This window comes from Parvimonas sp. KA00067 (assembly GCF_001553085.1).
In the GTDB taxonomy this organism is placed as follows: domain Bacteria; phylum Bacillota; class Clostridia; order Tissierellales; family Peptoniphilaceae; genus Parvimonas; species Parvimonas parva.
Genome location: NZ_KQ960137.1, coordinates 1 through 90,330 on the forward strand (window position 1 = coordinate 1; position 90,330 = coordinate 90,330).

The 90,330-nt window shown below is 27.5% G+C and carries 84 protein-coding genes, 3 tRNA genes, 2 pseudogenes and 1 other annotated feature; of the genes and pseudogenes, 2 read left to right on the forward strand and 87 right to left on the reverse strand.

What is annotated here, in order from left to right; all coding sequences use genetic code 11:
• Positions 1-159: 159 nt before the first annotated feature.
• From HMPREF3181_RS00130 to HMPREF3181_RS00230, 21 genes and pseudogenes are all read right to left on the reverse strand, one after another.
• A complete protein-coding gene (locus HMPREF3181_RS00130) occupies positions 160-738 on the reverse strand; it encodes a hypothetical protein (RefSeq protein ID WP_231723234.1) in 579 nt (192 codons plus the stop codon).
• Positions 739-847: 109 nt separating this feature from the next.
• Positions 848-2,875, reverse strand: a complete 2,028-nt coding sequence (gene recG / locus HMPREF3181_RS00135; protein ID WP_068471802.1) for an ATP-dependent DNA helicase RecG — start codon at positions 2,873-2,875, stop codon at positions 848-850.
• Positions 2,876-2,923: 48 nt separating this feature from the next.
• The gene (locus HMPREF3181_RS00140) at positions 2,924-4,546 is read right to left on the reverse strand and encodes a DAK2 domain-containing protein (RefSeq protein WP_068471804.1); all 1,623 of its coding nucleotides are present in this window, start codon (positions 4,544-4,546) and stop codon (positions 2,924-2,926) included.
• Positions 4,547-4,558: 12 nt separating this feature from the next.
• Positions 4,559-4,912 (reverse strand): Asp23/Gls24 family envelope stress response protein, encoded by a 354-nt coding sequence (locus HMPREF3181_RS00145; protein ID WP_068471807.1) that lies wholly within the window; start codon positions 4,910-4,912, stop codon positions 4,559-4,561.
• A gap of 70 nt (positions 4,913-4,982) precedes the next feature.
• Positions 4,983-6,347: an MATE family efflux transporter gene (locus HMPREF3181_RS00150; RefSeq protein ID WP_068471809.1), complete on the reverse strand. Its 1,365-nt coding sequence runs from the start codon at positions 6,345-6,347 to the stop codon at positions 4,983-4,985.
• 103 nt (positions 6,348-6,450) lie between these two features.
• On the reverse strand, positions 6,451-8,463 hold the full coding sequence (locus HMPREF3181_RS00155; protein ID WP_068471811.1) for a bifunctional 4-hydroxy-3-methylbut-2-enyl diphosphate reductase/30S ribosomal protein S1: 2,013 nt from the start codon (positions 8,461-8,463) through the stop codon (positions 6,451-6,453).
• Positions 8,441-9,031, reverse strand: coding sequence for a lysophospholipid acyltransferase family protein (locus HMPREF3181_RS00160; protein WP_068471813.1), 591 nt, complete (start codon positions 9,029-9,031; stop codon positions 8,441-8,443). Before HMPREF3181_RS00160 ends, HMPREF3181_RS00155 begins: the two co-directional genes overlap by 23 nt.
• Positions 9,031-9,681: a (d)CMP kinase gene (gene cmk / locus HMPREF3181_RS00165; protein WP_068471815.1), complete on the reverse strand. Its 651-nt coding sequence runs from the start codon at positions 9,679-9,681 to the stop codon at positions 9,031-9,033. The genes HMPREF3181_RS00160 and cmk overlap by 1 nt, the downstream gene beginning before the upstream one ends.
• A 2-nt stretch (positions 9,682-9,683) precedes the next feature.
• Complete coding sequence (locus HMPREF3181_RS00170; RefSeq protein ID WP_369817063.1) at positions 9,684-10,925, reverse strand: BaiN/RdsA family NAD(P)/FAD-dependent oxidoreductase; 1,242 nt, start codon at positions 10,923-10,925, stop codon at positions 9,684-9,686.
• Positions 10,926-11,078: 153 nt separating this feature from the next.
• Positions 11,079-11,285: a 50S ribosomal protein L28 gene (gene rpmB, locus HMPREF3181_RS00175; protein WP_068471819.1), complete on the reverse strand. Its 207-nt coding sequence runs from the start codon at positions 11,283-11,285 to the stop codon at positions 11,079-11,081.
• Between the two features lie 85 nt (positions 11,286-11,370).
• Positions 11,371-13,353: an NAD-dependent DNA ligase LigA gene (gene ligA / locus HMPREF3181_RS00180; RefSeq protein ID WP_068471822.1), complete on the reverse strand. Its 1,983-nt coding sequence runs from the start codon at positions 13,351-13,353 to the stop codon at positions 11,371-11,373.
• Position 13,354: 1 nt separating this feature from the next.
• Positions 13,355-15,607 (reverse strand): ATP-dependent helicase, encoded by a 2,253-nt coding sequence (locus tag HMPREF3181_RS00185; protein ID WP_068471824.1) that lies wholly within the window; start codon positions 15,605-15,607, stop codon positions 13,355-13,357.
• 61 nt (positions 15,608-15,668) lie between these two features.
• Entirely contained in the window at positions 15,669-16,913 is a 1,245-nt protein-coding gene (locus HMPREF3181_RS00190; RefSeq protein WP_231723237.1) for a CdaR family protein, read from the reverse strand.
• Entirely contained in the window at positions 16,888-17,850 is a 963-nt protein-coding gene (gene cdaA / locus HMPREF3181_RS00195; RefSeq protein WP_068471828.1) for a diadenylate cyclase CdaA, read from the reverse strand. The genes HMPREF3181_RS00190 and cdaA overlap by 26 nt, the downstream gene beginning before the upstream one ends.
• 121 nt (positions 17,851-17,971) lie before the next feature.
• Positions 17,972-19,336: a thioether cross-link-forming SCIFF peptide maturase gene (gene scfB, locus HMPREF3181_RS00200; protein WP_068471830.1), complete on the reverse strand. Its 1,365-nt coding sequence runs from the start codon at positions 19,334-19,336 to the stop codon at positions 17,972-17,974.
• A gap of 1 nt (position 19,337) precedes the next feature.
• Positions 19,338-19,472 carry a six-cysteine ranthipeptide SCIFF gene (gene scfA / locus HMPREF3181_RS07905; RefSeq protein ID WP_068471962.1) on the reverse strand — a complete coding sequence of 45 codons (135 nt, stop codon included), beginning with the start codon at positions 19,470-19,472 and terminating at the stop codon, positions 19,338-19,340.
• A 9-nt stretch (positions 19,473-19,481) separates the two neighbouring features.
• Positions 19,482-19,616, reverse strand: a pseudogene (gene scfA, locus HMPREF3181_RS07910) (six-cysteine ranthipeptide SCIFF); the annotation flags it as partial.
• Positions 19,617-19,629: 13 nt separating this feature from the next.
• A complete protein-coding gene (locus HMPREF3181_RS00215) occupies positions 19,630-21,045 on the reverse strand; it encodes an aminotransferase class I/II-fold pyridoxal phosphate-dependent enzyme (protein WP_068471832.1) in 1,416 nt (471 codons plus the stop codon).
• 115 nt (positions 21,046-21,160) lie between these two features.
• Positions 21,161-22,102 carry an ABC transporter ATP-binding protein gene (locus tag HMPREF3181_RS00220; protein WP_068471834.1) on the reverse strand — a complete coding sequence of 314 codons (942 nt, stop codon included), beginning with the start codon at positions 22,100-22,102 and terminating at the stop codon, positions 21,161-21,163.
• A complete protein-coding gene (locus HMPREF3181_RS00225) occupies positions 22,074-23,720 on the reverse strand; it encodes an ABC transporter permease (RefSeq protein ID WP_068471836.1) in 1,647 nt (548 codons plus the stop codon). Before HMPREF3181_RS00225 ends, HMPREF3181_RS00220 begins: the two co-directional genes overlap by 29 nt.
• 36 nt (positions 23,721-23,756) lie before the next feature.
• Entirely contained in the window at positions 23,757-24,803 is a 1,047-nt protein-coding gene (locus tag HMPREF3181_RS00230; RefSeq protein ID WP_068471838.1) for an ABC transporter substrate-binding protein, read from the reverse strand.
• 290 nt (positions 24,804-25,093) lie between these two features.
• Between HMPREF3181_RS00230 and HMPREF3181_RS00235 the strand changes: the two genes are divergently transcribed.
• Together HMPREF3181_RS00235 and HMPREF3181_RS00240 are read left to right on the forward strand one after the other, a co-directional pair.
• A complete protein-coding gene (locus HMPREF3181_RS00235; RefSeq protein WP_068471841.1) occupies positions 25,094-26,431 on the forward strand; it encodes a C1 family peptidase in 1,338 nt (445 codons plus the stop codon).
• Between the two features lie 132 nt (positions 26,432-26,563).
• Complete coding sequence (locus HMPREF3181_RS00240; protein ID WP_068471843.1) at positions 26,564-27,958, forward strand: MATE family efflux transporter; 1,395 nt, start codon at positions 26,564-26,566, stop codon at positions 27,956-27,958.
• 85 nt (positions 27,959-28,043) lie between these two features.
• Here HMPREF3181_RS00240 and tsf read toward each other — a convergent pair whose 3' ends face one another.
• The 66 genes and pseudogenes from tsf to HMPREF3181_RS00560 form a co-directional block, all read right to left on the reverse strand.
• Positions 28,044-29,114 carry a translation elongation factor Ts gene (gene tsf, locus HMPREF3181_RS00245; RefSeq protein ID WP_068471845.1) on the reverse strand — a complete coding sequence of 357 codons (1,071 nt, stop codon included), beginning with the start codon at positions 29,112-29,114 and terminating at the stop codon, positions 28,044-28,046.
• An 85-nt stretch (positions 29,115-29,199) separates the two neighbouring features.
• Positions 29,200-29,955, reverse strand: coding sequence for a 30S ribosomal protein S2 (rpsB, locus tag HMPREF3181_RS00250; RefSeq protein WP_068471847.1), 756 nt, complete (start codon positions 29,953-29,955; stop codon positions 29,200-29,202).
• A 195-nt stretch (positions 29,956-30,150) separates the two neighbouring features.
• Positions 30,151-30,429 carry an HU family DNA-binding protein gene (locus tag HMPREF3181_RS00255; RefSeq protein WP_068471849.1) on the reverse strand — a complete coding sequence of 93 codons (279 nt, stop codon included), beginning with the start codon at positions 30,427-30,429 and terminating at the stop codon, positions 30,151-30,153.
• A 117-nt stretch (positions 30,430-30,546) separates the two neighbouring features.
• Positions 30,547-31,533, reverse strand: coding sequence for a peptidylprolyl isomerase (locus HMPREF3181_RS00260; RefSeq protein WP_068471851.1), 987 nt, complete (start codon positions 31,531-31,533; stop codon positions 30,547-30,549).
• A gap of 73 nt (positions 31,534-31,606) precedes the next feature.
• A complete protein-coding gene (mfd, locus tag HMPREF3181_RS00265; protein ID WP_068471853.1) occupies positions 31,607-35,116 on the reverse strand; it encodes a transcription-repair coupling factor in 3,510 nt (1,169 codons plus the stop codon).
• A gap of 35 nt (positions 35,117-35,151) precedes the next feature.
• Positions 35,152-35,739, reverse strand: coding sequence for an aminoacyl-tRNA hydrolase (pth, locus tag HMPREF3181_RS00270; RefSeq protein ID WP_082713848.1), 588 nt, complete (start codon positions 35,737-35,739; stop codon positions 35,152-35,154).
• Positions 35,729-36,691 (reverse strand): ribose-phosphate diphosphokinase, encoded by a 963-nt coding sequence (locus HMPREF3181_RS00275; protein ID WP_068471855.1) that lies wholly within the window; start codon positions 36,689-36,691, stop codon positions 35,729-35,731. The genes pth and HMPREF3181_RS00275 overlap by 11 nt, the downstream gene beginning before the upstream one ends.
• 16 nt (positions 36,692-36,707) lie before the next feature.
• Positions 36,708-38,093, reverse strand: coding sequence for a bifunctional UDP-N-acetylglucosamine diphosphorylase/glucosamine-1-phosphate N-acetyltransferase GlmU (gene glmU / locus HMPREF3181_RS00280; protein WP_068471856.1), 1,386 nt, complete (start codon positions 38,091-38,093; stop codon positions 36,708-36,710).
• Positions 38,094-38,402: 309 nt separating this feature from the next.
• Positions 38,403-38,981: an MptD family putative ECF transporter S component gene (locus tag HMPREF3181_RS00285; protein ID WP_068471858.1), complete on the reverse strand. Its 579-nt coding sequence runs from the start codon at positions 38,979-38,981 to the stop codon at positions 38,403-38,405.
• Positions 38,971-40,398, reverse strand: a complete 1,428-nt coding sequence (locus HMPREF3181_RS00290; protein WP_068471860.1) for an ABC transporter ATP-binding protein — start codon at positions 40,396-40,398, stop codon at positions 38,971-38,973. The genes HMPREF3181_RS00285 and HMPREF3181_RS00290 overlap by 11 nt, the downstream gene beginning before the upstream one ends.
• Positions 40,376-41,068 (reverse strand): energy-coupling factor transporter transmembrane component T, encoded by a 693-nt coding sequence (locus HMPREF3181_RS00295; protein WP_068471862.1) that lies wholly within the window; start codon positions 41,066-41,068, stop codon positions 40,376-40,378. Before HMPREF3181_RS00295 ends, HMPREF3181_RS00290 begins: the two co-directional genes overlap by 23 nt.
• 53 nt (positions 41,069-41,121) lie before the next feature.
• The gene (locus tag HMPREF3181_RS00300) at positions 41,122-42,840 is read right to left on the reverse strand and encodes an ABC transporter ATP-binding protein (protein ID WP_068471966.1); all 1,719 of its coding nucleotides are present in this window, start codon (positions 42,838-42,840) and stop codon (positions 41,122-41,124) included.
• Positions 42,840-44,576 carry an ABC transporter ATP-binding protein gene (locus HMPREF3181_RS00305; protein WP_068471864.1) on the reverse strand — a complete coding sequence of 579 codons (1,737 nt, stop codon included), beginning with the start codon at positions 44,574-44,576 and terminating at the stop codon, positions 42,840-42,842. Before HMPREF3181_RS00305 ends, HMPREF3181_RS00300 begins: the two co-directional genes overlap by 1 nt.
• Positions 44,577-44,885: 309 nt before the next feature.
• Positions 44,886-45,203, reverse strand: coding sequence for a hypothetical protein (locus HMPREF3181_RS00310; protein ID WP_068471866.1), 318 nt, complete (start codon positions 45,201-45,203; stop codon positions 44,886-44,888).
• A 35-nt stretch (positions 45,204-45,238) separates the two neighbouring features.
• Positions 45,239-47,053, reverse strand: a complete 1,815-nt coding sequence (gene dnaK, locus HMPREF3181_RS00315) for a molecular chaperone DnaK (RefSeq protein WP_068471868.1) — start codon at positions 47,051-47,053, stop codon at positions 45,239-45,241.
• Positions 47,054-47,069: 16 nt separating this feature from the next.
• The gene (grpE, locus tag HMPREF3181_RS00320; protein WP_068471870.1) at positions 47,070-47,597 is read right to left on the reverse strand and encodes a nucleotide exchange factor GrpE; all 528 of its coding nucleotides are present in this window, start codon (positions 47,595-47,597) and stop codon (positions 47,070-47,072) included.
• A 15-nt stretch (positions 47,598-47,612) separates the two neighbouring features.
• Positions 47,613-48,647: a heat-inducible transcriptional repressor HrcA gene (gene hrcA / locus HMPREF3181_RS00325; RefSeq protein ID WP_231723235.1), complete on the reverse strand. Its 1,035-nt coding sequence runs from the start codon at positions 48,645-48,647 to the stop codon at positions 47,613-47,615.
• 156 nt (positions 48,648-48,803) lie between these two features.
• Complete coding sequence (locus HMPREF3181_RS00330) at positions 48,804-49,232, reverse strand: flavodoxin (RefSeq protein ID WP_068471872.1); 429 nt, start codon at positions 49,230-49,232, stop codon at positions 48,804-48,806.
• Positions 49,233-49,442: 210 nt separating this feature from the next.
• Complete coding sequence (locus HMPREF3181_RS00335) at positions 49,443-50,168, reverse strand: HAD family hydrolase (protein WP_068471873.1); 726 nt, start codon at positions 50,166-50,168, stop codon at positions 49,443-49,445.
• An 8-nt stretch (positions 50,169-50,176) separates the two neighbouring features.
• On the reverse strand, positions 50,177-50,473 hold the full coding sequence (locus HMPREF3181_RS00340; RefSeq protein ID WP_068471875.1) for a hypothetical protein: 297 nt from the start codon (positions 50,471-50,473) through the stop codon (positions 50,177-50,179).
• A gap of 1 nt (position 50,474) precedes the next feature.
• Positions 50,475-51,020, reverse strand: coding sequence for a class IV adenylate cyclase (locus HMPREF3181_RS00345; RefSeq protein WP_068471877.1), 546 nt, complete (start codon positions 51,018-51,020; stop codon positions 50,475-50,477).
• Between the two features lies 1 nt (position 51,021).
• A complete protein-coding gene (locus HMPREF3181_RS00350) occupies positions 51,022-51,711 on the reverse strand; it encodes a metallophosphoesterase (protein ID WP_068471879.1) in 690 nt (229 codons plus the stop codon).
• Positions 51,712-51,719: 8 nt separating this feature from the next.
• Positions 51,720-52,544 carry a patatin family protein gene (locus HMPREF3181_RS00355; protein WP_068471881.1) on the reverse strand — a complete coding sequence of 275 codons (825 nt, stop codon included), beginning with the start codon at positions 52,542-52,544 and terminating at the stop codon, positions 51,720-51,722.
• 155 nt (positions 52,545-52,699) lie between these two features.
• Positions 52,700-55,111, reverse strand: coding sequence for a leucine--tRNA ligase (leuS, locus tag HMPREF3181_RS00360; RefSeq protein ID WP_068471883.1), 2,412 nt, complete (start codon positions 55,109-55,111; stop codon positions 52,700-52,702).
• Positions 55,112-55,151: 40 nt separating this feature from the next.
• Positions 55,152-55,339: a binding site (T-box leader), on the reverse strand.
• A gap of 50 nt (positions 55,340-55,389) precedes the next feature.
• Positions 55,390-56,742, reverse strand: a complete 1,353-nt coding sequence (locus tag HMPREF3181_RS00365; RefSeq protein ID WP_068471885.1) for an MATE family efflux transporter — start codon at positions 56,740-56,742, stop codon at positions 55,390-55,392.
• A 9-nt stretch (positions 56,743-56,751) separates the two neighbouring features.
• Complete coding sequence (locus HMPREF3181_RS00370; RefSeq protein ID WP_068471887.1) at positions 56,752-57,636, reverse strand: Hsp33 family molecular chaperone HslO; 885 nt, start codon at positions 57,634-57,636, stop codon at positions 56,752-56,754.
• 59 nt (positions 57,637-57,695) lie between these two features.
• Positions 57,696-57,860 (reverse strand): hypothetical protein, encoded by a 165-nt coding sequence (locus HMPREF3181_RS07630; RefSeq protein ID WP_231723236.1) that lies wholly within the window; start codon positions 57,858-57,860, stop codon positions 57,696-57,698.
• 107 nt (positions 57,861-57,967) lie between these two features.
• On the reverse strand, positions 57,968-58,168 hold the full coding sequence (locus tag HMPREF3181_RS00375) for a cold-shock protein (protein ID WP_068471890.1): 201 nt from the start codon (positions 58,166-58,168) through the stop codon (positions 57,968-57,970).
• A 109-nt stretch (positions 58,169-58,277) separates the two neighbouring features.
• Positions 58,278-58,889 (reverse strand): thymidine kinase, encoded by a 612-nt coding sequence (locus HMPREF3181_RS00380; RefSeq protein ID WP_068471892.1) that lies wholly within the window; start codon positions 58,887-58,889, stop codon positions 58,278-58,280.
• A gap of 2 nt (positions 58,890-58,891) precedes the next feature.
• The gene (locus tag HMPREF3181_RS00385) at positions 58,892-59,488 is read right to left on the reverse strand and encodes a peptidylprolyl isomerase (protein ID WP_068471894.1); all 597 of its coding nucleotides are present in this window, start codon (positions 59,486-59,488) and stop codon (positions 58,892-58,894) included.
• 1 nt (position 59,489) lies between these two features.
• Positions 59,490-60,005, reverse strand: a complete 516-nt coding sequence (locus tag HMPREF3181_RS00390) for a GNAT family N-acetyltransferase (protein WP_068471896.1) — start codon at positions 60,003-60,005, stop codon at positions 59,490-59,492.
• Positions 59,987-60,919 (reverse strand): RluA family pseudouridine synthase, encoded by a 933-nt coding sequence (locus tag HMPREF3181_RS00395; protein ID WP_068471898.1) that lies wholly within the window; start codon positions 60,917-60,919, stop codon positions 59,987-59,989. The genes HMPREF3181_RS00390 and HMPREF3181_RS00395 overlap by 19 nt, the downstream gene beginning before the upstream one ends.
• 3 nt (positions 60,920-60,922) lie before the next feature.
• Positions 60,923-61,591, reverse strand: a complete 669-nt coding sequence (locus HMPREF3181_RS00400; protein ID WP_068471900.1) for a uracil-DNA glycosylase — start codon at positions 61,589-61,591, stop codon at positions 60,923-60,925.
• Position 61,592: 1 nt separating this feature from the next.
• Positions 61,593-62,045 carry a signal peptidase II gene (lspA, locus tag HMPREF3181_RS00405; protein WP_068471902.1) on the reverse strand — a complete coding sequence of 151 codons (453 nt, stop codon included), beginning with the start codon at positions 62,043-62,045 and terminating at the stop codon, positions 61,593-61,595.
• Complete coding sequence (locus tag HMPREF3181_RS00410; RefSeq protein WP_068471904.1) at positions 62,042-62,821, reverse strand: YlmH/Sll1252 family protein; 780 nt, start codon at positions 62,819-62,821, stop codon at positions 62,042-62,044. The genes lspA and HMPREF3181_RS00410 overlap by 4 nt, the downstream gene beginning before the upstream one ends.
• 4 nt (positions 62,822-62,825) lie before the next feature.
• Entirely contained in the window at positions 62,826-63,296 is a 471-nt protein-coding gene (locus tag HMPREF3181_RS00415; RefSeq protein WP_068471906.1) for a cell division protein SepF, read from the reverse strand.
• A gap of 87 nt (positions 63,297-63,383) precedes the next feature.
• On the reverse strand, positions 63,384-64,076 hold the full coding sequence (locus tag HMPREF3181_RS00420) for a YggS family pyridoxal phosphate-dependent enzyme (RefSeq protein ID WP_068471908.1): 693 nt from the start codon (positions 64,074-64,076) through the stop codon (positions 63,384-63,386).
• Positions 64,076-65,212 (reverse strand): biotin/lipoyl attachment domain-containing protein, encoded by a 1,137-nt coding sequence (locus HMPREF3181_RS00425; protein WP_068471910.1) that lies wholly within the window; start codon positions 65,210-65,212, stop codon positions 64,076-64,078. Before HMPREF3181_RS00425 ends, HMPREF3181_RS00420 begins: the two co-directional genes overlap by 1 nt.
• 44 nt (positions 65,213-65,256) lie before the next feature.
• Positions 65,257-66,534 carry an adenylosuccinate synthase gene (locus HMPREF3181_RS00430; RefSeq protein ID WP_068471912.1) on the reverse strand — a complete coding sequence of 426 codons (1,278 nt, stop codon included), beginning with the start codon at positions 66,532-66,534 and terminating at the stop codon, positions 65,257-65,259.
• Between the two features lie 21 nt (positions 66,535-66,555).
• Positions 66,556-67,167: a phosphatase PAP2 family protein gene (locus HMPREF3181_RS00435; RefSeq protein ID WP_068471914.1), complete on the reverse strand. Its 612-nt coding sequence runs from the start codon at positions 67,165-67,167 to the stop codon at positions 66,556-66,558.
• Complete coding sequence (locus HMPREF3181_RS00440) at positions 67,167-67,802, reverse strand: phosphatase PAP2 family protein (RefSeq protein ID WP_068471916.1); 636 nt, start codon at positions 67,800-67,802, stop codon at positions 67,167-67,169. The genes HMPREF3181_RS00435 and HMPREF3181_RS00440 overlap by 1 nt, the downstream gene beginning before the upstream one ends.
• 220 nt (positions 67,803-68,022) lie before the next feature.
• The gene (locus tag HMPREF3181_RS00445) at positions 68,023-68,253 is read right to left on the reverse strand and encodes a glutaredoxin family protein (RefSeq protein ID WP_068471918.1); all 231 of its coding nucleotides are present in this window, start codon (positions 68,251-68,253) and stop codon (positions 68,023-68,025) included.
• 83 nt (positions 68,254-68,336) lie between these two features.
• Positions 68,337-69,179 (reverse strand): 16S rRNA (adenine(1518)-N(6)/adenine(1519)-N(6))-dimethyltransferase RsmA, encoded by an 843-nt coding sequence (gene rsmA, locus HMPREF3181_RS00450; protein ID WP_068471920.1) that lies wholly within the window; start codon positions 69,177-69,179, stop codon positions 68,337-68,339.
• Position 69,180: 1 nt separating this feature from the next.
• The gene (gene rnmV / locus HMPREF3181_RS00455) at positions 69,181-69,732 is read right to left on the reverse strand and encodes a ribonuclease M5 (RefSeq protein WP_068471922.1); all 552 of its coding nucleotides are present in this window, start codon (positions 69,730-69,732) and stop codon (positions 69,181-69,183) included.
• Position 69,733: 1 nt separating this feature from the next.
• On the reverse strand, positions 69,734-70,504 hold the full coding sequence (locus tag HMPREF3181_RS00460) for a TatD family hydrolase (protein WP_068471924.1): 771 nt from the start codon (positions 70,502-70,504) through the stop codon (positions 69,734-69,736).
• Positions 70,504-72,459 carry a methionine--tRNA ligase gene (gene metG / locus HMPREF3181_RS00465; protein WP_156435970.1) on the reverse strand — a complete coding sequence of 652 codons (1,956 nt, stop codon included), beginning with the start codon at positions 72,457-72,459 and terminating at the stop codon, positions 70,504-70,506. The genes HMPREF3181_RS00460 and metG overlap by 1 nt, the downstream gene beginning before the upstream one ends.
• A 7-nt stretch (positions 72,460-72,466) precedes the next feature.
• Positions 72,467-73,777 (reverse strand): tRNA (N(6)-L-threonylcarbamoyladenosine(37)-C(2))-methylthiotransferase MtaB, encoded by a 1,311-nt coding sequence (gene mtaB / locus HMPREF3181_RS00470; RefSeq protein WP_068471929.1) that lies wholly within the window; start codon positions 73,775-73,777, stop codon positions 72,467-72,469.
• A gap of 7 nt (positions 73,778-73,784) precedes the next feature.
• Positions 73,785-74,513 carry an RsmE family RNA methyltransferase gene (locus HMPREF3181_RS00475; RefSeq protein WP_068471932.1) on the reverse strand — a complete coding sequence of 243 codons (729 nt, stop codon included), beginning with the start codon at positions 74,511-74,513 and terminating at the stop codon, positions 73,785-73,787.
• Positions 74,506-75,444, reverse strand: a complete 939-nt coding sequence (prmA, locus tag HMPREF3181_RS00480; protein ID WP_068471934.1) for a 50S ribosomal protein L11 methyltransferase — start codon at positions 75,442-75,444, stop codon at positions 74,506-74,508. Before prmA ends, HMPREF3181_RS00475 begins: the two co-directional genes overlap by 8 nt.
• The gene (gene dnaJ, locus HMPREF3181_RS00485; RefSeq protein ID WP_068471937.1) at positions 75,444-76,574 is read right to left on the reverse strand and encodes a molecular chaperone DnaJ; all 1,131 of its coding nucleotides are present in this window, start codon (positions 76,572-76,574) and stop codon (positions 75,444-75,446) included. Before dnaJ ends, prmA begins: the two co-directional genes overlap by 1 nt.
• A gap of 129 nt (positions 76,575-76,703) precedes the next feature.
• Entirely contained in the window at positions 76,704-77,675 is a 972-nt protein-coding gene (gene yvcK, locus HMPREF3181_RS00490) for a gluconeogenesis factor YvcK family protein (protein WP_068471939.1), read from the reverse strand.
• Positions 77,669-78,520 carry an RNase adapter RapZ gene (rapZ, locus tag HMPREF3181_RS00495; protein ID WP_068471941.1) on the reverse strand — a complete coding sequence of 284 codons (852 nt, stop codon included), beginning with the start codon at positions 78,518-78,520 and terminating at the stop codon, positions 77,669-77,671. The genes yvcK and rapZ overlap by 7 nt, the downstream gene beginning before the upstream one ends.
• Positions 78,521-78,523: 3 nt before the next feature.
• Entirely contained in the window at positions 78,524-79,411 is an 888-nt protein-coding gene (gene murB / locus HMPREF3181_RS00500) for a UDP-N-acetylmuramate dehydrogenase (protein ID WP_068471942.1), read from the reverse strand.
• A 10-nt stretch (positions 79,412-79,421) separates the two neighbouring features.
• Entirely contained in the window at positions 79,422-80,354 is a 933-nt protein-coding gene (gene hprK / locus HMPREF3181_RS00505) for an HPr(Ser) kinase/phosphatase (RefSeq protein ID WP_068471944.1), read from the reverse strand.
• Between the two features lies 1 nt (position 80,355).
• Positions 80,356-82,218 (reverse strand): excinuclease ABC subunit UvrC, encoded by a 1,863-nt coding sequence (uvrC, locus tag HMPREF3181_RS00510; RefSeq protein ID WP_068471946.1) that lies wholly within the window; start codon positions 82,216-82,218, stop codon positions 80,356-80,358.
• Complete coding sequence (locus tag HMPREF3181_RS00515) at positions 82,203-83,978, reverse strand: aminopeptidase P family protein (protein WP_068471948.1); 1,776 nt, start codon at positions 83,976-83,978, stop codon at positions 82,203-82,205. The genes uvrC and HMPREF3181_RS00515 overlap by 16 nt, the downstream gene beginning before the upstream one ends.
• A 155-nt stretch (positions 83,979-84,133) precedes the next feature.
• Complete coding sequence (locus tag HMPREF3181_RS00520) at positions 84,134-84,448, reverse strand: YerC/YecD family TrpR-related protein (RefSeq protein WP_068471950.1); 315 nt, start codon at positions 84,446-84,448, stop codon at positions 84,134-84,136.
• An 89-nt stretch (positions 84,449-84,537) separates the two neighbouring features.
• Positions 84,538-84,634: transfer RNA gene (locus HMPREF3181_RS07635), tRNA-Sec, on the reverse strand.
• 117 nt (positions 84,635-84,751) lie between these two features.
• Positions 84,752-85,237, reverse strand: a complete 486-nt coding sequence (locus HMPREF3181_RS00525; protein WP_068471952.1) for a threonine/serine exporter family protein — start codon at positions 85,235-85,237, stop codon at positions 84,752-84,754.
• A gap of 8 nt (positions 85,238-85,245) precedes the next feature.
• Complete coding sequence (locus tag HMPREF3181_RS00530; RefSeq protein WP_068471970.1) at positions 85,246-86,025, reverse strand: threonine/serine exporter family protein; 780 nt, start codon at positions 86,023-86,025, stop codon at positions 85,246-85,248.
• On the reverse strand, positions 86,012-86,794 hold the full coding sequence (locus tag HMPREF3181_RS00535; protein WP_068471954.1) for a hypothetical protein: 783 nt from the start codon (positions 86,792-86,794) through the stop codon (positions 86,012-86,014). Before HMPREF3181_RS00535 ends, HMPREF3181_RS00530 begins: the two co-directional genes overlap by 14 nt.
• An 86-nt stretch (positions 86,795-86,880) precedes the next feature.
• Positions 86,881-88,212, reverse strand: a complete 1,332-nt coding sequence (locus HMPREF3181_RS00540) for an APC family permease (protein ID WP_068471956.1) — start codon at positions 88,210-88,212, stop codon at positions 86,881-86,883.
• Between the two features lie 14 nt (positions 88,213-88,226).
• Positions 88,227-88,961: a gamma-glutamyl-gamma-aminobutyrate hydrolase family protein gene (locus tag HMPREF3181_RS00545; RefSeq protein ID WP_068471958.1), complete on the reverse strand. Its 735-nt coding sequence runs from the start codon at positions 88,959-88,961 to the stop codon at positions 88,227-88,229.
• 533 nt (positions 88,962-89,494) lie between these two features.
• Positions 89,495-89,938 (reverse strand): annotated as a pseudogene (locus HMPREF3181_RS08090) (DUF1275 family protein).
• 203 nt (positions 89,939-90,141) lie between these two features.
• Positions 90,142-90,218 (reverse strand) — tRNA-Arg (locus tag HMPREF3181_RS00555).
• Between the two features lie 33 nt (positions 90,219-90,251).
• Positions 90,252-90,326, reverse strand: a tRNA-Gly gene (locus HMPREF3181_RS00560).
• Positions 90,327-90,330: the final 4 nt, after the last annotated feature.

The following is a 90,330-nucleotide window of genomic DNA, read 5'->3' on the forward strand; positions in this document are numbered from 1 at the left end:
AATAACTACTCTTTTAAATTCTAAATCCATAAAGTTTATCTCCTTTAAATTTTTACTTTGAGTTTACCATTTTTTCAAAAATTTTTCAATATTTAAAGCAAGTTTTTAAATGCAACAAAAAAAGATTGAAATATCATTCCAATCTTTTTATAAAATATTTTAATCTCTATCTATTTCCATTTCACGTTCTATTTCATCTTTAATTTTTGAAGAAAATTCATTCTTACTATCTTCTATGTCTTTAACTATTTCTTTATAATTTTTAGCTAATTGTTTTGCTTCTTTGTATTCAGTTAAATACTCATTGTTATCGTATTCTATTCCATATTTATTTACAATATCAACATATTCTATTCCTAAAAGAGTATCTAAAATTGTAAATTCATCTTTCAGTTCAAATCTATCATTAGGATAAAACTTACTATCTGCATTTATATATTTTTTACCATTTTTAACTTCTATCTTTGGATTAAAAGCTTCAAAAAAAGCCTCATCTTTACTTGGTTTTTTAAAAACTTTTCCATTTTTATCAACTATAACTCCGGAATATTTGTTCCAACAATAATCCGGATACTTTATATTAACTTTATCCATGGGAAATACAATACTTCCATTATCGTTTGCTGAAAACACTTTATTTTTTAATTTTTCAACTCCAACATTAGAAGAACTTTTACAAGATGAAAAAATAAACAAAGTACACAAACAAAAACTTAAAATTTTAAAAAATTTTTTCATTATTATCTAACCTCCACATATAATTTTCTTTATTATATCACCTAGTAAAACTGAAATCAATAATAAATATTATAAAAAAGCGTTAAAAAAAGACAAATAAAACATTTGTCTAATTCATAATAATATTGTTATTTAAGTTTTCGATAAATTCATTTACATTTTCTCTTAAAATTTTATTTTCTTCCTTTTCAAATTCAAAGTCATCTTTTAAAATTTCATCAACATACTTTATAGCTAGTTTTAAAAGTTCATAATCTTTTTGGATATTTAAAATTTTAAATCTGGCTTCTCCTGATTGTCGATATCCTAGAATATCACCATATCCTCTAAGTAAAAAATCCTGCTCAGAAATGTAAAATCCGTCTGTTGATGAACACATAATTTCCATTCGTTTTTTCAAGTTTTCACTTCTTTTATTACTCACTAAGATACAAAAACTTTCATAACTTCCACGTCCGATTCTTCCTCTAAGTTGGTGTAATTGACTAAGTCCAAATCTTTCTGCATTATAAATTACCATTATATTTGCATTTGGAACATTTATACCAACCTCAATTACAGTTGTGGCTACCAAAACTTTTATCTTTCCGCTTTCAAAATTTTTCATAATTTCATCTTTATCCACAGGTTTCATTTTTCCATGAATAAATTCAATTTCTATATTTTGAAAGTATTTTTGTTTCAGTCTTTCATACAAGTTTATAACCGATTGCAATTCCATTGTATCACTTTCATCAACAAGTGGACAAACTATATATACTTGACGACCTTCTTCAATATGTTTTTTTATAAAATTAATATATCTTTGTTCATAACTTTCATTTACAAAGTAGGTGTTAATCTTTCCACGTCCACTTGGTAATTCATCTATTGTCGAGATATCCAAATCACAAAACATAACAAGTCCAACAGTTCTTGGAATAGGCGTTGCACTCATTACTAAAATATCAGGGTTTTGAGATTTTTTAGAAAGTAAAAGTCTTTGTTTAACTCCAAATCTATGTTGCTCATCTGTAATTACAAGTCCTAAATTATTGTAAATAACTTTTTCTTGAAATACTGCATGAGTTCCTATTACAATATCAACTTCCCCACTTTCAACTTTTTCATAAATTTTCTTTTTTTCACTTTCTTTCAAACTTCCGACAAGTAATTCAAATTTTATATTATATTTTTCAAAAAGTTCCTTAGCATTTTCAAAATGTTGCCTTGCTAAAATTTCAGTTGGAGCCATTAAAACTGATTGAAATCCATTTTTTACAACATTAAACATAGCAATGAATGATACTATTGTCTTCCCACAACCAACATCTCCTTGAATTAATCTATTCATCTGTTTATCACTTGACATATCTCTAAAAATATCATCTAAAACTTTATTTTGTGATTTTGTAAGTTTAAATTTTAATGAATTGATAAATTCAAAAGTTTCTTTTTTTATTGCAAAATTAATTGCATTGACTTTATTTCTTTTTAGTTTTTTCATAGCTAGTTGAAAATAAAAAATTTCATCAAAAGAAAGTCTTTTTTTAGCTTTTAAAAAACTTTGATTATCTTTTGGAAAATGTATATTCCTAATTGCATTATCATAACTTTCTAAATTTAATTCTTTTAAAATATTTTCAGGTAATTTTTCTTTAAAATAAGATTTACTTTTTAATAAATTTTTTATAATTTTTACAATATCTAAATTGGAAATACCCTTACAAAGATGATATTGTGGAATAACACTTCCAACAATATTAGCTTTATTTTGCATTGTCGGAGCTTGAATTTCTACATTTTTACCAAGTAATTTTGCTCTACCGTACATTTCATATACATTATTTATTTTTAAATTTTTCGAAATAAAATTATTATTAAAATAAACTATCGTACAATAATTCATTTCTTCATCCATCGCTAAAAACTTTGTAACTTTAATATTTCTCTTTTTTCTATTTTCCATTAAAGAAATAATTTTAAGTCGATATGAATAGTTTCCCTCTTCTGTAATCTCAGAAATCTTTTTAAATCTAGTCATATCAATATACGAATAAGGATAATATTCCAACAAATTATTTACATTAAAAATTCCAAGTTTATTTAAAAGAGCTAATTTTTTCTCTCCTATTCCCTTTATATCTTTTAATTGCATAACTTTCCTTACAAAAAAAGTCCTTACGGACTTTTTAAATTTTTATTTTTATTCAACTGAAATTAAATAATAGTACAATGGTTGTCCACCATAAACTAATTCAACTTCTATATCTTCATATTTTTCTTCAACAAGTTTTGCCAACTTTTCAGCATCTTTTTCTTTAACATCTTCTCCATAATAAATACTGATTATAGATGAATCTTCATCGATAAGCTCATCAACAAGTTTTTTGAAAGTATCTTCTATTTTCTTTTCAGAAATAGTAATCTTACCTTCATTTAATCCCATTAAATCATCTTTTTTAATCTTAACTCCATCAATTTCAGTATCTCTAAGAGCATAAGTTATTTGTCCAACTTTAACATTTGAAATTGCCTCAGTCATAACTTCCATATTTTCTTCAACAGATAAAGACTCATCAAAATTAAATAATGAACTAAATGCTTGTGGAATTTGTTTTGTCTTTATAACATGAAGTCTTTTTTCTGAAATTTTTGCAGCTTGCTCTGAAACAAGAATAATATTACTATTATTTGGGAAAACAAAAATATCATCTGCATTAATCTTTTCAACTGCTTTTAAAATATCTTCAGTTGACGGATTCATTGTTTGTCCACCTGTGATTATTTCATCAACTCCCATACTCTTGAAGATTTCATCAATACCTTCTCCTGTTGAAATTGAAATAAAACCATATTTTTTATTTTCTTTAACTTTTTCAGAACGTTTTGCCTCTGCAACTTCCTTGTCTGTATGGTGTAAATGATTATGTTGTCTTCTCATATTGTCAATTTTTAAATCATGTAATGGTCCAAACTCTAATGCCCATTCAATAGCTTGTCCAGGGTGATTTGTATGAACATGAACTTTTATAATATTGTCGCCCTTAACGACAATTAAAGAATCTCCAATACCTGAAAGCTTATCTCTTAAAATTCCATATTCTTCTGAATTACTTGTAACCATAAATTCAGTACAATATCCAAATTTAATGTCCTCATCTTGTTGCGCAGCTAAATGTTCAATTCTTGCAGGTTTATTAAATTCATAATTATTTTTTATTTCAACAATTTCATCTCCTAATGCACCTTCTAAAAGATACATTAAACCACGTCCACCTGCGTCCACTACTTCTGCTTCCTTTAAAATAGGTAAAATTTCTGGAGTTTTTTCCAAACTCCTAAAACCTTCTTTTAAAATTTCTTTACAGAATTCAATTTCATCATCAAAATTTGCATAATTAGCCTCAGCAAACTCTCCCATTTCTCTAATAACAGTAAGAATTGTTCCTTCAGTTGGTTTTATAACTGATTTATATGCAACTTTATAAGCATTTACAAAACAATTTTTTAATGTTTCAACATCAAGAGTAACACTTTCTTTACTTCCCAAGTGAAAACCTCTTAAAATTTGAGATAAAATTACACCTGAATTTCCTCTTGCCCCCATTAATGCACCGTCACTAATAGCCTTAGTAACATCTGCACAAGTATTAACTTTTGAATTTTCTAAATTTTTAATTGCTGATTTAATAGTCAAAGACATATTTGTACCTGTATCTCCATCTGGAACCGGAAATACATTTAGGCTATTAACTATCTCTTTATTTGTTTCAAGATAATTACGAGCTCTTACAAATGCCATTTGTAACTGTTCACTATTTATCATAAAAACTTCCTCCTAATTACCTTCTACTTTTATTCCTTGCACATTAACATTAACTGATTTAACTTTTAAACCAGTTAAGTTTTCAACATTGTATTTTACATTTTCTATTACATTCTCACAAACTGTTGAAATTTTAATTCCATATTGAACGACAATATGTAAATCTATAAAAATATTATTATCTTTAAGTGCAACATGAACACCTTTGCTAGAATTATCCCAACCTAAAAGTTGATAAATTCCATCTTTAGGAGAAACATTAGCCAATCCGCTAACACCATAACTTTCTCTTAATACATTAGCTACGATTGTTTTAACCACAACTGGATTAATAGAAACTTTACCTAATTCATTATTAAATTCCATAAAATACCTCCTAATTATATATAAATATATAAATTACTATATCAAATTTTAACAAAAAAATCAACTTTTTTTACAAATCTTTAATTGCAGACTTCCATTTCACTTTTAAAACAAAGAAAAAGAATATGAACGCTGCCATGCAATTTGAAAATAAATTTCCCCAAAAAATTGAATAAACTCCTAAATATTTTTCTGTAAAAATTATAAAAATATATCTAAGTAACCACACTCTCATTATTCCGGTTAATAATGGCATTTTTGTTCTTCCAAGTCCAATAAAAACTCCCTGTTCAACTGTAAATATACCAAAGCCTATTACCGAATACATATAAATTGTAAGCGCTTTATTTGTTATCTTAGTAATTTCAGAATTTTTTTGGAACATTTCAACAATATATGGATTTAAAGGTGTAAAAATAATTATAATTGAAAAAACTATAAGCAAAGATAGTAAAATTCCATAATAAAAAACTTTTTTAGCATTTTTTGTATTTCCATTACCAATATTCATACTAACCATAGTCGTAACAGTTGTTCCTATACTTGTTGGCAAAACAAAATAAATTGAATTTATATTTGACGCAATCGTTGAGGCGTTAAGGGCAATAGAACCATACTTAACAACTTCTTTATTTATTAAAAAGAATCCGATATAAACTAAAATATAGGATAAAATACTAGGAATTGCCAAAGCCATAGTCTTTTTAATAAATTCAAAATCAAACCTAAATCCTTTTAAAGAAAGCTTAAAATCCGATTTTTTTATAAATAAATCATAGTACATCCAAATACCTATTAAAAAGTAAGACATAAATGATGCAGATACTGCTCCAATAACTCCTAAATTCAAAATTGATAAAAATAATGTATTAAATATAATTTTTAAAATTAATAAAATTATCATTCTTAAAAAAGGTGCCTCAGGATGTCCTGTTCCATTTTTTATTGAATTAAAAATTGAAGCCATAAATAAAAATGGTAAAACAAAAGAATATAACCCAAGATATTGAAAAACATGAACCGAAAGATCACTACTTACACCTCTTGAAATTATATAAGATAAAATAACACATAAAGGAGATAACAATAACCCAATTACAAAAGATAAAACTAAAATTTGTACTGCACTATGTTTAGTTTTCTCTATATCTCCCTTTCCATAAAGTTGTCCTATAATCGCTGATGCTGCAACACTAAGTCCTTGTGAAAAAGCATTTAAAATACCAATTACCGATTGAGAAAATCCTATCGCTCCTGCAATTATATAACCGGAGTTATTATTTAAAAACAATCCGTCTGTAATTGGAATTAAAGCCTGAACAATTCCCATCATAAACATAGGTATTGTTAAAATAATCATTGTTTTTAAAACTTTTTCACTTAAAATCATATTACGTCGCTCTTGTGAGCTTTTATTTAAAAATTTTATATTCATATAATCACTCCGTTTTAATTATATACCCTTATAAAGAGTATTGCAACGAAAATATAAAAAAGCTGTTGAAAATTTTCAACAGCTTTAAAATTTTTAATTAGAATTATAATTCTATATCAAGTAAAGCACCGATTGAATTATCTAACTCTTGATTTTCAAATTTTGTTTCTTCTTCTTTTTCTTCTTCAACTTCTTCTTTTTCTTCTTCAACAGTTTCTACAACTGGTTTTTCAAGAAGTTCTTTGATTGATAAAGAAATTTTTTGGTTTTCTTCATCAATATTGATGATTTTAACTTCTACTTCTTCCCCAATATTTAAAACATCAGATGCTTTTTCAATATGATCATGAGAAATTTGAGAAATGTGAACTAAACCTTCAACATTTTCTTTTAATTTTACAAATGCACCAAAATCAACAAGATTGATTACAGTACCAGTAACAACATCACCAACTTTATTATTTTCTAAGAATAATTCGAATGGTTTCTTTGTTAATTGTTTTAAACCTAAAGAGATTCTATTTCTTTCTCTGTTAAGTTTTAAAATAGTAACTTCTACTTCATCACCTACTGATAAAATATCAGAAGGTTTTTTAATTCTATTCCAAGAAATATCTGAAACATGGATTAAGCCATCAACATCACCTAAGTTTACAAATGCACCAAAGTCAGTTAATTTTCTTACAGTTCCTTTTAACACATCGCCAACTTCTAATTTACTCCAAGCTAAATCTAATTTTTCATTTAATTCTTTTTCTTCAATTTCTCTTCTTGAAAGAACAACTTTTTTCTTTCTTTCATCAAGATTAATTATAGCACATTCCATTTTTGTACCAATATATGGTGTAAAATCTTTTACGAAGTTAGTTGTAATATGACTTGCTGGGATAAAAGCATTAATACCATCAACAGTAGCTAATAGGCCTCCTTTAACTTCTTTTACAACTTCAGCTTCTACTAACTCTTTATTGTTGAATTTTTCAACAAGATTTTGCCAATCTTTTAATGATTCTACTCTCTTAGCTGATAAAACAACATTACCTTCTCCATCATCAAGTTTAATTACATAAACATCAATTTCTTGCCCTTCATGGAATAAATCCTTAGGTCTTTTAGTAATGTCAGTAGATAACTCATCAAGTTTAATAATACCATCACTTCTATAACCAATATTTACCATAACTTCTGTTTCAGTAACATAGATTATAGTTCCTTTAACTACTTCTCTTGGATAAATTCTCTTAATACTCCCTTCTATTTGTTCCATAAATTCATCCTTGCTTAAAATTTCCATACCTTCAACTACCTCCTCTATTAACCAATCCGGAGTTGAAGCGCCGGCGGTTAATCCTATTTTCTTATATTTTACCATATCTTTCAATGGTAAATCTAAAAATGTTTCAATCCTATATACGTTTTTACAATGCTTTTTAGCTACATCATAAAGTTTATTTGTATTTGAGCTACTGTATCCCCCAATAACTATCATACAATCAACTCTTTTAGAAATCTCTTCACAAGAATTTTGTCTTTTAGAAGTTGCATCACAAATTGTATTTTCAATTATAACATTTTCATTTCTATCTTTTATTATACCAGAAAATTGAAAAAATTTCTCTACTAAATTGGTTGTTTGTGAAATAATATATAAATTTTTTTTATTTTTTATCATTTCTGCCTCTTCTTTTGTATTTATTACACAAAATTTATCACCACAATAGCCAACCATAGCTTTAATCTCAGGATGATTTTTATCCCCTATAATTATAATTTCATAACCTTCTTTTACTTTTTTTTCAATTTTTCGATATATATTCAACAAAACCGGACAAGTACAATCAATATGTTTATGTCCAAGCTCCGTCATTTTTTTCTTTATACTTGGATGTATTCCATGAGAACGTAAAACAATCGTTCCTTGCTTTTCTTTTTCAAAATTGTCTATTACTTTAAGTCCTTTTCGATTAAATTTTTCGACAACTTGAGGATTGTGAATTAACTCTCCATACGAATACACCGTTTCTTTTTGATTTTCATTCAAAGTCTTTTCGGCTAATTTAACAGCTCTTTTTACTCCGAAACAAAAACCTGCATTATCTGCTACATATATTTCCATCTCTTCCTTGATAAATTTTATAGAATAACTCTTCTGTTAATTTATCAATAGCCTCCGAATCTTCCATATTTTCAAAATTATTAGTTTCAATCATAGGATAAACATCAACAGTTATTTTAGAAAAAATCTTGTAACTAGCCTCAATATGAATAGGTAGAATATTTACTTTATTTTTTAAAGCAATAAGTGCCACACCTTTTTTCATATTATTTATATCAATAGTCTTAACTCTGGTTCCTTCCGGAAAAATTCCAAGCAAATCTCCATTTCTAATAACCCTAAAACAAGATTTTATAGCCTTTAAATCTGTATTTTCTCTATCTATAGGAATAACTCCTAATTTTGTAAAAAACTTTGCAGATAATTTTTTTTCAAAAATTTCTTTCTTTGATAGAAAAAATATTTGTCTTTTAGTCAACATCGCTAAAATAACAGGGTCAAAAATATGAGTGTGATTTGCGCTGATTATTATAGGTTTATCATCTTTGAAATTTTCAATTCCATTGACTTTGACTCTATAAATTATTTTTACAAGAACAGAAACTATTGCAACTAAAAATCTATACATTATATTTCGCCTCTTATATGAGATAAAAATTCCAAAATTGTTTCTTTAAGAGATTTATCTGTTGAATCAATTTCAATAGCGTCTTTCGCTTTTCTTAACGGAGATGCCTCTCTATTCATATCATCATAATCTCTTTTTTCAATACTTTCTCTAACTTGTTCTAAAGAAAGTCCTTTTTTTCTTTCACTTTGCAAAAATCTTCTCTTTGCACGTTCTCTTGAAGATGCTGTTAAATAAAATTTAAAATCTGCCTTTGGAAAAATAACAGTTCCAACATCTCTACCATCAAGTACACAACTTTCTTCCATTCCTATCTGTCTTTGTATAGAAACTAAAATTTCTCTAACATAATCATAACTGGAAACTAAAGAGGCCCCTTTTGAAATTTCATCAGTTCTTATTTCTTTTCCAAGTTTTTTACCGTCCATATATAGACAATTAGCCTTATAAGTAAATTCTGTACTTTTAAGAATTTCCTTTATCTTTTCGTGATTATCCAAAGGAATATCATTAGAAATAAGTTTAAATGCTATTGCTCTATACATTGCACCTGTATCTATATAATTTATCTTTAAAATTTTAGAAAGTTTTTTAGCAATCGTACTCTTTCCAACTCCAGAAGGTCCATCTATCGCTATAATATAATCCATAATTACTCTCCTTTTTCTATACAAGAAACTCCGGCTAAATGTCCGGTTGAAAATGCAATGGTTAAATTATAACCACCAGTATTTGCATCAACATCAAGAAGTTCCCCTACAATATATAAATTTTTTATTAGCTTGCTTTCCATTGTCGAAGAATTGACTTCTTTAACTGAAACTCCCCCAATAGTAATAATCGCCTCACTTAATGGTCGCAAACTTTTAAAGTTAAATTCTAAATTTTTGATTGTTTCTACAAGTTTTTTTCTATCTTCTTTTTTTAGTTGATTTACAGAAAGCTCTCCATCAACTTCGGACTTTTCTAAAACTAACTCAACCATAGAATTTATTAAAACATTTGAAAGAACATTTTTTAAATTTTTATTTTTATTTTCGTCAAATTCTCTAAGCAACCTAAGGTCCAAAGTATGCACATCAAGTTTTGGCTTTAAATCAATAGAAACAATAAAATCCTTTGAATTATCAAAATATTTACTGGATTTTAAAACTATTGGACCACTAAAACCTGTATGAGTAAAAAGCATTTCTCCGAATTCAGAATTAATAAGTTTTCTATTTGAGTTATATATTTTAAAATCGACAAATTTTAAACTAACCCCTGAATATTTTCTTATTTTTTCTTTTACATCAATCCCAACAAGACCGGACTTTAAATCTGTAATAGTATGCCCTAAATTTTTTAGAATTTCATGTCCCCTACCTCTTGAGCCTGTAAAAGGATATGACTTCCCACCTGTTGCAAAAATAACTTTATCAAAAAGTCCATAATCTTTATTACATACCAATTCAAATTTATCTTCAACTAATTTAACATCTTTAATTTCAGTATTTAAAATAGTTTTTACACCCTTAATATTCAAAACATTTTCTAAAGTTTTTATAACATCACTGGACTTATCAGAAAGTGGAAATACACGACCACCTCTTTCAACTTTAGTTTTCAATCCATTTTCATTAAAAAACTTTAAAATATCTTCATTAGTATATGAATATAAACTGCTATACAAAAAATTTTTATTTCTATTTATCTCATCAAAAAATTCATAAATTTCCTTTGAATTTGTAATATTGCATCTACCTTTACCGGAAATATAAATTTTTTTACCAATCTTTTCATTACCATCAAACAAAAACACTTCAGTATTTTCATTTTTAGAAAAAATTGCACTCATAATACCTGATGCACCTGCACCAATAACTGCTATTTTTATAAAATCACTACCTCGAATCTAATAATTTAACTCTTATTAGTATAAAATATTTTTTTAATTTAGTCAAATTTTTTTAATAAATAATATGTAAGAATATTTTTCGTATTATTGTGTGAAATTTTTGTATAAAAAAATAGGAAGACAAATCTTCCTATAAAATTCAAAATATTATTATTCAGCTGAAGTAAATGAAGGTCTTTCAACAAAACCACTCTTTAAACAAGTAGTACAAACATTAATTCTTTTAACAGAACCGTCAACAACAACTCTAACTTTTCTAATGTTAGCGCCCCATGATCTACTACTTTTTCTATTTGAGAAAGTTACTTTATTTCCAAATAATTTTGATTTATCGCAAATTGCACATCTTTTTGACATTTCCTTACCTCCTTTTACATACTCATATTTAACAGTAGTATTATACCATACAGCTTGCACTTTTGCAAGTCTTTAAGTTATTTTTTTATCTTATCTTTTCTAAAAAACTTTCAAGAACATCTTCTGTTATTATTTCAATACCAAGTTCTTGAGCCTTTTTTAATTTTGAACCTGCTTTTTCTCCAACGACTAAAAAATCAGTAGATTTTGCTACTGCTGATTGTACTACAAGTCCATTTTGTGAAAAAATATCTTCTAAATCTTTTCTTTTATATTTTTCAAAAGTTCCTGTTATTACAATTTTTTTATCTGTAAATTCACTTTGCACTACTTCTTCATAAGGAATCACTTCTATTCCTTTGGAAAGTAATTTATCTAAAGCATCTTTACTATATTCATCATTAAAAAATTCAAAAATAGAATTGGCAACAACATCTCCAATATCATTGATTTCTAAAAGCTCTTCAACGGTTGCATTCCTTAAATTATCTAATTTTTTATATTTTTTTGCTAAATCTTTTGCAGTTTTAACCCCTACATTTGCAATTCCAAGTGCATATATAAAGTTTTCTAAATTTACTTTTTTACTTTTTGCTATGGAATCCAATAAATTATTTGCTTTTTTATCTTTAAATTTATCCAAAGTCATAAGTTCATCAAATTTCAAATCATAAATTTTATAAACTGTATCTACTCCCAACTTTTCAAAAAGAGCATCAATAGTTTTTTCGCTTAAACCTTCAATATTCATTGCATTTTTACTTGCAAAGTGAACAAGTGCAGAGGTTAATTGCGGAGTACAAGCAAGAGTATTTGTACAGAAGAAATGCACTCCATCTCTAATTAATTCACTATTACAAAATGGACAATGTGTTGGCATTTTAATTTCTATTTCATTTGCATTATCTTCATCCATTGTTCCTAAAATTTCCGGAATAACATCATTTGAACGTCTTATAAGCACTCTTGAATTTATTTTAACTTTTTTTCTTAAAATATCATCATAATTATTTAGCGTTGCCCTTTGAACTGTAACATCTCCAATTTCAACAGGTTCCAAAATAGCAGTCGGTGTAACTTTACCAGTTCTTCCAACATTCCAAACAACTTCTTTTAAAATTGTGCTATATTCTTCTGCCTCAAATTTATATGCTATTGCAAATCTTGGAAATTTGTTTGTATATCCAAAGTATTCCCTAAGTTCAAAGTCATTTACCTTAATTACAACTCCGTCTGTTAGGTAGTCAACTTTTTTTCTTAAAACGTCTATCTCATTTATTTTTTCAATAATTTCATTTATATTCAAACATTTTTTTTCGTATTCATTAACTTTGAATTTATTTTCTTTTAAAAATGCTATCATCTCTTCTTGAGTTTTAAACTGTTCATCTGATTTAAACCCAACATTATAAATAAAAGCATCTAAATTTCTCTTTGCAGTTTTTCTAGGGTCAAGATTTCTTATAGCTCCAGCTGCAGCATTTCTTGCGTTTTTTAATGGAACTTCAGCAGTTTCGTTATATTTTTCAAGAGCGGAAAGTGGCATAATAGCCTCTCCTTGAATTTCAACCAATCCCTTATATTCGATTTCAAGAGGAATACTTTTTATTGTTTTAACTTGTTCAAAAACTTCTTCTCCATAAACGCCATTTCCTCTAGTTGATGCAGAAATTAATATTCCATTATCATAAGTCAAGTTTATAGTTAACCCGTCAAACTTAAATTCAACATAGTATTCTAAAGTTTTATTTGTGTTGTTTATTGAATTATATTCATTTAAAAGTTTCACACATCTATTATGAAAATCTTCAAGTTCTCCAAAACTTTGTGCTTTTTGTAAACTGTAAAGCTCTTTTAAATGTGTATGTTTTTCAAACTTTTCTAAAACTTCTCCCCCAACTCTTTGTGTTGGAGAGTTAGGCAAAATTATTCCCGTTTCTTTTTCTAATTTCAAAAGTTCATCATAAAGTTTATCATACTCGGCATCACTAACAATCGGCTCATCTAATGTATAATATTGATAAGCCCAGAGATTTAATTTTTCTACAATTTCTTTCATATTATCCATATTAAACCCTCTTTATACGTTTATCCTTTTTCAAGTCAAATAATTTAATTCCTTCTCCGTCAAAAGCAACCATAAGCATAACCTTTGTGCCTGCTTTTTCACATTTTATAACTGTTCCAACACCATATTTTTCATGCTTAATCTTTTCGCCAACTTTGTAAATATCTTTAGCCACATTTTCTTTATTTTTAGCATATTGATTAAGTGGTTTATCAAGTTTTGTTCTTCCAATATCGGCATTTGAAACATAAGTTCTTGAATAATCACCATAAGCATCATTTCTAATTTTAGAAGTAGAAACTCTTTCATCATCAAAACTAAATTCAACATTAATACTCTTATCATCAACAAAATTAATTATCTCATCTACAAAACTGGAAGTTCTATAAAGATTTAATTTACCATACATAGTCATACTCTTTGTTGAAGAAATATAAAGTTTTTCTTTTGCTCTGGTAATAGCAACATAGAAAAGTCGTCTTTCTTCTTCAAGTCCGTCATCTCTTTCTTTAATAGACCTTTCACTTGGAAAAATTCCTTCATTCATTCCAATTATAAATACAACTTTATATTCAAGACCCTTTGCAGAGTGAATTGTCGTGAGTGTAACCACTCCATCATCTTCTTCTGCCTTATCAATATCTGATAAAAGACTATTTGTTTCAAGATATTCCAACAATTTCACATTTTTATAATTATTAGAAATTTCTTCTAAAAATAAATTTATATTTTCACTTTTCTTTTCAAACTCTTTCTTTTCATTTTCTCTTAAATAATTTACAAACTCAATAGAATTTAAAAGTTCTTTAGTTAAAATTTCAACATCTGTATCTTCAACACAAGTTATGAATCCAAAAATCATATCTCTAAAACTTTCAAAACTATCTCTTAATTTTTTACTGATAGAGTCTAAAAATTCATTCCTAAAAAGTCCGTCAAAAAGACTAATTCTCTCTGCATAACAAAATTCTTCCAATTTTTGTAAACTAACATTTCCAATAGCCCTTTTAGGATAATTTATAATTCTTCTAAAAGCATTATCGTCCTTTGGATTTGCGATAAGTTTTAAATAAGCTAAAATATCTTTTATTTCTTTTCTATCATAGAACTTAAGTCCTCCAACCATTCTATATGGTATTGAATTTTTCCTTAAAGCATTTTCAATAGCAAAGGATTGGAAATTTGCACGATACAAAACTGCTATTTCAGAAAAATCATATCCGTCCATAATTAGCTTTGAAATATTTTGTGCAACTTCTATCGCTTCATAATTTTCATTTTGATAACTCTTGTAAATTATCTCATCTCCACCCTCTTTTTTAGTCCAAAGATTTTTTTCTTTTCTATTCACATTATTTTTTATAAGCTCATTTGCACAGTCCAAAATCTTTTGAGTTGAACGATAATTTTCTTCTAATAAAATAATTTTTGAGTTTTCAAAGTCATTTTCAAAATTTAAAATATTTGAAATATTAGCTCCTCTCCAGCCATAGATTGATTGGTCAATATCTCCAACAGCACAAACATTTTTATATTTTGATGCTAAAAGTTTTATTATTTCATATTGTGCATCATTTGTATCTTGATACTCATCAACATAGATATATTTAAACTTCTCTGAATAATATTCTAAAACTTCAGGACAACTTTTCAATAGTTCAATCGTTTTAAAAATCAAATCGTCAAAGTCCAAAGCATTATTCTTAACTAAAATTTCTTCGTATTTTTTATAAATCTTTTCTATTACATCAGTATTATTTCCAAAAGAAAAATATTTTGAAAACTCATTAGGTTTAACATTCTTTCCCTTAGCATCACTTATAAGACCAATAACTGCTCCTTTAAATTCTCCAAGCACATTTTCCCAAGTAGGATTTTGTTTAAAAATTTCCTTTAAAACTAACTTTTGGTCATCTCTATCGTAAATTGTAAAATTGTTTGAATATCCAATCTTTTCTATATTAAACCTTAAAATTTTAGAACAAATTGAGTGGAAAGTTCCAATCCACATATTTGAAATATCTCTTTTAAAGATATTTTCTATTCTCTCTTTCATTTCTTTTCCGGCTTTATTCGTAAAAGTAATTGCTAAAATTTCATATTCACTTACATTTTTTTCTAAAACTGCATAAGCAATCTTTGTAGTCAAAACTTTTGTCTTTCCACTACCTGCACCGGCAAGAACTAATAGCGGAGAGCCAAAATGTTCAACTGCCTCTAATTGTCTATTATTTAAACCTTTTAATAAATCCATATACACTCCTAATTTACAATTCATAAAAAAGCAATGGATTCACCATTGCTTAATTAATAATTTATTTTTCAACAGCTTGAACAATATCATTAGAAATTTTAACAATTTCTATACCTTCAATATTCTTAGCTTTTATTTGGACATTTTTACCTACATCAGCTTTTTTTACAGAAACGTAAAGTTTTATATCTTCTACTTTAAGTTTTGCTAAATCTGATTCATATCCACTTACAGTAACTTGAACTTTACTTCTTAAGCTCTTTAAAAGAACTTCTTTTCCTGAATCATTTTCTATTGAAATATTTGAAGTTTCTACCTCTAGTATTTTTTCAATTTTTTTATCGACATCAACATTAACTACAATCTTTACATCATTATTAACCAAAGCAATATCTGTTGGTAATTCTAAATTTAAACTAAATGAACCTGACTCTTTAATTTGTGATAAGTCAAAAGGCTTTGTTTTTATTTGTGAAATTTGCTCTAAACTTGTTAAATTACCTACAACATAAATTGAATTAGGTACTACGTTTTTCTTTAAAATTCTAATATTACTAGACGGAGTGTTTATTTCAACTAATTTTATAGGAACTTCTTTGAAGTTTTTAAAACCAATTGAAACATTAGTATCTGTTTTACTTAGCTTAACTTTTTTAACTTCTTGATTAAACTCATCAACAGGAACAATTTTTGATTGAACAACTTCATCATTATCCTTATCCGTAACATCAACCGTACAAAGAACTTTCTTTATTTTATTAACATAACTAACAGGACCACTAACTAAAATTTCAGAATCTGTCGGCTCTTTTTTTACAACAACTTGATTTTTATTTTTTATTTGCCCGACAGTTTCAACTTCAACCTTATATGTCTTAGTAATTTCTTCATCTAAGGTTACAAGTAAATCTTTTTCTGAGGATGACTTAAGCCTAACATTATAAGGAACTTTAAAATTAATTGAGAGTCTATGAGAACCCGACGTTACTACTTTTTGCAAATCAACTTCTGCAACAATATCATTTGCATTTACAGCAGACACATCACTTCTATTTCCTGTTATCACAACATCAACAGTAGGATTATCCGGACTGATCCTTATTAACTTTTCTGATTCTAAAACAGACTGATTTTTAAATGTTACCGGAATATTATTAAATTGTCTTGTAACAATTGGATTTTTTCCACCAATTACAACAAACCACATAACAAGTCCCACAGCTAAAGAAATCAATTTCAACTTAAAATCTTTTTTTATTAAATTTATAATACTTTTTACATTAATCTTTTTTAACAATCTTATCACCTTGATTTTCAACAATTTCGTTAACTTCTTCTTTTATATCTTCAATTATTTCTTTCTTTACTTCTTCCTTTATTTCTTCTTTAGTCATATTATCATTTGAAATTTCTTTATTTTCAAATAAATTTTGGAAAATTTCTTTTAAAGAGTTAGTATTTTTTTCTTCAACAACAAAATTTTCAACTAAATAATTTAATAGATATTGTTTTGTAACATTTCTATTTATCTTAGATTTTTCACAAATAGAAACATATCCCGTTTCTTCACTAACCACAATAACAATCGCATCGGATTTTTCAGAAATTCCAATACCGGCTCTATGTCTTGTGCCAAGCTCCATTGAAATTTCTTTATTGTCTGTTAAAGGTAAAAAACAAGATGCTGCAACAATATGCTCATTACTTATTACAACTGCTCCATCATGTAAAGGAGTATTTGGAATAAAAATATTCATAAGTAATTCATAAGAAATTTCAGAATTTAAAGTAATTCCGGTTTCAATAATATCTCTAAGTCCGGTTTTTCTTTCTAAAACCATCAATGCCCCAATTTTTTTATCCGCTAAAGAAAAAGTTGCCTTAGTAATTTCATCTAAAACTCTAATATTACTTCTAGAAGTTTCAAAATTAACCGGTTTTAAAAGTTTATTATTTCCAATATGCTCTAAAACTCTTCTAAGCTCTGGTTGAAATACAATCAAAATTGCAATAAATCCAACAGTAACAGCATTATTTAAAATCCAACTTATAGTATAAAGTTTTAAATATTCACTAAGTTTTGCTCCAATAAAAATAAATAAAATACCTTTTATAAGTTGTGTTGCTCTTGTACCCCTTATAAGAGAAAACAATTTATAAAAAACAAAACTAACTATAAATATATCCAAAATATCTGTTATCCTTATAGTTGATAACAAAAAAAGAAATTTATCCAAATTCATAAAATCACATCTTTCTAATTTTTTTATAAAAACCTTACGTTAATTATAATATAATACAGAGTAAATTTCAACTTTCTAACAGTATAAAAAAAAGAAAAGTTAAAAAACTTTTCTTTTAAAATTATTCTTCTTCACTTCTTACTGCATTCATCATTATTGCACATTCCATTCTCTTTCTGAATAGCTTACAACCATATTCATATATTTTTGTAATATCTTTATGTGTATGGTATGCATTAGCAGGACAACCTCCTGCACAATAAAGTTTAGCCCAACAATCTTGACAATCATCTCTCGAATAAATATTGCAAGAACCGAATGTATCTCTTATATCCTCTCTTGTAATTCCGTCAAAGACATTTCCTAAACACATTTCTTTGTCATTTACAAATTGATGACAAGGATACAACTCTCCGGTCGGCGTTACAGACATATATTCCGTTCCAGAACCACATCCGGTAATTCTTTTATGAATACAAGGACTTGTTTCAAGATTTATTGTATAATTATAAAATGAAAATGGCTTACCTTCTTTTTCACGCTTTAACATTTCTTTTGCTAAAATTTCGTATTGTTCAAAAAGAATTGGTAAATCTTCTTCAGTTAATGCAGACGGAGAACTTGCATCAGCAACAACAGGCTCCATACTTAATTCTGTAAAACCTAAATCAGCCATATGAAACAGGTCGTTAGTAAAGTCTGTATTGTGATGAGTAAATGTTCCCCTTATGTAATAGTCTTTATCTCCTCTTTGTGCAACAAGTTTTTGAAATTTAGGAACTATTGTATTATAACTTCCTTCTCCTTTTATATTCACTCTAAACCTATCATTTGTTTCTTTTCTTCCGTCAAGAGAAAGAACTACATTATGCATTTCTTTATTTGCAAAGTCAATAACTTCATCATTTATAAGAACTCCATTTGTAGTAAGAGTAAATCTAAAATTCTTATTATGTTCTTTTTCTATACTTCTTGCATATTTTACAACTTCTTTTACAACTCTCCAATTAACAAGCGGTTCCCCACCAAAAAAATCTACTTCTAAATTTTTTCTTGCTCCACTATGCTCAATCAAAAAGTCTATTGCCTTTTTACCGACTTCAAGAGTCATCATCGCATCTTTGCCATGATATGTTCCTTGCTTTGCAAAACAATATTCACAAGCCAAGTTACAAGTATGAGCAATATGTAAACAAAGTGCCTTTACAACAGAATTAGACTTTAATTTCGGTTTCAACCCTTTGTAAATATCTTCAGTATATAATTGTTTGTTTTCCTTTAAATATTCAACATCTTCTAAACATTCTTCGACATCTTTAGCTGTAATATTATTATATCTATCACAGATAATTTTCGTAATTTCTTCTTTAGAATTTTTTTCATAAAGCTCAATAATATCATAAGCAACTTCATCTACAACATGAATAGAACCACTATATACATCAAGAACTATATTATAACCATTTAGTTTGTACTGATGTATCATCTTATCTACATTTTTCGCAAGGTTGATTTGCTACTCCTGATGACGTTTTTGAGGCACTTTGACAAGAAGTTTGACATTCTCCGCATCCACCTTCTACTATTGATGCATATAAATTTCTTGTCTTTAATGTTTTTATTCTGCTAACAGATTCACAAGGTTGGTTTGCTACTCCTGATGAAGTCTTTGAGGCACTTTGACAAGAAGTTTGGCATTCTCCACAGCCACCTTCTACTATTGATTCATGTAAATTTCTTGTTTTTAATGTTTTTATTCTTGACATTTTCTTCTCTCCTTTATTTTTTATATATGATATTAATTTTATCATTATCATTTGATTTTGAAAATCTTAAATCTATATTTTCATCTCTATACTTTTGAAATAAATTTAAAATTTCCTCTGTTATAACTTCTCCCGGTGTCAAAATTGGAATTCCCGGTGGATATGCCCATACATATTCTGCTGAAATTTTTGAAACGGAATTTTCTATATCAAATTCTTCACTATCAAATATAGTTGACTCTTTAATGCTGAATTTTCTAATTAAATTTAAATTATTTAAAGCAATCTTTTTACAATTTTCATAATATAAACTTTTATCTATATCAAAAAGTGCAAAAGCTAATTTATCCAAAGATTTCTTTGAAACTCCTATCCCTGTATAAGCTATCGCATAATTAAAAGATGCCATTTCAAGTTCAATATCATATTCAGTTCTCAAAGTTTTCATCAATTCATATCCTGAAATATTTGTATTATTTGTCAAAATAGTTATTTTAGAATTGTCCAATTCAAAAATATTTTTTAGATTAATATTTGATAAAAGTTTAATATTTTTTAAATCTCTACATTTTTCATAAAAATATTCTAAATTTTCTCTCCAATTTTTAAATAGAGTTTTTCTATCCTTCTCCAACATTCTAACACAATAATCAATCGATGACATTAAAATATATGACGGACTTGAAGTTTGAAAAATTTCAAGTGATTTTCTTAATTTAGGATATAAAGACTCATCTGCGATATGTAAAATTGCTGTTTGAGTAAATGATGCCAAAGTCTTATGTAAACTTTGAACAGTAATATCAGCTCCAAGATCTATTGAAGATTTTGGAAAGTTATCACTAAGTCCAAAACCTGCACCATGTGCCTCATCAACAATTAGCTTTGCTCCATATTTATGAACTACTTTAGAAATTTTTTCAATATCCGATACAACTCCTTCATAAGTCGGATTTGTTATTACTACCAATTTAATATCAGAATTTTTTTCTAATATTTTTTCAATATCATCTGAATCAATACTCAAAAAAATCCCCAAATTTTCATCATATTTAGGATAAATATATTCAAAGCTTAAATCAAAAACCTCAATTGCGTGGTAAATTGATTTGTGACAATTTTTTGCAATTAAAATTTTATCTTTAGGTTTTGTTAAACTGTAAATTGCAGATAAATTACCTGATGTTGAACCATTTACGAGATAAAAAGAGCCTTTAGTATTCCAAAGATTCTTTGCAATATCCATAGATTCTTTCAAAATTTCTTCTGGATGATGTAAATCATCAAAACCGTCAATTTCAGTAATATCCATTTTAATAAATTCACTTAAATCATTAAAAACTTCTTTATTTCTCATATGTCCGGGCATATGAAAAGCAGTTTTTGTTTCATCATATTCTTTTAATTTTTTTAGTAAAGAATTGTTCAATAATTTCACATTCCTTTTTATATAGGCTAAAGTAATCTAATATTCCTTGATATTAAATTAACACACGCTAAATTATATCATTTTTTATAATTTTTATCAACAAAAAAACTTCCAGTTAATCTGAAAGTTTTTGTAAATTATATTCAATAAAAACATTATCGCCAATATTTTTTTCTTTTCCTGTATTTAATTCTATCACTTTTAAAGTTTTTTCATCTTTTAACTTTAATTCATATTCAATAAAAGAACCTCTAAATTGTTTTTTTACAATTTTTGCAGAAGTTTTTGTTTCGTCCTCAACAAATTTTATTTTTTCAGGTCTTATAAAATTTTCTTTATCTAATTTATTTGAATTTCCAATAAAAGAAAGAGAAAATTCACTATTAGGAGAATTATAAAGTTCTGTAACTGTTGAATTTTGAATTATTTTTCCTTCATTCATAAGAATTACCCTATCAGCCATAGTAAATGCATCTTCTTGATCATGAGTTACAAGTATTGTCGTCATCTTAAAATATTTTACAAGTTTCTTTATTTCATTTCTCATAGTAATTCTTAAATTTTTATCAAGATTTGAAAAAGGCTCGTCAAGTAAAATAAGTCTTGGATTTATAACTAAACTTCTTGCAAGTGCAACTCTTTGTCTTTGTCCACCTGAAAGCTCATAAACTTTTCTATTTTCATATCCATTAAGTCCGACAATCTCTAAAATTTCCATAGCTTTTTTAATTCTATCTTGTTTTTTTACATTTCTAAACTTTAAACCATAAGCTACATTTTCTAAAACATTTTTATTATTAAAAAGTCCATAAGATTGAAAAACTGTTGATACATTTCTATCTTCCGGATTTAAAAGACTTATATCTTCTCCATTTAAAATAATTTGTCCAAAATCATTTTTTATAAAACCACCGATTGAATTTAAAATTGTAGTTTTTCCACAACCTGAAGGTCCCAATATACAAAGAATATTTCCTTCTTCAAGTGAAAAGTTAATATCCTTTAAAACCTCTTTATCTCCATAAGTCTTACATAAATTTTTTACTTCTAAGAACATATCTATCTCCTAATTTACCTAAAATATAATTGATTAACATAAACAACAAACTAAAGCTCAAACAAATTAAAATTATCAAAAGTGCTAAAACAGATGCTGTATTATATTTTCCACTATTTATAACATCAAACATAACAAGAGTTAAAACTTTTTGTGCAGGATAAACTATAAAAATTATAGAGCCAACAGTTGTCATCGTGCTATTAAAACCATTTATCATACTTATCACAAAATCATTTCTGGTATGTGATAATACGACATCTTTAAAAATAAAAAATTCATTTGCCCCCAAATCTTTTGCACTTAAAATTTGATTTTTGTCTATTGTTTCCAAACTTGAATTAAATATTTTTGTTGAAAAAGGTAATTGTTTAAAAGTAACATTTAGTATTACAATCAAAGCAGTTCCTGTAATATAAATTGGATAATTATTAAAAGCTAATATGTATCCGATACCAAAGAATGTACCGGGTAACATATATGGCATAGTGGCTATAAATTCAAATATTTTTAAAAATTTTACATTTCTTATATGAATATAGTATTGTAGCAAAAGTCCAATTAAACTACCAAAAAATGCCGAAATTAAAGAGTAATAAATACTTCTAAAAACAGTTTTATCTATATGGTCTTTTATATCTACAAAATGTTCAAATGTAAAATACAACTTTCCCTTTGAATAATCAGTAAAAGCAGATAAAATTACTGAACTGTATTGTAAAAATAATAAAATCAAAAAGACAATTGCCGTTAAAGTTATAAAAGAAAAAACGAAACCTCTCTTTTCAATATTAACCTCTGATGTATTAGCTCCAAAATTTGTATTTGAAATTATTTTTGAATTTTTTACATAAAATATAAAAGTAAGTACAACAGGAACACAAAGCATTATATTCATAGCTCCGGCTTGAACAATATTTCCGTCAGAAATAAATACATTATACGACTTTGAGGCTAAAGTTTCAAAAGCACCGCCTATGATTAATGGAGTTGAAAAGTCGGCAATACTTCTAATAAAACTTAAAATAGCAACAACCTTAATACTAGGTAATAACTGAGGCAAAATAATATCCAAAATTAAATTATTTGTCTTTGCTCCAAGCGACCTTGCGCTATTTATCTGTTCCTTATCAATGCTATTAAGTGCAGATATAATCATAAGACCACTTAATGAAATTAAGCCTATACTCTGCATTAAAATAATTCCAAAAGAACCATAAGCATCAATGGAAAGTTTAAAAATATCATGAGTTATAAATCCCCTACGTCCAAATAATCTTATATATGCAAGTGAAGAAACAAATGGAGGAGAAATCATTGTAATCATTAATATAAATGATATTATTTTCTTAAAACTTTTTCTAATACTAAAGCAAAAAATTCCAATAGAAACAGAAACTACCGTCGTTATTATAGTAGTAAAAAAAGCAACAAATATTGAATTGTATAAAAGTTTACTCTGTGTCTTTAAAAATGTAAATCCCTCTAAAGTAAATTTTCCCCCACTATAAAAAGTAGATGAAAAAACTCTTAAAAAAGGAAATAAAATAAAAGTAAATAGACAAAAAACTAGAGTAAAAATAAAAAATGTGTCTATAAATTTAAAATATCTCTTCATAATTAATCAAAAAGGGAGATCACTCTCCCTTTGTTTCTATTTCCCTTGTGTTAATTCTGCCCATTTTTTAAGGATTGATTCTCTTTGAGAACCAAAGCTTGTAATATCTTCTTTAATAAATTTATCTTTTGGTAAACCAAGTTCAAAACCTTTAGTTCCGTCAATTACCATTTGACCACCATCTTTACCGTCAAGTTCAGCAATCATTTGTTGATTTTCAGGTCTTAAAATGAAATCTTCAAATGCTTTTGCCACTTCAAGATTTGGACTGTTTTTGAAAATTGCAACACCTTCAGGAACCCAACATAAACCGTCTTCAGGATAAATTGCAGTTAAATTATTTTTTTCTGCAACATCGAAAGCTGATTTGTCAATAGGAATAATTCCAAGTCCAAATTCTCCGGCAACAGTTTTTTCTTGAGGGTCTTTTCCTCTTTTACCATAGAATTTAACATTTGCATTTAATTTTTTGAAATAATCCCAAGCCTTTTCTTCTCCATACATATCGATAAGACCTTTTACATTTGCAAAACTTGTTCCGGAAACAGCAGGATTTGCCATAATGATTTCATCTTTATATTTTGCATCTACAATTTCAGCCCAAGTTTTTGGAATTGGAAGCCCTTTTTCTTGTAAAATTTTATTATTTGCTAAAAATCCTACAACAGTAACCCCTTTTGAAATCCAATAGCCTTCACTATCTTTAAAACCTTCTTTGATTTTGTCAAAACCTTGTGGTTTATACATTTCTAAAAGTCCGTCAGTCTTAGCTTTCATAAAAGCGTCAATACCACCACCGAACCAAACGTCAGCCATTGGCTTTCCACCTTCAGCTTTAATCTTTGCAATAACTTCTCCACTAGACATTGAAAGGAATTCAACCTTAGCTTTAGTTTCTGCTGAGAACTTATCAAAAAGTTTTTTGTACTTTTCTGATGTTGCTACAACGTTCAAAGTTTTACCTTCAAAATTTGTAGTAGTTTCTACTTTCTTTTCTACTTTCTTATCTTCTGCTTTTTTAGGTTGACAACCAACTAACATTAAACCTGCAAGCATAAGCGATAAAACTCTTGATTTTTTCATTTTTTCCTCCTAAATTTTAAATAATACCATATTCCAATTTAGATAAATTTTTAAATGTAAATATAGTAAATTTATAATATCTTTAATATCACATAAAGACAATATAATTATACCATAAAATTATAAAAAATAACAATTTTATATAAAAACATAAAAAAATTCTATACAATTAATAAATCATATTAAAATAAGATATTTTTTTGATATATATTATCTTTTATTTTTATTTAATTTATGTTAGAATATATTTATAGGTTATACCTAAATTATTTTTAAGGAGAGTGATAAAAATGGCATTAACAAAAGAAGTGTTAAAATCATTTAAAGAAAGGTTTGATTCTTGTAAAACAAATAAGATTGTAGCTGCATCTGTTTCAAAAGTTGGAATTAACGAAGCATCTACAAACCATGAGGTTATGAAAAGACATAATTTCAAATTTTCTGATGTAACTAAAAAAGGAGAAATAACAAACCAAAAAGCAAGTGGTAGATGCTGGATGTTCTCTGCTCTAAATGTTGCAAGAGTTACAACAATGGAAAATCTAAATTTAAAAACTATGGAATATTCTCAAACTTATACTCTATTTTGGGATAAACTTGAAAAATCAAATTTCTTTTTAGAAAATATTATAGAAACTTTAGATGAAAAAACGGATTCAAGATTAATTTCTCATCTTTTAACTGCACCTATCCAAGACGGTGGACAATGGGATATGTTTAAAGGACTTTTGGAAAAATATGGTGTTGTTCCTAAAGGAATTATGCCTGAAACTTTCCATTCATCAAATACAAGAATGATGGAAACAATAATAACTAAACATCTTAGAAAAGCCGCTTGTGAAATGAGAAAACTTCACAAAGAAGGAAAAGATTTAAAAGAAATCGAAAAAATAAAAGATGAAACTCTTTATACAGTTTATAACATTTTAACAAAATGCTTAGGAGAAATTCCTGAAACATTCACTTATGAATATACTGATAAAGACGAAAAATTCCATAGAATTTCTAATATAACTCCATTAGAATTTTTTAACAAATATGTTGGTTGGAATTTAAAAGATAGAATAAGTTTAATAAATGCGCCAACAGAAGATAAGCCTTATGGAAAAGCATACACTGTAAAATTCTTAGGTTCTGTTAAAGAAAGCGATAGAATAAAATATCTTAATGTTCCTATCGAAGTTTTAAAAGAAAGTGCTATTAAATCTATCAAAGCAGGCGAACCTGTTTGGTTTGGTTGTGATGTTGCACAAATGTTAGAAAGAAACAAAGGAATTATGGACTTGGATATGTTCTTATATGATGATATATTCCCTGCTTGTGAAAACTTTACAAAAGCCGAAAGACTTGATTATCACGAAAGCATTTTAACTCATGCAATGGTATTTACAGGAGTAAATCTTGATGAAAATGGTAAACCGTTAGAATGGCAAGTTGAAAATTCTTGGGGAGATACTTCAGGAGATAAAGGAATTTTCTCAATGACTGATGAATGGTTTGAAGAATATAATTATGAAATAATGGTTGATAAAAAATATATTGATGAAAAATGGTTAAAGGCATTAGATGAAGAAGTTATTGAACTTGAACCTTGGGATCCATTCGGTGCATTGGCAAGATTAAAATAATTTTACAAAATCTCTCTAGTAATTAGAGAGATTTTTTCTTGCAATTTTGTAAATATTTTGCTATAATTTTGTTTTAACTTACTAAATTTGTGGAATAACATATTAGACAAATATTTTTATAGGAGGTGTTATATGAAAAAAGAACGAAGTGAAATGATTTTACATGGAAATATTTATAAAATCATAGCAATTATTTCAATCCCAATTATTTTAAATAATTTCATTCAACAATTATATTCACTTGCAGATGCTTTTTGGCTTGGGAAATTAGGAACTGCAGAATTTGCATCAACAAGTTTTACTTGGCCGGTTGTATTTTTATTTAACTCAATTGGAATCGGACTGTCGATTGCATCAATATCATTAATTTCTCAGTTACTCGGAAAAAAAGATTTTCCTCTGGCTCAAAAATATGCAGATACTTTGATAAATATTTCTTTATTATTCTCAATCATATTTATGTTATTAGGATATTTTAGTGCAGATTCAATAGTAAATTTAATGGGTGCAACAGGAGACCTTGCAAAATATAGCATAATTTATTTAAAATACAGCTATCTTGGAATACCATTTATATTTTTATACTACATATATTCATCTATTTTATCAGCACAAGGGAAAAATGCAATTCCAACAATGATAAGCACAACTTGTGTAATTTTAAATATGATTTTAAACCCAATTTTTATATTTGATACAATTCCTTTTACATCAATATCAGGATTAGGACTTGGAGTTAAGGGGGCTGCCCTTGCTACAGTTATAACACAAGGAATTATGTGCATAGTTGGTTTTATACATTTACGTTTCAATCATGATAAAATTAAATTAAATTTACAAAGTTTAATATTTATAAAATGGAAAAAATGTATTTTGAAAAAAATATACCATATCGCCCTACCTTCAATTATCGGACAAATCGGAACCGCAATAGGTTTTATAATTATGAACTCATTTATACAAAGCTATGGAACAGAAACTGTTGCAGCTTATGGAATGGTAAATAGAATAAGTGGACTTTTAAATATTCCACCCGGAGGCATCGGCACTGCCATAACTTCAATAATAGGACAAAACATCGGAAACAACAATATAAAAAGAGTTAAAGAAACATTTAAAAAAGCATCTATTATAGTAATTATAATGTCTATTATAATTGCATTTATAAGTTTTATATTTAGATATGAAATATTATCTTTCTTCATAAATGCTCCAAAAGATTCAGAACTAATGATACAAGCAAACAGTTATATGTTCTACACATTAATAACTCTTGTAATGTTAAATATGTTTTTTGTATATCAAGGACTTTTCCAAGGCTCAGGAAATAGCAAATATTCAATGGCAATAGATATGACAAGACTTTGGATAATAAGATTGCCTTTAATACTTTTCTTTAAATATTATACAGGATATGGAGCAACAGGAATTTGGCTTGCGATGTCAATTTCAAATGTACTTGTAACAATAATTGCACATTTAATATATCTAAATGGTACTTGGCAACAAGGCTCATTTACTCGATAAAAGCAAAAGGTTCAATAAATATTGAACCTTTTTAATTACAAAAAATTATAAAAAAACAGAGCCTAAGCTCTGTTTAAATTTAATATTAAAGTCCCATTTGTTTTGCAACTTCTTCAGCGAAGTTTTCTTCTTTCTTTTCTACGCCTTCACCAACTTCAAATCTTGTGTATTCTACGATTTCGATACTTCCACCTAATTCTTTAGCTTTATCGTTAACAGCATCTAAAACTGTTTTGCTATCGTCTAATACATATTGTTGGCTGAATAAAGCATATTGTTGGTCAATTAAAGTATTGTCTTTAATAAATCTTTCGATTTGTCCAGGTAAAATTTTGTCCCAAATCTTTTCAGGTTTACCTTGTTTCTTTAATTCTTCTTTTAATAATTCTTCTTCAGCTTTTAAAACTTCATCAGTAATTTGAGACATTGAAGCATATTTTGGAATTCTCTTTAATTGTTTTCCAAGTCTTACTAATTCTTCGTTTTCTTTTTCGATAGAACCTTTAAGTGCTAAATATTCTTTTTCAACAAAATCAGCATCTAAATCTTTATAGCTTAAATATTGTGGTTTCATTGCTGAAATGTGCATACAAATATTTTGTAATAAATCTTTTGCACCAGCTTTTGTAGCTTCACTATCACATTTAGCTTTAAGAATAACACCAACTTTTTTATTGAAGTGAACATATCCACAAACAATTCCACTTTCGCAACAAGCTTTAGCAAATGCTAATCTTCTAACTACAAGATTTTCTCCAATTGAAGAAATTTGTAATTTCATAAATTCTTCAAAATTAACATCATCAATAGTTGACGCATTTAAAGATGCAATATCTTTTATTTCTTTATTAAAAACATGTTCAGTAACTTTTTTAGTTAATGCTACGAATTTTTCATTTTTAGCAACGAAGTCAGTTTGTGAGTTTACTTCTGTAATAGCTGCTTTAGTATTATTTTCATCTATAACTAAAGTAATTAAACCTTCAGCTGCAACTTTGCTTGCTTTTTTAGCAGCTTTAGCTAATCCTTTTTCTCTTAAAAATTCAATAGCTTTTTCCATATCTCCATCAACTTCTTGTAATGCCTTTTTACATTCCATCATACCGGCACCAGTAGTTTCTCTTAAATCTTTTACTAATTTTGCAGTAATTTCCATAAAAACCTCCTATAATTTCTAAAAAATAAGGTAAGGATAAATATTAAAAATTTGAATCCTTACCCTTTAAAATTCTATATCCTAATTATTCAGCTACTTCTTCAGAAACTTCTTCTGCTACTTCAACAGTTTCTACTTCTTCAGTTTCAGCTTGTTCACCTTGTTTAGCTTCAACGATAGCATTTGCAATAGTACCAGTTAATAATTTTACAGCTCTGATAGCATCATCATTTCCTGGAATAGCAATATCAACTTCATCAGGGTCACAGTTAGTGTCAACAACACCAATAACCGGAATTCCTAATATTTTTGCTTCGTTTACAGCAATTTTTTCATTCTTTGGATCTATTACAAAAAGAACATCTGGAAGTTTATCCATTTCTTTAATTCCACCTAAGAATTTTTCTAATCTTTCGATTTCTCTTCTTAATTTAATTACTTCTTTTTTAGGTAATCTTTGGAAAGTTCCGTCTTCTTCCATAAGTTCTAATTTTTTAAGTCTGTCAATTCTCTTTCTAATAGTTTTATAGTTAGTTAACATACCACCTAACCATCTATGACTAACATAGAATTGTCCACTTCTTTTTGCTTCAGTTTCAACAGCTTCTTGAGCTTGTTTTTTAGTTCCTACAAAAAGAACTCTACCACCATCAGCAACAATTTCTCTTACGAAATCATACGCTTGTTCAATTTGTTTTACAGTTTTTTGTAAATCTATAATATAGATTCCGTTTCTTTCTGTAAAAATAAATTTTGACATTTTTGGATTCCATCTTCTAGTTTGATGTCCAAAATGTACCCCTGCTTCTAATAAATTTTTCATTAAAATTACTTGTGACATTTCTTTACCTCCTGTTTTTTAGCCACCCATATTCATCATCTTGACAAGAACCATCTAGGCAACACTTGTTCAATCAGAATATGTGATTATTCACCAAAATATTATAACACAATATATTTTATTTTTCAATACTTAAAGTAAAATTTTTTACAAAAAAAATCAGGCAAAGCCTGATTTTTAAACAATTATCAAAAACTATTTATTTACAACTTCTTTAAGAGACTTACCAGCTTTGAATACTGGAGCTTTTGATGCTGGAATTTCGATAACTTCTTTAGGGTTTCTTGGATTTCTTCCGCTTCTTGCTTTTCTTTCTCTAGCTTCGAAAGTTCCAAATCCAACTAATTGAACTTTTTCACCTTTAACTAATGTTTCTTCAACTGTTTGAATGAAAGCATTTAATGCTCTTTCAGCGTCAACTTTTGTAATTTTTCCTTTTTCAGCCATACTAGCTAATAATTCAGATTTGTTCATTAAAATTTCCTCCTAAATACACTATTATATTAATAATTGCCTATATTAATGGCTCCATAACCATTTGCAATATTATTATATATTAATTTTCAAAAAATATCAAGTAATTTAGCCAATTTATTTAAAATTTTTAATTGGTAAGTATCCAACTTCCTTTTGAATGTTAGCAAATTCTGTTTTGAATTTTTCTGACAATATAGTTTGTTTTAATTTTTTCTTTATACTTTCTTTGTTTTTTTCGTCAAATTTTTCGTAATCTTCAACAATTTCGTTTAATTTGATTATATGAAAACCGAATTGACTCTTTACAGGTTCACTAATTTCTCCAACTTTCATCTTACTTGCAGCATCATAAAATTCTTGAACCATAACTCCCTTTGTAAAAGTTCCTAATGCACCATTATTTTGTTTTACTGAAGGGTCTTTTGATACTTCTTTAGCTACATCTTCAAACTTTTCTCCAGCAGTTAAACGTGCTTTAACTTTCTTAGCCTCTTCTTCAGTTTTAACTAAAATATGGCTTGCATTAATTTGAGGACCTTCAAATTTACTTCCTTTATATTTTTGAGCAATTTCTTCATCTTTTGGTGCATAATTTTCATTAAACCAAGTTTGGAATTTTGTAGAATACATATTATCTTCAATCTTATATTTTAATTCATCTTCAGTAAGTTTAGCCTTCTCAAGTTCTTCATTAAACTTGTCACCTAATTGCTCTTTAACTTTATTAAAATTATCTTCAATTTCTTCTTTTGTTACAGTTACTTTAGCAATTTCTTCTTCAGATTTTCCCTCATCTTTATATTCTTTTTCTAATTTAGCAAATTTTTGTTTAACAACTTCAATATTAGAGAACATTTCTAAAATATTTTGTTTTAAATTTAAAGAAGCTTTTTTCCCTTCATCAGTTGATTCATCATATTTTGCTTTTTGGTCATCTGTATAAGATGCAATTACTCTGTCATATTCTTTTTGAATTTGTTCCTCAGTAATATACTTTTCTCCAATTTTTACCATAGCTCCTTTTGGGGCTTTAGCACAAGCTGTTAAAACCATTGCAGATAACGCCATTATACTTACAAATTTTATTAATTTATTTTTCATATTTCTCTCCTTTTCGATTAATATTTTAATCTTTTGATATTATACATTATTTTTCTATGAATGTCAAAGTTTTTTAGGAATTTTCTCTTTTTAAAGCATATAAACTATCTACTAATTCAATACTTTCTAACAATTTATTCTTATCATAATTAAATATTAATTCTGCCGTTTCATTAATATTAAATTCTATCTTTCTAAATAAATTATCAGGCAATTTACCTATTATAGATAAAATATCTCTATTTGACTTATTAAACTTGAATACAACTGATTTTTCTCTTTCTATTATCTTTATGAAATCTAAATCAGTTGAAATAATTTTTAAATATGAAACATTCATAACATTTAGAACTGACTTTGGAACATCTCCAAATCTATCAGTCAATTCATCATAAATTTCATCAAAATCATCTCTTGAAGTTATGCTGGCGATTTTTTTATACATATCAATCTTTTGTCCACTATCACTTATATAACTTGAAGGAATATATGCATCAACTGACAATTCAATAGTAGTTTGACTTTTAATTTGTAGAGTTTCCCCTTTAACCGTCTTGATGCTTTCTTCTAACATTCTTACATACATTTCATAACCGATAGTTTCAATATGTCCTGATTGACATTCTCCTAAAATATTCCCGGCACCACGAAGTTCTAAATCTCTCATAGCTATTTTAAAACCTGAACCGAATTCTGAAAAATCTCTTATCGCCATTAATCTCTTTTCAGAAATTTCAGTTAGAACTTTATCTTTATCATAAGTAAAATATGCATAAGCTCTTCTCTTTGAACGACCTATTCTTCCCTTCAACTGATAAAGCTGTGATAATCCCATTTTATCTGCATCGTATATAATCATAGTATTACAATTTTTTATATCCATTCCAGTTTCAATGATAGTCGTGCATAACAAAATATCGTATTCTCCTTCTTGGAAATCATACATAATATCTTCTAATTCCTTATTCGATAATTTGCTATGAGCCATAGCAATTCTAGCATCAGGAACTAACTTTGACAGCTCAACATACATCTTATCCATATCTTTTATTCGATTATATACAAAATAAACTTGTCCACCTCTATTTATTTCCTTATAAATAGCCTCTCTAATTACAGAATCATTATATTCTAAAACAAATGTGGCAATAGTTACTCTCTCTTCAGGGGCATCATCTAAAATACTCATATCCCTAATTCCTACCAGACTCATTTGCATAGTTCTAGGTATTGGTGTGGCAGATAAAGATAGAACATCAATATTTTCCTTTATTTTTTTTAATGCCTCTTTATGTTTAACTCCAAACCTTTGTTCTTCATCTATTATTAAAAGTCCTAAATCTTTAAATTCTAAATTTTTAGATAATAATTTATGTGTACCTATAAGTAAATTTATTTTTCCAGACTTTACATCTTTCAAAATTTCTTTTTGTCTTGCAGGAGTTCTAAATCTACTAAGCATTTCAACTTCTACCGGAAAATTTCCAATTCTTTCGATAGCAGTATTATAATGTTGTTGAGCAAGTATTGTGGTAGGTACTAAAAAAGCAACCTGTTTATCGTCCATCATAGCTTTAAAAGCAGACCTTAATGCTACTTCTGTTTTCCCATATCCAACATCACCACAAAGCAATCTATCCATCGGCTTAAAACTTTCCATATCTTTCTTTATTTCATCAATAGCTCTAAGCTGTGAATATGTTTCTTCATAAATAAAACTATCTTCAAATTCTTTTTGCCAAGTTGTATCCTCAGAAAAAGAAAACCCTCTAAGCTTATCTCTCTTTGCATAAAGTTGAACTAAATCCAATGCAATCTCATCTAAAACTTTTTTAGCACGAGTTTTAGTCTTGACCCAATCATTTGAACCTAATTTATTCAACTTCGGTTTATATCCATCCTTCCCAATATATTTTTGAATCAAATTCATTTGGTCAGTTGGAATATATAATTTATCATTTGCCTTATACAAAATCAAAATATGGTCTTTGACTATTCCGTCAACTTCAATCTGTTCAATACCTCTATATTCACCTATTCCATGATTTTCATGAACGACAAAATCTCCAACATTTAAATCTGTATAAGAAAGCAAATTTTCTTTTTTCTTTTTATTTGATTTTTTATAAGTTTTTTTAACAGTTCCATAAATTTCTTTATGTGTTAAAAATAAAATCTTTTGCTCCGGATATTCAAAGCCGGACTCTAAATTTATTGTAGAAATTCCAAGAATAGAAGATTTTAATTCAAAATCCAGTCCGTCAAAAACTGTCGAGTTTATATTTTCAGAAAATAACATTTCTTTTAAATTATTTGCTTTTTCAACAGAACCTGCAAAAATTACAATTTTATATCCTCTTTGCAATTTATATTTTAAACTTTGAAATAATACATCAAACCTTCTATTAAACATTTCTGTTTCAATAGTTTTTAAATTTATAATGATTTTAGCATTTATTATTTTTGTTCTCTTTAAAAGTTGTGTGAAATTAACAACACTAAATTCTTTAATCCTTCTTATAATACTTTCAAAAGGAATTAAAATATCTTTATGTGAATCTAAAATTTCAGCATTTTCAATAGAAAACATCACATTTTCATGAAATAAATTTTCAATTTCTAAATTTCTATCATAAATTTTTAAAATGTCTTCTGTACAAATTATAGAATCTTTGCTTAAATAATCCAAAATAGTCGAAAAACTTCCCTTTTTTATATAAGGAGAAATTAAATCCATATTAGAAATATGATAATTTGTTTTTAAATCATCATAAATTCTATAAAATTTTTCACTTGATTTTTCGACATCTTTTCCAAATAATTTTAATTTTTGTAGTTTTTCAATGTCTTTCTTTAAACCATTTAAAATATTTTCAACATCAGCTTTTGACAAGACCATTTCTTTGGCAGGTATTAACTCTATTTTATTAAGTTTTTCAATAGACCTCTGACTATTTATATCAAAAGAACGTATTGAATCTACTTCATCTCCAAAAAGTTCAATTCTAATAGGATTTTTAAAGTTTACAGGATAAATATCAAGTATTGACCCTCTTATAGAAAACTGTCCCTTTGCCTCAACAAAATCAACCCTATCATAATGCATTTTTATCAATTTTTCAGTTAATTCTTCAAAATCTATTTCAGAATCTTCATCGATATTAATATAATGTGATTTAAAAAATTTCGGCGTACTGATTTTTTTAGATAAAGCGCCTGCTGTTGTAATAATTATGAATTTTTCTTTAGAGATAAGTTTATTCATTATTTCTATTCTATTGTTTTCGAGATTCGTTTCCAAACTATTAATATTGTGAAATCTTATATCAAAATTCGGATAAACAACAACCTTATCTCCTATCAAATTTTTTAACTCATCACAAAGCTCATTGGCTCTATTTTCAGTTTCAACTAACAAAACTAAATTTTTATCAGAGAAATCACTAAAAATAGAGTATATCACATGAGATAAACTTTCTTTTATAAGCCCATTACAATAGATTGGAACATTATTTGATTTTAAATTTGAAACCATTTCTAAATATGATTCATTATTCTTTAAAAAATCAATCAAAAAATTCATAAATACTCCTATTTTATAAAAAATATAGAGGAATATTATTCCTCTATATACATTCCGTTAAATTTGCACATTGTTTTATCAACATCACTTTTTATTATTTCTTCAACTGCCTCTGCAGAAATTTCCAATTCTTTTTCTAAAATTTTCTTTTCAGAAGTTGAAAAACTACTTAAAACAAAATCTTTTAAATCCATATAACTAGGACATTTCCCAACACTTACCTTAACCCTTGGAAAACAATCCGTTTCTAAATGGTAAATTATTGATTTTAAGCCATTATGCGTTCCGGCACTTCCTTTTTTCTTTACTCTAATAGTTCCAAAAGGAATATCTATATCATCTACTATAACAATAATATTTTCAGGTTTTATTTTAAAATAATTTACCGCATCTATAACAGCCTCTCCGGATAAATTCATATAAGTAAGTGGTTTAAGGAAAATACATTTTTTACCAAACATATTTATCTGTCCGTAAAAAGATTTAAATTTTTCTTTTTTCATATTGATATTATACTTTTCAGCTAAAATATCAATAACCCCATATCCAACATTATGTCTTGTTCCAACATAATTTTTTCCGGGATTTCCAAGACCGACAATTAAATATATATTATCTTCCATCAAATAACATACTCACCGGTCTGTTGTTATTTATTCTATCAATAGCTTTTGCAAAATATTGAGCAACTGATACAACTTCAACTTTTCCACCTAAGTTATTTTCTTGAGGAATAGTATCTGTTACAACACATTTTTCAACTTTTGAATTGGCAATATTTTCTAAGGCTTTACCTGAAAATACTCCATGACTTGCAGTTATATAAACTTTTTTTGCACCCTTTGCTATCAAAGCATTAGCTGCATTTGTAATAGTTCCTGCTGTATCTATAATGTCATCAACTATTATACAAGTTTTTCCTTCAATATCTCCTATGATATTCATAACTTCTGAAACATTTGGACGTGGTCTTCTCTTTTCAATAATTGCAATTGGTAAATCTAAATAATTAGAAAATTTTCTAGCTCTTGTAACTCCACCTAAGTCAGGAGAAACTACAACCATATTTTCTCTATTTTCATCTTTTAATTCATCTTTAAAGAAATCAGCAAGTGGTTTAATCGCTGAAAGATGGTCAACAGGAATATCAAAATATCCTTGAATTTGTCCTGCGTGTAAATCCATTGTTATAACTCTATCAGCACCTGATTTTTCGATTAGATTTGCAACTAATTTTGCAGTTATCGGTTCTCTAGCTTTTGTTTTTCTGTCTTGTCTTGCATATCCATAATAAGGCACAACAACATTAATTCTTCCTGCTGATGCTCTCTTGAATGCATCAACCATAATTAAAACTTCCATAAGGTTGTCATTTGTTGGACTACAAGTTGGTTGAATGATATAAACATCATAACCTCTTACAGTTTCTTCAACAGAAAGATTAATTTCTCCATCACTAAATTTTCCGATATTTATTTCTCCTAATGGCATATCAAGGCATTTACAAATATCTTCTGCAAATTTTCTATTTGCAGTTCCTGAAAAAATTTTCATAGGTCCAGTATAAGCTAACATAATTCCTCCTAAAATATTACTCTTTTATTTTTAAATTCTTTTTATAAACCCAATTTTCTTTTTCAAAAGTTTCACTACGTCCAATTATAAGTGAACCTTCTTTTTCTACATCTGAAACGACAGTTGTTCCGGCTGCTATAAAAGTATCATTTGCAATTTCTACCGGAGAAACTATATTTGAGTTACTACCAACAAAACAGCCATCTCCAATTTTAGAAATATGTTTATTCTTTCCATCATAATTTACTAAAATAGAACCACAACCCATATTTACATCTTTACCAATAATAGCATCACCAATATAAGCTAAATGTCCAGCCTTAGTATTTTCTCCAATCGTAGAATTTTTAACTTCAACAAAGTTTCCGATATGAACACTACTCTTTAATATACTATTTGGTCTAAGATGAGCAAAAGGTCCCATAGTAACATCATTTTCTACTATACTATCTTCTATATATGAACTCTTAATAATTACATTATCACCGATTGTTGAGTTTTCTATAAGAGTATCACCTGTTATATATACATTTTCTCCAATTGTAGTATTTCCTAAAATTCTGGCACCACTTCCGATAAATGTATCTATTCCTATATTTATTCCTTTTTCTATAACGGTATTTTCCGGATTTTCCATTACAACACCATTTTTCATATACTCGGCATTTATTCTGTAACGCATAATTTTTTCCGCTTCAAAAAGTTGAAGTTTTGAATTTATACCATAAATTTCTTCAATATCATCTAATTTATATGTAGAAACAAGCTCTCCGTCTTGAACTAAAACTTTAATTGCATCTGTAAGATATAATTCATTTTGTGCATTATTTCTATCAATCTTAATTATAGAATTTTTTAAAGCCTTCCCATTAAAAACATAAATTCCAGAATTTATTTCTTTAACTCTTTTTTCCTCTATATTTGCGTCTTTATCTTCAACAATCTTTAAGAACTTTCCTTCAGAATCCTTAATTATATGCCCATATCCTGTTGTATCATTGATAAAAGCAGTTAAAACAGTAGCTTTTGATTTCATATCAATATGTTCATCTAATAATTTTTGTAAAGTTTCTCCTTTTATCAAAGGAGTATCCCCACTCAAAATTAAAACATTATCTTCATCTTCAATCTCATCTATTGTAAGTTGAACTGCGTAACCTGTACCATAAGGAAATTCTTTACCAATTTTTTGCTCTTTATAAAGCACCTTATTTTCAAATTTTTCTTCAACTTCATTTTTATTTTTTCCAACAATAATTATAGTCTTATCACTACCGGCATCGCAACTTGCATCATAAACATAATCAATCAAAGGTCTATTTACAATCTTATGTAAAACTTTTGATTTTTTACTTTTCATTCTGGTACCTTCTCCGGCAGCTAATATGATTGTAATATTCATAACTCAACTCCTAACTATAAAAAAATATACTTTATTCATTATAAAAAACATATTTATTATATCATATCGAAAATCTAAAAGTTAATTAAACAACTACAATAAAATAAACGCAGTTTTTTATAAGAAAACAAAACTACATTTATTATATCATATTTCCATTTTGATAAATTTAAAAAGGTAAATATGATGAAATAAATACACTTTTATACAATAACCATAAAACTGTATTTATTATAACATAATTCTTACAAAAAAAAAACAAAAAAGAGATATATTGTAAACATATCTCTCTTTGAAGGAATTAAAAAATTATTTTATTTTTTTGAAATGTTTTTCTAAAATTTTATTTCCGATTATAACACCAATACCACCTAGGACAAATACTATTGTCAAAGTAATTAATGCATAAGTTCCTGATGAATATTTTATCATTTCATTTAAAGCACTCTCTGTCATTCCATTTTTACCAATCCAAGTATCTTTGAATGATTGCAAAAAGAAATTTACAGGGATAACTTGTCCACATTCACTACCTACTTGTAACAATCCAAAAGCGACAAATTGTGCAATCTTATTTTTATATCCTGCACTGCTAAGAATAACTTCTCCAATAATTGCTGAAACTGTATAAGAAATAATCCATGGAAGATAGAAACCTGCTCCTGCCATAACTATTAAGAAAATTGCTGAGAACAAAAAGAAACTTCCCTTTTTACCAATTTTATTACACATAAATACAAAAACGGTTCCTGAAAACAAACCTGCAACTCCCGGACTAATACAATGAGTAAATGCTCCTAATGGGAATAATGCAAATGTTACAATCATTGTAACAACCAAACTTATTGCTCCTAAAATAGCAACTAAAATCAAATCTTTAACTTTCATTTTCTTTTCCTCCTTTTATTTTTTGAAAAATATTAGTTAATTGATTTCTTTCTTTTAAAATAAAATCTTGTGAAATTTTTCCTTCTTCAAGGAATATCACTCTATCTACAACCCTTGACAATAATTCATAATCATGTGAAATTAAAATTATCGCTTTATCTTTTGATAAATTTTTTATAATATCTGAAATTACAAGCATATTATTAAAATCTAATCCACTTGTAGGCTCATCTAAAATCAAAACGTCTGAATTACTTTTAGCACAAATACCCATAAGTAATCTTTGTTTTTCTCCTCCTGAAAGAGAAAAAGGGTGAGAATTTCTCTTTTCATAAAGATTTACAATATTTAACATATCTAAGATTTCATCTTCTTTTAAATCTTTATTCGACAACAAAAACTCTGAAAATACACTTTCTGAAAATAATTGATAATCCACATCTTGCATCAAAACAAAAGGTAATTTTGAACTAAAAATTCCTCCAGAATTCTTTTTATATATTCCTGAAATTAATTTTGAAATTGTTGATTTTCCTACTCCGTTTTTCCCAACAAGTCCAATAATTTCTCCTCTATACACATCAAAGGAAATATCTTTTATAATATCTTTAAATTTAAGATTTTTAACTTCCAAAACTTTTTCATCTTGCTTGTAATTTTCTTTTTTTACCAATTCTTCATCAAAAGGATTTAGACTCCTAAGGTCATCTGCTCTGTAATTTAAAGCCTCTTTTCTCTCTAAATTTGCTATAAGTTTTCCGTTATTTATATGAATTAATCTGTCAAGTAATTCTTTCAAATAAAAAATTCTATGCTCAACAACAACTATCGTATATCCATTTTCTTTTAATTTTGAAAAAATTTCTTTTAAAAGTTCGATTCCAAGATAATCTAAATTTGCAGACGGCTCATCAAATATCAAAGTCTTGGCATCTAAGATAGAAACACAAGCAACGGATATTTTTTGTTTTTCTCCACCTGAAATTTCTAAAACATTTTTATTTAATATATTTTCAAGTCCAAAAAATTTAGAAATATTATCTATTTTTTCTAAAATTTCTTTTACTTCATATCCCAAATTTTCTAAAGTAAAAGCCAACTCTGAGGTAGTATTATCCGTAAAGAATTGTCCTCTTGGATTTTGAGAAACAGAGCCTATCATCTTACATAATTCATAATTTTTACAATCCTTAGTATTTTTATCATCAATAAAAATTTCTCCTAAAAGTTTTCCATCATGAATATGTGGAATAAGTCCATTTATACACTTATATATCGTAGATTTGCCTGAGCCTGATGCTCCTGTTATAAGTACTAACTCTCCTGTATTTATTTCAAAATTTATATCTTCTAATGCTTTCTTATCCGAATCTTCATAAGTGAAACTTACATTATTAAATTTTATCAATAAATCCACCTCCCCAAGCAACAATAAGTGCAATTAATACTACAATAAGAATAAAATCAACAATATCAAATTTTTTATAATAAATTGAATGCATATTATCTGTGCACATTGCACATCTTGTATATGCTGATTCAGTCATTTCAGATGCAATATTAGATGCTCTAAAAAGAGTTGGAACAATGTAGTATTCAAATCTTTTAAAAGGTTTGGTAAATGAAATATCTATTCCTCTAAGTTTTAATGCATTTCTTATAATTCTCTTTTCAGCAAAATAAATCGGAATAAATTTTAAAGTAATCGTGCAAGCAAATCTAATTTTTTTCCCTAGACCTAATTTTCCTAAAACATAAATCAATTCACTTGTTCTCGTATCCAATACAACTATTGTTGCAATCATAAATATTGAGCAAGTTTTTACATTTGAATAAACTACAAAGCCAACAAAAGAAAAAAAGGAAGTATCTGGTAGCTTTACAAAAAAAGTTATATATACACAAACAAGATAAAAAATTAAAAATTTCACAAATCTTTTAATCTTTCCGCTATAAATTAAAATAAAGGAACAAATGCAAAAATAAATTAAATCAATTTTAAAATTACTCCAGAGAGGAATAAGAGAACCGAAAATTAAATTCATAAAAATCAAAATAAATAAATTTATTCTACGCTCTTTTATCAAACTAACTCCTCCTTAAATTTGATATTTAGGTGCTGTAAAACAGCACCCATATCCTAATAACTATAATTTTCTGTTAAATTAGAATTTCTAACCATAGTATTATAAACTTTAGATTTTTCTAAAAGCTCACTATGTGTTCCTTGAGATTCTATCTTTCCATTTTCCATTACAATTATTTTATCTACATTTTCTATTGACTTCATTCTATGAGAAATTACCAATACAGTTTTATCTTTAATTAGTTTATTTAAACTTTCTTGTATTTTCATTTCGTTTTCAACATCAAGACTTGCACTAATTTCATCAAGCAAAATTATCGGAGCATTCTTTAAAAATGCACGAGCAATAGAGATTCTTTGTCTTTCTCCACCTGATAGTTTACTTCCATTTTCTCCAATTAAAGTATCGTATTTTTCAGGTAATTTTTCAATAAATTCTTCACAATTAGCAAGTCTTGCTGCCTCTTTTACTTGTTCATCAGTAGCATCTTTATTTCCAAATCTAATATTTTCTAAAATTGAAGTATTAAAAAGTGTAACCTCTTGAAAAACTATTGAAATATTTTCAAAAAGACTTTCTGTTTCCACTTCCTTAATATCATTTCCATCTATAATTATCTTTCCCTTATCATAATCATAAAGTCTTGACATCAATCTTAAAACAGTTGTCTTACCACAACCCGATGGTCCAACCAGAGCAGTAACCTCTCCTTGCTTTGCTACAAATGAAATATCATCAATAACTTTATTTTCGTTGTATCCAAATTCAACATTTTTAAATTCTATATCAAAATTATTTAATTTTTTAGGCTCTCCTTGTTGAACTTCAGCAGTTCTTAATTCTTTAATTCTTTGTAGATTTGCATCTAAATACATAAGCTCTGCAAGATTTGAAAACATACCGTTTACAGCATCAATTATCTTTGATGCACACATAATAAAAGCTACAAAATAAAGAAGAGAAACTTCACCATTCAAATAGAACATTGTTCCAAATAAAATGGTAGCACCAAGAGTTAAATTTTGAATATTAGTAGAAATACTTAGAAGAAGTACCATTTTAAATTCAGCTTTTATATGAATTTTTTCCGAATATTCAACATTTTCAAATATTTCTTTAGTAAATTTATCAACTTGGCCATAACTCTTTATCTCTTGTTGTAATTCAATAGCTTGTTGGAAATTTTCTGAAATATCTCTCATTATATCATAATATCTTTTATTGCCAACTAGTTGAATTTTTTTAGTAATAAAGATAAAACTCGTACTTATAATAATTGGAATTAATATGCAAAGAGCAAGTTTAAAACTGGCGAACATCAACATTGCAATTATTAGAATCAAATAAAATATTAATCCAATAACCTTTGGAATAGCATGACTCATTGCATGCTCAATAGTTGCAACGTCTTTCATTATAGTTTGAGAAAGGTCTGAAATATCATGTTTTGAAAAGAAAGAAAGTGGTAAATTTTTCAAAATATTTGCAATTTCAATTCTAAGATTTGCACTTTCCTTGTAAGTTTCATTATATAAATTGTCATATTCAATAGACATAATTACATACATCACGACAAGCATAACTAATATTCCAATGATAAAGAAAACTAGACTATTTGATTTCCCTTCAATAATATTTTGAACAAATATCATAAATAAAATCATTGGTATCATTAAGCTACAATATGATAAAAAAGAAGTAATTGATGCTTTTACAACTCCAACCGTACCTTTATCAGTTAATTGAAATATTCTTTTTAACATTTTCATAATTACATCCTCCATTCATTAGATTTAGAGAATAAATCTTGTAAAAATTTATATCTTCCACCAATTTCCATAAGCTCTTTATCAGTTCCTCTTTCAATGATTTTTCCATTATCTACAACTAAAATCTCATCTACATTTCTTATTGAACTTAATCTATGAGCAATCATAATTACTGTTTTATCCTTCATTAAATTAGAAAAAGCTAATTGTATTTCATGTTCGTTTTCAGGGTCAGATGCAGCCGATGCCTCATCTAAAATTATAATCTTCGCATCTTTTAAAATCGCTCTGGCAATGGCAATCCTTTGAGTTTCCCCACCAGATAAATATACACCTTTTGAGCCTATAACTGTATTTTCACGAGTTTTAAACTTATCTAAAATTTCTTCACATCTGGCAAGCTTTAAAGCATTCATAACCTCTTCGTAACTTGCATTTTCATTTCCAATTTTTACATTTTCAAAAATTGTAGTCTTGAAAAGTTTTGAATTTTGAAAAACAAAAGAAATATTATTCATAATCGCACCTCTTGAATATGAAGAAATATTTTTACCACCTATCAAAATTTCTCCGTCTTCAATATTATAAAAACCGGAAATCAATTTTGCGATAGTTGATTTTCCACCACCCGATGAACCTACAAGTGCATAAGTTTTATTTTCTTCAAGTTTAAAACTTAAATTTTCTAAAATATTTTTTGTGTCATATTTAAAAGTTACATTTTTGAATTCTATATTAAAATTAGAAAATTCTTCTTCGTTCCCATGATTAATATTATTTTTTCCCATTTCCACAAAAATATTTTCCAACTTATCTACTGCTTGAGTCGCCATAAATTGATGCATTCCAACATACATAATTCTCATAAAGCAACCAAATAATGTTCCTACAAAACAAGTAAAGAAAATTAATTTAATCATTATTTCTATATTAGATTGTCCACCGTTTGAGAACATAATCGCAAAAGGAATTACATACGCAGACGCTCCAAGCAAAAGAATTTGAAATATAACATAAGGATTTTTACAAGTTTTACTATAATCATAAGCACATTTAGAATAATCCATAATGGCATCATAAAAAGATTTAAAAGAAAAAATTGACGCTTTAAATATTTTTAAAACTTGCATTCCTCTAACATATTCAACTGCCTCACTATTAACTCTTTCCAATGCCTTATTATACTTATCCATAAATTCAACTTCACCAAACATAAGTTTTGTAAAAATTCCAGCTAAAATTGATAAAATAACAGTAGCAATTCCAAGATATAAATCTACTGCAAACATAATTCCAAATAAAAATATTGGAGTTATAACAGCAATTGTTATATCCGGAATTAAATGCGCAACAATCATATGTGTATCACTCGCATTATTATCTATAATTTTTCTAATTCTCCCTGACTCATTAACATCAAAAAATGCAAATGATGCACTCATCAAATGCTTTATCCCTGCCTTTCTAAGATTTGTTTCCAATCTAAATGCAAATAAATGAGTAAGCCCTACTGAAACAAAATAAACAAAAGATTGCAAAAGCATAACAACAAAAATGGTAATTGCATAATATTTTGCCTGTGTAAAATCTTTTTTCAACAAAAATTCATTTAAAAACTTATACAAAAACCAATAAGGCAACATTGAAAGTGCAGACGAAATAATACTCGTTATAATAGCAATATAAACAAGATATTTTTTGTCAGGCACATACTTAAATAATTTTTTGTAAATATTCATTTAACCCTCCTAATTTTTTTTATTCGGTATAAAATACCATATAGCAAAAATATTTTTAACTACTCCCATAAAAAATATTTTTACCTAACGACGTTGTCGTCATTTTAATTTATTATAACACTTTCAATATTGCTTTTCAATATATTTAATATTGATTTTTATTTTTATTTTTAATTTTAAAATATTTTTTAATAATAATGATTTAAAAAAATATAAATAAACAACAAAAAAGACAACCTAATATTTTAAGGTTGCCTTAAAAATTTTAACATATTCTTGGACGCTATTTTACAAAAATTAATTGTCAATTTATTCTTTTATAGAATTTTTTATCTTTTCCCAAAGTTTTAAACGATTAAGAATATTCTCTGATAAGAACTTTTTATTATTTTCATCTAATAAAAATTTATAAATATCTTCTGGAGAAACTTTTTTTATTTTATTTTCACTAACATTTTCTAAATTTTCAAGCTTTCCTTCTGTTGTAAATAAAAACACTTTTCCATCTAAATTTTCATATAGTTTAGTATCAATATCTATATCCCCCTGTTCTACTTGAGTAAAAGCTTTCTCTCCATTTTCATTAATCAAAACATATTCATAAAGCTGAGTTGATTTTAAACACAAAAAAGGTAGCACCTAAGCACTACCTTAATTTTTATCTATTTATTTTCTTCTTCATCTACTACTTCGTAATCAGCGTCAACTACATCATCTTTCTTTTGTTCTGCTCCTTGTGGATTAGCATTTTGATATAATTTTTCTGAGATTTTGTAGAATTCTTGAGTTAAAGCATCATTTTTAGCTTTAATATCTTCTGTATTATCAGTTGTTAAAGCTGTTTTTAATTCTTCAAGTTTTGAAGTAACTGCTGATTTTTCTTCTTCTGAAATCTTACCTTCTAAGTCTTTTAAAGTCTTTTCAGTTTGATATACTAGAGATTCAGCGTTATTTTTAACTTCTACTGCTTCTTTTTTCTTCTTGTCTTCTTGAGCAAATTGTTCAGCTTCTCTAACCTTTTTGTTGATTTCTTCTTCTGATAATTTTGTTGATGCAGTAATTGTAATCTTTTGTTCATTACCTGAACCTAAGTCTTTTGCATGAACATTTACAATTCCGTTTGCATCTATATCAAAAGTAACTTCGATTTGTGGAACTCCTCTTGGTGCTGCAGGAATACCTGTTAATTGGAATCTTCCTAATGTAGTATTGTCGTGAGCAAATTCTCTTTCACCTTGTAAAACATGAATATCTACTGCAGTTTGTCCATCAGCTGCTGTTGAAAATATTTGACTCTTCTTAGCTGGAATAGTTGTATTTCTTTCGATTAATCTAGTCATTACTCCACCCATTGTTTCAATACCTAATGACAATGGAGTTACGTCTAATAATAATAAGTCTTTAACTTCTCCAGTTAAAACTCCACCTTGAATTGCTGCACCGATAGCAACACATTCATCTGGGTTAATATCTTTTTGTGGTTCTTTTCCAATTAATTTCTTAACAGCCTCTTGTACTGCTGGAATTCTTGTTGAACCACCTACTAAAAGAACTTTATCAATTTCTGATGCAGTAAGTCCGGCGTCATTTAATGCCTCTCTAACTGGAACTAATGTCTTATCAACTAATGATGAAGTTAATTCTTCAAATTTAGCTCTCTTAATATCCATATTTAGGTGAACAGGCGCTCCGTCAACAGCAGTAATGAATGGTAAATTTACATTTGAAGTCATTGTAGTTGAAAGTTCTTTTTTAGCTTTTTCAGCAGCATCTTTTAATCTTTGCATTGCTGTTACATCTTTACTTAAATCTATTCCATTTTCTTTTTTGAATTCTGAAACAAGATAGTTCATTAAAACTTCGTCGAAATCATCTCCACCAAGTCTATTATTTCCTCTAGTAGATAAAACTTCAAAAACTCCATCTCCTATTTCTAATATAGAAACGTCAAATGTACCACCACCAAGGTCAAATACCATTATTTTATGTTGTTCAGTGTCTTTATCCATTCCATAAGCAAGTGCAGCTGCAGTTGGTTCGTTAATAATTCTCTTAACATTTAAACCTGCAATCTTTCCTGCATCTTTTGTAGCTTGTCTTTGGCTGTCTGTAAAGTAAGCCGGAACTGTAATTACTGCCTCTGAAACAGTTTCTCCTAAATAGCTTTCAACATCTGATTTAATTTTTTGTAAAATCATTGCTGAAATTTCTTCAGGGCTATAATCTTTACCATCAATTTTTACCTTGTAATCTGTTCCCATTTCTCTTTTAATTGAAATGATTGTTCTTCCTGCATTTGTAATAGCTTGTCTTTTTGCAGTTTCCCCTACTAATCTTTCTCCGTTTTTTGTAAAAGCAACTACTGAAGGAGTCGTTCTATTTCCTTCAACATTTGCAATAATTGTTGGTTCTCCACCTTCCATAACAGCTACTGCTGAGTTTGTTGTACCTAAATCAATACCTATAATCTTTGACATAATATTTTCCTCCTAATTATTCACTAACTTTAACCATACTAGGTCTAATTACTTTATCTTTAATTTTATATCCTTTTTCAAAAGTTTCTAATACGACACCACTTTCAACTCCGTCTTTACTTTCAGTCATAACTGCATTATGTAAATTTGGGTCAAAAACAGCACCATCGCTTTCAATTTCTTCCAACATTTCAGTTTTTAAAATTGATTCAAACTGCTCTTTAATCATAATAAAGCCTTTAACTACATCATCATCAACATTAAGATGAACAAATGCTCTATTAAAATTATCTAAAACAGGTAATAACTTCAAAATTAAGCCTTCATTTGCAAGTATAATAGAATTTGACTTTTCTCTTTCAGTTCTATTTCTATAATTTACAAAATCAGCTTGAAGTCTTAAAAGTTGATTTTTTAATTCTTCAATTTCTGAATTTAATTTTTCCTCAACTTCATTAGAAGAATTTTCTTCTAAATTTTCATTAGATACTGTTTCAGTATCTTCTTTAATTTCATCTTCTAAAATTTCTTTATTTTCTTCCAACTATTTCGCCTCCCGTCATTTTAAAATATCATTCATTCTATCATTTAAAGTTAACATAGTTGATATTATCTTTTCATAATCCATTCTAGTTGGACCAATAACAGCTATCTTTCCTTTACTACCATTTCCTAAATCATAAGAAGTAGCAACAATGGTATTCTCAGTTAAAAAGTCTTTATTATTTTCACTTCCGATACTAATATAAATTTCATTTCCATTATAACTTAAAAACAAATCTTCCAATTCATTTTTATCTTCTAAGAAATGAATAAGTTCTTTAGCCTTATTCATATCCCTATACTCCGGAAAATTAAATATATTTGAAATACCTTCAAGCTCAATATCAGACTTTTCAGTTTTTGAAACCTCTTTTTCTATCAAGTCGGAAACTTCTGTAATAAATGGAATTTTTGAAACAAAAGTAAGTTTTAAAAACTCTAATCTTTCATTCAAATCAGATACTTTAACATTTATCAAATATTTCTTTAAATAAAATATCAGTTCTTGTAAAATTTCTTCATTAATACTGTTTTTAACATCAAAAACGGTATTAACAACTTTTCCTGTGTCAAAAACTAAAACCAAAACATAATAATCTCCACTTATATTTATAACATCAATACTCTTTACAGAACAATCCATATAATCTGTAATCATAGTTGCCGTTATACATTCTGTAACCTCAGAAATTATCTTCGCAGATTCTTTAAAAATCTTATTTTTTTCATTAATATGCTTTGCCAGAACGTCAATTCCATACATATTTTTTGAAATTTCGTCAAAATGTGAAGATAATAAATAATTAACATAATGTCTATAAGCCTTATCCGACGGAATCCTACCGGAAGATGAATAGGCCTTGTTTAAAAAACCAAGCTCTTCCAAATCACTCATTTCATTCCTAACAGTAGCTGAACTTATTCCCATATCATATTGTTTGGAAATTGTCCTTGACCCAATAGGCTCAGAAGTACTGATATAACTATCTATTATGGCATATAAAATTTTCAATTTTCTATCATCAAGCATTTTATCACCTCTTTTTAGCACTCAACCTCTTAGACTGCTAACAATATTATATTACTATTATTCCCCTATGTCAAGTTTTAAAACAAATTTATTTAAAATTTATTTAAAATTTATTTAAAATTTATTTTCATGCACAAAAAAAGTAGCCCTAAGGCTACCTTTAAATACCTATTTAACTTATGCTTTAGCGATTTTTTCTCCAAATGCTACACAGTCATCTTCGTCTTCTGGTGTTGGACAATCATATACGCAAAGAGGTTCAGCTACGATTTTAGCTCCAACTCCTTCACATCTAACTTTCCAGTCTTTCATCCATTTTTGTCCTTCGTTCCATTCATAAGAACCGAATAAAGCAATCTTTCTTCCGTTTAATTCTTCTTCAACTTCTTCAAACATTGGTTCGAAACTTGATTCTTCAAGAACTTCATCTCCCATTGCTGGGCAACCAAATGCAACTAAGTCGAAATCGTTTAACATATCTGCTCCAAAATCATCACAGAAAATTACTTCAACTTCTGAACCTGCGTTTTCAATTCCTTCGGCGATACAATCAGCCATTTTTTCAGTATTACCTGTACCTGACCAATATACAACTGCTACTTTCATTTAAAAGTCCTCCTTAAAATTTAACTAACAAAGTAAAAGTTTATTGTATTTAAAAGTAAAATACAATACAATTAAATTTTCAACAATATTAGTTTTATTGTAAATTTAATTAATAATTTTTACAAGATAATAATAACAATAATCTAAAATTTTGTCAACTATTTTAAAATTTTTTATAATTAAAATAATTTTATTTTAATACTATATAAATTATAAAGTTACTACATCTGCCTTTAGTTTATATATAACGTCTTTTCTCTCAACGATTATATTTACTTTTTTTGAAAGTTCTTCATCATTTTTTATTTTTTCCAATAATCTTTTTGACGGATTAATCGTATAGGCATTTCCAAATCTTCTAAGCATTGATAAATCTCCTGTGGTATCTCCATAAGCAAAAGATTTTTCAATATCTATATCATACTTCTCAATCAGTTCTTTACAAACTCTATCTTTATTTTCACTATCCCACATTGGAAGAATTTCACCATTAAATTTTCCATTTTCATCGTATAGATACTTTGTAGCTCTATATTCTGTAATATCATATTTCTTAGCCATTTCTTCAACTAAAAAGTCCGGACTTCCAGAAACAAAAAATATTAAATGACCATTCTTTTTATGAAATTCTAATTGATTTCTTGAAAAAAGATAAACTCTTTCACACACTTTTTGAACAGATTGTTCAGCTATAAACTTATTATATTCAACGTCAAAGCCTTTTAAATCTGTAATATATTTTTCAGCAAGTGCCTCAATATAAGCATCATAAGCCCCATATCTATTAACATATTCCATATATAATTGCTTTACATCATTGACCCAAATACTCTCATCTAAAATTTCATATTTTATAAGTCTTTTAAAATGTTCAATCATCAAAGATTCTCTCGCAATAGTTCCGTCAATGTCAAAAAAACTGGCTATATTAGACATACAATCACCTACTTTTTCCTAAAGTTCATAAGTATTAAAGCATAGAAAAGTGAAACCACTCCACTTGTACCTATAATCATTGCATAATACAATGAATTAAGTCCTCTTGGAGTTATAATATTTGTCCAACCATCTGCTAAAAATACTGTTCCTGTTATTATTAAAACAAATGCAGGAATAAACTTTAAAAATCTATATTTTGCTCTGCTAAGCAAATAAGTTACAAGCATTCCGACAAATATCGCAAGCAACACGATAACAACAGATACTCTTTTTTTCAATAAAATTTCAAATAATTCCTTCATACTAAAACCTACTTTCTAATTCTTCTTTAAGTTCCGGTAAAGATTTAAGACATACATTGTCTTTGCTTATTTCCAACAAATCTAAAACTTCACACAAATCATCATAATGAGAAACCTCTATTTCCATATAAGGATATGGATAAACCTCCTTATCCCAAACATCAATATCTATATGTGCTTTTTTAAATGAATATGAAGTTCTAAACTTTTTCTCAATATCTAACTTATCATATCCCAAAAATTTTAAAATCTTTAGCATTTCAGAGCTATTTTCCAAAGGTACATTGTATTCATTAAACTCTTTAAGAATTTTATTTGCCTTATGTTCTTTGTAAGTAAGTTCCGAATTTATTTCTTTTCCATTTTCATCTAAAAATTTTCTAATTCTTAAAAAACTTCCCCTTGGAATACAATCAAACTTCGAAGAAGATAATCTTATATTCTCCTGATTTTCAGTTCGTAAAAACTTTGCGCCTAAATTTTTTAACTTTTCTTTTACTTCTTCAACATCTATATTTAAAATCTTAACTTCTAACTCTTTTTCCATTTTATCTCCTAATAAGTCTTGGAATAAATTTTAAGTAATCGGCAGAAAGACAATGAAACTCTATACCATCAACAACCTCATCAACAACATTATTTAACGAATGTGCGTGTAAATGCCCATATAAAACAATTTTTATATTATGCTCTTTTGCAAACAATCCAAAGTCATTAAGTGTTCTGTCCTTTTCTACCGGTGGATAATGGAAAAGACAAATTATTTCCTTTTCCTTATTTTTAACAGAATTGAAACTAAGCTCTAACCTCATAAGCTCTCTATTATAGATTTTTCTGTCCGTACTTTCAGAAAATTCAGAGGACTTTGGAGAAAGCCAACCTCTTGTTCCGATAAAGACATAATCTTCAGTTTCAATACTATTATTTTGTAAAAAAAACATATTTTTTAAATTTAATTCTTTTATCTTATTTAAACTACTCCACCACAGGTCGTGATTACCTTTTAAAAAAATCTTTTTTCCTGGAAGTTCTTCAATTCTCTTTAAATCATTATAAGCCTCTTCAATCTTCAAAGCCCAAGAAATATCACCCGGAACAATAACATAGTCATCATCCTTTACAATTTCTTTCCAAGATTTAAACATTCTTTCTTCATAGTTTTCCCAAGCGGAGCCAAAAACCTCCATTGACTTATCTCCAGTATAATCTAAATGCAAATCAGATAAACCGTATATCATTCTATCTCCTAAACAAATTTTTTAACATTTTCAATACTTTGACTTGCAACCATATATCCCTCTTTATACAAATCGACAACATCTTGCATATTAGTTGTAAACGACTTGAATTTTAAAGGATTAATAGGTGCAAAAACAATAGCTTTTTCATCTTTTTCTAAGCTATCAATTAAATCCATAGTCTTATTATATCTATCTTTTTCATTTTCCATTGATTCTATAAATTTCGGATAATCTTTATAACCAAATCTTACGATATCACTAATATCAGAATTTGTTCTTCTGTATCCTCTATTTTTAGCAAGTAAAATCACAAATTTTTCATAACCTTTTTCAATCGCCCTTTCAAGTGGATTCGTATTATACATTCCACCGTCAAAATATGGAATTCCATCAATCACAACACATTTTGCCATATCAGGAAGAGCAGAAGATGCTATTATCTTATCAACCATATCTAAAGTATTTTTAGCATCTTTTGATGAAAAGAATTTATAACTACCATCAATCAAAGAAGTAACACCTGCCTCAAATTCAGTTTCAATATTTTTATCAAATTCAGGAAAATCAAAAACTCCATTAACCATAGCTTTTAAATCTATCGGCTCTGATGAATTTTTTAAAATTTCCATATTATTTGCAAATTCTAAAAATAATTTATTAACATCAAAAGCAATACCACTAACAAATTCAAAACCTGTAATTGCTCCGGCAGATACGCCGACAACATAAGGAAATTTAATTTCATTTTCTTTAAAACAATCCAAAACACCTTTCAAAAAGGCACCTCTCATCGCTCCGCCTTCAATTACCAACGCAACTTTATTATCCATAAAATACCTCTCATCTTATTAATTATATTTATTATTTTACCATAAAACAAAAAAATATACAAAAAAAGTAAGCCTATTAAACTTACTTTTTTGTAGTTTGAAAACAAATTTATTAATTAATATAAATTAAAATCATATCCATTATTTTTAGATTTTTATTTAACAACTATGTTACAAATTTTTCCAGGAACAAAAATTTCTTTTACTACTGTTTTTCCTTCGATGAATTTTTTAACACTTTCGTTGTTGTAAAGTTCTTCTTTAAAATCTTCAAATTTTGCATCCTTTGCAATCATTAAAGTAGCCCTAACTTTTCCGTTTATTTGAATTGGCATTTCTACTTCTGTATCAATAGTTTTTGATTCATCATACTTTGGCCAAGTTTGTTCGAAGATATATCCTCCAAAATTCATTTCTTGCCATATTTCTTCTGTAATATGTGGAGAAACAGGATTTAATAAAATTAAAAATATTCTTAAATCTTCTCTTGAAATTTCTTTTGCAGAATAAAATTCGTTTATCAAAGTCATAAGTGATGCTATTGCAGTATTAAATTTAAGATTTTCAAAATCTTCTGAAACTTTTTTAATTGTCTTATGGATTGACTTTTCTAAAGATTTTGTCATTTCTTCACTAGAATTAGTTATTTCTTGTAATTTCCAAACTCTATCTAAGAATTTTCTACAACCGTTAATTCCACCGTCAGACCAAGACGCACTTCTTTCAAAATCTCCTAAGAACATTTCATAGCATCTTAAAGCATCTGCTCCATATTTGTCAATCATTTCGTCAGGATTTACTACATTTCCTCTTGATTTAGACATTTTTTCTCCATTTTCTCCAAGAATCATTCCATGAGAAGTTCTTTTTAAATATGGTTCTTTTGTATTTACAACTCCTATATCATAAAGGAATTTATGCCAAAATCTTGAGTATAATAAGTGCAATGTTGTATGTTCCATTCCACCATTGTACCAATCAACTTGACCAAAATAATCTAAAGCCTCTTTCCCAACAAGACTTTCTTTATTATGTGGGTCCATATATCTTAAATAATACCAAGAAGACCCTGCCCATTGTGGCATTGTATCTGTTTCTCTTTTTGCCTTTCCACCACATTTTGGACAAGTACAATTTACAAAATCATCAATTTTTGAAAGTGGAGATTCTCCAGTTTCAGTTGGTTCAAATGAATCAAGCTCGGGTAATCTTAATGGTAATTCTTCTTCAGGAATAGCAACCCAACCACATTTATCACAATGTACTAGAGGAATCGGTTCTCCCCAATATCTTTGTCTTGAGAAAACCCAATCACGAAGTTTGAAATTAGTCTTTTTATTTCCTATTCCAAGTTCTGATAAATATTCAAAAATCTTTTCTTTTGCATCTTTAACTGAAAGTCCATTTAAAAATCCTGAATTAACCATAATTCCTGTATTAGTGTCTGTATATGCTTTTTCATTAACATTTTCTCCACCACTTACTACTTCAACAATTTCCAAGCCAAATTTTTTAGCAAAGTCAAAATCTCTGGTGTCATGAGCAGGTACAGCCATAATTGCTCCACTTCCGTAAGTCATCAAAACATAATCTGAAATAAATACTGGAATTTCTTTTTGTGTGCAAGGATTGATTGCAGTAATTCCGTCAATCTTAACTCCTGTTTTCTCTTTATTCATTTCTGTTCTTTCAAATTCAGATTTCTTTTGAACTTCTAAAACATATTTTTCAATTTCTTCTTTATTTTTTATTTTGCCAGCATATTTTTTTAGTAATGGATGCTCACAAGAAATAACCATATAAGTTGCTCCAAAAATTGTGTCAGGTCTAGTAGTATAAACTAAAATATCATCATCAATATCTTTCATTTTAAATTTAACTTCCATACCATAACTTCTGCCAATCCAGTTGATTTGTTGAGTTTTAACTCTATCAATAAAATCAACTTCTTCAAGGTCGTCTATAAGTCTATCTGCATATTCAGTTATCTTCAACATCCATTGATTTTTAACTTTATGTATAACTTCTCCACCACATCTTTCACAACAACCACCTACAACTTCTTCGTTAGACAAACCAACTTTACAAGACGTACAGAAATTTATAGGCATTTCCATTTTATATGCAAGACCTTTTTCAAACATCTTCATAAAAATCCATTGAGTCCATTTGTAATAATCAGGGTCTGTTGTATTTATTTCTCTGTCCCAATCAAAAGAAAAACCAATGCTCTTTAATTGTTTTTTGAAATTCTTAATATTATTTTTTGTTACAATTTCAGGATGAATTTTGTTTTTCATCGCATAGTTTTCAGTTGGAAGACCAAAAGCATCCCAACCCATAGTGAATAAAACATTTTGTCCTTCAAGTCTTCTCTTTCTACTTACAACGTCTAATGCAGTATATGGTCTTGGGTGTCCAACATGAAGTCCTTGTCCTGACGGATAAGGAAATTCTATCAATGCATAAAATTTTTCTTTATCATTTATTTCGCATTTAAAGGGTTTTTTTTCGTCCCAAATATCTTGCCATTTTTTTTCAATATTCTTTGGCTCATAATTTTTCATAACATTCCTCCATTCATAATATAAAAAAACTTCCGTCTCGAAAAGAGACGAAAGTTGAAATTTCCGTGGTACCACTCTAATTAGTAATTAACTCACTCTAAGATTATAACGTAATCAACGGCTTTCGCATTTCATGAGTAAATTCAATATACTAAAATATCATTTCACACCAAACAATGACTCTCTTAAAAATTAAATATATTTACTACTTTCAATCAAAAATTTTCTAAATTTACAATACAAATATTTTATCATATCTTTTATTTTTTTTCAATACATCAAAGTTCAAAATCAAAGTTTTTCTTGATGAATCGTTTAAAGAAAATATAATTTAACATTCCCTTTAAAAAAGTACAAAAAGAAATTACAACCCACATATAGCTTATATTCAATTTTGAATAAAAAACTAGATACGCAAGTGGAATTCTCAACGCATTTGAAAATGTACTTATTATCGTAGGCGTTTTTGTATTTTTAAGTCCGTTAAACATTCCTGAAATTCCTATTTCAAGAGCTAAAAATATTTCAGAAAAAGCTAAAATTTTTAAATAACTAACACCCATTCTAATGGTATTAACATCATTTTTTATAAATAGTCTGATTATGTAGTCTGATGAAAAATATAAAAAGAATGAACAAAAAATTCCAATTCCTAAAATTATCTTAAGACCTTTTTTATATCCCAAAACTATATTATCATAATTTTTAGCTCCATAATTTTGACCAATCAATGCACAAAGTGCAATAGAAAAGCCTTCAACAGTCATCCAGTTTATGGCCTCTATCTGTACTGCAACATTCTCTGCTGCAACGGCACTTTCTCCCCAACTTGCAATTATTCTAAGTAAAATAGTTGAGATAAAAGCAAATATACAAGATTTAAAAGCAGTTGGAACTCCAAGTCTTAAAACCTCATAAAAAGTTGGCTTACTGAAATTTTTAATTAAATTAAAGCCTTTTAAAATTTTACCATCTTTAATTGAAAAAATCACAAAAATGCTTGTAACAACTATTTGAGATAGAGTTGTAGCAACAGCTGCCCCTCTAACTCCAAGCTCAGGTAAACCAAAATAACCATAGATTAAAATCGGGTCTAAAACTATATTTATAATAAGCCCTAATGAATTTGCAATAAATGGAACTTTACTATTTGCTGAGCCATTAAAAACTCCTGAAAATAGTGGATTTAAAAAAGTAAAAGGAACTCCTAATATAACAACTTTCAAATAACTATTTGCAAGTGAAATTACTAACTCACTCTTTATGTTAAAAAACTTAATTACATCTAATCTAAAAATATATAATAATATCGCAAAAGTAATAGACATAAATAAATTTATAACAACAGAAGTGTCAATATATTTTCTAAATTGCTTATCATCTTTGGAGCCTACACTATATGCAACACCTATTTCTATCCCTGTTTTTGAAACCAAAACAAGAGAATTAGCAAACCACATTATAAATGCTACTATTCCAACACCTGCTATCGCCTCTGTTCCCAGCTTTCCTACCCAAAACGTATCCATTAAAGTGTAAGACATCTGTATAAAAGAAGTCGTCATTATTGGAAGAGATAACATAAATAAATTTCTATATATTCTATTATCTAATAAATTTATTTTTTTCATAAACAATTCCTAAAGTTCATTTAATAAATCTTTTATATCTTCAACGCTTTTCTTGTACTTCTTATCACAGAAATTACAAGAAATTTCTATCTCTTTTCCCTCTTTCACTATATCATTAAGCTCTTTTTTACCTAAACTTAACAGCATATTATCTATCTTTTCATCACTACAATTACATTTATAATGAATAATCTTTTCTTCTATGATTCTAATGTTAAAAATCTTTAAAATAGAACAAATATAATCATAAAAACTCATATCATCAGACTTGGAGTTAATATAATTTTCCAACTCAGTTTTAAACATATCTGAGTAAATTGTAAATTGTGATAAATCTTTTTCTGTATAATTCGGCAAAAGCTCCATCATAAAACCAAAAGAAATATAATCGTCAAGAACCTTTTTTACTTCCAAATTAACTGACGTTACAGTTTGATTGGAGGCGCTAAAATAATTAGTAAAATTTTCACTAATATTTGAAGAAATTATACTTGTCTGTCCAATATATGGAGATTTTAAACCTAAATCTTTTATCAAAACAAGTATTCCATTATCTCCAATAAAATCTTTAGAAATCTTTCCCTTTTCATAGATTTTATCGTATTTGCTTAAATTTTTATTTTCTAAATATCCGGTTATAAATGAATTGTTATATAACTTGGAAATAATAAGACCACAATCCCCATTTGTCTTTAATTTTAAATCTATACTATCAGTGTCGTTTTTTAAATCGGAATATAACAACGCATTCATCGTTAAAATTTTTCCCATTTCAATATTTGCACTAACAGAACTTTTTTGTAATTTTTCAAAATCTTTTACAATATCATCAGTAAAAGCGAAAAAAAATCGCATTGAATTATGCTCATCAATACATCTTAATATCTTTGCCATAAATACTCCTTTACATTAATTACATATAAAATTATATAATAAAAACCCAAAGAAATCAATCAAAATTTAAAATAGCAAGTTGTAAAACCTGCTATTTTAATATCTTTTTTCATATTTTTCTTTTCTTCTTCGTACCAATTTTTCCATTCAATATTATGCTCTACAAGAAAAATCGGAAAAATTTGCCATAATTCTTCTAAACTCATTTTATATAATTTACTCATAATTTTTCTCCTATAATTTAAAAAATCTCCTAAAATAGGAGATTTTACTTCTTGCTTAAAATTATATTATACAAATTTTAACTAATAATTAAGTTATTTAATTTTTATTATAATTTAACAACACCAGAAGCTTGAGGACCTTTAGCGCCATCTACTACTTCAAATTCAACAGCCTGTCCTTCTTCTAAAGTTCTAAATTCACCAGTTTCTTCTAATGCTGAATAATGTACAAATACATCTTCTCCGTTTTCAGTAGAGATAAATCCAAATCCTTTAGTTGCATTGAACCATTTTACAGTTCCCTTCATATCCTTTTATCCTCCAATACTATAGGAAATATGTAATATTTTAATATTACCTTATTACTATAACACAATTGGAAGAATAAAGCAATAGCTATCATTATAAAAGTAAAATTTATTTATCATCAAGCATACTTAATTGGTTTTCCATTTGCTTTCTTAATTTTTCTTTTTCATAGTAGCATTTTCTACAAAGAGGCTCATAACTTTCTGATGCACCAAGTTTTATTCTTTCGTCATCTTGTGTTTTTCTGTAACTAACCCAAGCATCAACTCCACAATTTGCACAAACGGCATGATGCTTATAAAGATAATCAGCTCTTGGCATAAGTTCCTTTACAAGTTCAAAAGGTTCAGCCTTAAAGTCCATATCAAGTCCTGCAAGTACGATTGTAAATCCATTTTCTAAAAATAAATTTAAAGTTTCAACTATTTTACATATATCTCCTTTAATGAATTGTACTTCATCAATACCGATGATGCTTGCCTTACTTGTTTTCATAAATTCAATAATATCATCAATATTCTCAACCGGAATTGCCTTCATTTTATTATTGTCATGAGTAACAATTTCTTTGTCAGCATATCTATTATCAAACTTAGGCTTAAAAACTATCGTTTCATATTTTGCGATTTCAAATCTATTTAAATCTTTCCATAAACTTGAAGTTTTACCGGAGAACATACTTCCGGTATGTAAAATTAATTTTCCTTTATATTGATGCATAACTAACCCTCAAAAACAACTTCTTCCACAGATAAAATTACAATATCTTCCAAAGGTTTGTCATTTGAACAATAAGTATTTGCTATTTCATCAACAACTTCCATTCCTTTAAAAACTTGACCAAAAACAGTATGTTTAAAGTCTAACCAAAAAGCTCCACCATTTTTTTCATAATTTTCAACAACTTCATCAGGATATATTTTCTTATCAGAATTTTTCAAATAATTTATATAATCATCAGAAATCTTGCTATTTTGAACAATGAAAAATTGACTTCCATTTGTATTTGGTCCGGCATTTGCCATTGACAATGCTCCTCTATAATTTCTAAAATTAATGTCAAATTCATCTTCAAAAGCCTCTCCCCAGATGCTTTCACCACCCATTCCTGTGCCTGTTGGGTCGCCACCTTGAATCATAAAATCTCTAATAACTCTATGAAAAATAACTCCATTATAGTAGCCTTTTTTAGAAAGTGTAATAAAATTTTCACAAGCCTTAGGAGCAACTTCGTTAAAAAGCTTAAAAGAAATTTCTCCTACATTTGTTTTCATAACATAAATTTTTTCGCCAATTTTTGGCATTTCCAATTGTGACATACTACTCTCCTTTATAATTTCTTCTTAAAATTCCTCTATATACTAAAGTTATGTATCTTCCCTTAAAAAATTCAGCATCTTCAAATTCGCCTTCAATTTTAAGTCCACATTTTTCCATAACTCTTCCGGAGGCAACATTTTCTTTTATATGAAGTCCACAAACTTTATTAACTTTTAATGTATTAAACGCATAATCAAGCATAAAGTTTAAAGTTTCACTCATATATCCTTTATTCCAATATTTTTTATTCAAAACATATCCAAAAGTCAAGGAATTATTTTTTATATCTGCTCTAAAATCAAAACTTCCAATACATTTATTAGAAATTTTTTCAACTATGGCAAAACAATATTCATTTTTCATAAAAATATCTTCAACAACTTTTTTAGTTTCTATAAGATTTTTATGTTTATCCCAAGTAACAAATTCACAAGTTTCATCATCACTTCCAAATTCGTAAACATCATCTATATCATCTAAATTAAATTTTCTAAAAATCAATCTTTCACTTTGCATAATAAATCCTCACTAAATTCTAAACCTGTTTTATTTAAAATACTAAAAAAGTATTCATCAGGTAAAACTGTAAAATTCATATTTTCATTTGTAATTGGGTGTAAAAATTCCAAATTATACGCATGTAGCATTTGTCCATTCGCCTTTATCTTTTCGTTTTTATTTCCATAAGTTTCATCTCCCACAATAGGATGATTCAAACTGCTAAAATGAACTCTTATCTGATGAGTACGTCCTGTGTGAAGAGTAACGCAAACTAAAGAATATTTTAAATTTGAGCTTAAAATACTATATTCTGTAAGTGCATCTTTACCTGATTTGCTTTTTACACTCATTTTTTTTCTATCTTTCTCATCACGACCGATAGGTTTATCAATGAAACCATGTTCTTTTGAAAAACTTCCATTACAAATTGCCAAATATTTTTTCTTTATAGCTCTATTTGAAAACATTTCAACTAATTGTAAATGTGTTTCATCATCTTTCGCACAAATTATAAGCCCTGTTGTATCTTTATCCAATCTATGAACAATACCCGGTCTTTCAGTATTTGCCATTGATAATTTGCAATGATTTAAAAGCGCATTAACCAAAGTATGTTCTTCATTTCCAACAGCAGGGTGAACAACCATATTCCTTGGTTTATTTAGAATTATTATATAATCGTCCTCATATACAATATCTAATTTTATATCTTCAGCTATTAACTTTGTTTCTTTTTTTTCTGGAATTGAAACAAAAATTTCATCTCCAATTTTCAATATAACATTCGGTTTTACATTCTTACCATTTACCAAAACCAAATTTTTCTTTATTAACTTTTGAATTGAAGTTCTTGATAAATCAGAAATTTTAAGAGATAAAAACGCATCACATCTAATCTCTTTATCACAAATATATTTTAATTCAGTCAAAAATTACACTCTCCAATCTATCGGTTTAACTCCCTTGCTTATCAAAAAGTCATTCGCCTTAGAGAACGGTTTACTTCCAAAAAATCCTCTATGTGCAGAAAAAGGAGATGGGTGCATACTTGTAATTATAAAATTATTTTCATCTTTTTTAATTAAATTACTCTTTGAAATTGCAAAATTTCCCCAAAGCACAAAAACTTTAGGATAATCAAAATTTGAAATTATTTCAATGACTCTGTCTGTGAAAATTTGCCAACCTATATCCTTATGTGAATTGGGTTTTGCTTTTTCAACAGTAAGAGTTGCATTTAGTAAAAATACTCCCTGTTCAACCCAAGAAGTTAAATCCCCATGAGTTGGTGGTGTAATTCCTAAATCAGAGTATAATTCAAGATAAATATTCCTAAGTGAAGGGGGAATCCTTTCTCCCTTGTTCACTGAAAAGCTCATTCCATTAGCTTGATTTTCTCCGTGATATGGGTCTTGTCCAAGTATTACAACCTTAATATCCTTAGGATTTATTTTATTAAAAATATTAAAAACAAATTCATTAGGTGGAAATATTGTCTTATTTTTATATTCCTCATTTAAAAAATTTTTCATTTTAACAAAATATTCTTTTTGAAATTCATCTTTTAAATATTCATTCCAAGCTACATAGTTTGAACTCATCTTAATTCTCCTTTTTAGAAAATGAAATAACTATAAGTAAAAAACAAGCTACACAAATATAAATATCTGCAAAATTAAAAACCGGAAAATCGTACAAGCCACCAAATCTTGTATGAATAAAGTCAACTACAAAAGAAAATCTGATTCTATCAATACAATTTCCCAATGCTCCACAAGCTATTAAAGCATATAAAACTTGCTCTATCTTAGAAATTTTTTCTTTATTTTTATTTATATAAAATAAAATTGTCAAAAAAGCAACTAAAGAAATAAAAATAAAGAAATATTTATATCCACTAAAGCTTCCAAAAGCCACTCCAGTATTTTCAACATAAGTAAATTCTAACCAATCTTTAATGATAACAACTGAATCTACTCCTTTAAGTTTGGTTAAAGTAATGTATTTAGTTAGTTGGTCTAAAAATAGCCCAATAATTAAAATTACATATATCATATAGAATACCTCTTAACATTAACAACATATTTATTCTTTTTAGTAAAACCACACAAGCAATCTACCTTAAACTTTCCCTCTCCTCTTATTGAGATAATATCATTTTCATTTATCTTCTTGTCAAAATCTTTACACTCTTCATAATTCAGCTTAACATTTCCATTTTTTATAAACTTTTGAGAAAGCTCTCTTGAAGTTCTTGCAAGTTCTTTTACAAAACAATCCAATCTTAAACTTGAAACAATTATTTTTTCATCTTCATACTTTTTAAAACTTGTAGGAATAAAGTTTTCATTTAAAATTTCTAATTTTAAATCTTGTCTTGAAAACTCAAGACCATTTGAAAATATAAAAGTTCCAATAGGCTTTAAACAATACACATACCAGTAACCGTCAATTTTTATAATCTCTCCAATTTTTTCACGACTTATCCCTAAATGTAAAATACTTCCTAAAATATTTCTATGCTCTATTTTGGAAATATCTTTAAATCTTAAAGTTTCTAAATAGTCATCTAAAACATAATCGTCTCTATAAAAAATTACAAATTTTCTTTCAAAATCTTCGTCAGAAAAAATAATATCATAATTCAAGTCAAAGTTTTTTAAAACTCTTTTTACATACTCAAATTCCAAAGGAGTAAAAAAGTTAGAAACAAATATGTCCTTATAACTTTTTTCCATAGAAACAAGACCATCTAAAAATTTATTGATGGTCTTTTTTACTTCTATATTATTAATATTATCTAAAATCTTAAACTTATCAAATGATTTCATTTAATTATAATTGATAAAATCCGTTATTTTCGATTTGGTCTTTAACTTTTCCATCAATATCAATTCCCTTAGGAGCTAATATAAAAATGTCTTTTGTAACTTTTTGGATTTTTCCACTTAAAGAATAAATACCACCACTTACAAAGTCAAAGATTTGTCTTTTCTTATCAACTTCTAACATTTCTAAATTTAATACAACAACTTTTCCCTTTAAAACATCATCTAAAACTTGAGTTCCATCATCAAAAGTTATCGGTTCTCTAATAGAAATTAAAAATCTGCTAATATTTGGCATTGTAACCACATTAGATTTTTCTTTTTCTAAAGCTAATTTACTACTAGCGTTTTTAGCATAAGTTTCTCCAACTGATTTAGGTTGTTTTTCTACAACCACTTCTTCTTCATAATCATCGTATTCATCTTCTAAATCATCATTTCCAACAAATTTCTTTATTTTGTCCATAAAGCCTGCCATAACGTTCCTCCTCATATTTTTATTTTTTATAACAAGCGAAAATTTAAAATTTTCTAATTGTAATCTAAACATTATTCAACTAACAAATTAACATTTGATATAGTTTCTTTTACCAAATATTGAAGTTCCAATCCTTATAAGATTAGCGCCTTCCTCTATGGCAACTGTAAAATCATTACTCATTCCCATAGATAATATTTTCATATCCACATTTTTTAAATTTAATTTTGAAATTTCATCAAAAAGACTTTTCATCTTTCTAAAATAAACTCTTGTATCCTCAATATTTTCACAATATGGAGCCACAGTCATAAGTCCATTTACAAAAACATTATCTCTTTTTGAAATTTCTTTTATAAAATCAAATACATTCTCCTCAAAAATACCAGATTTACTTTCTTCTTTTCCGATATTTACTTCAACTAAACACTTTACAATAATTCCCTTGTTTTTTGCCTCCAAGTCCAATTTATCTAAAAGTGAAATTCTATCCAAAGAATGTATCAATTCAACCTTATCAATTATAGACTTAACCTTATTCGTTTGAAGATGACCAATCATATGAAATTTAACTTTTTCCTCAAAATATTCATACTTTTTTAAAATTTCTTGAACTTTATTTTCTCCAAAAGTGTTAAAGCCTAAATCTATCGCCTCCTGAATCTTATCAACATCAACAGTCTTTGAAACAGGTAATAAAAATATTTCTTTTTCATCTCTATTTACATTTTTACAAGCTAGAGATATTTTTTCTCGTATATTATTTATATTTGATTTCATTATTTTAAAATTGCTCCTTCTTTAATCTTACTAGCATCTTTTAAAATATTAGAAAAAATTCCAACCGAGCTATTAACAGAATCAATATAAACCTTAGAATTTATCTTGTCGATAAATTTAATCACAACCTTTGACCTCTTAATATTATTAAAAGAATCAACAGTTAAAACATAATTTTCTCCATCTTTAGAAGTCAATGCACTAGAGGGTAACTCAAAAGCACCGGTAACAGATTTTACTACATTTAAATCTATAAATCTCTTATCTGCAACTTCGTTAAAAGCTGATGAGAATTGAGCAACTATTAAATCATATTCTGAACCACTCTTTATATTTTTTATAACTCCAGTAGCAACAGAATCTCCAATATTTACCTTTATGCTATTATTTACAGCTATATTATCCAACGCTCCAGTTTTTAATCTAATACATAAATAGTATTTTAAATTATCTACTATTTTTATGCCTTCGATATTTGATATATTATCACTACTATCAAAATTAAAATCTTTTTCGTCAATAGAATCAATAACAGAAAAATCATATACATTTTCAAGACCATCAATTTTTTTAAGGACAATTCCTGAATTTTTTGAAACAATTTTTCCAGAATTAATTGTATCATTTAACAAAGAATATCTAAAAAGTTTATCTGAACTGTATTTTTTCCCAAAAGCAATTTTATTTTGCTCACTTGAAAGTATATCAAAAGTTTTTGAAAAATTCTTATCTCTAATAAATTTCAAAATATTTTCCAAATCAATTTTTTCAGTATTTGTTTCCTTACTTTCAGATTGTTTCTTTAAAGTTTCAACCTTTTCAGCCAAATAATCTTTAAAGTTCGAATCAATTTGGGAAACATCGACCTCTCCTATTTCTTTATCAACATTTACTTTTGAACTATCTACTTCAATATCACTTTTTCCTAAATAATATAAGTATTCATCTTTTATAACTAATGCTTTAGAAGAAAGTTTTAAGTCATAAGTTTTAGGCTTTTCTAAAACAATTATTTCATCACTATAATTTTTATTAAAAAACACATTTTTAACTAAAAACAAAATACCAAATAAAATAAAAATAATTAAAACCCAATGTCCTCTAGCATTAGACAAAACATTATTACGTTTTTTCATATAATACCCAATTATGCAATTTACAAAAATAAAACAATATTTAATTATCTATTTTTATAAATTATATCTTCTCTCTTTGGACCATTAGAAATCATCTTAACAGGAACTTCCAATTCTTTTTCTATAAACTCAATGTATTCTCTACATTCGACTGGCAATTCTTCATAATTTCTAATTCCTCTAATATCTCTATTCCAACCTTTTAATACTTTCCAAACAGGTTTAGCTTTTTCTATCAAAGTTGTAGTTGGAAAATCTCTAGTAACTTTACCATCAATTTCATATCCAATACAAACTGGAATTTCTTCTAAATATCCTAAAGCATCAATAACAGTTAATACAGCCTCTGTACTTCCTTGAACTCTACAACCATATCTTGAGGCAACAGCATCAAAATAACCAACACGTCTTGGTCTGCCTGTTGTAGCACCATATTCACCCTTATCTCCACCACGTTTTCTTAATTCTTCAGCCTCTTCCCCAAAAATTTCACTAACAAAAGCTCCTGCACCTACAGCGCTGGAATATGCCTTAACAACTGTAACAATATCAGTAATTGTATAAGGTGGAATACCTGCACCAATAGCTCCAAAACCTGCTAAAGTTGATGAAGAAGTTACCATTGGATAAATTCCATGGTCTGTATCTTTTAAAGAACCTAATTGACCTTCAAGTAAAATCTTTTTACCATCTTTAATTGCATCATTTAAAAATTTTGACACATCACAAACATAAGGTTTGATTGCATCTCTCCAAACAAGCATAAGCTCATATAATTCTTTTGCATCAATTTTTTCTTTTTTATATAAATTTTCTAAAATTATATTCTTATATTCAACAACTCTTTCAACTTTTTCAAATAAATTATCATCAAATAATTCACTAACTTGGAAACCAATCTTAGCATACTTATCTGAATAACAAGGAGCTATTCCTGATTTTGTAGAACCAAAAGAATTTTTTCCAAGTCTTTCTTCTTCATAAGCGTCAAAATCAATATGATAAGGCATAACAAGTTGTGCTCTATCTGAAACTAAAATATTAATATCAGGAACATTTTTTTCCTTTAAATATTCAATTTCTTTAAGTAGATAAGGAATATTAAGTGCTACTCCATTTCCAATTACAGATGTTGTATGTTTATAGAAAACACCTGAAGGTAGTAAATGTAAAGCAAATCTTCCATACTCATTTATTATAGTATGCCCTGCATTAGAACCACCTTGAAATCTAACGATAATATCAGCATTTTCTGCTAACATATCCGTTATTTTTCCCTTTCCTTCATCGCCCCAATTTGCTCCTACTACTGCTTTAACCATAGTTAAAAATCCTCCTAAATATTAAAATAAAAATTTATAATAAAATCCAATATTATATAAATATATTGTCCAACTAAAAAATACAAGTCCCATCAAAGAACCAAAAACAACATCTGAAAACCAATGTACTCCAACAATGATTCTACTTATTGCAATACTAAGTCCAAACAAAAGTCCAACAGTCATCCAAATTGGAAATGAACTATGTCCACTAAATAAAACATACATCACAGTAGGATAAAAACTAAGTCCTATGCAAGAATGTCCACTCGGAAAGCTATATCCCCAATATTTTATATCACAATGTGAAACAGGACGTTCCCTTCTAAATAAAAATTTAAATGAATTTAAAAATATCATATTAAAAATTGAAGAATTTAATATTGCACTTGCCAATACATAATTCTTCTCTGAAACAGAATAAAAGAAAATTGGAAATATAATAATCAATGAAGTTACTACATCCCCCATTGAAGTTATATGTTTCATAGAAGATTTCAAAAATCTTAAATTATTATTTTGAAAAAAATTCTTCAATTTTAAATCTATTAAAAAATTCTGTTTTTTTAATTTATTTCCAACTATCGAAGTCAAAATAAAGACTACAATAGAAAATATAATCAAATATATCATTAACTCCTCCAAAAACTAAAATACAATCTTTTAGCCAAATTATAACAAAAATAACCCAATATAAAGCCAATAACAACATCAATCGGCCAATGAACTCCTAAAATCACTCTACTAATAGCAACTAAAAAAATCAAAATATAAACAATCACATCAATTATCTTGCTATTTAATTTTTCTCTTAGTAAAAACCTAAAAGTTAAATAAAAGGAAGAGAAATTCATTGAATGACCACTTGGATAACTAAAACCATTCATATTTATTACAAAAAATTCAATCGGTCTTTGTCTTGATACAATCAACTTAATTAACTCATTAAGAGCAAAAGTAAAAATTAAAACAATAGCCAAAAAGACAAACTCTTTCTTTAAATTATTACAATAAAAATAAATTCCAAAAGGAATAAACAAAAACAAATAAGTTCTACTATTTCCAAGAGTTGTTATAAATTTAATAAAATTTAGAAGAATACTACTTTTAGTAAAAATATTATTACTTTGAATAAAAAACATAATTTTATAGTCGATACTATCCTTTAAATTAATATTTTTTAAATAAAAACCTAAAAAAACACTACAAACTAAAACAGTAAAAAACAAAATTATGAAATTTTGAAGATTTAATTTTACTTTTTTCATTTTATCCTCCTAAATCACAATAATTATAACATAAATTAAGCTATTAATCAAAATTTTTATAATTAACTTATAAAAAAACTACTATAAAATTATGTATATTGTAAAATTACAAAAATTTAATAGTAGTTTATTTCAAACAAATTAATCTCTTAAAAATAATTTTTAATATTATACAAAAAAAGGTTCAGTAATACTACTGAACCAAAATTTTTTATTTATATTATAATCCTAATGCTTTTGTTAATTCAGCTTTATCGAAACCAACCATTTCTACATCGTCAACACAGATTACAGGAACGCCCATATGTCCTTTTGCCATTAATTCTTTTCTAGCTTCTAAATCTGTTGAAACATTTTTTTCAATGTATTCTACATTGTTTGCTTTTAAAAATTCTTTTGCTTGTTTACAATAAGTACAAGATTCACTTGAATATACTACTACTTTTGCCATTTTAATTTCCTCCTAATTTATCAATCAAAGTTTTTTGATTTTTTATTAATTTTTTTATACCCTAGAAATTTATCACTAAACAATTAAATTTTTTCATATTCTTTTGCAATTTTTTGAAATTCTATAAGTGATAATTTTTCAGCTCTTGTTCGTGGGTCTATATTTAATTTTTCTAAAACTTTAATAATTTTTTCCTTTTCAATTCCGAATTTACAAAATGAATTTAAAATTGTCTTTCTTCTATTTTCAAAACCGTTTTTTATTAGTTTGAACATAGTTTTTTCATACTCAAACCTTTCTTTTTTCAATTTCATATTGACAACTGCACTATCAACATTAGGCGCCGGAACAAAAACATTTCTTGAAACATTAAAAGCTATACTTGCATCTGCATAATATTTTACAAAAAGACTTATGCTTGAATTGTCTTTGCTGTTCTCATCAGCTACAAGTCTTTGAGCAACTTCTTTTTGTACCATTATTGTTACAGACTCCAAGTCTAAATCACTTTCCAAAATTTTTGTTATAATCGATGTTGTTACATAGTATGGTAAGTTTGCAACTACAACTATTTTCTTTTGAGTAAATTTTTCTTCAATAAGTTTTTTTAAATCAATCTTTAAAGCATCTGACTGAACAAATTCAAAATTGTCATATTCACTCAATGTGTAATCCAAAACTTCTTTTAATCTTGTATCAATTTCTATGGAAACAACTTTTCCTGCCTTTTCCAGCAAAAATTTTGTAAGAACGCCAAAACCCGGTCCAATTTCTATTACTCCATAATCTTTGTCAACTTCTGAAACTTCAACTATTTTTTCTAAGATATTTCTATCTGTTAAGAAATTTTGTCCAAAATTTTTAGAAAAAGAAAATCCAAACTTATCACAAATTTCTTTTATTACAGATAATTTATATAAATCCATTTTAAACTTCCTCTCCTAAAATTTTTTCGGTAGCTAAAAGCAATTCTTCTTTAGTTATTCCAAAACTGTTTAATCTGTTTACAAATTGTTTTGAATTACAGTAGCCAATTTTAAAATATTCACAAAGTTTTTCTCGATACATTTTGCTATTTCCTGTTCCACTTATTCCAAGTGAAATTAAATCACTCAAATCAATTTCATCTTTTCTTTCCAAAACTGTTACTTTTGCATTTTCAATCGCCTCAATTACATCTTCAACCTTTGCATTCTCAACGCCTACATTATCGCCTTTTAATGCAAGATTTCTACTTAAAAAAGCATTTTTACAATTTGGAACAACTCTATTTATATTTTTTCTAATCTTTTCTCCTGCATAGTCGGGGTCGGTAAATACAATTATCCCACATTTTTCATTTGCCTCTTTTAATCTTTTTAACAAATTTTTAGAAAAATGTGTCCCGTTAGTTGCGATAACATCACAATCAAAGGCTGATTTTACTTTTGAAATATCATCTTTCCCCTCAACTACTATTATTTCCTTAATTTTTTTCATATTAATCCTCTATTGAAAAAAGATTTCTAACATTACTATTTGTATTATAAATTAAATCATTTATTTCCATTTCTTTAAGTTCTGCAACTTTTTCAGCAGTAAATCTTACATACTTTGGCTCATTTCTCTTTCCACGATTCGGCTCAGGAGTTAAGTACGGACTATCCGTTTCCACAAGCAAATTATCAAGTGGAATAGTCTTTACCATTTCTCTAACATTAACTGCATTTTTAAAAGTTACTGCTCCGGAAATTGAAATATAATATCCAAGCTCCATAAATCTTTTTGCCATTTCACTTGAACCGGTATAACAATGCATTACTCCGACAACTTCTCCTTTAAATTCAGATAAAATATCGTAAGTATCTCCCATTGCATCCCTTGTATGAATTATAACCGGAAGATTTCTTTTTTTAGCTATTTCAAGTTGTTTTCTAAAAATTTCTTTTTGTTTTTCTCTTGGAGAATTGTCGTAATAATAGTCAAGTCCAATCTCTCCAATGGCAACTATCTTTTCGCTAAAAGACATTTCATAAATTTTTTCCAAATCTTCATCAGTTATTCCTTCAACTTCATGTGGATGAATACCGACAGCTCCATAAACTCTATCGTATTTTTTTACAATTTCTATAATCTTTTCACTTGATGCAATATCACAAGCAGGGTCAACGATAAAGTCAATCTCGTCATTTTCAAAATTTGAAATTATCGCATCTCTATCTTGGTCGAATTTTTCATCATCAATGTGGCAATGACTATCTACTATCTTCATTATGATACCTTTGTTCCTTCTTTCATATCACTTAAAACAGTCAACACACTCAAATCTTTATCGTCAGAGGCAGCAAGAATCATTCCATTACTTTCAACACCTCTTAGATTAACCGGTTTTAAGTTTGTAACAACGATAACTTTTTTACCTATCAAGTCCGTTTCTGAATAGAATTTTCTTATTCCTGAAACGATAGTTCTAACTTCATTTCCTAAATCAATTTTGAAAACTAAAAGTCTGTCAGCTTTTGGGTGTGGCTCACATTCTAAAATCTTTCCAACTTTTAATTCAACTTTTGCAAAGTCATCTATTGTTATAGTTTCTCTTTCTTCTACAACTTCTTCTTTTTCTTTTTCTCCTAAATTTTTCTTCTTTCTAAATTCTATAAGCTCAGCATTTTTTTGAACAATTATCTCTAATTCTTTTTCAACATCAAGTCTGTCAAATAAGTTTTTGCCTTTACAAACTTTTGTGCCTTCTTTGATAAGACCAAATTTAGTTAAATCTTCATAAGAAAATTCAGAATAACCTATTTGTTCATTTATTTTTGATGAAGTTTCACTCATAAACGGCTTTATTAAACCTGAAATAATTCTAATGCTTTCAAGTAAATTGTAAATTACAGTCTTTAATCTATCAACTTTTTGCTCTTTAATCAAAGCCCAAGGAGTTGTTTCATCTATATATTTATTTGTTCTTCTAACAAATTTCCAAATTTCTTCAAGTGCCATTGAGAAGTTAAGTTTATCAATTAAGTCAGAAACTCTATCTCTTGTACTTGTTGCCATTTCAATTAAATCTTTGTCAAGTTCTGTTAATTCTGTTTGAGCAGGAACTAAACCTTCAAAATATTTTTCACACATTGCAACACTTCTTGAAACTAAATTTCCCAAATCATTTACAAGGTCTGAGTTAATTCTATTTAACATTTTTGAATAAGTGAAGTTTCCATCTTGTCCAAAAGTAAATTCTCTAAGCATAAAATATCTTAAAGCGTCCATTCCATATCTTTCGATGATTGGTTCTGCGTAAACAATATTTCCTTTACTTTTACTCATTTTATCTTCATCGAATAAAATCCAACCATGTCCAAAAATTTTCTTTGGAAGTGGTAAATCTAAAGCCATTAAGATTGCAGGCCAAATAATTGCATGGAAACGCATAATTTCTTTACCAACTAAATGAACATCACAAGGCCAAAATTTATTGAATTTTTCTTCATCTGTTCCATATCCTATACCTGTTAAATAACAACTTAAAGCATCTATCCAAACATATACAACATGCTTTTCATCAAAAGGAACTTTAACACCCCAATCAAAACTTGAACGTGTAACAGAAAGGTCTGTTAAACCCTCTTTAATGAAACTAATCATTTCATTTTTTCTTGATTCAGGTTGAATGAAATCCGGATTTTCTTCATATAATTTTAGAAGTCTATCTTGATATTTAGAAAGTCTAAAGAAATATGTTTCTTCTTCACTAGGAACAACTTCTCTGCCACAATCAGGACATTTATTTCCCTCTACAAGTTGACTTTCAGTCCAAAAAGCCTCACAAGGAACACAATACATTCCCTTGTAACTTCCCTTATAGATTTCACCTTTTTCATAAAGTTTTGTAAAAATTTCCATAACATTTTTTTCGTGAGTTTTATCTGTACTTCTAACAAAGGCATCAAAATCTATATCTAAAGTTTTCCAAAGTTCTTTTGCACTTTCAACTATAGGGTCAATATATTCTAACGGTTTTTTACCGGCTTTAATTGCAGAATCTTGTAACTTTTGACCATGTTCATCAGTACCTGTTGTAAAAAATACATTAAAACCTTGAGTTTCTTTATATTTTTTCAAAACATCTGCAACTATTGTTGTGTAAGTATGTCCCAAATGTAAATTACTATTTGGATAATAAATCGGTGTTGTTAAATAAAAATTTTTCTTTTCCAAAATAATCCTCCTATCAAATCTTTATTTTACTTGCAAATCCAAAAATTTCTTCTCCCTCAACTGAAAGACCATTACAATAAACTACTTTATTTTTCATATTTTCATTGTATGGAGCAGAGAATCTGATATAATTTCTTGTATAACCCACAAGTCTATTTCCATTAACATTTTCTTCAAATAGCACTTCATGTCTATCTGAAAGTTCTTTTTTCAAAAATTCCGTTGTCATATCTTTTGCCAACAAAATTAATTCATTACTTCTAAGTTTCTTTATATTACCATCAACTTGTTCTTTAAAATCATAAGCCGGAGTTCCTTTTCTTGGAGAATATTTAAAGACATGAATTTTAGAAAATCCAATTTCTTTTACAAATTCTAAAGTTTCCTTAAAGTCTTCGTCATTTTCTCCCGGAAAACCAACGATTATATCTGTTGTAAGAGCAACATTTGGAAAAATTTCTTTAATCATTAAAACTTTTTTTCTATACATATCCGTTGTGTATCTTCTATTCATAAGTTTTAAAATCTTATCGCAACCACTTTGTAACGACAAGTGGAAATGCTCACAAACTTTCTTGCAATTTTTAAGTCTTTCTAAGAAATCTCTCGATATAATTCCTGCCTCAATTGAACTAAGTCTAATTCTGTCAATATTTTCTATCGTAGATAATTTTTCTATAACATCAATAAGTCTAACATCATTTCCAAGGTCAAGTCCATAAGAGCCAACGTGAATTCCAGTTATAATTATCTCCTTATATCCGTTGTTTCCAAGTTTTACAGCCTCATCATATATATCATCAATCGGTCTTGATTTAATTGGACCTCTTGCATAAGGAATTATACAGTATGTACAAAACATATTACAGCCCTCTTGAATTTTTATATATGCCCTTGTTTTGCTCTCCTGATTGTCGATTGACAACACATCGAAACCACAATCTTTTGTAAGCTCTGAAACAATATTAAATTTTATATTTGATTTTTTAGATTCTTCACATAATTCAACTATCCTAGCTCTATTTTTCGTACCAATGATTACATCAACATCATCAATCGCAGAAATCTCGTCCGGTGCAACCTGTGAATAGCAACCTACAACGGCTAAAATAGCATCTTTATTTAATTTTTTTGCTCTGGAAATAAATTGTCTTGATTTCCTATCGCTCAAATTAGTAACGGTACAAGTATTTATAACATATACATCGCATATATCATTTTCGTTACAAATCTCATATCCTCGCTTTTTAAATAACTCCTGCATGGCCTCAGTTTCATACTGATTGACCTTGCAACCTAGAGTTAAAAAACTAACTTTATTCATAAACCTCCTACATAAATTCATATTGTAAAATTGAAAGTAAATTTATGCCTGCAGTTTCTGTCCTTAAAATTCTAGCACCAAGTCCAATGCTATAAGCACCTTTTTGAGTCAGAGATTCAACCTCTTCTCTCTCAAATCCACCCTCTGAACCTATCAATATATAAATATCTTTATGGACATTTTCTTCCTTTATCTTGGCAATTATATTTTTTAGAGAAATATTTTTATCCTCCTCATAAGCGACAAGCAAAATATTATCTCCAACAAAATCCATAATTTCATTAAACTGTATCAATTCATTAACTTTAGGAACAATCAATCTCTTTGACTGCTTTGATGCCTCATAAGAAATTTTTTGCAATCTTTCAATTTTTTTATGCTCTTTTTTTTCATCAAATTTTACAACACATCTTTTAGAATTTACCAAAGTTATATCAAAAACTCCAAGCTCAACAGCCTTTTGAACTATCAAATCCATCTTTTCACCCTTTGCTAAACATTGTAGCAAATGAATTTTTACATTTGATTCAGTATTTTCTAAAGATTTTTCTAAATTATATACAGAAATGTATTTATCACAAATCTGTATATTTCCAATATAAAGTGCTCCCGAAACTACAACTTCGATTTTCTCGTCCTCTGCAATTCTAAGAACTTTTTTTATGTGATTATAATCATCACCATAAATTTTAACTTCTCCGTCTATAATAGACTCATCTGTAAAAAATCTATGCATTTTTTCTCCTTGCAATAACACAAACCCAGTCTTTATTTTTGTTTACTTCCAGAATTTCAAAATTATTTTCAATCAAAGCATCTTCAACGTCTTTGTACTTTGAATCAATAATTCCTGAGCCGACAAAAATTCCATCATCTTTTATAAATTTACTTATATCTCCAAGTAATTTTACCAAGATATGTGCTAATATATTTGCAACAATAACATCAGCTTTTGAATTTAATTTTTCACATAAATCTCCATGATGAACTATAATTCTATCTTCAACTTTATTAAGTTTTGCATTGTCTAAAGTAGCCTCCACACCTAGAATATCAATATCTACTGCCTCAACCTTTTTGGCCCCAAGTTTTAAAGCTCCAACAGATAAAATTCCACTACCTGAGCCTATATCGAAAACTAATTTATCTTTTAACTCTAATTTTTCAAGAGCCTCTAAACATAAAGCTGTTGTTTCGTGAGTTCCTGTACCAAAAGCCATTCCAGGGTCTAATTCAATCATAACTTCATTTTCGGATAAGTCATATTCTTCCCAAGTTGGTTTTATGATGAAATTTTTACCGACCTTTGTTGGTTTGTAATATTTCTTCCATTCATTAGCCCAGTCCTCAGTCTTTATCTTAGAATCTATCTTTAAAATGACTTTTTCATTATATTCCTTTTCAAATTCTGAAATTCTTTCATTTAAAAGTTTTAAATTTTCTTCAAGCTCATCATCATTTTTTAGATAAGTTTTAGCAGTAATAAATTCACTCTTAACAAAATCTTCCTCATCTAAAACTACCCAATAAGGCTTTTCTTTCGCAAACTCTTCATAATCTCTTGAATCTGATATATTTATACCATCAATATCAAATAAATAAAGTATTCCTACAATATTATTTTCATATTTATTCTTTACTACAACTTCAATTTCGGTCCAATCCATTATTCAAATAGCTCCTTTACTTTTTCAAAAAAGTTCTTCTTATGCTCTGTTAAATGTTCTTCTCTTTCATTAGAAAATTCTTTCAAAAGCTCTTTTTGTTTATCAGTTAAATTCTTTGGAGTAATAATTTTAACCTTAAAACTTAAATTACCCTTCCCATATCCATTAACATCAGAAATTCCTTTGTCCTTTAAAGTAAATACAGTTCCTGTATCCGTTCCTTCAGGAATTGTATAAGTTTCTTTTCCTTCAAGAGTCGGAATTTCCACTTCTGCACCCAAAGTTGCCTCTGTAAAAGAAATTGGCAATTCATAAGAAACGTCGTTTCCGTTTCTTACAAAAAGTTCATGAGATTTTACTTTAAAAATTACATAAACATCTCCATTAGGTCCACCATTTTCTCCACAATTTCCTTGAGCCTTTAAAGTCATAATATTATTTGTATTTACACCCTTAGGAACTTTAATAGTGAATTTTTTTCTAACTAAAACATATTTTTTACCCTTACATTTTTCGCATTTTTCTTCTACAATTTCTCCTGTACCGTTACATTCGCTACATAATTCCTCAGATACAACTGTTCCAAAAAAACTTTGTCTTTGAATTCTAACACTACCACGTCCATTACATTTTTTACAAGTTACCTTTTTTGTTCCGGGTTTTGCACCTGTTCCTGAACAAGTATTACATACAGTTTTTACATTTACAAAAATTTCTTTTTCTACACCATTAACTGCCTCAAAAAAATCCAAATCCAAATAAACCTCAGTATCTTGACCTTTTCTTGGACGATTTGAATTCCTTGAACTTGAACCAAATCCACTAAAGCCTCCAAATCCACCAAAGAAACTTTCAAAAATATCTCCCATATCTGAAAATCCACCAAAGCCTGAGCCACCTGATGCATTTGAATTAAAACTTGCCTCTCCGTATGTATCGTACTTTTGCCTTCTATCATCATCGCTTAAAATTTCATAAGCAAAGTTTACTTCTTTAAAATTTTCTTCTGCCTCTTTATCATCAGGATTAACATCAGGATGATATTTCTTTGCAAGCTTTCTATAAGCAGATTTTAATTCTGCTTTATTACAATTTTTATCCACCCCTAAAATTTCATATAAATCTCTCATAATCTCTCCTAACATAAATAAATCATAATTTCTCAATATATTATTTTACCACAAATGTGATTTTCTTTCTAGTATTAAAGATTATTTTGAGTAACAAAAAAATTGCATTAAAGCTAATGCAATCTTCTTTTAAAAATTTTCTAATATTAATCTGGCAAGTTTATCTTCGTTATGTCTTGAGTAACCTGAAGTTTTACTTACTAACTTTTCTTCTAAGACTCTTATTTTTAATTTTTTTAAATATTCTCTTTCTTCATCAGTTAGTAACAACTGACTTGCACTTTTTCTTTTGTATTTTATATTTATTTCATCAGAAATTTTTTCGTTATTTACAATTATGGTATCAATCTTAATTCCCTCACAATGCTTATAAATTGCATTTAAATGGTCAATAACTTTGTAATTGAATGTTTCTGTTGATTGATTAACAACATTTAAAACAAAGCATATTTTTGCCTTTGTATTAACTAACGCATCACCTATTTCAGAAATTAATAAATTAGGAATTACAGAGGTGTATAAACTTCCGGGACCTATTAAAATTATATCTGAATTATAAATTTCATATACAACTTCATTAAGTGGTTTTGCAAATTTTGGAGAAATAAAAACTCTATCAATTCTACTGCTGTTTTTATCTTCTAAGTTTAAAGCTGTTATATTACTTTCACCCTCAATTATTTCTCCATTTTCAAGCTCTGCAAATAATTTAATATTATCCAAAGTAACCGGTAAAACTTTCCCCGTTATTGCTAAAATATTTGAAGTTTCTTCTATTCCCAAGACAAAATCTTTGTATATATCAGCCATTGCAACTAAAAATAAATTTCCAAAATTTTGTCCTTTTAAATTTCCCTCTTTAAATCTATAATTCATCAATCTTTCCATAGATTTTTCTGTATTTGCAAGAGAAATCAAACAAGCTCTAATATCTCCGGGAGGAATAACACCTAAATCTTCTCTTAACATTCCGGAGCTTCCTCCATCATCAGCAACAGTTACAATCGCAGTAATATCTTTAAAATATTTTTTTAACCCTTTTAGTATAGTCGAACTTCCTGTCCCACCACCAATTGTTGTTATTTTAATATCTTCTACCATAGTCTTTCGTCCCTATGAGAAATATTTACATTTGAATGAGATTTTTTTAATTCTATAAATAATTTTTCAGCTAAGCAAACAGAACGATGCTTTCCGCCAGTACAACCAACTCCAATAGTAAGCATACTCTTGCCCTCTGCCTTATATTTTGGAATTAAAAATTCTAACAAATCTACAATTTTATTTAAAAAAGCATTTGAATCTTCAAAACTCATAACATAATTTTGTATTTCTTCATTTTTTCCGTTAAGCACTTTTAATTCTTCAATATAATACGGATTAGGCAAAAATCTAACGTCAAAAACTAAATCTGCCTCTACTAAAATTCCGTTTTTAAAACCGAAAGATTCAATATTTATAACTAAATCTCTCTTATTTCCATTAAAGAAAAATGAATTCAATCTATTTTTAAAACCCGTTGGAGAAAGTCTTGTCGTGTCTATAATAATGTCTGACTTATCTTTTATATCATTAAGCATTTCTCTTTCCAATTCTATTGAATCAGATAAAGAGCCATTCGGATTTATCGGGTGTGGACGTCTTAACTCCTTATATCTATTTATAAGAGTTCTATTACTTGAATCTAAAAATAAAACTTTAAGTTCACAATCCATCTTTTTTAAATTTTGAATTGTTTCTGATAAATCTTCAAAAAATCTCGCTCTAACATCTATAACTATCGCAAGTTTTTCAATTGTTTTTGTGGAATTATTTATAAGTTCAACAAAGTCAACAATAAATTTTGGTGGCAAATTTTCCATACAATAATATCCCATATCTTCAAAATGATTAAGGGCTAATGTCTTTCCTGCACCACTCATTCCTGTAATTATAACTGCTTCCATAATCTAATCCTTTAAAATTTTTACTTCCATTTCCAACTTAACGCCAAATTTTTCAAAAACTATATTTTTTACATGGTCGATAAGTTCTAAAATTTCTTTACAACTTGCATTTCCTTTATTAACTACAAAACCGGAATGTTTTTCGGAAACCCAAGCGTCATTTATATGATAACCTTTAAGCCCTGAATCTTCTATTAACTTTGATGCAAAATGTCCTTCAGGTCTTTTAAATGTACTACCGGCTGAGCCGAAATTCAAAGGTTGTTTTGAATTTCTTTTTTCTCTTAAATCCTCATAAATTGTTTTTATTTCTTCTTTATTTCCTTTTTGCAATTTTAATTTTATTGCCAATACTATATAATTTTTATTTTGAATTATACTATTTCTATAAGAAAATTCAAGTTCTTCATTTTTTAATTCTTTGACTTCGAAAGTATCCATATCCAAAACTTCAACAGTTTCAACTATGTCTTTCATCTCTCCACCATAAGCACCGGCATTCATATAAATAGCTCCACCTATGGTTCCTGGAATTCCTGAGGCAAATTCAAATCCGGCTAAAGAATTTTCTAATATTACATCAAAAACCTCTGAAAGCTTTGCGCCGGATTTTGCTATTACATACTCCCCTTCAACTTTGATTGTTGAAAATTCTTTCTTTAATTTTATTATAACTCCATTGTATCCTTCATCTGAAACCAGTAAATTTGACCCATTACCTATTACAAAAAATTTAATATTATTTTCTCTACAAATTTTTATAGCCTCAATTATATCTTCAACTTCTCTTGGCTCTATCAAAGCAATACAACTTCCACCAATTCCAAATGTCGTGTGATTTTTTAAAGGCTCATCGTATCTTACAATACAATTTAATTTATCAAATATCATATCTACCTACCTACTTTGTTTTATTTTTTATTTCTTCCATTATTCTCTTGCTAAGTTCCTCAGCTGCATTATAACCATACATTTTTTGACGCATATTTCTAGCTGCAACTTCAACAATCAAAGCAATATTTCTACCAGGTTTTACCGGAATTACAATATAAGGAAGTTCCATTCCCAATATAGTTTTATATTTATCATCAAGACCTAGTCTATCATATTCTTTATCATCTTTCCAATTTTCAAGCTCGATTATAAAATCTATTTCAGTAGATTTCTTTATTGCACCGACACCATATAGTCTTTGAATATCCAATATTCCAAGACCTCTTATCTCTAAAAAATGTCGAATATTTTCAGGAGATTCTCCATAAAGTTTATTATCTATCTTTCTAATATCAACGGCATCATCGGCAACAAGTCTATGTCCACGACCAATAAGTTCTAAAGCAGTTTCACTTTTTCCTATACTACTTTTTCCAAGTATCAAAATACCCATACCGAAAACTTCAAGTAATCCACCATGTATTCTAATATCTTCGCTAAGTTCATATTCTAAAATAGCATTCATTTTAGAAATTAATTTTGTAGTACCATAGTCAACTCTCAAAATTGTCCTATTATGTTTTTTAGCCAGAGAATAAACTTCATAAGGAACAGATATTCCATAGCTATAAATTAAAGCAGGAATTTCATAAGTAAAAATTTTATCAAAAATATTTCTTCTCTCATCAAAAGGCAAATATTTATTATAGTATTCATGTTCCGGTTGACCAATTATTTGAATTCTCTTATACGGAAAATTATCAAAAAAACCACAAAGTTGAAGTCCCGGTCTATTTACTTCATTAAAATCAATTTCTATATTTTCATAATTTTCACTTTTATAAACAATCTCAAGTCCAAGTTTTTCAACTAAGTCTTTTAGCAGAACACTTTTTTTCATATTATCCCTCACTATTAAAAAAATCAAAAATATTTTTAGCCGTCTTTTTATCCATTTTATCAACCATAGCAAGTTCATCTAAACTAGCTTTTTTTATCGCTGAAATACTTCCAAAATGTGATAATAATTTAATTTTCTTTATTTCTCCAACACCTTTTATCTCATCAAGTATAGAATTTTGTAATTTTTTATTTTGCAAACTTCTATGATAATTTATAGCAAATCTATGTACCTCTTCTTGAATATCAAAAAGAAATCTATATATATTTGTATTTATATCCAATTCAATGTAATTATCTTCAAAAATTATACCCTTAGTCCTATGCTTATCGTTTTTCACAAGCCCAATAACCGGAATGTTCAAGTTTTTCTCCAAAAGAACCTCTTTTGCAACATTAACATGACCTTTTCCACCATCCATAAGAATTAAGTCCGGAGTTTCTGAAAAACTACTACCTGTTGAATTAATTTTTTCATCTAAAAGCCTATTAAATCTTCTTGTAAGCATTTCTCTATGACTTGAATAATCATCTTGCCCTACAACAGTTTTTATCTTAAATTTTCTATAATCTTTTGAGCTTTTAAAACCATTTTTATAGACAACCATACTTCCAACATTAAAATCTCCGGAAATATTTGAAATATCATAACATTCAATCCTATTTAAAATTTCAATATCTAAAATATTTTTAAGATAATTTATTGCTTGTAAATATTTAACATTAATGCTCTTATTATCAAAAATATGTTTTGTTAAAATTTCGCTTGCATTCTTTTTCAAAATTTTCATTTGGTCAAATTTTACACCTTTTTTAGGATTTTTAACCAAAACAGAATTTTTAGAAAATACATTTGATAAGAATGATGAAATTTCATCTAAAAATCTCTCTTCTGCATAGTCTATATAAACCTCTTTAACATTACTATGATGATTTATATAGAATTGTCTTATTACATTTGAAAATAATTCTTCAAAATCCAAGTCCAAAATGTTTTCTACGATAAAATGTTTTCTATCAACAACAAGACCATCATTTACAACAAAAATAGCAACTGTTAAAATATTCTCAGCATAAGCATAAGAAATCAAATGATATTCTTTAAATTTTTTTATATTAAAAATTTGTTTTGTAAACAAGTCATCTAATTCATTCAAAAAATCTCTATATTTCATAGCAAGTTCATATTCTTGCTTTGCAGATGCTTGTTTCATTCTATTAAATAAAATTTCTTTAACTTCAGTTGTATCCCCTGAAAGAAATTTTATTAATTTTTTTATATCTTTATTATAATTTTCTCTATCTATATTTTGAGTACAAGGTGCAGAACATCTCTCCAAGTAATAACTCATACATGGTCTTTGTAAAAATCTTCCCTTGTCAAAATTCAATTTACAATCTCTAACATTATAAATTAATATAGATAATTCCACTAATTTTTCCAAGTCTGAAATTGTAGGAAAAGGCCCAAAATATTGAGCCTTATCATTTTTTACATCCCTAACTTTTAAAATTTTAGGAAATTTTTCATTTGTAATTTTTATATAAGGATATTGCTTATCGTCCTTTAAATTTATATTGTACTTAGGTCTATTCTTCTTAATTAAATTAGCTTCTAAAACTAAACTTTCAGTTTCATTATTAACGATAATATATTCAAATCTATGAATATGCTCTACCATAGCTTGAACTTTTTTATGTTTATGATTCGTATTGAAATATGACCTAACCCTATTCTTTAAAGAAACAGATTTGCCAACATAGATAATCTTATCTTCCTTATCATACATTATATAAACTCCCGGAGAGTCCGGTAGCTTTTTCAATTCGTAATTTATATCAAATTCTCTTAAATTTCCTTGCATTGTTCTCTTAAATATTCTAAATCATGTCCACTTAAATATGGAGATAATTTTTCGTAACACATCTTATTATAGTCATTTAACCAAACAATTTCTTCTTTAGTTAATAATGACTTATCAACCGGTCTTGTGTCAATAGGTACAACTGTAAGATTATCAAATTTTAAGAATTGACCGAATTCAGTCATTTCATCTTTAACACAAACCATAATATTTTCAATTCTAATTCCATGACTACCACTAATATAGATTCCAGGTTCATCAGAAGTTACCATTCCAACTTCCATTGGATAATCATTTCCACCTGTAGCTATTCTTTGTGGACCTTCATGAACATTTAAAACATGACCAACCCCATGTCCTGTTCCATGGTTAAAGTTAATTCTGTTTTTCCATAGATTATATCTAGTGAAAGCATCTAAGTAACCGCCATTTGTTCCTTCTAAGAACTTAGCGTCCATTAAAGCAATATGCGCCTTTAAAACTAATGTATAGTGGTAAATTTCTTCTTCTTTTAATTCTCCAAGAGCAATAGTTCTGGTGATATCAGTCGTTCCATCTAAATAATGTCCACCACTATCAATTAAGTATAAACCTCTTGGCTCAACTTTTACAGGATTTTTATGGCTTGGTTTATAATGTGGCATTGATGCATTTGCCCCATAAGCTGAAATTGATTCAAAACTGTCTTCTATGAATAAGTCTTGTTGCTTTCTGAATTCTAATAATTTTTCAGATGCAATCATTTCAGTTATAGTTCCTGTAGGAACCCCAGTTTCTAACCAATTTAAATATCTAACTAAAGCAACACCATCTTTGATGAAAGCATTTTTAGTATTTTTTATTTCAATTTCATTTTTATGACATTTCATTATTGAAGTAAGGTTTAGACCCTTAACAACATTTACACCTCTAGGAATTGATGAATAAACAGCAACATTTGTCTTTCTAGCTTCTAAATATAAAGTTTTCTTTGATTCTATATTTGAAATATCTCTACCGATAAGTTCATAATCTCTAATTGTAATTTGATTTTCTTCCAAATATTTAATAACATCTTCTGATAATTTTGCTTTATCAATATATAAATTACAATTATTTTCAGAAACTAACAAATAAGAAATGACAACAGGATTGCATTGAACATCGTTTGCTCTAATATTTAAAACATAAGCAATATCGTCTAAAGAACCAATAAAATGATAATCTATTCCTTTATCTTTCATCATTTCTCTAAGTCTTGCAATTCTATCAGAAGTTGATTCTCCAGAATATTTTTCATCAAAAATATAAACTTTACTATCTGGACTTGCTGGACGACCTTCTTCATTCCAAAGTTCTCCAACATAATCAACATCAGTTATAAATTCAAAATTAGGTAACTTTTTCATCAAATTTTCATATTCTGCAACAGAAGTATTATTACCATCAAAAGCAATCTTTGCCCTATTAGGAAATTCTTGTAATAAAAATTCTTCAATAGTAATTGAATCTGCAAGTCCCATTTTATAAAGTTCAACTTCACTTCCTGCTAATTCTTTTCCTGCTTGAATAAAATATCTACCATCAGTCCATAAGCCGGATTTTTTTATAGTAATAACAGCAGTACCTGCTGAACCACTAAAACCAGTAATGAATTTTCTAGTTTTATAATAATCTGCTAAATATTCAGATTGGTGCGGGTCTGAACTAGGAACAATATACGCATCTATATTTTTCTTGTCCATCAACTTTCTCAATTTTCTTATTCTTTCATTAATCATAACAATACCCCCTTATATTTTTTTATCAACAACTATATTATAGCATTGTAAATTTAATATTTCAATAAATTTTCAAACAATAATAAAAATCTTTTCCTAAACAAAAAAATAGATACCATTTCAAAAGAAATGGTATCTATTTTTTTCAAATTTAATTATTTCTTATTTTTTAAATCTTTAGCTATTAAAGCATCAAGAACTAATTCATAGCCTTCTGCTCCAAATTGTAATGATCTATTTACTCTACTAATTGTAGCAGTTGATGCTCCTGTTTCAAGTTCAATTTCATTGTAAGTTTTTCTAATTTTTAAAAGTTTAGCTACTTCTAATCTTTGAGAAATAGAATTTAACTCACGTAAAGTACAAACATCTTCAAAGAAAGCATAACAATCATCTTTAGTCTTTAACATTAAAATTGCTTCAAAAAACTCATCTAATTGTCTTGATTGTAATTTTTTTAAATTTGACATAACATACCTCCATTTATTTAATAATATTTTAACATTATTATACTTCATTATAAAACAATAGTCAAGTATTAAACTATTTTGTAAAAGATTGGCGGGAATATGTGGGAATCGAACCCACCTAAGAAGCTACAAACTCCTTATGCTGGTTTTGAAGACCAGAGAGCACACCAGAACTCATCTACTCCCATAAAACAACATTATGTATTATACATTATTTTTTTTAAAAAATCAACCTTTTTATGAAAATTTTTAACAAATAAGTTCTACCCACCAATCAAATAGTGCTTAAATTAAGTAATTTACCTATTTTTCACCTAATTCTCCAATTATTTCTGTTATTTCATTAATTTTATTAACCCTATCAAACTTAACTCTCTTAATTGACTTAGAAAACACAGAAGAAATTAAAACCCCGATTGCTATTGAACATGCATGAACCACTGTATTAATTCCACTGTCTAAAGCAAATAAATACTCATTTTTTGCAAAATATTCCATAGTTTTATACATTCCATATCCAGGAACCAACATTACAATTCCTATGTATAAAAATACCGTAGAAGGCATTTTTAATTTTACAGAAAAATATTCAGCAAAAAGCCCAACAACAACTGATGCAATTAAATTGCTAACTGCATTTCCAAAATATTTACTAGATAGATAATAAACTATCCAACTAATTGTTCCAATAATAGTACAATAAGGAATCGACTTTTTAGGAACGATAAAAAATATAGAAAATGCAACACTGGATACAACCGCACATAATACATTTAAAAACAAATCCATAAAATCACCTATCCAAAAATTCTAAGCATCAAAACTACACCTATCGCAATAGAAACTGCTGTAAATATTGCAGACATTATTCCTATTACACCTGACAAAATATCCCCTGATAAAATATCCCTCATAGAATTAGTTATCTGTATTCCGGGAAACAGTGGAATAATTCCTGCAATTATAATACTTGATACATTTTGTATATGAATAATCCTAGACATAGTCATTGTAAAAAGTGTAACTGTACTTGCAGATAAAAAAATTGTCAAAAAAGATGGTAATTTTAATTTTTCAACATAAGTCAAAAATAACATTTCAACTAACATTGCTAATGATGCAGGAATAAAATCACCTAAAGTTCCACCAAATATAAATGCCAAAAATGGTGCTGATATTGTAACTAATAAAATTATAGTTAAATTATTATAGGAATTTTTATTTTTTATATTTTTTAATTCTTTAAATGCTCCATCAATATCAACATTTCCTGAAACTATATTTCTGGATAACTCATTTAGCAATGCTATTTTTTCTAAATTTTTTCCCGAATCATTTACTCTTCTCATAGTTGTATAATTAGTACCGTTATACACAAATGAAATTATCACCATATTACTTAAAGCAAAAGTATTAACTGCCTTTATGTTTTCAAAAGACTTACAAATTCTATTTATACTATCCTCTACCCTATAAACTTCAGCTCCATTGTAAAGCAAAGAATATGAAAATTTAATACTAAAATTTAATAATTTTTTTGCCTCAATATCACTGCTTATAGAATTATTCTTCATCATATTCATCTTCAATACGTTCTTCCATTTCTTTTAAATATTTTTTTCTTGAACGAACAACATAAAATATCGCTAAAAATAAAATTCCCGGAACAATTAAAAGTACTGGATTTTTAAATAAATTAGCTATAACTTCCATTCTTTCTTTATAATCTTTTTCAGATTTTTCATTAAATGCCTCTAATCTATTTTTCTTTTCTTCTTCAGTTAATTCATCATAATTTTTCTTAAAATCATCTTTAGGCTTTGCAGTCTTATTAGCCTCTAAACGCTTATTTTTTTCCATTTCAGTAAGATTAGGGACATACTCTCCCTTATTTATCATATTTTGAAATAATTTAACTTCAGAATTTTCCGGATCTTTATCATTTGCAAGATACAAAGTTTCATAATTTCCTGAAGTTGCCTTAAAAATCCAAGTTAAATCTAAAGTATTATCTTTTTTTAGAATTCCTACAAAATAATCTCCCTTTACAGGAGTTAAAACACTATAACTATATTCTTTAAATTTAGGAACTTCTATTTCTTTTAAATTTTCTCCTAAAAATATTGTAGTAATCTTTACTTTAAATTTATCATTAGAATCATCAACAATATTACCTATAAAAAATGTTCTATAATTCATATCGTAAATTCTATTAGCTCTATCAAAATTATCATCTGCAAAAGAAATTTTAGAAGTAAAAGAAAAACTAAAAATAAAAATAATAGATAAAACCAAAACTTTTTTTAATTTACTTATATTAAAAATATTAAAAAATTTATTATCCATAAAATCACCTCTAAGTATATTTTACCATAAACTTCTAATAAAAAATAGAGAAGAAATAATTTCTTCTCTATAAATTTTAATTTTCACTAATTAGCATTTTCTTTATTTACTAATTTCATTAAGAAATAAACAACTACTCCAATCAATAATCCACCAAGACCTATAAGAATCTTTTGCATATCTGATTTATATAATAACCAGAAACTTACAACAACTGCAAAAATTGGAATTATTGGACCAAATGGAACTCTAAATGATGGTTGTAAGTCAGGACGTTTCTTTCTTAAAACAATTACTGATAAACAAGTTGGTACATATTGTGCAAATCTTGAAACTACACTGATAGCTGCTAAGATTGCAAATGAACCAATTAATGAACCATATAATCCTAATGCTAAAGTAATAATCCCTGTAATTATGATAGCAAGGTATGGAACATCTTTTGAATTTTTCTTAGCAATAACTCTTGGAATTAATCCGTCATTTGCTAAAGCAGCACCACTTCTTGGAGTTCCTATTGATGCAGCAATATTAATACCACCAATTGATACTAAAGTACCTGCTCCAACTAAGAATTTACCTGCATTACCAATTATTTTTTGGAAAGCATCTTGAACAGGAGCTTTAGAAACAGCTAAATCAGGTCCCAATATACCAATAGCTATACCAATAATTGCGATATAGAATATTGAACATAATAAAATTACTAATAGAATTGATTTAGGAACATCTCTTTCAGGATTTTCCATATCTTCAGCAGCAACAGCAATATTTTCAAAACCGGTAAATGCATAGAAAATTGTAAGCGCTGCAGCACCGATAGCCGCTCCGGATGACATAACTGAACCATCTTTTAATTTACCTGGAGTAAAGAATGGAGTAAAGTTTGAACCATTTATAAAGAACAAACCAACGGCGATAAAAATAATAAGTGGTAATAACTTTCCAGTTGTTACAATATTATTTACAATTTTTGTAGCTTTAATACCTGATAGATTAAGTAAAGTAAGTAAAACAACTATAATTGTTACAATTATTGCTTTAACTAAATTTGGATTTGAAAAAGTATCTTTTGGTAATAATCCCATTAACGCTTCAGCAAAACCAACTGTCATTGTTGCCCAAGCAATAATAGCGATAGCCCACTTCATAAATCCTACTTCAAAACCTATAAATTCTCCGAAGGCTTCCTTAGCGTAAACATAAGGTCCTCCATTTTTCTTGAACATCCCACCAGCTTCGGCAAAACACATTGCTATACTAATAACCAAAATTGCATCAAAAACTGTTACCAAAAGTGCGGAAGGACCAACTAATGCCATTACTTTGTTAGGTAATAAAAATATACCTGAACCAATAATAGAGTTAAATCCTAATAGAATTATACTTAATAATCCCATCTTATTTTTATTGGTCATAAAAATTATACCTCCTATTTTTTACATTCTATGACTTTTTTTACAAATTCATTGAAAATCTCTTGAGATTTTTCGTTACTTGCAGACAACATTTCAGGGTGCCATTGAACACCGATTACAAAATTATCTTCTGTAATTTTTTCAATAGATTCTATAACCCCATCAGAACTCTTTGCAACGACTTTAAATCCAGGAGCAACATCTTTTAATATTTGATGATGAAAACTATTTACCTTATATTTTTCTCCTAGAATATTTTTTAAGAAAGTTCCCTCTTCAAGCTCTACAAAATGAGTAGCTTGTGCAGGATTATCTACTTGATCATGTTTAATCTTAACAAAATCAGCATAAGATAAATCTTGATATAAAGTTCCTCCGTTAATCACATTAATTATTTGATATCCTCTACAAATACCAAAAATCGGTTTCTTTAACTCAATAGCAGTCTTATAAAGTTCCATATCAAAAACATCTCTTTCCGGAAAAAGTTCTCCAATTTTTAACATAGGGTCTTCTCCGTAGTAATAAGGGTTTACATCATGTCCTCCAGACAAAATAATCCCATCAACTTTTTCTACCATTTCTCTTGTAGCCTCTAAATCTTCATTGAATGGTATAATAAAAGGAATAGCACCCGCTCTTAATACAGCTTCAACATAGTCTTGATTAACATAAGATCTTCTATATCCAGAAAAGGCATTACCTTTATTAATTAAAATACTCCCCGAAATTCCAATAACTGGTTTCATAAAATACCTCCTAAAATAGTGTCTTGACAATTATACCATCAAATCTTGCAAAAATCAATATAAAAATAACTTTAATTCATAAATTAATGTGTTAAATTTTTTTATCAATTAGCATTAATAAGTATTTATTATTACAAAAATATGAAAAATAATTTTTTAAACAGAAATTCAAAATAACATATTATTAAATTAAATTGAAAGCTAATACTTATTAAAAGTTTACAAAAATTTAATAAATTGTCAGTGAGATAAATCTACCCCATTAAATCAAAAAATTAAATTTATATAAATTTAAATAATTACTAAAGTGCCATCTATATGATAAATAAAAAAAACTGAGGAATATTACTCTCCTCAATCTTAGTTATTAAAAGATATTTTAATTTAATAATTTATAAATAACTTATTTTTATATGTAAAAATTCTATAATTATCAATGGCTATTTTAAGTTTTCAATCAGTAAATACCCTAATACACCAACAATGATAAAAAATAATATAGATAAAAGATAAAATTTAATTTTCCATACATCTTATCTATATACTTTAAGATATTCTCCAAAAGTAAATCCGGTATCTGTTAGATAACCAGTTATATGACTACTCCTAACCAGCACTTCTCTATATGTAATAAACATAGCATTTTGCATTCCAAAATAAAAACTAATTAAATAAATTTCAATATATTTAATCAACGTAATATTTATCAATTCAAATAATTATATAAAAATTAATATTATTCCACCAAAAATCAAAGTAAAATCACAAGGTTTTTTAGGATAATGCTTTTTATCACAATATATAAAACCTGAAAAAACAGAACCAATGAAAAAACATATTAATAGGAATAATAATTTAAAAGGAATTTGATTTTCATAAATTTTTTTTGCTATCCAAGAAGCATTTCCAGTGTGATGACTTAATGTTGAACTAAAATTTTTAATTCCATAAATATTAAGCATACCAGATAATATCATAATTGCATAAATCCACAATTTAAATTTAATAGACTTTTTTGATTTTTTACTTTTATTACTCACAACAATTTCTTTCCAAACAAAAATTAAAAAAAATAGGAACCCCACCCTTCCTCGATGCTTGCATAGGGTGGGTACCCGGGAACCTTGTTGTTTCACAATAATAAAAAAAACAACTACTTAATACTAAGATAGTTGTCTTTTGGCGTGCCATAGAGGATTCGAACCCCTGGCCTTTTGGTCCGTAGCCAAACGCTCTATCCAGCTGAGCTAATGGCACATAACAGAAAACTCAGAATAAATTCTGAGTTCTTGGAGCGGAAGACGAGATTCGAACTCGCGACCCTCGCCTTGGCAAGGCGATGCTCTACCACTGAGCCACTCCCGCATAT

Excerpts from the sequence above, each read along its gene's own strand:
- HMPREF3181_RS00130 (WP_231723234.1), bottom strand. The coding sequence starts at position 738 with ATGAAAAAATTTTTTAAAATTTTAAGTTTTTGTTTGTGTACTTTGTTT.
- recG (WP_068471802.1), bottom strand. The coding sequence starts at position 2,875 with ATGCAATTAAAAGATATAAAGGGAATAGGAGAGAAAAAATTAGCTCTT.
- HMPREF3181_RS00140 (WP_068471804.1), bottom strand. The coding sequence starts at position 4,546 with ATGATAAATAGTGAACAGTTACAAATGGCATTTGTAAGAGCTCGTAAT.
- HMPREF3181_RS00145 (WP_068471807.1), bottom strand. The coding sequence starts at position 4,912 with ATGGAATTTAATAATGAATTAGGTAAAGTTTCTATTAATCCAGTTGTG.
- HMPREF3181_RS00150 (WP_068471809.1), bottom strand. The coding sequence starts at position 6,347 with ATGAATATAAAATTTTTAAATAAAAGCTCACAAGAGCGACGTAATATG.
- HMPREF3181_RS00155 (WP_068471811.1), bottom strand. The coding sequence starts at position 8,463 with ATGGAAATATATGTAGCAGATAATGCAGGTTTTTGTTTCGGAGTAAAA.
- HMPREF3181_RS00160 (WP_068471813.1), bottom strand. The coding sequence starts at position 9,031 with ATGTATAGATTTTTAGTTGCAATAGTTTCTGTTCTTGTAAAAATAATT.
- cmk (WP_068471815.1), bottom strand. The coding sequence starts at position 9,681 with ATGGATTATATTATAGCGATAGATGGACCTTCTGGAGTTGGAAAGAGT.
- rpmB (WP_068471819.1), bottom strand. The coding sequence starts at position 11,285 with ATGTCAAAAAGATGTGCAATTTGCGATAAATCAAAATTATTTGGAAAT.
- ligA (WP_068471822.1), bottom strand. The coding sequence starts at position 13,353 with ATGGATAATATGAAAGAAATTGTAGAAAAATTAAATCTCTGGGCTTAT.
- HMPREF3181_RS00185 (WP_068471824.1), bottom strand. The coding sequence starts at position 15,607 with ATGGATTTATTAAAAGGTTTAAATAATAGACAATTAGAGGCAGTTGAA.
- cdaA (WP_068471828.1), bottom strand. The coding sequence starts at position 17,850 with ATGAATTTGGATAAATTTCTTTTTTTGTTATCAACTATAAGGATAACA.
- scfB (WP_068471830.1), bottom strand. The coding sequence starts at position 19,336 with ATGATACATCAGTACAAACTAAATGGTTATAATATAGTTCTTGATGTA.
- HMPREF3181_RS00220 (WP_068471834.1), bottom strand. The coding sequence starts at position 22,102 with ATGTTCTTAGAAGTAAAAAATTTATGTAAGACTTATGGAGATAAAGAG.
- HMPREF3181_RS00225 (WP_068471836.1), bottom strand. The coding sequence starts at position 23,720 with ATGAAGAGATATTTTAAATTTATAGACACATTTTTTATTTTTACTCTA.
- HMPREF3181_RS00230 (WP_068471838.1), bottom strand. The coding sequence starts at position 24,803 with ATGAAAAAATCAAGAGTTTTATCGCTTATGCTTGCAGGTTTAATGTTA.
- HMPREF3181_RS00235 (WP_068471841.1), top strand. The coding sequence starts at position 25,094 with ATGGCATTAACAAAAGAAGTGTTAAAATCATTTAAAGAAAGGTTTGAT.
- HMPREF3181_RS00240 (WP_068471843.1), top strand. The coding sequence starts at position 26,564 with ATGAAAAAAGAACGAAGTGAAATGATTTTACATGGAAATATTTATAAA.
- tsf (WP_068471845.1), bottom strand. The coding sequence starts at position 29,114 with ATGGAAATTACTGCAAAATTAGTAAAAGATTTAAGAGAAACTACTGGT.
- rpsB (WP_068471847.1), bottom strand. The coding sequence starts at position 29,955 with ATGTCACAAGTAATTTTAATGAAAAATTTATTAGAAGCAGGGGTACAT.
- HMPREF3181_RS00255 (WP_068471849.1), bottom strand. The coding sequence starts at position 30,429 with ATGAACAAATCTGAATTATTAGCTAGTATGGCTGAAAAAGGAAAAATT.
- HMPREF3181_RS00260 (WP_068471851.1), bottom strand. The coding sequence starts at position 31,533 with ATGAAAAATAAATTAATAAAATTTGTAAGTATAATGGCGTTATCTGCA.
- mfd (WP_068471853.1), bottom strand. The coding sequence starts at position 35,116 with ATGAATTTTTTGATTGATTTTTTAAAGAATAATGAATCATATTTAGAA.
- pth (WP_082713848.1), bottom strand. The coding sequence starts at position 35,739 with ATGGAAGATAATATATATTTAATTGTCGGTCTTGGAAATCCCGGAAAA.
- HMPREF3181_RS00275 (WP_068471855.1), bottom strand. The coding sequence starts at position 36,691 with ATGTTAGCTTATACTGGACCTATGAAAATTTTTTCAGGAACTGCAAAT.
- glmU (WP_068471856.1), bottom strand. The coding sequence starts at position 38,093 with ATGAATATTACAATCATATTAGCTGCCGGAGAAGGTACCAGAATGAAA.
- HMPREF3181_RS00285 (WP_068471858.1), bottom strand. The coding sequence starts at position 38,981 with ATGAAAGTTAAAGATTTGATTTTAGTTGCTATTTTAGGAGCAATAAGT.
- HMPREF3181_RS00305 (WP_068471864.1), bottom strand. The coding sequence starts at position 44,576 with ATGAATATTTACAAAAAATTATTTAAGTATGTGCCTGACAAAAAATAT.
- dnaK (WP_068471868.1), bottom strand. The coding sequence starts at position 47,053 with ATGTCAAAGATTATAGGTATTGATTTAGGTACAACAAACTCAGCAGTA.
- HMPREF3181_RS00330 (WP_068471872.1), bottom strand. The coding sequence starts at position 49,232 with ATGAAAGTAGCAGTTGTATATTGGTCAGGTACAGGTAATACTGAAAAA.
- HMPREF3181_RS00335 (WP_068471873.1), bottom strand. The coding sequence starts at position 50,168 with ATGTCTAATATAGCCAGTTTTTTTGACATTGACGGAACTATTGCGAGA.
- HMPREF3181_RS00340 (WP_068471875.1), bottom strand. The coding sequence starts at position 50,473 with ATGAAGGAATTATTTGAAATTTTATTGAAAAAAAGAGTATCTGTTGTT.
- HMPREF3181_RS00345 (WP_068471877.1), bottom strand. The coding sequence starts at position 51,020 with ATGGAAAAAGAGTTAGAAGTTAAGATTTTAAATATAGATGTTGAAGAA.
- HMPREF3181_RS00350 (WP_068471879.1), bottom strand. The coding sequence starts at position 51,711 with ATGATATACGGTTTATCTGATTTGCATTTAGATTATACTGGAGATAAG.
- HMPREF3181_RS00355 (WP_068471881.1), bottom strand. The coding sequence starts at position 52,544 with ATGGATAATAAAGTTGCGTTGGTAATTGAAGGCGGAGCGATGAGAGGT.
- leuS (WP_068471883.1), bottom strand. The coding sequence starts at position 55,111 with ATGAAAAATTATGAGCCAAAGAATATTGAAAAAAAATGGCAAGATATT.
- HMPREF3181_RS00365 (WP_068471885.1), bottom strand. The coding sequence starts at position 56,742 with ATGAAAAAAATAAATTTATTAGATAATAGAATATATAGAAATTTATTT.
- HMPREF3181_RS00370 (WP_068471887.1), bottom strand. The coding sequence starts at position 57,636 with ATGGCAAAGATATTAAGATGTATTGATGAGCATAATTCAATGCGATTT.
- HMPREF3181_RS07630 (WP_231723236.1), bottom strand. The coding sequence starts at position 57,860 with ATGAGTAAATTATATAAAATGAGTTTAGAAGAATTATGGCAAATTTTT.
- HMPREF3181_RS00375 (WP_068471890.1), bottom strand. The coding sequence starts at position 58,168 with ATGAAGGGAACTGTAAAATGGTTCAATGCAACTAAAGGATTTGGATTT.
- HMPREF3181_RS00380 (WP_068471892.1), bottom strand. The coding sequence starts at position 58,889 with ATGCATCAATATAAAGGAAAATTAATTTTACATACCGGAAGTATGTTC.
- HMPREF3181_RS00385 (WP_068471894.1), bottom strand. The coding sequence starts at position 59,488 with ATGTCACAATTGGAAATGCCAAAAATTGGCGAAAAAATTTATGTTATG.
- HMPREF3181_RS00390 (WP_068471896.1), bottom strand. The coding sequence starts at position 60,005 with ATGCAAAGTGAAAGATTGATTTTTAGAAAATTTAATTTAGATGATATA.
- HMPREF3181_RS00400 (WP_068471900.1), bottom strand. The coding sequence starts at position 61,591 with ATGAGTTCAAACTATGTAGCTTGGAATGAATATTTAAAAGATGAATTT.
- lspA (WP_068471902.1), bottom strand. The coding sequence starts at position 62,045 with ATGATATATGTAATTTTAATTATTGGGCTATTTTTAGACCAACTAACT.
- HMPREF3181_RS00410 (WP_068471904.1), bottom strand. The coding sequence starts at position 62,821 with ATGAAATCATTTGATAAGTTTAAGATTTTAGATAATATTAATAATATA.
- HMPREF3181_RS00415 (WP_068471906.1), bottom strand. The coding sequence starts at position 63,296 with ATGGCAGGCTTTATGGACAAAATAAAGAAATTTGTTGGAAATGATGAT.
- HMPREF3181_RS00420 (WP_068471908.1), bottom strand. The coding sequence starts at position 64,076 with ATGAAATCAAATATAAATAATATACGAGAAAAAATATCTCTAGCTTGT.
- HMPREF3181_RS00425 (WP_068471910.1), bottom strand. The coding sequence starts at position 65,212 with ATGAAAAAACGTAATAATGTTTTGTCTAATGCTAGAGGACATTGGGTT.
- HMPREF3181_RS00430 (WP_068471912.1), bottom strand. The coding sequence starts at position 66,534 with ATGGTTAAAGCAGTAGTAGGAGCAAATTGGGGCGATGAAGGAAAGGGA.
- HMPREF3181_RS00435 (WP_068471914.1), bottom strand. The coding sequence starts at position 67,167 with ATGATATATTTGATTATATTTTCTATTGTAGTCTTTATTTTGACTTCG.
- HMPREF3181_RS00440 (WP_068471916.1), bottom strand. The coding sequence starts at position 67,802 with ATGAAAAAAGTAAAATTAAATCTTCAAAATTTCATAATTTTGTTTTTT.
- HMPREF3181_RS00445 (WP_068471918.1), bottom strand. The coding sequence starts at position 68,253 with ATGGCAAAAGTAGTAGTATATTCAAGTGAATCTTGTACTTATTGTAAA.
- rsmA (WP_068471920.1), bottom strand. The coding sequence starts at position 69,179 with ATGGATTTATATAAATTATCTGTAATAAAAGAAATTTGTGATAAGTTT.
- rnmV (WP_068471922.1), bottom strand. The coding sequence starts at position 69,732 with ATGAAAAAAATTAAGGAAATAATAGTAGTTGAGGGGAAAGATGATATT.
- HMPREF3181_RS00460 (WP_068471924.1), bottom strand. The coding sequence starts at position 70,504 with ATGAAGATAGTAGATAGTCATTGCCACATTGATGATGAAAAATTCGAC.
- mtaB (WP_068471929.1), bottom strand. The coding sequence starts at position 73,777 with ATGAATAAAGTTAGTTTTTTAACTCTAGGTTGCAAGGTCAATCAGTAT.
- HMPREF3181_RS00475 (WP_068471932.1), bottom strand. The coding sequence starts at position 74,513 with ATGCATAGATTTTTTACAGATGAGTCTATTATAGACGGAGAAGTTAAA.
- prmA (WP_068471934.1), bottom strand. The coding sequence starts at position 75,444 with ATGGATTGGACCGAAATTGAAGTTGTAGTAAAGAATAAATATGAAAAT.
- dnaJ (WP_068471937.1), bottom strand. The coding sequence starts at position 76,574 with ATGAGAGATTTATATGAAATTTTAGGGGTGGATAAAAATTGTAATAAA.
- yvcK (WP_068471939.1), bottom strand. The coding sequence starts at position 77,675 with ATGGTAGAAGATATTAAAATAACAACAATTGGTGGTGGGACAGGAAGT.
- rapZ (WP_068471941.1), bottom strand. The coding sequence starts at position 78,520 with ATGGAAGCAGTTATAATTACAGGAATGAGTGGTGCAGGAAAGACATTA.
- murB (WP_068471942.1), bottom strand. The coding sequence starts at position 79,411 with ATGATATTTGATAAATTAAATTGTATTGTAAGATACGATGAGCCTTTA.
- hprK (WP_068471944.1), bottom strand. The coding sequence starts at position 80,354 with ATGAAAAAAAGTGTTCTGCTAAAAGACTTAGTTGAAAAACTTGGACTT.
- uvrC (WP_068471946.1), bottom strand. The coding sequence starts at position 82,218 with ATGCAAGGAAATTTAAGAGAATTTGATATAAATTACGAATTGAAAAAG.
- HMPREF3181_RS00515 (WP_068471948.1), bottom strand. The coding sequence starts at position 83,978 with ATGATTAATGAAAGAATAAGAAAATTGAGAAAGTTGATGGACAAGAAA.
- HMPREF3181_RS00520 (WP_068471950.1), bottom strand. The coding sequence starts at position 84,448 with ATGTCAAATTTAAAAAAATTACAATCAAGACAATTAGATGAGTTTTTT.
- HMPREF3181_RS00525 (WP_068471952.1), bottom strand. The coding sequence starts at position 85,237 with ATGGATTTGTTTTTAAATGTATTATGTGCGGTTGTATCCAGTGTTGCA.
- HMPREF3181_RS00530 (WP_068471970.1), bottom strand. The coding sequence starts at position 86,025 with ATGATGAAGAATAATTCTATAAGCAGTGATATTGAGGCAAAAAAATTA.
- HMPREF3181_RS00535 (WP_068471954.1), bottom strand. The coding sequence starts at position 86,794 with ATGGATAATAAATTTTTTAATATTTTTAATATAAGTAAATTAAAAAAA.
- HMPREF3181_RS00540 (WP_068471956.1), bottom strand. The coding sequence starts at position 88,212 with ATGACCAATAAAAATAAGATGGGATTATTAAGTATAATTCTATTAGGA.
- HMPREF3181_RS00545 (WP_068471958.1), bottom strand. The coding sequence starts at position 88,961 with ATGAAACCAGTTATTGGAATTTCGGGGAGTATTTTAATTAATAAAGGT.